Below are 112,267 nucleotides of genomic sequence, written 5' to 3'. Positions count from 1 at the left end.
GCGGTGGTCGTTCAGTACCACGGCAGCCGCGAGTACTCGCCCGAACCGACGGCCGAGAGCCGGCGGCGTATGCTCGCCGCGATCGATGCCGGGGCGGACCTGGTGATCGGCCACCATCCGCACGTCCTCCAGGGCTTCGAGATCCACCAGGGGCAGCTGGTCGCCTATTCGCTCGGCAATTTCCTGTTCGACCAGTACATCCACGAAACCCAGGCGAGCATGTTGCTGAAGGTGTGGATGGACGAAAGCCGCTTCGCCCGGGCGGAAATCGTGCCGATCGACGTGCGCGACTATCGCCCGGTGCCCGCGGTCGCCGGGATGCGCGATGCCGTTCTGCGCCGGCTGCGCGCGCTGTCGGGCCCGCGCGGCGTGCGGATCGCCGACATGGCGGGCCACAGCATCATCGCCGGTCCCGCGTCCCCCGCATCCGTCGCACCCGAGACCGAACCGCACGCGCTGGCCCTTGCCCCTGTGCCCGGCACCGCCATGGCCGCGATCCCTGCCGGGGCGCTGGTGCAGGGGGCACCGGCCGCGGCGCGCGATGAGGCGGGGCGCCCGCTCGTTTTCGGGCGCGGGCTGCTGTGGCGCGGCGATTTCGAAAGCCACGAGGGCTTCGGCGCGCACGACCGCACGTGGACCTTCGAAGGCGGGACGGGCACGCTCGACCGCCGGGCCTTCGCGGGCGACCATGCCCTGCGCGTGACGCCGCGGGGCGACGCGTTGACGATGCACCAGCGGATCGCGCTGCGCGATCTCGATCGCGGGCCGCTGACGGTCGGCGGCGCGATCGCGGGCGAAGGCACGGCGCTTACGCTGCAATACCGCTTCCGCCTGGCGGGCGAGAAGCGCTTTTGCCCCTGGCAGACCGCCGGGAGCTTCACCCCCGCGGGCCCGGGCTGGGAGCGTTTCGCCTTCGACATTCCGGCACCGGCGGCCGAGCCGACGCGCTTCAACATCCGCTTCGTCGCGAAGGCGCGCGATGGCGAGGCACGGCCGTTCCGGCTCGACGATCTCCAGGTCGTCAACTGGGAGGGGGACGCGGGCGAGCCGATCGCGGGCCTGCGCCAATACGTCCGCCTGCCCGGCGAGCGTGCGCAGCAACAGTCGGCGACCGTCAGCTTCCGGCCCTGGGCCAGCCGCCCGGCCGAGTGATCAGGGGCGGTCGCCCGGCGCGGGGAAGAGCGTGCCGGGGTCGATCACCCGATCGATCAGGGCATCGTCGGCCGGCAGCCTGCCGTCGAGCATGAGCATGGCGAGCCCGTGGACGATCGACCACGCCTGCAGCGCGAGCCGCTCTGCCGCCGGTCCGTCGCTCGCCAGCGCCGCCGTGCTGCGCTTCAGCAGGTCAGAGGCGGGATCGGATTTCCCGGCCCGGTCCGCGCCGGGTTCGCCGTGGGTGAAGACCAGGCGGAAGAGCGCCGGGTTGGCCAGCGCGAAGCGGACGTAGGCGCGCCCTGTCGCGGCAAAGCCCGCGCGCTCGTCCTCGGTCGCGGCCATCGCCTCCGCCTGCGCGGCGCCCAGCCGGGCCAGTCCCGCCTCGCCCAGTGCGGCGAGCAGGGCGCCCTTGTTGGGGAAGTGGCGATAGACCGCCGCTGCCGAGACCCCGACCTCGCGGGCCAGTTCGCGCAGCGAGACCGTGCCGCCCCCGTCCTCCGCGTGGTTCGCCTCGAGCGCGCGCAGCCCCGCCTCGATCAGGGCCTCGCGCAAGGCGCCGTGGTGATAGGGCGAGGGCGATGTTGACACTGTTTACACCTGCGCTATGTTGACATTGTTTACATCGGCTAGCGGCAGGAGTCCGGCATGGCAAGCGTTCTGGAAAAGACCATTCGCGGCGCGGTAACGGCAGGGATCGGCAAGATTGCCGCGTTCAACCGTTCCGGCCTGGAGCAGGACAATCCCTTCACGCAGGGGCTCCACGCACCGATGCAGGAGGAGCTGACGCTGGAAGACCTGCCGGTCACGGGGACGATCCCGGCCGCGCTCGACGGGCGATACCTGCGGATCGGGCCTAACCCGGAACATGCCGACCCGCGCGGCCACCACTGGTTCGTCGGCGACGGCATGGTCCACGGCGTGCGGATCGCGCAGGGCCGGGCGCGGTGGTATCGCAACCGCTACATCCGCTCGCGCGCGCTGGAAGAAGTTTCGGGCCTGCCGGCCGCGCCCGGCCCGCGCCGCGGGATGAACGACACGGTCAACACCAATGTCATCCCCTTCGGCACCGGCATTCTCGCGCTGGTCGAGGCGGGGTCCTACCCGGCCGAGCTTTCGGACGACCTCGAAACGCTGGGTTACAGCGATTTCGGCGGCGGCTTGGCGGGCTCTTTCACCGCCCACCCGCACCGCGACCCGGCGACGGGCGAATACCACGCGATCTGTTACGATGCCGCGCGGCCCGACCGCGTGACCCATGTCGCGCTCGACCCGGCGGGCAAGGTCATGCGCGAAGTGCCGATCGCGGTCGAACACGGCCCCTCGATCCACGATTGCGCGCTTACCGCGTCGTGGGTCGTGATCTTCGACCTGCCGGTCACGCTGTCGATGAAGGCGCTGATCGCCGGGCATCGGTTTCCCTATCGCTGGAACCCGGCCCACCGCGCGCGCGTCGGCCTGCTGCCGCGCGACGGAGACGCCGGAGAGGTGACCTGGCACGATGTCGATCCGGCCTATGTCTTCCATGTCGCCAACAGCTTCGAGGATGCCGAGGGGCGGGCGGTGATCGACTGCTGCGCTTACGAGACGATGTTCGACGGGGCGATGCTCGGCCCCTTCGGCCGCAACCTGGGGCTCGAGCGGTGGACGGTCGATCCGGCCGGCGGGAAAGTCGCGCGCGAGACGTTGAGCGCCGCGCCGCAGGAGTTTCCCCGCTGCGACGAGCGCCATTTCACGCGCCCCTGCCGCCATGTCTGGACCGTGGGCCTGCCCGACGATGCCAGCCCCGAATACTTCGCCAGCGCGCCGCTCTATTGCCACGACCTGCGCACGGGGGAGACGGTGGAGCGGTCTTTCGGCGCCGATGCAGTGCCCGGCGAATTCGTATTCGTGCCCGGCGCGCCCGATGCCGCGGAGGGCGAAGGCTGGGTCATGGGCTTCGTGATCGATCGCGCCAAGTGCGTGACGGACCTCGCCATTCTCGATTCCATGACGCTGGACGACGTCGCGCGAATCCACGTTCCGCACGTGATCCCGCCCGGTTTCCACGGCAACTGGGTGGCGGCCTTTTAACACTTGGCAAGTGGCAGGCGGCGCGCGATTGTCCCGCGCCATGGAACCGATTCACGATCCGATCCTGGATATTCGCGGCCTGACGAAGGTCTATCCCGGGGGGCTGAAGGCGCTCGACTCGGTCGATCTCTCGATCCGCCGGGGGGAGATCTTCGCGCTGCTCGGCCCCAACGGCGCCGGCAAGACCACGCTGATCGGGGCCGTGTGCGGCATGGTCCGCATCAGCGCCGGGTCGATCCACGCCTTCGGCGGCGACCTGGCGAACAACTGGCGCACCGCGCGCCAGCGGATCGGCCTGGTGCCGCAGGAACTGGGGTTCGACATGTTCGACACGGTCGAACGGCAGGTCGGCTATTCGCGCGGGCTGTTCGGCCGCGCGCCCGACCGCGCCCGGATCGAGGAAGTCCTGCGCTCGCTGAGCCTGTGGGACAAGCGCGACGAGGAAATCCGCAAGCTTTCGGGCGGGATGAAGCGCCGGGTGCTGATCGCCAAGGCGCTCGCGCACGATCCTGAACTGCTGTTCCTCGACGAGCCGACCGCCGGCGTGGACGTGGAGCTTCGCCGCGACATGTGGCGCCAGATCGACAGCCTGCGCGACCAGGGCGTGACGGTGATCCTGACCACCCATTACATCGAGGAGGCCGAGGAAATGGCCGACCGCGTGGGCGTGATCGACAAGGGGCGCCTGCTGCTGGTGGACGAGAAGGAGGCGATGATGAAGCGGCTCGGCCGGACCGAGGCGCACTTCGTTCTCGCCGCCCCGGTTTCCAGCCTGCCCGAGAGCCTGCGCGCCTATCCGGTGACCCTGGCGGAAGACGGCGCGGTGCTGAGCTATCGCGGCGGCGACGGGACGGGCAAGGGCAAGGCCGAAGTGGCGGCGGTCGCCACCGCGCTGCTTCAGGCGGGGATCGCCTTCACCGCGCTGGATCAGAAGGAATCGAGCCTGGAAGACATCTTCGTCGACCTGGTCGAACGGCAGGGGCTGGCGGCATGATCAACTGGCGTTCGACATATGCGATCTATCGCAACGAGCTGGCGCGTTTCCGCCGCACCGTCTTCGGCTCGATCGTCTCGCCGGTGCTGACGACGAGCCTCTATTTCATCGTCTTCGGCGCGGCGATCGGCGGGCGCATCTCGGAAGTCGGCGGGCTCGACTACGGGGCCTTCATCGTCCCCGGGCTGCTGATGCTGACGCTGCTGTCCGAAAGCACCAGCAACGCCAGTTTCGGGATCTACATGCCCCGCTTCACCGGCGCGATCTACGAACTGCTCTCCGCCCCGGTCGGCGTGGTCGAGACCCTGCTCGGCTTCGTCGGGGCGGCCGCGACCAAGAGCCTGATCCTGGCCGCGATCATCCTGCTCACGGCCATGGTCTTCGTCGACTACACGATCGCGCATCCGTTCTTCGCGCTGATCTACATCATGCTCGTGGCCGCGTCGTTCTCGCTCCTCGGGTTCATCCTCGGCGTCTGGGCGGAAGGGTTCGAGAAGCTGCAGATGGTGCCCCTGCTGATCCTCACGCCGCTGACGTTCCTCGGCGGGACATTCTACTCGATCGACATGCTGCCGGCGCCGTGGGACAAGATCGCGCTGGCCAATCCGATCGTCTATCTCGTCAGCGGGCTGCGCTGGACCTTCTACGGCGATTCCGACGTGTCGATCGGTATCTCGCTGGGCCTGACGCTGGGCTTCCTGGCGCTCTGCATCGCGATCATCGCCACGATTTTCCGCACGGGGTGGCGCCTGCGGACATGACGCGCTACGCAATTCGGCCGATGTCCACGCCGTCGCTCGCACCGATTGCGGCCCTTGCAGCCGCCCTGGCCGTGGCCGCGCCTTCGGCGGCCCGGGCCGGCCCGTCCGAACCCGCGACGCCCGCGGCCGATAGCGACGTGTCCGGAAGCGACGGGTCCGGAAGCGAGCTGGCCGAAGGCGAGCAATCCGAGGGCAAACTGCCCGGGGGCGTGCGCGCGATGATCGACGCGGCCCTCGAGACCGGCGACGCGGGCCAGGTCCGCACCGTCCTATCGCTGGCGCGCAAGACGCATCCCGACGGCAAGGCAGAGATCGACGCGATCGAGAAAGGCTGGAAGACCCGCCAGGCCGAGGCCGCCCGCCTCGCGCGCGAGGAGAAAGCGCGCAAGATCCAGGAAGCCGGCCTTTTCGATCTCTGGAGCGGGGAGGGGCAGCTCGGCGGCTTCCAGTCGAGCGGCAACAGCGACAACGTCGGCCTGTCCGCCGGCCTCAAGCTCAAGCGGCAGGGCCAGGACTGGAGCCACGCGCTGCGTGCCAATGCCGACTACCAGCGGTCCAACGGGGTGACGAGCCGCGAGCAGTTCCTGTTCGCTTACGAACCGCGTTACCAGATCAAGGACGAGCTGTTCTTCTACGGCCTCGCCCAGTACGAGCGGAACGCGCTCCAGGGCTTCACCGGGCGCTATGCCGTGTCGGGCGGCGTCGGTTACCAGGTGGCCGACCGCGACGACCTGAAGCTGTCGGTCAAGGCCGGCCCCGCGCTGCGCCTGACCGATTTCGAGGAAGGCGAGAACGAGACCCGCCTGGCCGCCCTGTTCGGTTTCGATTTCGACTGGCAGATCGCCGATCGGCTCGCGCTGACGCAGGATGCCAACATGGTTGCCGAAACGGGCGGCACGGCGACGGTGATCGTCGATTCCACCCGCACGACGCTGAACCTCGTCACCGGCCTCGACGCGAAAGTCAGCGACCGGCTGCGGTCGCGGGTCAGCTATGCGGTCGATTACGACAGCAAGCCGCCGGCGGGGAAAGTCTCGACCGATACCGTGACGCGGCTCACCCTCGTCTACGACTTCTGATGGACGCGCCCCGGTTCGCCTTTCGCGTCGACGCGGTCGACGGCAAGGCCCGCACGGGCCGTATCGCCATGCGGCGGGGGGAGATCCGCACGCCCGCCTTCATGCCGGTCGGCACCGCCGCCACGGTCAAGGCGATGAAGCCGGAAACCGTGCGCGCGACGGGGGCCGACATCCTGCTCGGCAATACCTACCACCTGATGCTGCGCCCGGGCGCGGAGCGGGTTGCGCGGCTGGGCGGGCTGCACCGGTTCATGAACTGGCAGCGCCCGATCCTGACCGACAGCGGCGGCTACCAGGTCATGAGCCTTGCCGCCCTGCGCAAGCTGAGCGAGGACGGGGTCGAGTTCCGCAGCCACATCGACGGCGCGCGGCACATGCTCTCGCCCGAAAGGTCGATGGAAATCCAGCGCCTGCTGGGTTCGGACATCGTCATGGCCTTCGACGAGTGTCCGCGCGCCGACCGGCCGCGCGACGAGATCGCGGCCTCGATGGAACTGTCGATGCGCTGGGCGCGGCGCAGCCGCGAGGCCTTCGATCGCGGGGGCGACCATGCCGTGGGGGCGGCCCTGTTCGGCATCCAGCAGGGCGCGCTGGACGAGGATCTGCGCCGCGTATCGGCCGAGAAGCTGACCGAGATCGGCTTCGACGGTTACGCCGTCGGCGGCCTCGCCGTGGGCGAAGGGCAGGAGGCGATGTTCGCCACGCTCGACTTCGCGCCGGGGATGCTGCCCGAGGACCGCCCGCGTTACCTGATGGGGGTGGGCAAGCCCGACGACCTCGTCGGCGCGGTCGAACGCGGGATCGACATGTTCGACTGCGTCCTGCCGACCCGTTCCGGCCGCAACGGCCAGGCCTTTACCTGGAACGGCCCGGTGAACTTGCGCAACGCCCGCCATGCGGAGGACGAGGCCCCGCTCGACCCGCGGTGCAGCTGCGCCGTGTGCGGGCACTATTCGCGCGCCTATCTCCACCACCTGCACAAGGCGGGGGAAATCCTCGGCGCCATGCTGACGACCGAGCACAACCTTGCCTTCTACCAGCAGCTGACGGCCGCGATGCGACAGGCCATTGCCGAGGGCGCTTTCGCCGACTTCGCGGCCCGGTTCCGCGGCGATTACCTGCGCTGACGGGTTTCGCTTGCAAAGCGAAGGGCGGGTTTGCAACCTGTCGCCCGACGAACGGGGTCGACCGGGGGAACAGGGGTGAGAATTCGAGGTGCGATGGCCGCGGCTGCGGCAGCGATGGCGATAGCGGCACCGGCGGTAGCCGAATCGGGGACGGGGGCCGAATCGGGGGAGGAGGCCGCGCGGCTGTTCGGGGCCCGGCAATCGGTCGAGTATCTCAGCCTCAGCCCCTCCGGCACCAAGATCGCCTATATCGCGCCCCATCGGGACAGCGGCGAAATCCTCTACGTCGTGGACCTCGAAGGCGACCCGATGCCGCGCGCGATCGCCAGCAACAGCGAACCGAAGCTGGACCTGCACCGCTGCGACTGGGCGACCGACGACCGGCTGGTCTGCCGGTTCTACGGCATTGCCGAGCGGACCGAGGCGATGGTCGGCTTCACGCGGATGATCGCGATCGGCGCCGACGGCAGCGATGTCGACCTGCTCTCGCGCTCGAACAGCTGGCGCGCGCTCGGGCCGAGGCAGGACGGCGGCACGATCCTGGCCCTCGACGTGGAGGGGAGCGAGGACAAGATCCTGATGACCCGCCAGTGGGTGGAGGAATCGGGGGCGGATACCCGGCTGGCCAACCGCGACGGGGGCCTGGGGGTCGAGGAAGTCGATATCCATACCCAGTCGCGGCGCCGGGTGGAGCGGCCCGACGACGGGGCGGCCCGCTACATCGCGGACGAGAACGGCCGCGTGCGGATCAAGGTCAGGCGGCCGCTCGATTCGCTCGGGCGCATGGCGGAAAGCGCCAGCTACTATTACCGCACGCGCGATTCCGACAGCTGGGAACGGCTCGATCCCCCGACGGACGGCGACGACTTCTTCGCCGAATTCTACCCCGTCGCGGTCGATACGGCGAAGGATGTCGTCTACGGCTTTGGCGAGGTCGACGGGTACGATGCGGTGTTCACCGTCGCGCTCGACGGTTCGGGACGGCGCGAGAAAGTGCTGGGGCGCAGCGATGTCGATGTCGACCAGCTGATCACCATCGGGCGCAGGAACCGCGTCGTCGGGGCCAGCTACGCGACCGAGAAGCGCGAAGTGGTCTATTTCGATCCCGAGCTTGCCGCGCTGGCCGGGAGCCTGTCGGCCGCGCTCCCGGGCGAGCCGCTGATCGATATCATCGATGCGAACGCCGACGAGAGCAAGCTGATGATCGTCGCATCGAGCGATGTCGATCCGGGCATGTCCTACCTGCTCGACCGTGCCACCGGCCAGCTCAATCCCATTCTTCCCCTGCGCGAACAGCTCGACGGGCGGACGATGGCGACGATGTCGCACGTCCGTTTCCCGGCGGCCGACGGGACGATGATCCCCGGTTACCTGACGATGCCGGTCGGGGCGGAAGATGGGCGCGATCTCCCGGCTGTGGTCCTGCCGCACGGCGGGCCGGGCGCGCGCGACGAGTGGGGCTTCGACTGGATCGTGCAGTTCCTCGCCGCGCGCGGCTATGCCGTGCTGCAGCCCAATTTCCGCGGATCGGCCGGGTATGGTTCGGCCTGGTTCGGGCGCAACGGCTTCCAGGCCTGGGAAACCGCGGTGGGCGACGTGAACGACGCCGGGCGCTGGCTCGTTGCGGAAGGGATCGCCGACCCGGACCGGCTGGCGATCGCGGGCTGGTCCTACGGCGGGTACGCGGCGCTGCAGTCGCAAGTGCTCGACCCGGCCCTCTACAAGGCCGTTGTCGCGATCGCGCCCGTGACCGATCTCGACCAGCTGCGCGAGGAGTCGCGCGCATTCACCAACTACGGCATCGTCGATGCCTTCATCGGCAACGGTCCGCACGTCCGGGCGGGCAGCCCGGCGCTGAATGCGGAGCGGTTCGCCGCGCCCGTCCTGCTGTTCCACGGAACGCTGGACCAGAACGTCGGCGTGCGCCAGTCGCGGCGAATGGCGGACCGGCTGGAGGACGCGGGCAAGACGGTGACCTATATCGAGTTCGACGATCTCGCCCACTCGCTGGTGGCCAGTTCGGCGCGCCAGCGGATGCTGCGCGAGATCGACGCCTTCCTGGCCGCCTCGCTCGAGCGCTAGCGCCGCCGGCGCCGGCCTCTTCGCCGCAGCGGGGCGGGCACCGCGCAACGAAAAAGGGCGGCCCCGCGGGGCCGCCCTCCTGTCTCTTTCGTGCCTCGCGGCCGGATCAGCGCGAGTAGAACTCGACCACCAGGTTCGGTTCCATCGTCACCGGGTAGGGCACTTCGTCGAGCGTCGGGACGCGCGTGAACGTGACCTTGTCGGTGCCGTCGGGCGCGACGTAATCGGGAATGTCACGCTCCGGCAGGCTCTGCGCCTCGATGACCAGCGCCATTTCCTTGGCCTTGTCGCCCAGGCTGACGACGTCGCCCACGTTGATGCGACGGCTGGCGATGTTGCACTTCACGCCGTTGACGCGGATGTGGCCGTGGCTGACGAGCTGGCGCGCGGCGAAGATCGTCGGCGCGAACTTGGCCCGGTAGACCACCATGTCGAGCCGCTGTTCGAGCAGGCCGATCAGGTTCTGGCTGGTATCGCCCTTCATCCGCGATGCCTGCTGGTACGTGGCCTTAAACTGCTTCTCGGTCACGTCGCCGTAGTAGCCCTTCAGCTTCTGCTTGGCGCGCAGCTGCAGGCCGAAGTCGCTTATCTTGCCCTTGCGGCGCTGGCCGTGCTGGCCGGGGCCGTAGGAACGCTTGTTGACCGGGGAATTGGGACGACCCCAGATGTTTTCGCCCATCCGGCGGTCGAGTTTGTACTTGGCGCTCTTGCGCTTCGACATAAGTCGTGTCCTTCGATCTGCTGGATCGCCTCCCGCACCGACCATCGGGGCGGGACCGACCATTGAACCCGGCATCGCACCGCCGGAAGAAACCTTCCGGCGCGGCCGCCGCTTCACCGGGGTGCGGGGCCAATTCGCGAAGGCGGCCCATTAGCAGGATCGGCGGCCCGGTCAAGGGGACGTTCCATCGTCCTTCGCCGCGCGCCGGGGCCAGGCCTGGCCCGGAGCAGGGGTGGGAGCGCGGAGCGGGAGCGGTTATCGGCTCGACAAGCGCGGTGCGGGAAGGCAGGGGCACCTCCATGACCGAGACCTATCCATTGCCCGAGGCCTGCCGCGACATGGGCGACGTGCGCGCGGGCGTCGATGCCACCGATCGCGAGCTGATGGCGCTGCTCGACCGGCGCTTCGGATATATGCGCGCGGCCGCCCGGATAAAGACATCGCGCGACGCCGTGCGCGACGAGGGGCGCAAGGCCGCGGTCATCGCCGCCGCGCGCGAGGATGCCGCGGCACGCGGGTTGCCGGCCGATGCGATCGCCGCGATCTGGGACCGGCTGGTCGAGACGTCGATCGCCTACGAACTGGACGAGTGGGACCGCCTGAAGGCCTAGCCCCGCGGCGGTTTCGCCAGGCTCGACAGCACGCCGCGCATCGTGCGCACCTCGAGGTGGTTCCACCCCGGCTTGGTCAGCATCGAGCGCAATGTCCGCCGCGTCGCCGCGGCCCGCGTCTCGGGCAGGAAATAGCCGCGCGGGCCGAGCATTTCCTCCAGCTGCGCGATCATCCCCTCCAGCTCGGCCTGGGGGGCGGGGGGCAGTTCCTCTTCCTCGGTCGGCTGCACCAGCTCGCTGGCGTCGCCTTGCGTCTTCGACCATTCGTAGGCGCAGAGGATGACGGCCTGCGCGAGGTTGAGCGAGCCGAAGGCCGGGTTGATCGGCACGGTCAGGATCGCGCGGGCGAGTGCGACATCGTCGGTTTCCAGGCCCGAGCGTTCGGGGCCGAAGACGATCGCCGAACGCCCCGTGGCCGACGCCATCTCGGCCGCGGCCCGCTCGGGCGTGACGACCGGCTTGGTCACGCCGCGCTTGCGCACCGTCGTGGCATAGACATGGGCGCAATCGGCCACCGCGTCGGCCAGCGTCTCGTGGACGCTGGCCCGTTCGAGGACCACGTCCGCACCCGCCGCCGCGGGGCCGGCGGCCGGGTTGGGCCAGCCGTCGCGCGGGGCGACCAGGCGCATTTCCGTCAGCCCGAAATTGAGCATGGCGCGCGCCGCCTTGCCGATGTTCTCGCCCAGTTGCGGGCGAACGAGCACGATCACCGGCCGGCCGGTGCCGCCGTCGCCACCCTTGGGGGCGCCTTCGCCGTGCGGTCCGGGCCCTGCTGTCACGTCAGGCGCCGCCCGTGCCCTGCGCCCCGGCCTCGTGGACCGTGCTGGCGAACTCCTCGAAATCGCGGGCCTCGCTGAAATCGCGATAGACGCTGGCGAAGCGGATATAGGCGACGCTGTCGATCTGGCGCAGACCCTCCATCACCAGTTCGCCGATCCGGCTCGACGGCACTTCGCTTTCGCCGGCGGTTTCCACCTGGCGCTGGATGCCGGAGACGAGCTGGTCGATCCGTTCCTGTTCGATCCCGCGCTTGCGGCAGGCGAGGGCGACCGAGTGTTCGAGCTTCGACCGATCGAACGTCTCGCGGCGTTCCCCGCTCTTGACGATCGTCACTTCGCGCAGCTGCACGCGCTCGAACGTGGTGAAGCGTGCGCCGCAGCTGGTGCACTGGCGCCGGCGGCGGATGGCCGAGCCGTCTTCCGCCGGGCGGCTGTCCTTTACCTGGCTGTCGTCATGCGCGCAGAAGGGGCATCGCATCGCGCATCACATTCCCGGATAGACGGGGAAGGCTTCGCACAGCTCGTTCACGCGGCCGCGAACGCGTTCCTCGATCTGGGCATCGCCTTCCGGGCCGTTCTTGGCCAGGCCGTCCACGACTTCGGCAATCAGTTCGCCGACCTTGCGGAACTCCGCCGGGCCGAAGCCGCGCGTCGTGCCCGCGGGCGAGCCGAGGCGGACGCCGCTGGTGACGAAGGGGCTGCGGGTATCGAACGGGATGCCGTTCTTGTTGCAGGTCAGCCAGGCGCGATCGAGCCCTTTCTCGGCTGCCTTGCCGGTCACGTCCTTGGCCGTGAGATCGACCAGCATCAGGTGGTTGTCCGTCCCGCCCGAAACGATCCGCAGGCCGTTTTCTTCCAGGCTGGCGGCAAGCGCGCGGGCGTTTTCGACCACGTTGCCGGCATAGGCCTTGAACTCGGGGCGCAGGGCCTCGCGGAAGGCGACGGCCTTGGCCGCGACGACATGCATCAGCGGCCCGCCCTGCATGCCCGGGAAGACCGCGCTGTTGACCTTCTTCGCGATTCCTTCGTCGTTGGTCAGGATCACGCCCGAGCGCGGGCCGCGCAGGCTCTTGTGCGTGGTCGTGGTCACGACATGGGCGTGGGGGAAGGGGGAAGGGTGCGCGCCGCCGGCCACGAGGCCGGAGAAATGCGACATGTCCACCAGCAGCCAGGCGCCGACCGCATCGGCGATCTCGCGGAACTTCGCGAAGTCCCACTGGCGCGAATAGGCCGTGCCGCCGGCGATGATGAGCTTCGGCTTGTGTTCATGCGCGAGCCGTTCGACCTGCTCCATGTCGAGCAGTTCGTCGTCCTTGCGCACGCCGTAGGGCACGACATTGAACCACTTGCCGCTCATGTTGACGGGCGATCCGTGGGTCAGGTGCCCGCCCGAATTGAGATCGAGCCCCATGAAGGTATCGCCCGGCTCCAGCAGCGCCAGGAACACGGCCTGGTTCATCTGGCTGCCCGAGTTCGGCTGAACGTTCGCGAACTCGCAGCCGAACAGTTCCTTCGCCCGTTCGATCGCCAGCGTTTCGACCACGTCGGCATATTCGCACCCGCCGTAATAGCGCTTGCCCGGATAGCCTTCGGCATACTTGTTGGTGAAGACGCTGCCGGTCGCTTCGAGCACGGCGCGGCTGGCGATGTTCTCGCTCGCGATCAGTTCGATCTTGTTGCGTTGCCGCTTCAGCTCGTCGCGGATCGCGCCGGCGATCTCGGGATCGGCGTCGGCCAGGCTGTCGTGCCAGAAACGGTTCGTGCTGTCGGCTTGGGTAGCGGTCGCGGTCATCAGGGGTCTCAGCAGCTGGGGTTCGAGAGTTTGTCGACGCGGCGCTGGTGGCGCCCGCCGCCGAAATCGGTGCCGATGAAGGCGGAAACGCAGGCCTTGGCCTGTTCGATTCCGATCAGCCGCGCACCGAGGGCGATCATGTTCGCATCGTTGTGTTCGCGCGCGAGACCGGCCGAAAGCGGTTCCGACACGAGCGCGCAGCGCGCGCCGGGGTTGCGGTTGGCCGCGATCGAGATGCCGATCCCCGAACCGCACAGGGCAATGCCCCGCTCCGCCGTGCCCTCGGCGACGACGGCGGCCAGCTTGTAGCCGAAGTCGGGATAGTCGACGCTGTCGTGGCTGTCCGGGCCGAGGTCGGCGACCTCGTGGCCTTCCTCGATCAGCCATTCGCGCAGGGCGGCTTTCATCTCGATGGCCGCGTGATCGGAAGCTATGGCAATACGCATGGCCGCGCCCATAAGCCTTTCGGGCGCGCTGTGCCACCCGCAAAAGCGCAGTTGTCCCGCCTTCGCTGGCGCGAGGTGCCGCGCGCTCAGGCGATGGCGTCGATCGCCCGGCGAACCTGGCCCGGGCTGTAGGGCTTGGACAGCGTGGGCACGTCGGCGAACTCGGGCGGATGGGCGGTGTCGCCGTAGCCGGTGGCGAAGAGGAAGGGTATCCCGTCTTCGCGCAGGCGCGCGGCCACGCCGTAGCTCTTGCCGCCGTGGACGTTGACGTCGAGGATGCCGCAATCGAAGGCCTGGCCCGCGACGGCCGTTTCCGCCTCGTCCAGCGTGGTCGCGAGGAACGAGTGCGCGCCTTCGGCGGCCAGGATATCTTCCAGCGCGAAGCCGATGATCGGTTCGTCCTCCAGCACCAGGATGCGTGCACCGTTCATCTTCATAGCGTGGCCTCGATCCTGCAGCGCAACCCTTCCGGGCGATAGTCCAGTTCCACCTTGCCCCCGCGGTCGCCCAGGCCCCGGCGGATAAGGCGCGAGCCGAAGCCTTCGCGTTCCGGCGGCGAGACCGGCGGGCCGCCGCTCTCGGCCCAGTCGATGACAAGCGTCGGAGCGCCGGGGCGATCGTCGCCGGCGTCCCCGGCCGGGACGATGCGCCAGGACACCGCGATCCGCCCTTCGGCACACGACAGGGCGCCGTACTTGATCGCGTTGGTCGAAAGCTCGTGAACGATCATCGCCAGCGCGACCGCGGGCTGCGGACGCAGGACGACGTCGGGCCCGTCGACGCGGTAGCGGTCGTTCGCCGGGCCGGCGGTCGCCTCCAGTGCGCCGGTAATCAGCTCGCGCAAGTCCGCCGCTTCCCAGTTGCACGCCGTCAGCAGGTTGTGCGCGCTTGCCAGCGCCGAGAGGCGGGCGGAGAAGCTCTCCAGCGCGCGCTCGCCAGGCTGCTCGGCGCGCGCGAACGATTGCTGGGCCAGGCCCTGGACGATCGCGAGCGTGTTCTTCACCCGGTGGTTCAGCTCGTTGATCAGCAGGCGCTGGCGTTCTTCGGCCTCGACCTCCTCGGTCACGTCGTGGCCCTGGACGAACACGCCGGAGACCTCGCCATCCTCGTCGAAGATCGGCTGGTAGATGAATTCGAGGTAGAGCTGCTCCGGCTCCGCGTCGGGGCGGTTGCGCAGGGCGATCTTCTCGCGGCTGCCGAAATAGGGCCTGCCGCTGGCGCGCACTTCGTCGAGCAAGTCCACGAAACCCTGCTCGACCACTTCGGGCAGGGCCTCGATCACGCGCAGGCCCAGCAGGGGCCGGTCGCCGATCAGGCGGCGGTAGGCGGCATTGGCCATCACGAAGCGGTGCTCCGGCCCCTGCAGCACGCAGACGAAGCCCGGCGCCTGTTCGAGCAGCCGCTTCAGCTGCTGGCTTTCCTCCTCCAACCCGCGGTTGCGCAGCTCCACCGCAGCTGCGCGGCGAATGACATCGACCTCGTCGCGCAGGCGGCGCAGGCCGTGGAGTTCGGTGACGTTGACGGTGTGCTGCAGGATATAGGCGACTTCGCCGTCCTTCCCCAGGAACGGGGTGTGCGTGGCGCTCCAGTAATGGGCATCCATGCTGCCGTCGGGATTGCGAATGTCGTAACGGATCAGCGCGATCTCGTCGACTTCGCGCGTCTCCAGGACGCGCGCGAACGAGGCGCGCAGCTGGCGATGGCTGTCCGAATCCTCCGGGCTGGGGAAGGCGTCGAACATCGTCTTGCCGACGATGTCGTCGCGCTTGCGCATCGTGACGCGCAGGTACGCGTCGTTCATCCACACGATCACCAGATCGCGATCGAGCACGACGTACGGATTGGGGGACCGCGCGAACAGCGCCTCGAAGTCAATGGACAATGCTGACGCTCACGATTTCCCTCCCTCGGGTGCGCCAATAGCGCGCGAGAACCGCTCCGGTTCCCGCCCGAATGCCTTTCATGTCAGGATTTTGTCGCACAGGCGCGCGGGCGAAGGGGGAACGGGCCGCCTCCGCCCGGCGGAGCCTACTGGTCGAGGAAGGAACGCATCTTGCGGCTGCGGCTCGGGTGCTTGAGCTTGCGCAGGGCCTTGGCCTCGATCTGGCGGATGCGTTCGCGTGTCACCGAGAACTGCTGGCCGACTTCCTCCAGCGTGTGATCGGTGTTCATGCCGATGCCGAAACGCATGCGCAGCACGCGTTCCTCGCGCGGGGTGAGACTGGCGAGCACGCGGGTGACGGTTTCCTTCAGGTTCGCCTGGATCGCCGCGTCCACCGGAATGATCGCGTTCTTGTCCTCGATGAAATCGCCCAGGTGGCTGTCTTCCTCGTCGCCGATCGGCGTTTCGAGGGAGATCGGTTCCTTGGCGATCTTCATCACCTTGCGAACCTTCTCCAGCGGCATGGAGAGGCGCTCGGCCATTTCCTCCGGCGTGGGTTCGCGGCCCTGCTCGTGCAGGAACTGGCGGCTCGTGCGCACCAGCTTGTTGATCGTCTCGATCATGTGGACCGGGATGCGGATCGTGCGGGCCTGGTCGGCGATCGAGCGGGTGATCGCCTGGCGGATCCACCACGTGGCATAAGTGCTGAACTTGTAGCCGCGACGGTACTCGAACTTGTCGACCGCCTTCATCAGGCCGATATTGCCTTCCTGGATCAGGTCGAGGAACTGCAGGCCGCGGTTCGTGTACTTCTTCGCGATCGAGATCACCAGGCGCAGGTTCGCCTCGACCATTTCCTTCTTGGCGATGCGCGCCTCGCGCTCGCCCTTCTGCACCATGTTCACGATGCGGCGGAATTCCTCCAGGCTCATGCCCGTCTGGCTGGCGATGTCGGAAATCTCGGCCCGGATGCGTTCGACGGCCTCGCCCTCGCGATCGGCGAAGGCGGCCCATTTCTTGTCCTTCTTCGCGCGGTCCTTCAGCCAGGAATCGTCGAGCTCGTTGCCGATATAGGCATCGAGGAAGTCCGCCCGCTTGATCTTGTGCCGTTCGGCGAGGCGCAGCATCTGGCCGCCGAGCGCGGTCAGGCGGCGGTTGAAGGCATAGAGGTTGTCGACCAGGAACTCGATCTTGGTCGCGTGGAACTGGACGCTCTCGACCTCGGCGGTCAGCTCTTCGCGGAGCTTTTCGTACTTCTTTTCCTTCGCCGCCGGGAAATCCTCGCCACGGCCGATCGTGTCGACCCGCTCGGCCTGGATCTTCTCGAACTTCTTGAACAGGTCGGTGATGCGGGCAAAGCGCTCGACGGCGTCCGGCTTGAGCGCGGCCTCCATCTGCGCGAGGGACATCGTGTTGTCTTCCTCGTCGTCTTCCTCGCGCCGCCGGCCGTTCTCGCCCTCTTCCTCGTCCTCGGCGGTCTCTTCGTCGACTTCGTCGTCCTCGCGGATCGACGGGCCTGCGGTCTCCTCGGAGATCTCGCCGTCGTCGTCCTCCGCGCCTTCCTCCATCTTGTCGGCCGGCGGTTCCTTCGACAGCATGGCATCGAGATCGAGGATCTCGCGCAGCTGCATTTCCTCGCTGTTGAGCGCTTCGGACCACTGGATGATCGCGTGGAAGGTGATCGGGCTCTCGCACAGGCCGATGATCATCGTGTCGCGCCCGGCCTCGATCCGCTTGGCGATGGCGATCTCGCCCTCGCGGCTCAGCAGTTCCACCGCCCCCATCTCGCGCAGGTACATGCGCACCGGGTCGTCGGTGCGATCAGAGGTGGTCGTCTTCTTGGCCGCGGCCGCGGCGGTCTTCTTCGCCGGCTTCGCACCGTCGCCGTCGGCGTCGGCGGCGATTTCCTCCACCTCGCTCTCGGCATCGGCGTCGGCCTCCGCCTCTTCGTCGTTCTCGACGATATTGACGCCCATCTCGGAGATCGCGGACATGACATCCTCGATCTGGTCGGTCGTCATCTGGTCCTGCGGCAGGGCCTCGTTCAGTTCGTCGACGGTGACGTAGCCACGCTTTTTCGCACGGTTGATGAGCTTCTTGATCGACGCCTCGTTGAGATCGATCAGCGGTGCGTCATCGGTGTCGGAGTTCTTCGACTTGGTTGCCATGAAGATGCGTTCATTCCGTGTCTGCGCCATTGGCGGGCCCTGTCTCCCCCCGGCGCGTTGAATCAGCTTGGGCCGCCGAAGCAGCCCGTCGGCTCGACATTTGCCCTAGTCGCCGCTCAAATTCCAGCTTTCGTTTGAGCAATCTCTGTTGCTCGGCGAAAGCTCCTTCCGGGTCGGTTTCGAACCGCGCTGTCGCTGCGGCGAGGGCAGCTTCCAGCGCAGGCCGTTCGACCAGCAGCGCCACGGCTTCGGCCAACTGTTCGCGCGCGACTTGCGGATCGATGCCTTCTCCGAGGAAGGCGAAGCGGGTGTTATCCGGCGGCGCGACGGGACCGTCGAACGACGATATGGGCAAAGTCTCGCCCGGTTCAAGCATTTCCACCGCTTCCAGCACCGCGTCCACCGCCGGGCCGGCCTTGCGGTCGAGCTGCGCGAAGCGGCCCAGCTGCTCGGCATGGCGGAGCGCCTCGTCGGGGTAGCGCATCAGGCCGGCGATAACGGCGGAGACCAGCTGGTCGCGCGACCCCTCGCGCGCGCCGCGCAGGCGGCGGGCGGTCTCGGGCGAAAGGCGCGGGATCGCCTGGCGCCGGTCGCGCGGCCCGCCCCCGCGCGGGGTGAAGCTGCGCTCGCGCCGGGGAAAGGCGAAGGCGGAGAAGCGCTCCAGCAGCTCGCGCTTGTAGAGGGCGCGGATATCGGGATGCTCGATCCGCTCGACGTGATCGAGCAGGCGCTGCTTCAGCCCGGCCTTGTCCTCGGGCGTGTCGAGCGCCTGGGCGTTCTTCTCGAACTCCCACAGCGTGTCGAGCAGGGTGGCGGGGGCCGCCAGGAGCCTTTCCATCGCGGCCGGCCCTTCCTTTTTCAGCAGGTCGTCGGGGTCGAGCCCGGCCGGCAGGCGCACGATGGCGAGCGAATGGGCAGGGCGCAGCAGGGGCAGGGCGCGCCCGATCGCGCGCATGGCCGCGCGCTGGCCGGCGGCGTCCCCGTCGAAGCAGAGCACCGGCCGTTCGACCATGCGCCAGAGCAGCTCGATCTGCTGTTCGGTGAGCGCCGTGCCGAGCGGGGCCACGGCGTCCTCGAACCCGTGGGCCGCGAGCGCGATCACGTCCATGTAGCCTTCGACCACGATCATCCGCCCGCTCTGGCGTGAGGCGGGGCCGGCACGGTGGAGGTTGTAGAGCGTACGCCCCTTGTCGAACAGCGGCGTATCGGGCGAATTGAGGTACTTGGGCGCCTTGCTGTCGCTTTCGAGGATGCGCCCGCCGAACGCGATCACCCGCCCGCGGGCATCGTGGATCGGCAGCATCAGGCGCGCGCGGAAACGGTCGTAGGGATCGCGATCCTCGACCGCGATCCGCAGCCCGGCCTCGATCAGCAGGCTTTCGTCGAACTGCGATAGCGCGGCCTTCATCGCCTGCCGCTCCCCCGGCGCGAAGCCGAAGCCGAACCGCTCGACCGTGCGCGGGCTGAACCCGCGCGAGGCGAGGTATTCGCGCGCCCGGGCGCCGCCGGGCCCCTGCAGGTTGGCGGCGAACCAGTCCTGCGCGGCCTGCATCACGTCGTGCAGTCCGGCGCGTTCCTGCGCGCGGCGCGCGGCGCGCGGATCGGGGGCGGGCATCTCCATCCCGGCTTCGGCGGCGAGTTCCTTGACCGCGTCCATGAACGAAAGGCCGCGCTGGTCGGTCATCCAGCGGATCACGTCGCCGTGCGCGCCGCAGCCGAAGCAGTGATAGAACCCCTTTTCGTCGCTTACCGTGAAGCTGGGCGTCTTCTCGTCATGGAACGGGCAGCAGGCCTTCCACTCGCGCCCCGCGCGCTGGAGCTTGGTCGTGCGCATTATGACGCTCGACAGCGTCACGCGCGATCGCAGTTCGTCCAGCCATTGGGGGGTCAGCGCCATGCGCGATCAATGCGCGGCGCGCCCGGCGAGCGCAAGGGCGATCAGCCGGCCGCGCGCGGGGCGGTGCAGGCGTTGCCTGCCGCTTCGTCGGCCGCCGGGTAGGGGCCGGGGCCGTGGGCGGCGGTATAGTTGGCGAAAATGGCATAGGCATCGCGCGGCCCGGCGGGCGGCACGGTCGATTGCCAGTAGAACGTCAGCGGCTCGGCCTGTTCCCACTGATCCCCGCCGTCGCCCGCGTTCACCGTCCAGACGATGCCGCCTTCGTGGCAGGTGACGACCACGTCGGCCTTGGCCCCGATGGCGGCGAGGGCTTCCGCCTTCGAATAGCCGGCCTGCCCGGTGAAGCCATGGGCGGGCATGGTCAGGCGGAACTCGCTCGCGCGTTCGACGTCGGACGAGGTATTGCCTTCGCCGTCGCCGGTGGACGGGTCGTTGTCCTCCCCTGGATGGACGACGTGGACGTAAGTGAACACCGTCCCCGCCGGCGCGCTGGCCGGATCGCACGGGTCGATCCCCGCCGGACAGGCGACGTAGGAACGGATGTCGGCGAAGTTGCCGGCCGCGTTGGACAGCGCCCCCTCGACGTCCTCGCCCCGCGGTCCGGCGATCTTCGCGCCCAGCGTCAGCTCGGCGAAATCGCCTGCCGGCAGTGCTTTCGCGGCCGCTTCCGCCGCCCCGTCGCTCGCGACCCGGTCGAGGTCGGTCACGGCCTCTTCGCCATCGCTGCCGGTATTGTCCGAACATGCGGCCAGGGCGATCGTGCCGACCGCGGCGAGGATGGCGAAACGGCGTGTCATGCAAGGCTCTCCTTCACCAGGGCGCTGGCCCGGCTCATGTCGAGCACAGCGCCGTGGCGGGCTTTTAGTTCCCCCATGACGCGGCCCATGTCCTTGATCGAATCGGCGCCGAGGTCGGCCTTGACCGCCGCGATCGCGGCGCGCGTTTCGGCCTCGTCCATCATCTGCGGCAGGTATTCCTCGATCACCGCCAGCTCGGCCTTTTCCTGCTCGGCCAGCTCGGTGCGGCCGCCGTCTTCGTACATCTGGATCGATTCGCGCCGCTGCTTGGCCATTTTCTGCAGCACCTCGGTCACCAGCGCGTCGTCGTCGACGTCCTTGCCGCTGGTGCGCTGTTCGATATCGCGGTCCTTGATCTTGGCGGCGATCAGCCGCAGCGCGGCCGTGCGCTGCTTGTCGCCCGCCTTCATCGCCTGGACGGTGGCCTGCTTGATGTCGTCGCGGATCATGGAAAAAGCTCTCTTGCGCAAAGGAATTTCTCGATGCCGGGGGCCTTACCCCGATAATTCGCAATTGGACAGGTTGACGGAAACCGCGCCCGCGCCTAGCGGCTGGGACTTAGCGACATTACCGGAAAACCAATGAACTCGGAGCGCCCCATGGCAGACCCCGTTAACACGCCTGCGCAACCCAAAGGAGCGACCGGCGTGCTGGTTCTGGCCGACGGGAGCCTGGTCTGGGGCAGGGGCTTCGGGGCCGTGGGCGCCGCGGTGGGCGAAGTGTGCTTCAACACCGCGATGACCGGTTACCAGGAAGTGATGACCGACCCTTCCTACGCCGGGCAGATCGTCACGTTCACTTTCCCCCACGTCGGGAACGTCGGCGCGAACGCCGAAGACGTCGAATCGAAGGTCGAAGGCGCGGTGGGCTGCATCGTGCGCGAGGAGGTGACGCCGCATTCGAACTTCCGCGCCCGCGAGGAGTTCGGCGAGTGGCTGGCCGCGCAGGGCAAGATCGGCCTGTCGGGCGTCGATACGCGCGCGCTGACCCGGCGCATCCGGCTGAACGGCGCGCCCAACGCGGTAATCGCGCACGATCCCGATGGAAACTTCGACATCCCGGCGCTGCTCCGGCGCGCACAGGAATGGCCGGGGCTGGAAGGGATGGACCTCGCCCGGCGCGTCAGCCGCGAGAAGCAGGAACGCTGGGAAGGCGGCTACTGGCGGCTCGGCAGCGGCTATGGCCGTTCCCCGCGCGACGAGGGGCGTCCCCATGTCGTGGCGATCGATTACGGCAGCAAGGACAACATCTTCCGCAACCTCGTGCGCGCCGGCGCGCGGGTGACGGTGGTTCCGGCGAAGACCTCGCTGGACGAGATCATGGCGCTTTCGCCGCAGGGCGTGTTCCTTTCCAACGGTCCGGGCGACCCGGCGGCGACCGGCGAATACGCGGTGCCGGTGATCAAGGGCCTGCTGGAACGCGACATGCCGATCTTCGGCATCTGCCTCGGCCACCAGATGCTGGCGCTGGCCGCGGGGGCGAAGACCGCCAAGATGCACCAGGGCCACCGCGGCGCGAACCACCCGGTCAAACGGCTGGCGGACGGCGTGGTCGAGATCACCAGCATGAACCACGGCTTCGCGGTCGATAACGCCGCGCTTCCCGAAGGGGTCGAGGAAACGCACGTCAGCCTGTTCGACGGCTCCAACTGCGGCATCGCGATCAAGGGCAAGAAGGCCTTCGGCGTGCAGTACCACCCCGAAGCGAGCCCGGGCCCGCAGGACAGCTTCTACCTGTTCGAGAAGTTCGTGGGGATGCTGGGAGAGCGGTAATGGCCACAGTTCGCACTTTTGAAGTCGAGAAATCCGACAACGCCCAGCCACATGATGAGGTTGAACGTGCGGTCGTACGACTTGTTGATTGCGGCAACGAGCGTTTCATCCAAATTGATACCTATGGCCGATCTACGCGAGAAGTGCCTGGAAAGCTTTCGCAGACTACGCGGCTGGACAAGGCCGCATTCGACAAATTCGTCCAGCTTGGGAAAGCCCATTTCTAATGCCCAAACGCACTGACATCTCCTCGATCCTCGTTATCGGCGCCGGGCCGATCATCATCGGCCAGGCTTGCGAGTTCGACTATTCGGGCACGCAGGCGATCAAGGCGTTGAAGGAGGAGGGCTATCGCGTCATCCTCGTCAACTCCAACCCGGCGACGATCATGACCGATCCCGAGTTCGCCGATGCGACGTATGTCGAGCCGATCACGCCCGAGATCGTCGAGAAGATCATCGCGAAGGAAAAGCCCGACGCGCTGCTGCCGACGATGGGCGGGCAGACCGCGCTCAACTGCGCGCTGGCGCTGTTCAATGACGGCACGCTGGACAAGCACGGCGTGCAGATGATCGGCGCCAATGCCGACGCGATCGACAAGGCCGAGAATCGCCAGCGCTTTCGCGAGGCGATGGACAAGATCGGCCTCGAATCGGCGCGCAGCGGGGTCGCCAACACGCTGGACGAGGCCTTTGCGGTGCTCGAGCGGACCGGCCTGCCGGCGATCATCCGGCCCAGCTTCACCCTCGGCGGTACCGGGGGCGGCATCGCCTACAACAAGGCCGAGTTCGAGCGGATCGTGCGCGAAGGGCTCGACGCCAGCCCGACGACCGAAGTGCTGATCGAGGAATCGCTGCTCGGCTGGAAGGAATACGAGATGGAAGTCGTGCGCGACCGGCACGACAACGCCATCATCGTCTGCTCGATCGAGAACGTCGATCCGATGGGCGTCCACACCGGCGACAGCATCACGGTCGCCCCCGCGCTGACGCTGACCGACAAGGAATACCAGATCATGCGCAGCGCCAGCATCGCGGTGCTGCGCGAGATCGGCGTCGAAACGGGCGGGTCGAACGTGCAGTTCGCGGTCAACCCGGAAGACGGCCGCCTGATCGTGATCGAGATGAACCCGCGCGTCTCGCGCTCGTCCGCGCTGGCATCGAAGGCCACCGGCTTTCCGATCGCGCGCGTCGCGGCGAAGCTGGCGGTCGGTTACACGCTGGACGAGATCACCAACGAGATCACCGGCGCGACGCCGGCGAGCTTCGAACCGACGATCGATTACGTCGTGACCAAGATCCCGCGTTTCGCGTTCGAGAAGTTCAAGGGCGCGAAGACCGAGCTTTCGACCGCGATGAAATCGGTTGGCGAAGTCATGGCGATCGGCCGCAATTTCCAGGAATCGATGCAGAAGGCCCTGCGCGGGCTGGAAACCGGGCTGGACGGCTTCAACGGCGTGGCCGAGCTGGAAGGGGCCGATCGCGAGGCGATCACCACCGTGCTGAGCCGCCGGACGCACGATCGCCTGCTGAAGGTCGCCCAGGCCATGCGCGAAGGCTTCACGGTGGAGGATATCCAGGCGATCACCGGCTACGACCTGTGGTTCCTGCGCCAGATCGCCGATATCGTCGCGGCCGAGAAGGACGTGAGCGAGAACGGCCTGCCGCTCGATCCCGACGGGATGCGGCGGCTGAAGGCGATGGGCTTTTCCGATCGCCGCCTGGCCACGCTGGCCGTGCGCTCGGTCGGCGTTGCCGGGGGGCTGGCCGAAACCCAGGCCACCCGCTCGGGCCTGCTGCACGACACCGTGCGCGCGATGGCCGGCGCGACCAGCGAAGAGGAAGTGCGCAAGCTGCGCCGCAAGCTGGGCGTGCTGCCGGTGTTCAAGCGGATCGATTCCTGCGCGGCCGAGTTCGAGGCCGTCACCCCCTACATGTATTCGACTTACGAGGCGCCGAGCTTCGGCGAGCCCGAGGACGAGGCCCGGCCGAGCGATCGCCGCAAGGTCGTGATCCTCGGCGGCGGCCCGAACCGGATCGGGCAGGGGATCGAGTTCGATTACTGCTGCGTCCATGCCTGCTTCGCGCTGGCGGAGGCCGGGTTCGAAACGATCATGGTCAACTGCAACCCGGAAACGGTCAGCACCGATTACGACACGTCGGACCGCCTCTATTTCGAACCGCTGACGGCCGAGGACGTGCTGGAAATCCTGCGGGTCGAACAGCAGTCGGGCGAACTGGTCGGGGTGATCGTGCAGTTCGGCGGGCAGACGCCGCTGAAGCTGGCCCAGGCGCTGGAGGACGAGGGCATTCCGATCCTCGGCACCAGCCCCGACGCGATCGACCTGGCCGAAGACCGCGAACGCTTCGCGCGGCTCGTCAACCAGCTCAAGCTCAAGCAGCCGCTCAACGGAATTGCCAAGAGCCGCGACGAAGCCGCCGCGGTCGCCGCGCGGATCGGCTACCCGGTCCTGCTGAGGCCCAGCTACGTCCTGGGCGGGCGCGCGATGGAGATCGTGGACAGCGAGGCGCAGCTCGACGATTACATCGCCACCGCGGTTCACGTCTCGGGCGACAGCCCGGTCCTGGTGGACCAGTACCTGCGCGACGCGATCGAGTGCGACGTCGATGCGCTGTGCGACGGCGAGGACGTGCGCATCGCCGGGGTGATGCAGCATATTGAGGAAGCCGGCGTCCACTCGGGCGACAGCGCCTGCACGCTGCCGCCCTATTCGCTGCCGGCGGAAATCGTCGAGGAGATGGAGCGCCAGGCCGAGGCGCTCGCCCGCGCGCTCAAGGTCGTGGGCCTGATGAACGTCCAGTTCGCGGTCAAGGACGGAGAGGTCTACCTGATCGAGGTCAATCCTCGCGCGAGCCGGACGGTGCCGTTCGTGGCCAAGGCCATCGGGCAGCCGGTGGCCAAGATCGCCGCGCGCGTGATGGCGGGCGAGAAGCTCAGTGCCTTCCCGCCCTTCCGCCGCGCGTTCGACTACATGGCGGTGAAGGAAGCCGTGTTCCCGTTCACCCGCTTCCCCGGCGCCGACCCGATCCTGACGCCCGAGATGCGCTCCACCGGCGAAGTCATGGGGATCGACCGCGATTTCCCCGCGGCCTTCCTCAAGTCGCAGCTGGGGGCGGGCGCGCGCCTGCCCGAAGGCGGGGTGGTCTTCGTCTCGGTGAAAGACAGCGACAAGGCGATCATCCTGCCTGCCGTCCGCTCGCTGATCGAACAGGGCTTCGGCGTCATCGCCACGGCCGGGACCCAGGCGTACCTCGCCGAACAGGGCCTGCCGGTCGAACGCGTCAACAAGGTCGCCCAGGGGCAGCCGCACATCGTCGACCGGATGATCGATGGCGACGTGTCGCTGGTCTTCAACACGACCGAGGGCTGGCAGAGCCTGATCGATTCGAAATCGATCCGCGCGACGGCCCTCGAAATAAAGATTCCCTACTACACCACGGCGGCGGCATCGCTCGCCGCGGCCAAGGCGATCCGGGCCGTCCGCGCCAGCCAGCTTGAAGTGCGACCGCTGCAAGACTATTATAGCTGAAACAACCCGCGTTCCCTCCCGAACATTCCGCCCGTTTCGCCGCCGCCTCCCCGACGGAGGGGCACAGGGCGGAATTGCCGTGACGGGGACGCATGGAGGAAAGACGCGATGGCTACGATGGAAAAGGTTCCGATGCTGGCAGAGGGTTACGAGCGGCTGACTGCCGACCTCAAGTCCCTGCGCGCGGAACGGCCGAAGATCGTCGACGCGATCGAAGAAGCGCGCGCCCATGGCGACCTGTCGGAAAACGCCGAATACCACGCGGCGAAGGAACGGCAGGGCCAGGTCGAGGCGCAGATCGCCGAACTGGAAGATCGCGTCAGCCGCGCCCAGATCATCGATCCGACGACCCTTTCGGGCGACAAGATCGTTTTCGGCGCGACCGTGACCCTGCTGGACGACGACGACAAGCCGGTGAAATACCAGATCGTCGGCCAGACGGAAGCCGACGCGAACCGGGGGCGGATCAGCTACAACTCGCCGCTGGGGCGCGCGCTGATCGGCAAGTCGGTGGGCGACGAGATCGAGGTGACCGTGCCTTCGGGCGACAAGTTCTACCTCGTCGACAAGATTGAATTCATCTGATCCGGGCCGCGGCGCGGGCCGCGGGCGGATGAAACGAAGGCCCCGGACCGCGTCCGGGGCCTTTCGCCTGTCAGGCGTCCGGCGTCAGCAGGCGGTGCAGGTGGACGACGACGTATTTCATTTCAGCATCGTCCACGGTGCGCTGCGCATTGCCGCGCCAGGCCTCGACCGCGCTGTCGTAATCGCTGAACACGCCGACCACGTGGATGCTTTCCGGGTCCTGGAATTCCAGCGTGCGGGGATCCTTCACGCGCCCGCCCATGACGAGGTGGAGCCGCTGGGGTGCTTCGGTTTCTTCCATGTCTTCGGTCCTGAACCATGAGGGAGGAGGGTTGGGGAACGGCGCGGCCCTTATAGCAAACGGCGCGGCAGGCAACCCCGCCGCGCCGCTGCGCGCCCCTTGCGGCCGCGGGGGCCGTCAGTGGGCGATGCGCTGCTTCAGGTCGCGCACCGTGCGCCCGGTCCGCTTGCCGGCATCGCGCGTCAGGCGGCGCACGGTTTCGCGCGCCGCGTCGCGCTGGGAGCCGACCTCGCGGCGGAAATCGCGGGCGCTGTCGCCGATCGAATCGCCGATGTCCTCCAGCCGGTCGCCGCCGGTCCTGGCTGCCGAGCCGAGGTTGTCGAGCAGGGAAGCGCCATAGGCGGCCCCCATCTCGGCCAGGATCGCGGCCATGGCCGAGCCGCGACGCACGGCCTTCTTGCGCATGCGCCGGCCGGGGCCGGGAACGATGCTGGCGATGATAACGCCCAGCGCCAGGCCGCCGGCAACGGTCGCGATCGGGTGGTCCTTGACGAAAGCGGTCGCGGTGTCGCGCGCCTCGCGGGCATAGTCGCCCATCGAGCGGTTCGCGTGCCGCTGCTGGCCCGCCTCGATCCGGTTCTTCAGCTCTTCGCTTTTCTCGTTGTCGGCCATTGTCGTTAGTCTCCGCTGAATTGGGTTGTCGGGAACCGAACGGGCTCAAGCCCCTTCGAGTTTCGCCTCTGCCTCGTCGTCGTCGCGCCCGGCTTCATCCCCGGTGAACAGGGCCATCAGGGGGTGCCGCGCGAACCACAGCACGATCGCCGCGACCAGCGTGACCAGCACGCCGCGGTGGTTCTCCGCGACGTCGGTCGCCTCGTCGAGCACGTCGCTCGCGCCTTCGGCCAGCCGTTCCAGCACGCGCGCGCCGATGCCCTTGGCGTTGAGATCGGTCTGCAGGTGGGCGATGTCCGCCTTTACCAGCGCCAGCGCCGCGTCGCGCAACGCACGGGCTTCCGCCATCCTGTGTTCGGCCTCGGTCATGGGCTGTCGTCTCCGAAGCTGGCCCCGGCCTCCTTGAAATGCCGGATCGCGCTGCGCGCGAACAAGTATCCGCCGAGCAGGAGCACCCCGGTCACCGCCGCGGTCGCGCCCCAGATGGTGAGGAAGCGCGAGAGCGCGATGACCACGCCGACCACCAGCCCGATCAGCGCGATATGCACGAGGGCGAAGGCGGCAAGGCCGTGGACGATCCCCCACTTGCCCTTGTCCGCGACGAAACCCGCGCGGCTTTTCTGATAGGCCGCCTCGGCCTCCAGGTAGGTCTTGCCGTCTTCGAGCAGCGCGACGAGATCGTCGGTCAGCGAAGTGCCCGAGCGCGCCTGGTCGGCGCCCGGACTCTCCTGCCCGTCCTGCCCGGGGGGCAGGGGCTCGTCATGCATGGTTGCCACCTCGGGAAAGCGCGCGGATCAGTCGCGGCTGCCGCGGAACATCCGCGCCAGCATGAAACCCGCGACCGCCGCCAGCCCGACCGCGAGGCCGGGACTCCGGCGGACCATTTCGCGCGCTTCGTCGCTCAGTTCGTCGACGCTCTTCTGGTCGAGCTTGACCGAGGCATCCTCGAGGCTGCGCGAGGCCTTGCGCGCGTAATCGCCGTATTGCGAACCGAACTTCTCGTCGATCGCGGTGGCATTCTCGGAAACCATGCGGCTGAGCGAGGACAGCGCCTCGCTCGCCTTGGTCTTGCCCTCGGTCGCGAGTTCCTTGCTCTTGCCCTTCGCCTGTTCGCCATAGGCCTTCGCCTCGGCGACCCAGTCGTCGGAGCGGTCGCGCGCCTGGTCGCGATAGGCGGAGGCGCGATCGGCCGCCTCGGCCTTCAGCGCGGCGGCGCCGGCCTTGGCTTCCTCCAGCGCGGAGTTGAAACGCGACTTGGCTTCGGTCCGGTGGTCCGTCGTCGGTTGATCAGGGGTCCGGCTCTCGGGCGCGGGGGTGCTGGCGGCACCCGTCTTCGCCTTCGCCGTGCTGCGAGCCCCCGGCTTCTTGGCGGTCGTTTTCTTCTTGGTGGTGGAAGGTGTCGCGTCAGCCATGTCGTGTTCCCTTAAGCCCTCAACTTGATTTGCAGCGCGCAGCCGTCATCGGCGCTTTAGCTGTTCAGGTTGCCAACGCAACTTGCGCCGCATTGTTCCGGCGCATAGAGGGGCGCCAGACACCCGATATGGGGGTGTCATAGTCCATTACAACACCTCTCGACCCGGAGCGCTTCATGACTGCGATCATCGATCTTCACGGCCGCGAAATCCTCGACAGCCGGGGCAATCCGACAGTGGAGGTGGACGTCCTGCTGGAAGATGGCAGCTTCGGCCGCGCCGCCGTGCCTTCGGGCGCGTCGACCGGCGCGCACGAGGCGGTGGAACTGCGCGACGGCGACAAGGGGCGCTATCTGGGCAAGGGCGTGACGAAGGCCGTCGATGCCGTGAACGGAGAGATCGCCGACACTCTTCTGGGCCTCGACGCGGAAGACCAGCGCGACATCGACCTGGCGATGATCGCGCTCGACGGCAGCGGGAACAAGGGGCGCCTGGGCGCGAACGCGATCCTCGGCGTCAGCCTGGCCGTGGCCAAGGCGGCCGCCAATGCGCGCGGCCTGCCGCTCTACAGCTACCTGGGCGGGGTTTCGGCCCATGTCCTGCCGGTGCCGATGATGAACATCATCAACGGCGGCGAGCATGCCGACAACCCGATCGACATCCAGGAATTCATGATCATGCCGGTCGGCGCCGAAACGCTGGCCGACGGCGTGCGCTGGGGCGCGGAAGTGTTCCACACGCTCAAGAAGGGGCTGGCGCAGAAAGGGCTTTCGACCGCGGTCGGCGACGAAGGCGGCTTTGCGCCCGATCTCGCCAGCACGCGCGCGGCGCTCGATTTCATCATGCGCTCGATCGAGGAAGCCGGCTTCCGGCCGGGGGCCGACGTCGCGCTGGCGCTCGATTGCGCCTCGACCGAGTTCTTCTCCGAAGGCCGCTACGATCTTGCCGGGGAAGAGATCTCGCTCAATCCCGAGGAAATGGCCGAGTACCTGGCGAGCCTGTGCGCCGATTACCCGATCCGCTCGATCGAGGACGGGATGAGCGAAGACGACTTCGAAGGCTGGAAGGCGCTGACCGATCGCATCGGCGGGAAAGTGCAATTGGTCGGCGACGACCTGTTCGTGACCAACCCCGAGCGGCTGCGGATGGGGATCGACAAGGGGCTGGCGAACTCGCTGCTGGTCAAGGTCAACCAGATCGGCACGCTGACGGAGACGCTGGAGGCGGTCGATATCGCCACTCGTGCCGGCTACACCTCGGTGATGAGCCACCGCTCGGGCGAGACCGAGGATTCGACCATTGCCGACCTCGCGGTCGCGACCAACTGCGGCCAGATCAAGACCGGCTCGCTCGCCCGGTCGGATCGCCTGGCGAAGTACAACCAGCTGATCCGGATCGAGGAAGAACTGGGCGACAGCGCCCGCTATGCCGGCAACGCCTGCTTCGGCCGGCTCGCCGACTGACGCCGCTGCGGCCAAGGCTGGGGGAGGGGAGCGCGAGAGGGGCGGCCTAGCCGTCCACTTCGCGTTCGGCCTCTTCCTCCAGCTCTTCCATCTTTTCCAGCTTGCGCCGGTTGCGCGGGCTCAGCAGGTATTGCCACACGCCCCAGGCGTTGATGGCCAGCAGGATCGCGTTCATCGCGGCGATCGGCATGGCCCCGCTCGTCAGGCCGGACACGATCCAGGTGATCGCCACAGCGCAGAACAGCACGAAGCCCCAGCCGGTGGCCTTGCGCCCCAGGTCGGCGGCGATCAGCCCGGCAGCGATCATCGTGCCGATGGCGGCAATCCATTCGAGCGGTCCGTTCACGCGGGCACCTGTGCCGGGCGATCGCGCCGGGACGCCGCGATCAAGCGAACTTGTCCTGCAGGGCCAGCATGGCCATGGCGGCGCGGGCAGCCTCGCCGCCCTTGTCCTTTTCCGCCTTCTTCGCGCGGACGAGCGCCTGTTCCTCGTTCTCGACCGTCAGGATGCCGTTGCCGATCGCAATGCCGTCCATCGAAAGGGCCATGATCCCGCGCGCGCTCTCGCCCGCGACGATCTCGAAGTGATAGGTCTCGCCGCGAATGACGATGCCGAGCGCGACGAAGCCGTCGAACCGCCCGCTCTCGGCGGCAAGCGCGATCGCGCCGGGCACCTCCAGCGCGCCCGGAACGGTCACGACCTCGACTTCGTGCCCCGCCGCCTCCAGCGCGCTGCGCGCGCCGTCGAGCAACAGGTCGTTGAGATGTTCGTAGAACCGGGCCTCGACCACCAGGAAACGCGCCATGCAAATCTCCGCATCAAAACTGCCAGCCCGGTAGCACAAGCGGCGCGCGGGGGAAGGGGCGAATGGTGGGAAATGGTGGACGCACTAGGGCTCGAACCTAGGACCCGCTGATTAAGAGTCAGCTGCTCTACCAACTGAGCTATGCGTCCCCATGCCGTTTCGGCTGGCCGGGCGGGGCAGGGCCCCGACTCGGGAGGCGCTGCATATAGCGATCCTCGCGAGCATGAAAAGGGGTGATTTCGCGATCTAGCGAAAACGGCTCTGCGGCGCCTGCCGATTCCAGCGATTGACCATCATCAGCGAGCCGATGCAGATCATGTTCGTCAGCATCGACGAACCGCCGTGGCTCATGAACGGAAGCGGGATCCCGACCACAGGGGCCAGGCCCATGACCATCATCAGGTTGATCGCGACGTAGAAGAAGATCGTCGCCACCATCCCGGCCGCCAGCAGCTTGGCGAAGCGATCCTGCGAGCGGTGCGCGACCTGGAGGCCCCAGCGCAGGATCAGGCCGAAGATCAGGATCACCGCCAGGCCGCCGAGCAGGCCCCATTCCTCGGCCATCGTCGCGAAGACGAAATCGGTGTGCGGCTCGGGCAGGTAATTGAGATGGCTCTGCGATCCCTCGTTGAAGCCCTTGCCGGTCAGCCCGCCCGAGCCGATCGCGATCTTCGACTGGGTGATGTGATAGCCGGCGCCCAGCGGATCGCTTTCGGGATCGAGGAAGGTCGTCACCCGCCGCCGCTGGTAATCGTGCAGGCCGAAGAAATAGGCGATCGGCGCGACGATCATGGCCCCGATCGCGCCGGCTGCGAACCAGCGCAGCGGCAGGCCGGCCAGGAACATGACCACGACCCCCCCGAAGGCGATGGCCAGCGTCGTGCCGAGATCGGGCTGGAGCAGGACGAGCCCCATCGGCAGCGCGATCAGCACGCCCGCCGGAACGAGCGCGCGCCACGACGTCGTCATCGAAGGAGGAAGCCCGCTGTAGAAGCGCGCCAGGACCAGGACGATCGCCGGCTTCATCAGTTCGGATGGCTGCAGTTGGATCACCCCCAGGTCGAGCCAGCGCTGGCTGCCGCCGCCGACGAAGCCCATCGCCTCCACCGCGACCAGCATGGCCAGGACCAGAGCGTAGCCGGGGTAGGCGAGCAGGCGCACGAGATCCCGGCTGAACAGCGTCATCACGCCGGCCATCGCCAGGAACACGGCGAAGCGCACGAGGTGCGGAATGGCAAAAGGCTTCCAGTTGCCGCCCGCGGCGGAGAACAGCACCATCGCGCCGAAGCCGACCAGCATGAATAGCGGGATCAGCATTCCCCAGGGCTGGCGCGCGATCGGGGCGGGGACGACCGAGTTCATTCGTCCACCTGCGAACGGTTGATCGCGGCGTCGGTCGCCTCGTTCACCGGCACCATCGCGGCGGCCCGGGCCTCGGCGTCGACACGGTCGAAGATTTCCTCTTCACGGCGCGGCACCGGCGGCACGTCCGCGCCTGCCTGCTCGGCATAGGCGGCGTATTTCCTGGTCAGCCGTTCCTGCGCGGTGCCGCCCCATTGCTTTTCAAGCGCGTGAAGCGCCTCCATCCCCTTGGTCGGGTCGAACAGGAATGTCGTCACGTCGCGGGCGATCGGATAGGCCGCGCCCGATCCGCCGCCGTGTTCGATCACCACCGCGCCGGCATAGCGCGGGTTGTCGAACGGCGCGAAGAAGATGAACAGCCCGTGGTCGCGATACTTCCACGGGCCCGAGCGGCCATCCGATTTCGACAGCGAGACGACCTGCGCGGTCCCGGTCTTGCCCGCCATCAGCACGTCGGGCAGCGGCAGGCGCGCGCGCCCGGCCGTTCCGGGGCCGTTGACGACGTCGCTCATCGCCTCGCGCACGAGCCTGACGTGTTCGGCGGGGAAGTCGGCCGAGGCGAACGGTGCCTCCGCGCCGCCGTAGAGCAGGCGGGGCTGGACATGGCGGCCGGTGGCGATGCGCGATGCCATGACCGCCAGCTGCAGCGGGTTGGAGAGCATGTAGCCCTGGCCGATCGTGGCGTTGACCGTGTCGAAGGCCTGCCATTCGCGCCCGTGCTTGCGCAGTTTCCACGCCGGGTCGGGAACGGTGCCGTAGAACTGGCTCAACACCGGCAGGTCGAATTCCTGGCCCATGCCGCAGCGCCGGGCCATGGCCGCGATCGGGTCCATCCCGATCCGCTGTGCGAAGTGATAGTAATAGACGTCGCAGCTCTGGTAGATGCCCTTGGCCATGTTCACGTGGCCGTGGCCGCCCCGTTTCCAGCAGCGGAACACGCGGTTGCCGACCCTCAGGCCGCCGCCGCAATAGACGGTTTCTTCCGGGTCGAGCCCCTCGCGCAGGAACGCCATCGAAACCATCGGCTTCACCGTCGAGCCGGGCGGATAGAGGCCTTTCAGCACCTTGTTGCGCAAGGGGACGCGTTCGTCCTCGCGCAGCATCGCGTATTCGACGCTGCCGATCCCGTCGGAAAAGCTGTTGGGATCGAAACTGGGCATCGAGGCCATGCACAGCAGGTCGCCGGTGCGGCAGTCCATGACCACGACCGAGCCCGATTCGAGGCCGATCCGGCGGGCGGCATAGTCCTGCAGCGGGCCGTCGATCGTCAGCTTGACCGGCTCGCCCTGGACGTCCTCGCGCGTTTCGAGGTCGCGCACGATCCGGCCCGAGGCGGTCACTTCGACCCGGCGCGCGCCGGGGACGCCGCGCAGGCGCTGCTCGAACTGCTTTTCCAGCCCGTCCTTGCCGATCTTGTAGCCGGGCGTGATCAGCAGGGGGTTGCGATCCGCCTCGTACTCCTCGGCCGAAGCCGGGCCGACATAACCGATCAGGTGCCCGACCGACGGGCCCGTGGGGTAGAAGCGCGAGAAGCCGCGCTGCGGCACGACGCCGGGCAGGTCGGGCAGGCGCACGCTGAGCGCGGCGAACTGTTCGTAGCTGAGGCCGCTGCCGACCTCGACCGGGCGGAAGCCGCGCGTCTGGTCGATCCGCTCGCGCAAGTCGATCAACTGCGCGCGGTCGAGCGAGAGCACTTCGCCCAGAACCTCGATCTCGCGTTCCTTGTCGGTCATCCGCTCGGGGATCACGTCGACGCGGAAGTCGGCCCGGTTGGATGCCAGCGGCGCGTCGTTGCGATCGAGGATCCACCCGCGGCGCGGCGGGATCAGCGACAGGTTGACGCGGTTGCTTTCCGCCTCGGTCCGGTACTTCTCGTTCTCCGCGATCGCGATATAGCCCATCCGCACCGCCAGCAGCGTGCCGATGCCCGCGCCCACCGCCGCGATGACGAAGCTGCGACGATCGTAGATATTGTCGAGCGTGGCAGAAGTGAGCTGGGACGAAAGGGCCTTGCGCGCGCGCGATTTCCTGCCGAGCATCAGCCGATCATCCAGATACGGAGCAGCCTGAAACGGTCGAGGATGGAAATCATGCGGGCGATAATGGGATAGAGGAGCAGGGACAGCAAGATCTGCGGCAGCAGCGCGGCCAGCAGCGGGGCGTAGAGATGGGCCCCCGATACCACCGCGGCGGCGACGATATAGGTGGCGACGATGGCGCCGGCGATCAGCCAGTCCTGGACGAACGACCGCCAGGGGAAGCGGATCTCGATCGCCTCGATCGCGATCATGGCCAGCGACCACAGCAGGATAGCGCTGCCGAATGGCTGCCCGCTGAACAGGTCGTCGAACGCGCCCAGCGGCAGGCCCGCCCAGACCGGCATGAGGCCCGGCCGCACGAGGCGCCAGGCGACCAGCGTCATCAGCCCGATCGGCGGGACGACCGGCGCGGCCGAGGCGATCGGGAACAGCGGCAGGAGCGAGGCGAGAAGGATCGTCCCCCAGGGCACGGCGTAGGCGAGCGCGGGGGAATGGGTCCGGTTGATCCGCGAGCCGTATGCATCGCGGCGCGACCGGGGATCGGTCCGCTCCATTACTCGGTCACCGGCTCCGCCGCGGGCGTCTGCGCCGCGCGCAGGGCGTCTTCCTGCCAGATCGCCTCGACCGCGACGTAATCGGTCGCCGCCGGGTCGCTGATGATCCGCGCCAGCGCGCCGTCCTCGGTCTTCTCGGCCACGATCGCCACCGCGATGCCGGGGCGGTAGTAACCGCCGGCCCCGCTGGTGACGAAGACGTCGCCCGGCTTCAGCGGGTTGATGCCCAGGTTCACCAGGCGAATACGCAGCAGGCTGTCGCCGCGCCCCTCGGCGAAGGCGACGACGTTGCCCTGCGCCAGCCGCACGGGCAGGACGCTCTGGCTATCGGTCAGCAGGAGGACGCGCGCGCTGTCGCGGCCGACCTCCAGCACGCGGCCGACGACGCCGCGCGGGCTGCGCACCGGCATTCCGGCCACCACGCCGTCCGCGCGGCCCGCGCCGAGATAGGCGAAACGTCGCGCGCTCGCCGAGGTGGAACCGATCAGGCGCGCGACGGCGACCGGCTTCTCATCCGTCTCGTAGAGGCCGAGGAGGGCCTTCAGGCGCGCGTTTTCCTGCGCCAGCGCCTCCGCCTCCGCCAGGCGGATGCGGGCGAGTTCGACTTCCTTCTTCAGCTCGGCATTCTGGCTGCCGGCGCGCAGGTACCCCCCGATCGCGTCGAACAGGCCCTGGCTTTCGGCCCGGACATTCGCGCTCGCCGTGGCCGCGGGGGCAACGGCGTCGCCGGCAACCGCGCGCGGGCCGTTGAAGCTTGCCGGCCGCCAGAGCGAGAGGGCGAGGAGGACGGCACCGACGAGCGCGCCGATCCCGGCGATGACGTAGCCGGTGAAGACCCCGTATTGCGCCCTGCGCGAATAGCTCGAGCGCCGTGACGAAGGCGGCGCCATACGTTCCCCCTCAGGCGGTCATCAACACGCCGCGATAGATCGGATCTTCCATCGCCCGGCCGGTGCCGATGGCGACGCACGACAGCGGGTCTTCGGCAATGCTGACGGGCAGGCCGGTTTCCTCGCGCAAGTGCTCGTCCAGTTCCTGGATCAGCGCGCCGCCGCCGGTCAGCACGATGCCCTGGTCCACGATGTCGGCGGCGAGTTCGGGCGCGGTGTTCTCCAGCGCGATCCGCACGCCTTCGACGATCGCGCCGATCGGTTCGGCCAGCGCCTCGGCCACGTGGGCCTGGTTGATCGTGATTTCCTTCGGCACGCCGTTCACCAGGTCGCGGCCCTTCAGCGTGATCGTTTCGCCCACGCCGTCTTCGGGCACCGTGGCGATGCCGTAATCCTTCTTGATCCGCTCCGCCGTCGATTCGCCGATCAGCAGGTTGTGGTGGCGGCGGACGTAGGAAACGATCGCCTCGTCCATCTTGTCGCCCCCGGTGCGGACCGAGGTGGTATAGGCAAGCCCGCGCAGCGACAGCACCGCGACTTCGGTCGTGCCGCCGCCGATATCGACGACCATCGACCCGACCGGCTCGGTCACCGGCATGTCGGCCCCGATCGCCGCGGCCATCGGCTCGAGGATCAGGTAGACCGCGCTCGCCCCCGCATTGCTCGCCGCGTCGCGGATCGCGCGCCGTTCGACCGAGGTCGAGCCGGAGGGGACGCAGATCGTGATCTCGGGATAGCGGAACAGGCTCTTCTTCCCGTGCACCTTGCGGATGAAGTGCTTGATCATCTCCTCGGCGATCTCGATGTCGGCGATCACGCCATCGCGCAGCGGGCGGATCGCCTCGATGCTGTCGGGCGTCTTGCCCATCATCATCTTGGCATCGTCGCCCACGGCCTTCACGCGCTTGATCCCGTTGATCGTCTCGATCGCGACCACCGATGGCTCGTTGAGGATGATGCCCTGGTCCTGGACATAGACCAGGGTGTTGGCGGTGCCGAGGTCGATCGCGAGGTTCTGCGAGCCGAATTTGAACATGTTGGACAGGAAGCTCATTGCCGTTGCGCGTTTTCCGTATGTGTCTCGGGCCCTCGCCGCAGTTACCCGCGACTGCCGTAACCCGCATCTGACAGGGATCGCGGGTCCTTAACCAAAGCTGCGGAAAAAGGCCAAAAGAATTGTTGCGAAAAGCTGGGTAAACCCTTCCGCCGGCCTCGAATTCACGGCGCTTCGCCGCTAGGTACCCGGCAATGCCCGAAATTCGCCGCCTTCCCGAAACGCTGGTGAACCGCATTGCCGCGGGCGAAGTGGTCGAACGGCCTGCCTCTGCGCTGAAGGAGCTGGTCGAGAACGCGATCGATTCCGGCGCGTCGCGCATCGCGATCAGGATCGTCGACGGCGGGCTCGGCCGGATCGAGGTGACCGACGATGGCTGCGGCATGTCGCCGCAGGAGATGGCGCTGGCGCTGGAACGGCACGCGACCTCGAAGCTGCCCGAAAGCCTGGTGGGCGAAGAAGGCGCGATCGAACGGGTGGCGAGCCTGGGCTTTCGCGGCGAGGCCCTGCCTTCGATCGCCAGCGTCGCGCGGCTGACGCTGGAAAGCCGGCCGCAGGGGGCGGGCGAGGGCTGGAAATGCGTGGTCGATCACGGCGACCCTTGCGAGGACGGGCCGGCCGCGCTGCCGCCCGGAACGCGGGTGCGGGTGGAAAACCTGTTCGCCAGGGTGCCGGCGCGGCGCAAGTTCCTGCGCACGGCGCGGAGCGAATATGCCGCCTGCCACGACGTCGTGCGGCGCCTGGCCATGGCCCGGCCCGACATTGCCTTCACGTTCGAGCATGGCGAGCGGCGGATCCTCTCGCTCCAGGCCGACCAGCCGCTGGCCGGGCGGGTGGCGCAGATCGTCGCGCGCGAGCTGGAGGCGAACGGCGTCGCGATCGACCTCGAGCGCGGGGCGATGAAGCTGACCGGGATCGCCGGGCTGCCGACCTACAACCGCGGCGTGGCCGATCACCAGTACCTGTTCGTCAACGGGCGTCCGGTGAAGGATCGCCTGCTGAGCGGCGCGGTGCGCGGCGCCTATGCCGACATGCTGGCGCGCGATCGCCACGCCGTGCTGGCGCTGTTCCTCGACCTGCCGGCGCAGGAAGTGGACGTCAACGTGCACCCGGCGAAGACCGAGGTGCGCTTTCGCGATGCGGCGGGGGTGCGCGGTTTCATTGTTTCCGGCCTGCGCCAGGCGCTGGCGACCGGCGACCGGCGCAGCGCACAGGCCCCAGACGCGGCCGCCATGGGCCGCTGGCAGAGCGAGCCGGTGGCCGAGCCCGCCCCGGCGGCGGCCCTGCAATCGATCTTCTCCGGCCGCGACTGGTCGGCCCCGGCGGCCGGCGTGCGCGAGGCATCGCAGGCCTGGCGCGAGCACGAGCAGGACGTGATGGCATCGCCGCAAGGCCGGGCCGAGCAAGCCGCCCCGCTGCCCGACGACGCGGCCCGGTACCCGCTCGGCATCGCGCGCGGCCAGGTGGCCAATACCTATATCGTCGCCGAGGCGGCGGACGGGCTGGTTCTCGTCGACCAGCACGCCGCGCACGAACGTCTCGTGCTCGAACGGCTGCGCGCCGCGGGGGCCGGGGACTCGGTCGCGCGCGCGCAGGCCCTGCTGATCCCCGAAGTGGTCGAGCTGGAGGAGACCGCCTGCGACAGGCTGGAGGACGCCGCCGAAAAGCTCGCCGGGCTGGGCCTGGCGATCGAGCGCTTCGGACCGGGCGCCATGCTGGTGCGCAGCGTGCCGCATTCGCTGCGCAAGTCCGACCCGGCCCGCTTGCTGCAGGACATTGCCGACGATCTCGCCCACCACGGCGAGGCCCTGCTTCTGGGGGAGAAGCTCGACCTCGTGCTCGCGACGATGGCCTGCCACGGGTCGGTCCGCGCGGGGCGCGTGCTCTCGGTCGCGGAAATGAACGCGCTGCTGCGCGAAATGGAGCGCACCCCGCGTTCGGGGCAGTGCAATCACGGCCGCCCGACCTGGGTCAAGCTGAAGATGGAAGATGTCGAGAAACTGTTCGGAAGGCATTGATATGAAACGGCTTGTGCCCTTGATGCTGCCTTTCGCGGTGATCGCCTGCGGCGAGGCCGCGCCCACGGCGGAGGAGAAGCGCGCGGCCGAAGATCGCGCGATCGCCGCGGTCGAGGCCGCACAGGACGTTCCGCCCGACCCGGTCGAACTGGAGGCGATCACTTATCCCGATATCGAACAGCATCGCCTTTCGGGCGCCGGCTGCGCGTTCCTGCGCGAAGGCGAAGAGGGCCGGGAGGGGGCCGGGGAAGGGGCCGCGGCCAGGGAAGGGGAGGCGGACCTTCTGGCCCTGGCGATGGAACGCGGCGCCTTCGTCAAGATCGACGGGCGCATCCACCGGCTCGCGCCCGATGCGGGCAGCCCGCAATTGCCCGTCATGGCGCGGGCGCGCTACGACGGGCGCGAGTACGCGATGCTGCTGGACCTGGCCGAGCGGGAAGGCACCCGCAGCGGCATGGAGACGACCGACTATCCCGCGCGGCTGGAACTGCGCAACGGGCGCGGCCAGGTCGTCTACGGGGCCAGCGGAATCGCCCAGTGCGGCACCTGAGGCGACCGGCGGCAAGGCTTCGTTAGCGGTTCAGCCGGTCGGGGCATCCTCGATCGGGGCCGACGGATCGCGCACGCGGATCAGCCCGTTCGAGATCATTTCCAGCACCACGTCGTCGTCCTGGTTGAAGACCTGGATGCGCGACCGGAACAGGCCCATCTCGGGCCGTTTGCGGCTGCGGCGCCGGGCGATGACCTCGGTCTCGCACCGCAGGGTGTCGCCCGGATAGACCGGGCGGCGCCACTTCAGCTCGTCGATGCCGGGCGATCCCAGCCCGGCCTGTTGTTCGCGGTGCATGTTCTCCACCATCATGCGCATCGTCATCGCGCAGGTCTGCCAGCCGCTGGCCGAGAGGCGCCCGAAATGGGTCGCCGCCGCGGCCTCGTCGTCGAGATGGAACGGCTGCGGATCGTATTTTTGCGCGAAGTCGATCACTTCCTCGCGCGTGACCTCGTACGAGCCGAAGCTCTGCCTGGTCCCGATCTCGATATCTTCAAAGTACTTCACACTAGTCCCCCAGGCTGAATCGCGCGAACAGCGTGTAGCCCATCGGGCTGTCTCCGTAATAGGGGTCCAGTTCCGCCGGCTTGGCAAAGGCGGAGAGGCTGCCGCCCAGCGCCACGTTAACCGGCCCCAGCGGCAGGCGATAGGCATAGCCGGCCTGGAACTTGGTGATCCGGAACGCCTCGTGGTGCAGCGGATCGTGGTGATCGGGGAAAAGCTCGTCGTTCTTCACGTTCTCGACCCGGCCGAACAGCGTGTGCCGATCGGAAAGATCCCAGTTCACTTCGCCCAGCCAGGCGGTCAGCGTGTCGCCGGGCCGGCGGTCCTTGGCGGAAAATGCCGCCATGGCCGACAGGCCGCGCCCGTCGTTGTAGTGGACCGAGGCGGTCGTCCGGTGTTCGTCCGCGCCGCCGTGCATCGCCTCGGGTTCGTCGATCTGGCCGTAGCTCGCCTGGAGCAGCCACGCCGGGGCGGGGGCGAAGCTGGCGCGCACGCTCCACGAATCGAGCCGCGGCGCCTCGATGTTCCAGCGGAACTCGTCCGGCTCGCGGCCGCGGAAGGCGCTGCCCTCCAGCTGCCAGGCCGGTCCGCCGATGCCGGCCGTCACGACGCCGTAGGTGATATGGGTCGAATCGAACCAGTGATGGGTGATCGGCGCCTCCGGGTTGTAGCGGGCGCTGGCGCGATGCATGAACGCGCTCGGCCCCAGCGCCGGCTCGCCCACCGGGCCGCCGTAGAGGAAGGCGCTCGTATTCTCGCCGATATCGACCTCGATCCTGCCTGCCAGTTCCATGAACAGGTCGTGCGGGTGCTGCCGGTCGACCAGCGGTTCGCCATAGGCGACTTCGCCGGTGGCGAAGAGGTTGGGATAGCCGTCGTGCCGCATGGCCGGTTCGAGGCTCATCATCGTGCGCAGGGTCAGCTTGCCCCCGTCGAACGGCTTTTCCAGCGTCGCCATGGCCATCGACTGGACGTAGAACTTGTCGTCGCCGCGCGGGCCGCCCTGGTCGGTATAGACCGGCCAGACGAAGCCGTGGAGCATCAGGCTGGCATCGCCGCCGAGATCGATCGCCGCGCCGTGGTCCATCGTCTCGTTCGCGGGAAGGCGCGAGGTGCCCGACCCTTCGCCGCCGTGCGCGGGGCCGTGGTCCATCGCCCCGTGGTCCATCGCCCCGTGGTCCATCGCCCCGTGGTCCATTGCCCCATGATCCACCGTCGCGCGATCGCGCGGATGATCGATCGGTTCGTCGTCCATGCCGGGGGGCGCGTCGGGGCCGGTCTGGGCCAGCGCGGGAAGGGGGGCGAGCAGGGCGGGCGCGGCAGCCGCCGCGAGAAGTGAGATACGCATCCAGGTGGTGTTCCTTCAGTACCTGGCGATCATCCAGATCGCCATGCCGATCATGAAAAGGTTCTCGGTGAGCGAGACGAAACCGAGCGGCACGTTGCCAGACCCGCCGACGCAGGCGCACTTTATCGCGCGCTTCTGGACATAGACGGCGTAGAATACGCTGGCCGCCCCGATCGTGCCGATGACCAGCGCCACCGGGATCGAGAGCCAGTTCAGCGCATGGGCCGCCATCAGCACGCCGGCCCCGGCCTCCAGGAACGGATAGGCATAGGCATAGGGCACCCAGCGCCGCGCAAGGAGATCGTAGCCGACGAACATGGTCGAGAAGCGTTCCACGTCCTGCAGCTTCAGCATGGCGAGGATCGCCATCGTGAAGGCCACGAACCATTCGGCCGCGCGCACGGTGATGGCGGAGCCGAACGCCAGGTGACTGGCCGCCATGGCCAGCGCGGCGGCAATGGCGAACACGGCGATCACCGGGCGATAGCTGGTCGCGCCTTCGCCGGGCAGGGGCTTGCCCAGGAAAGCGCGCAGCTCGCTATAGCCGCCGATCCGCTCGCCCCCGATGAAGGTCTGCGGCGTCGTATCGACCCCGTGTTCCCGCTTGAAGGCGTCGGTTTCCTCGCGCGTGGTCAGCCACCGGTCGTCCACCGCGTAGCCATGGCGTTGCAGCAGCCACCGGGCCTTCACGCCATAGGGGCAGACGTGCTTGTCCATGACCATGCGGTGCAGCGTTGCGGTCTTGTCGTCGCTCATGCATTCCTCCATAGCCTCCGTACCGTGGTACGGAGTCAAGCATGAAAATGATGCGCATTTCCGATCTCGCCCGCGCCGGCGGGGTCGGGGTCGAAACGGTGCGATTCTATCAACGCAAGGGGCTGCTCGCCGTGCCGCGGGGAAGCGCGCCCGGCGGGCGGCACTACGGCGCGGAGGACCTGCGCCGCCTGCGTTTCGTGCGGCAGGCGCAGGCGGCGGGCTTCTCGCTGGCCGAGATTGCCGAGCTGATCGCGCTCGACCGGACCGACGACCGGCCGCGGGCCCGGGCGATGGCGCGCGAACGGATCGCGGCGCTCGACGCGCAGATCACGGCCCTTGCCGCCGCCCGCCGGTCGCTCGCCCGGCTGGCCAGCGACTGTGCGCGGGGCGATGCCGGGCCGTGCCCGATCCTCGCCGCCTTCGACTAGGAGCGGAAGGCCGGACGCATCCCTTCGGCGTCGAGCTCGGGAATGATGCGATAGCGCGCGAGGACGAGGCTGAAGAAACCGAACATCAGCAGGCCGATCGCCACGAGCGTGAAGATCACGCCGTCGTCGGCCAGGCTGGCCACGGCGTCGCCCAGCGTCAGGACCTGTTCGCTGCCGCTCGACAGGAAGCCGGCCTGAACCAGCGACCAGCCGATCAGGAGGAACACGACCGCGCGGGCGATATAGCCGATCCCCCCGAGCCAGCGGGTCTGCGAAGGGGCCCCGGGTGCGATGCGGTGCATGAATTCGCCCGTCCAGCCCTTCTTGGCCTGGAACACCGCGGCGACGATGAAGGCAATGCCGAGCAGGCCGAGGATCGCCCCGCCGAACTGGACCGACAGGACGCCCGACGCCGCCGCCTGCGCGCCGCCCCCGTTGTCGGAGCCCGAGGAGGCGAAGTTGAACGCCGAATAGGCGAGCGCGAGGTGGCCGATCGCGCTGCCGGCATGGCCGATGCGGTGCGCCCACCCGGTCTTGTCGCTCCCCTGGTTCTCGATATCGAACAGCGGGGAGGCGAGCCGGAACAGTGCATAGGCGACGAGGCCGACCACCATGAGCCAGAGGATCGCGGTGCCGAGCGGGAATTCCTGGATCGCCTGGAATATCCCGTTCGTGCCCTGCCGAATGCGCCCGGCGCTGGTGAGCGCGATCAGCCCGAGGACGGAATAGAGGATCGCGCGGCTGAAATAGCCGACGCGAACCAGGCTGCTGAACCGTTCGGACTTCGTTGCCATGTCTTGCTGTTCCCCTGTTGACTGGCTGGGAAACGCCGCAAGGGTGCAGTCCGTTCCGGCAGGCGCCGCCGGGCGGTCAGTCGGCCGCCGCCCCTTGCCGCTTCAGCGCGGGGCGGAACGCCTCGGCACCGCTCCCGTCGCCGAGGCCGAGCAGCACGCGCACGAGCGGCGCGACGGCGGTGTTGCGGACCGTGGGCAGGCGCACGCCGCGCTCGAACGCCGGGCCGTGGGCAAGGAACAGCGCCGCCATTTCGGGTGCCTCGTGGTCGTAACCGTGGCTGCCCCCGGTCCATTCGCGCGCGCTGCGGGTGCGGGCGATGGTCCAGCCGGTTTCCGCGACGCAGAGGTAGGGGGGGACGCGCGGGTTCGTGCCATAGGCGAAGCGCGCGGGGATGGCCTCCTTGCGCCAGCATTGCATGTGCGGATGATCGCGCAGCAACGCGGCCTCGAACGCGCGGCGGTTGCCCTCGGTCGGGTGGAAGGTGACATAGGCGCCGCTTTCGACCACCCGGTAGAGCGCCGGATCGACGGTTTCGTCGAGCGCGACGACCCGCTGCGAACTCGTCGCCGCCATCCCGTGATCGGAGACGATGACCAGGTTCGCCGGCTGCCCCAGCTCGGCCAGGCCGCTCACGAGATCGCCGATATGGCGATCGATCGTGCGGACCGCGGCGTTCAGCTCGGCACTGTCGGGCCCGCCGCGGTGGCCGGCGGTGTCCACCGCGTCGAAATAGAGGGTGACGAAGCCCGGGCGTATCCGGGCCGGGCGGCGCAGCCAGTCGAGCACGGTGTTCACGCGCTGGGTATTGGTCACTTCCATGCTGAACTGCTGCCAGTCCTGCGGGTAGCGGCCGCCTTGGGGCGAACCCCGTCCGCCCTCGGGCATCGTGCCGCCCCAGGCGACCGCCGATCCGGGCCAGAACATCGCCGCGGTGCGGATGCCGGCTTCCTCCGCCTCGACCCAGACCGGGCGGGAGGCGTTCCACCACCAGGGATCGAGCGTCGCCATCGTGAAGACTTCCTCCGGCCGCTCGGGGTGTTCGATCCGGTTGGCGGTGATCCCGTGGACATCGGGCACCTCGCCGGTCACCAGCGTCCAGTGGTTGGGGAAGGTCTTGGTCGGGAACGAGGGCTGCATCGGCGCGCGCACCCCGCCTTGCGCGAGGCGCGAGAGCGTGGGCGTCACGCCGCGGTCGAGGTAGTCGGGGCGGAACCCGTCGATCGAAACCAGGATCGTGACCGGCGCGCGCTCCTGCGCCATGGCGGCCGCCGGGGCGCCGGCGGATTGCAGCGAAGGCGCGTCGGCCGCGGGCACGCAGGCGGCGAGCAGCGCCGCCGCCGCCAGCGAGAGAGCACGGGCAAGCCTGGTCATGATGTCGCTCCGATCGGTCAGACGTTGAACTTGAACAGCATCACGTCGCCGTCCTGCACCAGGTATTCCTTGCCTTCCTGGCGCAGCTTGCCGGCTTCGCGAGCGCCGGCTTCGCCGCCGAGCGCGACGTAGTCTTCGTAGGCAATTGTTTCAGCACGAATAAAGCCGCGCTCGAAATCGGTGTGAATCTCGCCCGCGGCCTGGGGCGCCCGGGCCCCGTCGGGGAAAGTCCAGGCGCGCGATTCCTTCGGGCCGGCGGTGAAGAAGGTCTTGAGGCCCAGCAGCTTGTAGCCGGCGCGGATCACGCGGCTGAGGCCGCTTTCCGCCAGGCCCAGCTCGGCCAGGTACTCGGCGCGTTCTTCCTCGTCCATCGCGACCAGCTCGGCCTCGATCGCCGCGGATACGACGACTGCCTCGGCCCCTTCGTCCGCCGCCTTCTCGAACACGCGCGCGCTGAGCGCGTTGCCTTCGGCCGCGTCTTCCTCGGCGACATTGCAGACGTAGAGCACCGGCTTGGCGGTGAGGAGCTGGGCCTGGGCGAAGATGCGGGCTTCCTCGTCGTCCTTCGGCTCGGTCAGCCGCGCGGGCTTGCCGTCGCGCAGGAGATCGAGCGCCTGGCCCAGCACGCTGGCCATGATCTTCGCTTCCTTGTCGCCGCCGGTCGCCTTCTTCGCGGCCGCGGGAACGCGCTTTTCCAGGCTTTCGAGATCCGCCAGCATCAGCTCGGTCTCGACCACCTCGGCATCGGCGATCGGGTCCACGCGGTTGGCGACGTGCTGGATATCGTCGTCCTCGAAACAGCGCAGGACGTGGACCACGGCATCGACCTCGCGGATATTGCCGAGGAACTGGTTGCCCAGACCTTCGCCCTTGCTGGCGCCTTTCACGAGGCCGGCGATGTCGACGAAGGCGAGCTGGGTCGGGATCACTTTCGCCGAACCGGCGATCGCGGCGATCCTGTCCAGCCGTTCGTCGGGCACGGCGACCTGGCCCACGTTCGGCTCGATCGTGCAGAACGGATAGTTCGCCGCCTGCGCGGCCTGCGTCTCGGTCAGCGCGTTGAACAGGGTGGACTTGCCCACATTCGGCAGCCCGACGATTCCGCAGCGGAAACCCATTTGCTTCGAATACCTTCCATCTACCGTCGCCCGCGAAAGTGCCGCGGCCTTGCGGTGCGGGCGCTATAAAGAAATGCCGTCGCGCGACAAGCTCGGCGCTATCCGTGCACCGCCCTCACCAGGGGGCCGACCCGCTGCGACCCGCCGAGCCAGGCGAGCTGGGTGGCGGCGGTGACGCGATTGATCTCCTCCTGCGGGATCGAGCCGCCGCTGACCGCGCGGCGCAGCGGGCGGGTGCCGGGCGGCATGGCGATGATCTGCGCGATCGCGCGCGGGATATCCATGACGTCGGCGGTCCGGCCCGAGCCGTCCTCCAGCCCCATGCGGGCGACAACGTCGGGATAGCCGTCCTTGTGGACCTGCGCCGCGCGATCGCGCAGCGCGGCGGTATAGACATTGCGGTTGACCCATACTTTCGTCGGGTAGCCGCCCGGCTCGACGATCGTGACGTCGATATTGTGCGGCACGAGTTCGTAGGCGAGCTGTTCGAACATCGCCTCGACCGCGAACTTGTTGGCCGAATAGTGCCCGGCATAGGGCGCGATGACGCGCCCGAGCTGCGAGGAAACGGCGAAGATCTGCCCCCCGCCACGCGCGCGCATGGCCGGCAGGACGGCGCGGGCGAGGCGGTAATAGCCGAAGACATTGGTGTCGAAGGCGAGGCGGGTCGCCTCCATGTCCTGGACCTCGACCGGCCCCGAAATGCCGATCCCGGCATTGTTCACCAGCACGCCGAGCGCGCCGCCGGCCATGCCTTCGGCCTGCGAGACGGCGCGCGCCACCATGTCGTCGTCGAGCACGTCGAGCTCGAGCACGGTGATGTCGAGCCCCTCGTCCCGCGCGAGGCGCTCCAGCTCTTCCCCCTCGGGCCGGGGCAGGTTGCGCATCGTGGCGAAGACTTTCGCGCCGAGCCGGGCGTAGTGTTCCGCCCCGGCGCGGCCGAAGCCCGATGAGCAGCCGGTGATCAGGATCGACTTGCCCGAAAGGTCGGGCCGTGCAGCGACCCGGTCGGGCTGGGCGCGCGCGGCGCCGGCGGCGAGGGCGGTCGTGGCGGCGGCCCCGGCGAGCAGGGAACGGCGGTCTATCGTCGGCATCGATGGCTCCTGGCTGATGATCGTGCAAGATCGGTCCCGAAGGCCCGGCTGAACGCGCGCGGACCCTAGCCGAGCGGGCGGCGCCCGGTCGATAGGCTTGCGCGGCCCTAGCCGTTCATGCGCAGGGCGACGTCGCTCATGAACCGGGCCGGATCGCCTTTCGCCAGCCATTCCGCCTCGGCCCCGATCGCGGCGAGCATGTCGGTCAGCGCTTCCATTTCGCCCTTGGCATAGTTGCCGAGGACGTGCCCGGTCACGCGGTCCTTGTGCCCCGGGTGCCCGATGCCGATCCGCACCCGGTGGAAATCGGGCCCGCCCAGGTGCTGGTTGATCGAACGCAGCCCGTTGTGCCCGGCGAGGCCCCCGCCGGTGCGGACCTTGATCTTGAACGGCGCGAGGTCGAGCTCGTCGTGGAAGACGGTGAGATCCTCCATCCCGAGCTTGTAGAAGCGCAGCGCCTCGCCCACGCTGCGCCCGCTCTGGTTCATGAAGGTCGCGGGCTTGAGCAGCAGGATCTTCTCCCCGCCGATGCGCCCTTCCTGCACCCAGCCGGAGAACTTCTTCTGCACCGGGCCGAAGCCGTGCATTTCCGCGATGACGTCGCAGGCCATGAAGCCCACGTTGTGACGGTGGAGCGCATATTGCGGCCCGGGATTGCCTAGTCCTGCCCAGATCTGCATGGCGCGCGCTCTAGTGCGCCGGCCGGGCCGGGGCAATGCCCCGCTGGCTGCCGCCTGCCGCCTGCCCGCTGCCGGCGGCTAGCGGTTGAGCCGCCCCTCGATCAGCCCGTCGACCAGCGAGGGATCGGCCAGGGTCGAGGTGTCGCCGAGCGCGCCGTAGTCGTTCTCCGCGATCTTGCGCAGGATGCGGCGCATGATCTTGCCCGAACGCGTCTTGGGCAAGGCGGGGGCGAAGTGCAGGTGATCGGGGGTGGCGATCGGGCCGATTTCCTTGCGAACGTGCGCGCGCAGTTCGGCGGCGAGATCGTCCGACGGCTCCTCCCCCGCGTTGAGCGTGACGTAGCAATAGATGCCCTGGCCCTTGATGTCGTGCGGGAAGCCGACCACCGCGGCTTCCGCCACTTTCGGGTGCAGCACCAGCGCGCTTTCGACTTCGGCCGTGCCCATGCGGTGGCCCGAGACGTTGATCACGTCGTCCACCCGCCCGGTGATCCAGTAATAGCCGTCTTCGTCGCGGCGGCAGCCGTCCCCGGTGAAATACTTGCCGGGATAAGTGCTGAAATACGTCTGCACGAAGCGCTCGTGATCGCCATAGACGGTGCGCGCTTGCCCGGGCCAGGACCGCGCGATGCACAGGTTGCCCGCGGCCGCGCCGTCGATGATCGCCCCGTCGCCGTCGACCAGTTCGGGGCACACGCCGAAGAAGGGGCGGCCCGCGCTGCCCGGCTTCATCGGGTGCGCGCCGGGCAGGGTGGTGATCATGATCCCGCCGGTTTCGGTCTGCCACCAGGTATCGACCACCGGCGTCTCGCCGCCGCCCACGTGGTCGTGATACCAGCGCCAGGCCTCCGGGTTTATCGGTTCGCCCACGGTGCCCAGCAGGCGCAGGCTCGACAGGTCGTGCTTCTCGACGTGCGCGGTGCCTTCGCGCATCAGCGCGCGGATCGCGGTCGGCGCGGTGTAGAAGATATTGACCCGGTGTTTGGCGCAGACGGCCCAGAAGCGATCGTGGTCGGGCCAGTTCGGCACCCCTTCGAACATCAGCGCGGTCGCCCCGTTCTGCAGCGGGCCGTAGACGATATAGCTGTGCCCGGTGACCCAGCCGATATCGGCCGTGCACCAGTAGACTTCGCCCGGCCGGTAGTCGAAGACGTAGCGGAACGTCGTTTCGGTCCACACGGCGTAGCCGCCCGTGGTGTGGAGCACGCCCTTGGGCTTGCCGGTCGATCCCGATGTGTAGAGGATGAACAGCGGGTCTTCCGCGTTCATTTCCTCGCACGGGCATTCATCCGCCACGCCCTGCGACAGCGCGTGATACCAGTGGTCGCGCCCCTCGGTCATCGCCACGTCCGCCCCGGTGTGGCGCACGACGAGGACGGCCCTGACCGCGACCTTTTCCAGCGCGGCGTCGACATTGGCCTTGAGCGGGATCGTCTTCGATCCGCGCAGCCCCTCGTCCGCGGTGACGACCCAGTCGCTGCGGCAGTCCTCGATCCGGCCGGCGATGGCATCGGGCGAGAACCCGCCGAAGATCACCGAGTGGACCGCGCCGATCCGCGCGCAGGCGAGCATCGCGATCGCGCCTTCGGGGATCATCGGCATGTAGATCGTGACCCTCTCGCCCTTCTTCACGCCCATGGCCTTCAGCGTATTGGCCATGCGGATCGTTTCGCGCTGCAGGTCGGCGTAAGTCAGGCGGCGCACCTCGCCCGCCGGGTCGTCCGGCTCGAACACCAGGGCCACCGCGTCGCCGCGCCCGGCCGCGACGTGGCGGTCCACCGCGTTGTGGCAGACGTTCAGCGTGCCGTCCTCGAACCAGCGGATATCGACCGGGTCGTAGCTCCAGTTCGCGATCCGCGCGGGCTCGCGGAACCATTCGAGCCGCGCGGCCTGCTCGGCCCAGAAGGCGTCGGGATCGTCGATGCTGCGGCGATAGAGCGCCTCGTAATCCGCCAGCGAACAGCGCGCGCTCTCGCTCGCGGCGGCAGGGACGGGGACGGTCTGGTGATCGGTGTCGCTCAAGCTCTTCTCTCCCGCATGTGCGATGCGATTCGCATAGCGCGAGTGGGTTAGGCAAGCGACGCCCCAAACGCAAAACGCCGGCCCGTTGCCGGGCCGGCGCTGCGTGTTCTTGCCGGGCGATAGCCGGAAGCGGGAAGGTCAGCCTTCGCCGCCCTTTTCCTCGCCGCTGTCGTCTTCGGCGTTCTGCTCGGTCGCGGGAACCGCGTCGGCGGGAGCTTCATCGCTCTCTTCCGCCTCGGCCCGCTTGAGCGCCGACGGGGCCACGACCGTCGCGATCGTGAAGTCGCGATCGGTGATCGCGCTTTCCGAACCCTCGGGCAGCTTGACGTGGCTGATGTGGATCGAATCGCCGACCTCGAGGCCGGTGACGTCGATCTCGATCTCGTTCGGGATCTTGTTCGCGTCGCAGACCAGCTCGAGCTCGTGGCGCACGACGTTCAGCACGCCGCCCTTCTTCAGGCCCGGGCTCGCCTCTTCGTTCACGAACAGGACGGGGACCGCAACGTCCACTTTCGCGCCCTTGGCCAGGCGCAGGAAATCGACGTGGTTCGGGCGGTCGGTAACCGGGTGGAAAGCGACGTCCTTGGGCAGGGTGCGAACGGTCTTGCCGTCCAGCTCGATCTCGACGATCGAGTTCATGAAGTGGCCGGTGTCCAGCTGCTTTATCAGCAGGCGTTCCTCGACGTGGATCGGGGTCGGGGCTTCCTTGCCACCGTAGATGACGGCGGGAACACGGCCTTCACGACGCAGTGCACGGGAGGCTCCCTTGCCAGCCCGATCGCGCGTCTCGGCCGGCAGGGTCAGAGCGTCGCTCATGTCGCTTACCTTTCGAAATGCTTGTGGATACGGTTTCCGCCACGCCTCCAGGGATGACCATGGCAGGAAGCGCGCCTATAGCGGACCGGGGCGGGATTGCAAGGGCGCGTTACTGGATGCGGCGCACGGTATAGCCGCGCCGGCGCAGCAGGGCGGGCAGCCCGTCCTCGCCCGCCAGGTGCGCCGCCCCGACCGCGACGAAGGGGCGCGGCGCTTCGTCCAGCATGGCGCCGAGGCGGCCGGCCCAGTCGCGGTTCCGCCCGGCGTAGAGCGCGTCGCGCAGCTCGGGGTCGGCAAGGATCGCGCTCGTCGCCGGGTCGGCGAGATGGCCGATATCGCCGCGGTACCAGCGCGCGGCATTGGCCTGCGCCCCGGCCTGGCGGTCGGCGAGGTCCGCGATCACCGCCGCCAGCAGGTCGCGCTGTTCGCGCTCGGGCAGGCGGTCGAAGATGTCGAGTTGTGCGCCCGCGCCTTCCAGCTCGATCACCGTGCCCGCCCCCATGCGCCGCACGAGCGCGCGATCGACCCCGTTCTCGGCCTTGCCGGCCTGGCCCAGTTGGGCGAGCGTCAGCGCCGCGGCCCAGGTCTCCATCCGGTCGAGCGCGCCGGCCGGCATCGAGCCTTCGGCCATCAGGCTTTCCAGCCGGGCCCGCAGCGACGGCGGGACCCGCTCGGCCAGCGGGGGGCGGGGCGCGGAATAGGCGCGCCGCTCGAACGCGCGGCGCAGCGCGGCGCCGTCTTCCAGGTCGCGGACTTCGACCACCAGCACGTCCGCCGCCGCCAGCGCATCGGCGAGCGTTTCCGTCTCCCACGACACGCCGCCGGGCAGCGAGTGGATCGTCCCGAACAGCCAGCCTTCCACCGCGCCGCCGGGCCCGGCGATCTCGAACAGGGCGGGCGCGGCGGGGCCGGCGAACGCGGCCGGCGGGCGGCCCCGGTCGCAGGCAGCGAGCGCCAGCAGCAGCCCAGCCGCGGCAAGGGCGGCACGCCGGATCACTGGACGCGCGCGGTCGCGATCCCGAGCTCGGCCAGCTTGTCCTGGACGCTCTGCGTGCCCGCCAGGTGGCCCGCGCCGACCGCGAGAAAGACCGTGCCGGGCCGGTCGAGGCGCTCGTCGATCCACCGCGCCCAGTTGGCGTTGCGGCGATAGAGCAGCCGTTCGGCGAGGACCGGGTCGCTCATGCTCTCGTTGATCAGGCGCGCCAGTTCGGCGGCGTCGCCCTCGGCCCATTCGGCGACCATGAGGTCGAGCATGGCCTTGATGTCATCGACGCCTTCGGCGGTTTCGATCAGCAGGCGGACCTGGGCCTCCATCGGCAGGCTGTCGAAGATCGCGAGCTGTTCCTCCAGCGTCTCCAGCGCGCCGCGGGGCATTTCTTCGCCGCGCGCCTGCTGGAGCACGGTCTCGACCCCGGCGGCGGGGGAATAGCCTTCCTTCAGCAGCGGCAGCATCCCCAGCATCATGGCCGCATACCATGGCTCGTAGGGGTCGAACGCCGCGGCCGGCAGGCCCAGCCGCGCCAGCGCGTCCTCGTAAACGGTGCGCTGTTCGGCGTTCAGCATCGCGCGCAGGCTCTGCCCCTCGGGCAGGGTGCCGATCCGGGTGACCAGCGCCTTCATCGAGGCGGCGGTTTCGGCCGTCATCTCGATCTCGGTCACCAGCATCTCGGATTCGCCGAGCGCCCGGGCGACCGGGCCGTGGTACCAGTCGATCCCCTCGGGCAGGGCATGGACCGTGCCGAAGAGCCAGATGGTCGTGTCCTCGTCCGCCACCTTCCACAGGGCGGGGCGGGCCTGGGGTGGGGCGGTTTCCGGGGTTGGGGCAGGGGCTTCCGGGCTCGGGGCGGGCGCGGGCGCGTCCCCGGACCCGGCCTGGGCCGCGGGGGCGAAGGCCAGTGCTAGGGCCGAAGCCGCGGCGGCGAGAGGTGTGAGAATGCGCTTCATCGCGGGTGTCCTGTCCTTGGCCCCCTTGCGGGCCGGTGAACCGATTGTGGCGCGCCCCCTTGCCTGTCAAGCCGATGGCCCCGCCGCGGCTGCACCATTGACCGATTTTTTCGCTTCGGCCATGGCGCGGCGCGATGGACCGGAACCCCGAGAAAAGCTTCCAGGACATGATCCTCGCGCTCCACGATTTCTGGAGCGCGCAGGGCTGCCTGATCCTGCAACCTTACGACATGCGGATGGGGGCGGGCACGTTCCACACCGCGACCACGCTGCGCGCGCTGGGTCCGGAGCCTTGGAACGCCGCCTTCGTCCAGCCCAGCCGCCGCCCGACCGACGGGCGATACGGCGAGAACCCGAACCGGCTGCAGCATTACTACCAGTACCAGGTGATCCTGAAGCCGAGCCCGCCCGACATCCAGGAGCTTTATCTCAAGAGCCTGGAAGTCATCGGCATCGATCCGCTGAAGCACGATATCCGCTTCGTCGAGGACGACTGGGAAAGCCCGACGCTCGGCGCCTGGGGGCTGGGCTGGGAAGTCTGGTGCGACGGGATGGAAGTCACCCAGTTCACCTATTTCCAGCAGATGGGCGGGTTCGACTGCAAGCCGGTCGCGGGCGAGTTGACCTACGGGCTCGAGCGCCTGGCGATGTATATCCAGGGCGTCGACAACGTCTACGACCTCGATTTCAACGGACAGGGCGTGAGCTACGGCCAGGTCTTTCTCGAGAACGAGCGGCAGATGTCGAAGTGGAACTTCGAGGTCGCCGATACCGACGCCCTGTTCGACCTGTTCAACAAGGCGGAGGCCGAATGCCGCAACGCGATCGCGAACGACGTGCCGATCGCGGCCTACGAACAGGCGGTCGAGGCGAGCCACCTGTTCAACCTGCTGCAGGCGCGCGGCGTGATCAGCGTGCAGGAACGCGCCAGCTACATGGGCCGCGTACGCGACCTGGCGCGGGGTAGCTGCGAGAAATACGCCGAGCTGATGGCGCCCCGGTGGCAGGCAGCATATCCGGAGTGGTCGCTGTGATGGGTGCGTATCCGCATAGTTCGTGCGCTCCTGCGAAAGCAGGAGCCCAGGGCAATCGAGGGGGCGGCTCGGCTGGGTTCCTGCTTTCGCAGGAACTCGTGACGGGGGAGGCGGCCCATGGCTGATTTCCTGCTCGAACTTCGCTGCGAGGAAATTCCCGCGCGGATGCAGGCCGGCGCGCGCGCCGAACTGGAAAAGCTGTTCCGGCGCGAGATGGACGCCGCCGGGGTCGCGGTGGGCGCGGTCATCGTCTGGTCCACGCCGCGCCGGCTCGCCCTGATCGCGCGCGACCTTCCGCAAGCGACCGAGGCGGTCAGCGAAGAGGCCAAGGGCCCGCCCGAGGGCGCACCCGATCAGGCGGTGGAGGGCTTCTGCCGCAAGAACGGCGTCACGCGCGACCAGTTGGAAGTGCGCGATGTGAAGGGGCGGCCGACCTATTTCGCGGTCAGGAACATCCCCGGCCGCGCGACCAGCGCCCTGCTGGCCGAGGCGATTCCCGCGATCGTGCGCGATTTCTCCTGGCCCAAGTCGATGCGCTGGGGTGCCGCCTCGCTTTCGACCGAGAGCCTGCGCTGGGTGCGCCCGCTGTCGGGCATCGTCGCCATCCTCGGCGAAGAACTGGTCGAATGCGTGATCGACGGCATCGCCTCGGGCTACGCCACCAAGGGCCACCGCTTCCATTGCCCGGGCGATATCACGATCGGCAGCGCCGACGACTACGCCGAGAAGCTGCGCGCCTGCCACGTGATCGTGAACCACGAGGAACGGCAGGACATGATCCGCGCCGGCGCGGCGAGGGCGGCCGCCGATGCCGGCCTCACGCTGGTCGAGGACGAGGGGCTGGTGATCGAGAACGCGGGGCTGACCGAGTGGCCGGTGCCGCTGCTCGGCCGCTTCGACGAGGATTTTCTCGCCGTCCCGCCCGAGGTCATCCAGCTCACCGCGCGCGTGAACCAGAAGTACTTCGTGTGCGAGGACGCATCGGGCAAGCTCGCCAACGCCTTCGTCTGCACCGCCAATATCGAGGCGCAGGACGGCGGCGCGCGGGTTGTGGACGGCAACCGCAAGGTCCTCGCCGCGCGCCTCGCCGATGCGCGCTTCTTCTGGGACGTGGACCGCAAGAAGACGCTGGCCGAACACGCCAGGGGGCTGGAGCGGATCACGTTCCACGAGAAGCTGGGCACCGTCGCCGACAAGGTTGAGCGTGTGGCGAAACTGGCCCGCTGGCTGGTCGAGGAAGGGATCGTACAGTCCTCCCCATCGTCTTGCGATGGGGAGGGGGACCGCTCGCCGCAGGCGAGTGGTGGAGGGGCCCCTCCGTCAGACGCTGGCGCGTCTGCCACCTCCCCATCGCAAGCCGATGGGGAGGATCGTGCTGCACTCGCCGACATGGCCGAACGGGCCGCGCGGCTTTGCAAGGCTGATCTCGTCACCGAGATGGTCGGGGAATTCCCCGAACTCCAAGGGCTTATGGGCGGCTACTACGCCCGCGCCGAGGGCCTGCCCGATGCCGTGGCCGACGCGATCCGCGATCATTACAAGCCGGTCGGCCAGGGCGACGTCGTGCCCACCGCGGCCGTTACGGTGGCGGTAAGTCTGGCGGACAAGCTCGACACACTGCGCAGCTTCTTCTCGATCGACGAGAAGCCGACCGGATCGAAAGACCCCTTCGCGCTTCGGCGCGCGGCGCTCGGCGTCATCAGGCTGGTGACGGACAATGGTTTGCGCCTGCCGATCGCGGAGGGCGAACTGCTAGATTTCTTCGCCGACCGCCTCAAGGTCCAGCAGCGCGAGGCCGGCGTTCGCCACGACCTGATCGACGCGGTGTTCGCGCTCGGGAACGAAGACGACCTCGTGCGACTTCTGGCCCGTGTGAACGCATTGCAGGCCTTCATCGAGACCGAGGACGGCGCCAATCTCCTCGCCGGCTACAAGCGCGCGGCCAATATCCTGAAGAAGGAAGACTGGCACGGCATCGAGGGCGAGATCGCGCAGACCGGGGAGGAAGACCCGCTCGCGATCGTGGACGACCCCGACCTGAAGGCGGTGATCGACGCCAAGATGGCCGAGCGCCATGCGAAAGAGCTTTCCTACACGCCCGAACCTGCCGAAAAGGCGCTGATGGACGCGCTCGACGGTTCGGAACGGAAAGCGGCCGCGGCCATTGAGGCGGAAGACTTCGGCGCGGCAATGGCGGCCCTTGCCAGCCTGCGCGCGCCGATCGACCGGTTCTTCGACGAAGTGACGGTAAACGCGGATGAAGAAAACAAACGGGCCCACCGGCTCGACCTTCTTGCACGGTTCCGTGCTGCGGTGCACAAAGTGGCCGATTTCTCTCGGATCGAGGGATAACGGCCGCTTGCCACCCTGTCCGTCACCTTCGGGAATCGGGCGGTAGATCAACGGCTTGGTACGAACAACGCGGGTGACACCCTGTCACCTTCGTCAACTTTTCGGGATGGATGGCATGGAACAGACGGTCTTCACCTTCGGCGGCGACGCCCCGCATTCGAATGCGCGACAGAAGGACAAGACCGTTACCGGGGGCAAGGGCGCGAACCTGGCGGAAATGGCCGCGATCGGCCTGCCCGTGCCCCCCGGCTTCACGATCGCGACCGACGAATGCGTTCGCTACCTGAAGGAAGGCGGCGACTTTTCCGCCGAACTGCGGGACGAAGTGGCCACCGCGCTGCAACATATCGAACGGTCCGTCGGCAAGCGCTTCGGCGATGCGGGCGATCCGCTGCTGGTCTCGGTCCGCTCGGGCGCGCGCGTCTCGATGCCGGGAATGATGGACACCGTGCTCAACCTCGGCCTCAACGACGAGACGGTGGAAGGGCTCGCCGCGACCTCGGGCGATCCGCGCTTCGCCTGGGATAGCTATCGCCGGTTCATCCAGATGTATTCCGACGTCGTGCTCGGCCTCGACCATGGCCTGTTCGAAGAAGCGCTCGAAATCGCCAAGGAAGACAAGGGTTTCTACAACGACACGGAGATGGAGTGCGAAGACTGGCAGGCGCTCGTCGGCCAGTACAAGGACATCGTCCGCCGCGAACTGGGGGAAGATTTCCCGCAGGACGTCCTGCACCAGCTCTGGGGCGCCATCCGCGCGGTGTTCGACAGCTGGGATTCGGAACGGGCGAAAGTCTATCGCCGGCTCAACGACATCCCGGGCGACTGGGGCACGGCGGTCAACGTCCAGGCCATGGTCTTCGGCAACATGGGCGACACCTCGGCCACCGGGGTCGCCTTCACCCGCGATCCCGCGACCGGGGAAAAGGCCTATTACGGCGAATACCTGATCAACGCCCAGGGCGAGGATGTCGTCGCCGGGATCCGCACGCCGCAATACCTGACCCGCGCCGCGCGCGAGAAGGCCGGGGCCAAGCCGCTTTCGATGGAAGAGGCCATGCCCGAGGCCTATGCCGAGCTGACCCGCGTGTTCGAGCTGCTCGAACGGCATTACCGCGACATGCAGGATATCGAGTTCACGGTCGAACGCGGCAAGCTCTGGATGCTGCAGACGCGCACCGGCAAGCGCACCGCGAGCGCGGCCTTGAAGCTGGCCGTGGACATGGTCGACGAAGGGCTGATCGACGAGAAGACCGCCGTGCTGCGGGTCGATCCGATGGCTCTCGACCAGCTGCTCCACCCGACGCTCGACCCCGATGCCCCGCGCGACGTTCTGACCACAGGGCTTCCCGCCTCGCCGGGCGCGGCCTCGGGCAGGATCGTGCTCGATGCCGATACCGCCGAACAGTGGTCGCAACGCGGCGACAAGGTGATCCTCGTGCGGGTCGAGACCAGCCCGGAAGACATTCACGGGATGCACGCCGCCCAGGGCATCCTGACCGCGCGCGGTGGCATGACGTCACACGCGGCGGTGGTCGCCCGGGGGATGGGCCGGCCCTGCGTGTCGGGCGCGCCCGGCGTCTCGATCGATCTCAAGGCGCGCACCCTGCGCGTGGGCGAACGCGAACTGGCCGAAGGCGACACGATCACGCTCGACGGCGGGACCGGGCAGGTCATGGCCGGCGAAGTGGCGACGATCGAGCCAGAACTGGCCGGCGATTTCGGCACGCTGATGGAATGGGCCGACCGGCACCGCCGGATGAAAGTGCGGACCAATGCCGAAACGCCGGCAGACTGCCGCATGGCGCGCCAGTTCGGCGCCGAAGGCATCGGGCTGTGCCGGACCGAGCACATGTTCTTCGACGCCGGGCGGATCAGCGCGGTGCGCGAGATGATCCTCGCCGACAGCGAGAAGGGGCGCCGCGCAGCGCTCGACAAGCTGCTGCCCGAACAGCGGGCCGATTTCCGCCAGATCTTCGAGGTCATGGTCGGGCTGCCGTGCACGATCCGCCTGCTCGACCCGCCGCTGCACGAGTTCCTCCCGCACGGCGACGCCGAGTTCGCCGAGCTTGCCGAGGCGACCGGGCTGGGCGTCGATCACTTGCGCCGCCGGGCGCAGGACCTGCACGAATTCAACCCGATGCTGGGCCATCGCGGCTGCCGACTCGGGATCACTTATCCCGAGATCTACGAGATGCAGGCGCGCGCGATCTTCGAGGCCGCTTGCGACGTCGCGGCCGAAAGCGGCGAGGCCCCGCTGCCCGAGGTGATGATTCCGCTCGTCGCCACCCGGCGCGAGCTGGAGCTGCTGCGCGAACTGGTGGACCGCGTCGCGGGCGAGGTCTTCGCGGAGAAAGGACGCGAGATCGCCTATCTCGTGGGCACGATGATCGAGCTGCCGCGCGCCGCGCTGATGGCCGGCGACATCGCCGGGGCGGCGGAGTTCTTCTCCTTCGGCACCAACGACCTGACGCAGACGACCCTGGGCGTCTCGCGCGACGATTCGGCGCGGTTCCTCGCGCAGTATGTCGATCGCGGGATCTTCGCGCGCGATCCCTTCGTCAGCCTCGACATCGACGGCGTGGGCCAGCTGGTCGGGCTGGCGGCGGAACGCGGGCGCGGCACGCGGGCGGAGCTGAAGCTGGGCATCTGCGGCGAACACGGGGGCGATCCGGCCAGCATCGCGTTCTGCGAGAAGACCGGGCTCGATTATGTCAGCGCCTCCCCCTACCGCGTGCCGATCGCGCGACTGGCGGCAGCCCAGGCCAGTCTTCGCTAGTCTTTCCAGCCTGTTAGCGTCACTATCTCGAAAGTCTCGGTGACGCGGCCCTCGGCATCGGCGGAAGACAGGAAGGCATCGCGCGCCCGGCCCGCCGCGGCCCGGCCGAGCGGCGGGGGCGGGCTGGCGAGGACATTGGTGAGCGCCTGGTCGCGCAGGTCGCCCACCAGCCGGTCTAGCCCGCGGTAGCGGACCTTGAGCGGGTAACCGTCCGCCACCTGCCGGGCGAACCCGGCCCGCTGCATCAGGGCCGATCCGGCCTGGATGTCGATCATCGGGTGCATGCGCGCCGCCTGTCGGTCCGGCTCCGCCGCGAGCAGCGCGCGGCGCAAGTTGGCGAGGCTGCCGGCCCCGACGAAGGCGATCATCGCGATCCCGCCGGGCGCGAGCGCATTGCGCATGTGGATCAGCGCCCCCGGCACGTCGTTGACCGTGTCGAGCATCGCGAGGCTGGCGACGAGGTCATGGCTCCCGCCCAGCGCGCGCTCCTCGTCGGTATCGAGCGGCGAGGCGGAAGTAACGTCCGCGCCCAGCCGCGCCAGCGCCGCCTGGGCGTGCCCGGCCGGGTCGCCCAGGACCAGCGCGGTGCGGGGGCGCAGATTCATGAAGCCGAGACGGTCCTCGATCTCGTCCGCGAACGAGCGATAGAGGAAATCGGCCGCATCCGCCCGCCGCTGCCGTGCGAGGGCCCTCTGCCAGCGCCGGCGGCGGCGTGCCTGGTCGAAGATGCGGGGAACGGGGGTGGCGCTCATGCCGCGGTGCTCTGCCGGGCTTGCCTTCGCCATGCAAGCGCGACAGCCTCGGCGCATGATATCCGGCGCCGCCCTGCGCGACTCGATCGCTCCGCTGGTAGACCTCGTCTATCCGCCCCGCTGCCCGGCTTGCGGGGACGCGATCGCCCGGCAGGACGGGCTGTGCGCGCAGTGCTGGGCCGGGCTGGTCCTGCCGTCGGAGCCCGCCTGCGCGGCGTGCCAGCGCCCGTTCGCGGTCGATCAAATCGCCGAAGGCGCGCTGTGCCCTGCATGTCTCGTCGATCCGCCGCGGCACGACGGGATCGTCGCGGCGGCGCTCTACAACGACACGGCGCGCAAGCTGGTGCTGGCCTACAAGCACGGGCGCAGGATCGGGCTTGCGCCGATGCTCGCCCGCCTCGTCGCGGCCCGAATGCCCGGGCTCGAGGGCGAGTGGCTGCTGGTGCCCGTTCCGCTGCACCGCTGGCGTCTCTGGCGGCGGGGCTTCAACCAGGCCGCCCTGCTGGCGCACAACCTCGGCCGCGAGCTGGCCCAGCCGGTCCTGGTCGATGCGCTCGTTCGGCGCAAGCCTACGCCGACGCTCGGCGGGCTCGGGCGCAAGGAGCGGAGCCGGGCGCTACGCGGCGCCATCGTGGCGGATCGCAGGCACCTGGCGGCGCTCGATGGCGCGCAGGTGATCCTGGTGGACGACGTGCTGACGAGCGGAGCGACCAGCGATGCCTGCGTCGCAGCCCTCAGGCGCGCGGGGGCCGCCAAAGTGAAGATAGCCTGCTGCGCGCGGGTGATCGACGGACAATCGCCGGCCGCGACGGCAAGGGCAGTGCCGCATAACGAAACGCCCGAAGCCGAAGCTCCGGGCGCCACGTGACGAAAATCATTGGATCCGCCCTAAGGCTGGTGACCATACCCCCCAGTCGGCCACGCGGGATCCGATCCCTCAACGTTGATGGGGGCGCCATCGCCGACTGGCGGGCTGCGTCCCCTTTCCCCCTGAACCCGGCGCTCTTGCGGCACCGAAAGATCGGTGGGCATTCCTTGCGGAGTGCAAGTGTTTCTTCCCACCTCGCGCCCGTTCATCAAAGCGTCATGTGCCGGGCGTGTCGATTTTGAACAGTCGCTGTGGTTATCGTGCAACAAACCGGCTAACCGCGGCCGCGAAATTGTTCAGGTGATATTGTTATGAGCGACAAGTTCGAACCGAAGTTCGATGCGGCCGGCCTCCTGACGGCAGTCGTCGTCGACGTGTCCGACAACAGCGTGCGCATGGTCGCCTTCATGGATCGCGAGGCGCTGGAACGTACGCGGGAAACCGGGCTCGCCCATTTCCATTCGCGCTCGCGCGGGGCCCTGTGGCTGAAGGGCGAGACCTCGGGCAATACCCTGGCGGTGGAGGAGATCCTCGTCGATTGCGACCAGGACGCGGTGGTCCTGCGGTGCACGCCGCGCGGGCCGACTTGCCACACCGGTGCCGAAAGCTGTTTCTATCGCCGGCTCGAGGGCGACCGGCTCGTCGCGCAAGGCGATTGACGTTTACGTAAAGGGTATTATTCTGGCGGCATGTCAGATCCCGCTCGCAAGCTTCCCGAACAGCATTCCGGCGCCCACCTCGACCGGCCGGACAAGCATGCGCGCGAGCAGTACACGATCTCCGACCTGACGGCGGAGTTCGACTGCACGGCCCGCGCGCTCCGTTTCTACGAGGACGAGGGGTTGATCGCCCCGCGGCGCGTCGGTCTCTCGCGCGTCTATTCCAAGCGCGACCGCGCGCGGCTCGCCTGGATCATGCGCGCCAAGAACGTCGGTTTCTCGCTGTCCGAGATCCGCGAGATGATCGACCTCTACGACCTTGGCGACGGCCGCGTCGAACAGCGCCGCGTCACGATAGAGAAATGCCGCGCCCACGTGGCCAAGCTCAAGCGGCAGAAGGCCGACATCGATTCCTCGATCAAGGAACTGTCGGCTTTCATCAAGCTGGTCGAATCGATCGATTCCGACTGACCCGAATTCCTTCAGGATAGATTCCATGCCCGTTTACACCGCCCCCACCCGCGACACGCGCTTCGTGGTGAACGAAGTTCTCGACCTGGCAGGCTATGCCAAGCTGCCCGGGTTCGAAAGCGCCACGCCCGACATGATCGACACCGTCATCAACGAGGCGGGCAAGTTCTGTTCGGAAGTTCTCGCCCCCCTGAACCAGCCCGGTGACGAGCACGGCTGCACCCGGCACGACGGCGGCTCGGTCACGACCCCGCCGGGGTTCAAGCAAGCGTTCGAGCAGTTCCGCGAAGCGGGCTGGGGCACGATCTCCGCGCCGGAGGAATTCGGCGGGCAGGGCATGCCGCATGTCCTCGGCTTCGTGATCGAGGAGTTCATTTCTTCCGCCAACCAGGCTTTCGGCATGTATCCGGGCCTCACCAACGGCGCGGTCTCGGCCCTGCTGGCGAAGGGCTCGGCCGAGCAGAAGGCGAAATACGTTCCCAAGATGATCGCCAACGAGTGGCTCGGGACGATGAACCTTACCGAGCCGCAGTGCGGCACCGACCTGGGCCTGATCCGGACGAAGGCGGAACCGCAGGACGACGGCAGCTATGCCATCACCGGGACGAAGATCTTCATCTCGGCCGGCGAACATGACCTGACCGAACAGATCGTCCACCTCGTGCTGGCCAAGACCCCCGGCGCGCCCGATTCGACCAAGGGCATCTCGCTCTTCGTGGTCCCCAAGGTGCTCGTCAACGAGGACGGATCGCTGGGCGAGCGCAACGGCGTGAGCTGCGGGTCGATCGAACACAAGATGGGCATCCACGGCAATTCCACCTGCGTGCTGAACTACGACGGCGCGAAAGGCTGGATGGTCGGCGAGGAGAACAAGGGCCTCGCCGCGATGTTCATCATGATGAACGCGGCCCGCCTCGGCGTCGGCATCCAGGGCTTCAGCCAGGCGGAGGCGGCCTACCAGAATGCCGTCGCCTATGCGCTCGACCGGCGGCAGGGCCGCGCGCTGACCGGCCCGGCAGAGCCGGAAGAAAAGGCCGATCCGATCATCGTTCATCCCGACGTGCGGCGAATGCTGATGGACGCCAAGGCCTTTACCGAGGGCTTCCGTGCGCTGGCCCTGTGGGGCGCGCTGCTGGTCGATCTCTCGCACAAGGCGGAGAGCGAGGCCGAGCGGGCCGAGGCGGACATGCTGCTGGGCCTGATGACCCCGGTGATCAAGGGCTACGGCACCGACAAGGGGTTCGAAACCGCCGTCAACATGCAGCAGGTCTTCGGCGGGCACGGCTACATCAAGGAATGGGGCATGGAGCAGTTCGTGCGCGATGCCCGCATCACCCAGATCTACGAGGGCACGAACGGCATCCAGGCGATGGACCTGTGCGGGCGCAAGCTGGCCCAGAACGGCGGGGCCGCGGTCCAGGCGTTCTTCAAGCTGGTGGGCGAAGAAGCCGCGGCGGCCCGGGAAGACGAGGCGCTGGCCCCGATCGCCCAGGCGCTGGAGAAGGCGCTGGGCGAGCAGCAGGCGGCGACGATGTGGTTCATGCAGAACGCGATGCAGAACCCCAACAACCTGGGTGCCGGGGCGCACCACTACATGCACATCATGGGCATCGTCACGCTCGGCCTGATGTGGCTGCGCATGGCGAAAGTGGCGCAGGCGAAGCTGGCCGAAGGGGCCGGCGACAAGGCGTTCTACGAGGCCAAGCTGGTCACCGCGCGTTACTATGCCGAGCGCTTCATGCCCGACGCGGGCGCCCTGCGGCGCAAGCTGGAAGCCGGCAGCGAGGCGATGATGGCCCTGGGCGAGGGCGCCTTCGAAACCGCCGCCTGAGCGGCACGATCCCAGGCTGGCGGCGCTATTCGAGCACTTCGTCGAGGAGGCTCTTCAGCGCCGCCCAGCTCTGGCGGTCTGCGCTGGCATCGTAGGCGACAACGGGGTTTCCGGGCGGCGGATCGGGATTGGTGAAGCCGTGGCTGACCCCGGCGTAGCTGTGGAAGTGCCAGTTGGCGCCGGCGCGATCCATTTCCTCCCAGAAAGCGCGGACATGCGCGCGCGGCACGAGGCTGTCGGCATCGCCGTGGCAGACGAGGATGCGGGCCTTGATTGCGCCCGGCCGCGCCGGCGCATCGGTTTCGAGCAGGCCGTGGAAGCTCGCCGCCAGCACCAGGTCCGCCCCGTCGCGGGCGAGTTCGAGCACGGCCTGTCCGCCGAGGCAGAAGCCGATCACCGCCATGGGAAGGCCGGGTGCCTCGGCGCGAAGTGCGCCAAGCGCGGCACGCAGCCGGCCGCGCCACTTCCCCGTGTCGGCGCGCAGCGCGTCGGCCCATTCGAAGGCGACCGGCCCGTCGGGCATCCGGCCGTAGAAGTCGGCAACCAGAACGAGATAGCCCGACTCGGCCAGCAACCGCGCCTTGGCCATGACCGCGGGTGTGACGTTGGCGATCGTGGGGAACACGGCGATCGCCGCCCGGGCCTGCGCCACCGGCCGAAGGAGATGGCCGGTCAGGGCAAGCTCGCCGTCGCGATAATTCAGCTGATCCGGCTCGATCATTGTCAGGCCTCCGTCGCTGTCAGCGCGCTATGCCGGTCGGGATAGGCGCGCCGTAGGATTTCCAGCGCCCGCGCCGTTTCCGCCCGATCGGGCACTTCGCTGGCATCGCCATAGCCGAAATCCTCGTTCGGCCCGTAAGACTGGATGACCACCCCGTCGCGCCGCGAAATCGCGTTGGCGCCGCCGTGGTAGAGCGAATAGCGGGCATTGCGCTGGGGGACGAGCCACCCGATCTGCCCGCGCACCGGCACCATCGCGGCATCGCCCCAGATCGCCCTGGCACCGTATCCCATGCAGTTGACGATCACCGGTTCGGCAAGAGAAAGCACTGCGGCATGGTCGGGAAACGACCGGCGGATCATCCGGCCGCCGCGCAGCAGGAACGTCTGCGCCAGGCGATCGGCATAGCCGGCGACGTTGAACACCATTCCCTGCCCGCCCGAGGCGGCGCGCGGCGCGAAAGGGTTTTCGGCACCGGTCAGCTTTCGCCACGGCAGGTCGAGATCGCGCACCCGGCGGTGGAGGTGCAGGAAATCGTGCTGCGCACGCGGCGATGGTCCGTCGCCTCCGCCGCCGGCCACGTCGAACTGCGGCATGTACTCGACCGGCTCGCCGGCAAGGCCGACGAAACGCTGGTGCGCGGCATGGGCCTGCCGGGCCCATTGCTCCCATCGTTCGGCGAAGCCGGTCGGCGCCGCGCCCTCCAGCGCGATCCGGCTGCTGGGCGACCAGACCCCCGTTGCCCGGGCGGAGCGGGTTTCGGCCGGAAACTCGTCGGCGTAGATCGTGACCCGGGCACCGGTTTCGACCAGGCGCAGGGCGCTGGTCAGCCCGATGACACCGGCGCCGATCACGGCGAACGACGCCGCGCCCGAAGCGCGGGCGAGGGCGGCCGCCTCGGCCGCGCAGCCCCAGCTCAGCGACCATCCCGCGCCGCCGTGGCCGTAATTGTGAACGACCAGCTTTTCGCCCAGGCGCTCCGCCTCGAGGCGCGGCCCCGCGGGGCGGAAAGGGCGCAGGCAGACGGTGATCTTCATCAGCCGGTCGAGATCCAGCTTCAGCGCGGGCAGGCGCGTGGCGGCCAGCGGGGCAGCAGGCGCCAGGCCGGCCCCCGCGCACCCCGCGAGGAAAGCCGACCCGGCGCCGGCGAGCACGGTGCGCCGCTGGAATTCCATCCGGGTCCTCCCTCGATCTCGTGTCGGAAGGCGCGCTGCGCCGGGTGCGATTATTCCTCCGGCAGGAAGTCGGGCACGGAGAGATAGCGCTCCCCCGTGTCGTAGTTGAAGCCGAGCACGCGCGCGCCGCTGTCGAGTTCGTCAAGCTTGCTGGCAATGGCGGCCAGCGTGGCACCACTGGAGATGCCGACCAGCAGCCCTTCCTCGCGCGCGCACCGGCGGGCCATGTCCTTGGCCTGTTCGGCGGTGACCTGGATCGCGCCGTCGATCGCCTGGGTGTGCAGGTTGCCCGGGATGAAACCCGCGCCGATGCCCTGGATCGGGTGCGGACCCGGTTGGCCGCCGGAGATGACCGGCGAAAGCTCCGGTTCCACCGCGTAGGCCTTCATCGCGCTCCACTGGCGCTTCAGTTCCTCGGCACAACCGGTCAGGTGCCCGCCGGTGCCGACACCGGTGATGAGGACATCGACCGGGCTGTCGCGGAAATCGTCGAGGATTTCCTTCGCCGTCGTGGCGACGTGGACTTTCCAGTTCGCCTCGTTGTCGAACTGGCTCGGGATCCAGGCCCCGTCGGTTTCGGCCGCGAGCTCGCTTGCGCGTTCGATCGCGCCCTTCATGCCCTTTTCCTTGGGCGTGAGATCGAAGGTCGCGCCATAGGCCAGCATCAGCCGGCGCCGTTCCACGCTCATGCTCTCGGGCATGACGAGGACCAGCTTGTAGCCCTTGACCGCGGCGACCACGGCCAGCCCGATGCCGGTGTTGCCGCTGGTCGGTTCGATGATCGTGCCGCCCGGTTTCAGCGCGCCCGATTTCTCCGCGTCCTCGACCATGGCGAGCGCGATGCGGTCCTTGATCGACCCGCCCGGGTTGGCACGCTCGCTCTTCACCCAGACCTCGTGATCGGGGAACAGGCGGGAGAGGCGGATATGCGGCGTTCCGCCGATCGTTTCGAGGACGTTTGCGGCTTTCATGGGACAGGCTCCTGCAGCTTCTGTTCAGGGATATGATCGTCCAATTCCCGAGGCGGGTCAAAGGTCCGCGTCGTGCGCAGCACCGGAAAGATGCGCGCCCACAAGGCGACGGTCGCGATGGCGCCGATCCCCCCGCTGACGACCGCCAGCACCGGGCCGATCAGCCAGGCGAGCGTGCCGGAGAAGAAATCGCCAAACTCGTTCGAGGCCGAAATCGTCAGCAGCGACACGGAAGAGACGCGGCCACGCTTGTCGTCGGGCGTGTGCAACTGGATCAGCGACTGGCGGATATAGACGGAGAACATGTCCGCCGCGCCGACGATGAACAGCATGGCGAGGCTGAGCGGCATCCACGTCGAGAGGCCGAAGACGACGGTGGCGAGGCCGAAGACCGCCACGGCCCAGAGCATCTTGGGCCCGACGTTGGTCTTCAGCGGGCGGAATGAGAACCACAGTGCGGTCAGCGCCGCCCCCGTCGCCGGGGCCATGGCCAGCTGGGCAAGCCCGGTTTCGCCGACCTGGAGGATGTCGCGGGCGTAGACCGGGAAGAGCGCGGTCGCCCCGGCGAGGAAGACGGCGAACAGGTCAAGCGTGATCGCGCCCAGGACCATCTTGTTGCGCACGACGTAGCGCAGGCCGTCCACCATCTGCCCGATCGGCCGCGCCGCCCCCGGGATCGGCGGCTGCGGCACCTTTCCGATCAACGACAGGGCGCCGATGGACACCGCGAGCAGGGCGCTCGCCGCGAGGTAGGGCAGGGCCGGCATGATGGCGTAGAAATAGCCCCCGATCGCGGGGCCGACGATCATCCCCGCCTGCCATGCGATCGAGCTCAGCGCGATCGCATTGGGCAGGATCGCCTTCGGGACGAGGTTCGGCGCCAGCGCCGAAAGGGCAGGGCCGTTGAACGCGCGCACGACCCCCAGCACGACGGCAACCGCATAGAGCCAGTGGAGCCGGATCGCATCGTGCCATGTCAGGAAGGCGAGCACGGCCGCGCAGCCGAACTGGAGCAGGATCGTCAGGCGGGCGAGGTCGCGGCGGTCGAAGCGGTCGGCGGCGAGGCCCGAAAACGGCGTCAGCAGGAACAGCGGAACGAACTGGAGCAGGCCGATGAGAGCCAGCTGGCCGGAGGCGCCGGCCACGCTCATCCCCCCGTCGCGCGCGATATTGTAGGTCTGCCAGCCGATGATCAGCATCATCGCGTACTGGGCCAGCGTCATCGACAGGCGCGAAACCCAGTAGGCGCGGAAATTGGCAATGCGAAAGGGGGAGGATGGGATCGCTTCGGTCACCCGGGCGGCATGGCACCGGGCGCGCCGCAAGCCAAGCAATCAGATCGACCCGGTCGAAAAGCGATGCTTGAAGGCGCCCTCAGGGCCGCCGCAGGCGCGGGTTCTTCTGCATCTGTTCGACCAGGCGGGTGAAATCGTCCACCCGGATGATCCGTTCGAACTGGAAGCCCGCGCGCGTGTCCCGGGTCCAGATGACATAGGCCTCGATCAGGCCGATCACCGGCAGGCGAACCATCAGCCGGTCGCCCCGCGAAAGATCGCTGGCATTGTCCACCATGAAGCCATGGGCCGAGATATTGCTGATGTGCAGGGGCACGTCGCCGCGAACATGGTGTTCGGCGATAATGTCGTGATCGACGGGATGGCGCGCGGCGCGGCGCTGGTCGGTAACGCTCAGATTGGCTCCGGCTGACACGAACGGCAACTCTCTTCATCGGTGGAGGGGCATTCCTCCTACCGGTCAATGACTGACAATTGGTAAAATCGCGGCCTCGCGAAAATGCCCGAAAAGCCCGATTCTTCGCGGCTTCAGCGAGTCACCAGGCCGTGCTTCTTCTTGCCCAGGCTGAGGCGCATTTCCCGGCCCGCATCGGGCAGGAGCAGGTGCCCGGGGTCGCTCACGGCCTCGCCGTCGAGCCGCACCGCGCCCTCGGCGATCTTGCGCTTCGCCTCGCCGTTCGAAGCGGTGAAGCCGATGGCGGTCAGGGCGGCCGCGGCTCGCATTCCTTCCTCGCCGACCGACAGCGTGGGCAGGTCCTCGCCCGCTCCGCCGGCGAATGTCGCCGCGGCGGTCGCCTCGGCCGCGCGGGCCGCATCTTCGCCGCGGACGAGCGCGGTCACGGCATTGGCCAGCACGACCTTGGCCGCGTTGATCTCGTTTCCTTCCAGCGCTTCGAGTCGGGAGATCTCGTCGACCGGGAGATCGGTGAAGAGCCGCAGGAACCGGCCCACGTCGCGGTCGTCGACATTGCGCCAGTACTGCCAGAAATCGTAGGACGGCAACTGCGCCTCGTTCAGCCAGACCGCGCCATTGGCGGTCTTGCCCATCTTCGCGCCGTCGGCGGTCGTCAGCAGCGGCGTGGTCACGCCGAACAGCTCGATGCCGTCCATCCGACGGCCCAGTTCGACGCCGTTCACGATATTGCCCCACTGGTCGCTGCCGCCCATCTGCAGCCGCGCGCCCATTTCCTGCGCCAGGTGACGGAAATCGTACCCTTGCAGGATCATGTAGTTGAATTCGAGGAAGGTCATCGGCTGCTCGCGCTCGAGGCGCAGGCGAACCGAATCGAATGTCAGCATGCGGTTCACGGTGAAATGCGTGCCGACCTTCTGCAGCATCTCGATATAGCCGAGCTCGCCGAGCCAGTCCTGGTTGTCCACCAGGACCGCGTCGGTCGGGCCGTCGCCGAAAACCAGCAGCCGCTCGAACACCGAACGGATGCCGGCGATGTTGGCGGCGATCGTCTCGTCGTCCAGCATCTTGCGGCTCTCGTCCCGACCGGTGGGATCGCCGATCCGGGTCGTCCCGCCGCCCATTAGCACGATCGGCTTGTGCCCGGTCTGCTGCAGGCGGCGCAGCATCATGATCTGGACCAGGCTGCCGACGTGGAGCGAAGGGGCGGTGGCATCGAAACCGATATAGCCGGGCACGACCTGTCGCGCCGCCAGGGCATCCAGCCCTGCCGCGTCGGTCATCTGGTGGACATATCGGCGCTCGTCGAGCAGGCGCAGCAGATCGGATTCGTATGTCGTCGTCATCAATGCCCTCGAATGCGGGGCGGCGCCTAGCACGAGGATTCCCGCTTGCAAACGCATCAACTGGTCGCCCATCCCGATCATCCGCCGCTGGGCGTCACACGGGTGGAGGCGCGGGTTCTCGGTTCCGACGCCGAATGGCTGCGGTTGCGCTGGCGGATCGAGGGGATCGGCAAGCTGGTGGTGCCGCCTTTCGCCGGCCGCGGACGGGCCGACGAGCTCTGGCGCACGACGTGCTTCGAGCTGTTCCTGAAGCCGGGTGACGGCCCCGCCTATTGCGAGATCAACCTCTCGCCCTCCGAACGCTGGGCCGCCTACGATTTCACCGATTATCGCGACGGCATGGTCGAGCGCCCGTTCCCGCGCGAGCCGGACTGCACGATGCGGATGGGCAGCGCGATGGCCATTTTCGATGCGACGGTGCCGCGGAGCGGGTTGCCCGCGGGCGAATGCGCGATGGGGCTCAGCGCGGTTCTGGAGGAGGCAGGCGGGACGCGCAGCTACTGGGCGCTCGCCCATCCCGAACGGGGGCCGGACTTCCATCATCGGGCTTGCTTCGCCGCACGGCTTGAGGCACCCGCCGGGCCATGAAATTCGGCATCGATCGGCTGCTCGCCGACCCGGAACTGAGGAAACCGCTCGAAGGAAGGCGGGTCGCCCTTGTCGCGCACCCCGCGTCGGTCACGCGCGACCTCGGACACAGCCTCGACGCCCTGGCCGCGGCCGGCATCGGCCTGGCGAGCGCCTTCGGCCCCCAGCATGGCCTGAAGGGCGACAAGCAGGACAACATGGTCGAAACGGCCGACGAGGTGGATCCTCGCCTGCAAATTCCGGTCTTCAGCCTCTATGGAGAGGTCCGCCGGCCGACCGACGCGATGATGGCCAGCGCGGACGTGTTCCTGTTCGACCTCCAGGACCTCGGCTGCCGGATCTACACTTTCGTCACGACGCTGCTCTACCTGCTCGAGGAGGCGGCCCGGCACGGGAAGACGGTCTGGGTGCTCGATCGCCCCAACCCGGCGGGCCGGCCGATCGAAGGGACCATGCTCGTCCCCGGGCAGGAAAGCTTCGTCGGGGCGGCACCGATGCCCATGCGGCACGGGTTGACGCTCGGCGAGATGGGGCACTGGTTCGTCCGCCACTTCGGCCTCGACGTCGATTACCGCGTCATCGGGATGGAAGGCTGGGAGCCGTCCGGGCCCGCACACGGGTGGCCGACGGACCGCATCTGGATCAACCCGAGCCCCAACGCCGCGAACGTCAACATGGCCCGCGCCTATGCCGGCACCGTCATGCTGGAAGGCACGACGCTGAGCGAGGGTCGCGGCACGACCCGGCCGCTGGAGGTGCTGTTCGGCGCGCCCGATCTCGACGCCGGCGCCGTGCGGGCTGAGATGGAGCGCCTCGCGCCGGAGTGGCTGGCCGGTTGCGGCTTGCGCGAATGCTGGTTCGAGCCGACGTTCCACAAGCACGCAGGCAAGCTCTGCAATGCCCTGATGATCCATGCCGAGGGCCCGTTCTACGGCCACGATCGCTTTCGGCCGTGGCGGCTCCAGGCGCTCGCCTTCAAGGCGATCCGCAATCTCGTGCCCGACTATCCGCTCTGGCGCGACTTCGCCTACGAGTATGAGCTCGACCGGCTTGCGATCGATGTCATCAACGGCGGCCCCAGCCTCCGCACCTGGGTCGACGACCCCGAAGCGACCCCCGGCGACCTCGACCAGCTCGCTTCCGCCGACGAGCAACGCTGGCGCGACCAATGCGCCGAGGTCCTGCTTTACCGATGAGCGCGATAGAGAAACCCAATCCGGCATTTGATGAAGCCGAAGCCGACCGGCGACTTTCGGTCGACCAGCGTGACATCGTCGCGACATTGGCCAAGGCCGATAATCGCATGCGGGCGCGGGATTATCGCGCCGCCAATGCCTATTACGGGCAGGTAGGACGCCTGGCGCAAGAGGGTGGAACGATCGCTCGAACGGAGCTTCTGCGCGCGCGAGATGCAACGATCTGGTTGGCGGACTACTTTCGGCAAGCGATCGTCGACGGATTGGCATCGCGTGGCATTACAGCGACCACGATGCACCCGCGGTTCGCGAAATCGCTTGCAATCATGTTCGGCGAGCAGGCGCGAGACCCGGTTTATCAGCGGTTTCCGCAGATGCCGAACTCCTATTTCTATCCGGATTTACCGTATCTCTGCTTTTCGGATCCGTCGGCGCATGGATGGACCGCCCCGATTGAAGCGGGTTTCCCCGACATCCTGGAGGAGGCGGAGGAGCTTCTGAAGAATTCGGAGTTCGCCCCCCACGTTCGAGACGCAACCGATCGTCCCCAGGGCGACGTGCACGGCCTCGTGAACGATCCGAGGTGGAGCACATGGGATCTCACGGCAATGGGGGTCCCGGTGCCCGAGCGGACTGGCCTTTGTCCTCGCACGTTCGAACTGATAGATCGGAATGCGCCTTTATGCCGGATTCCGAGCCGGGCGCCGACGATCATGTTCTCGCTACTGCGTGGCGGCGCCCGAATCCCGCCGCATACCGGGATGATGAACGCACGGATCATCTGCCATCTGCCCCTTATCGTCCCGGGCAGCGGCGCGCTCCGCGTCGGCGACCAAGTTCGGGAGTGGCAGCCCGGGCGTCTTCTGATGTTCGACGATACGGTGGAGCACGAAGCGTGGAATCACTCTTCGGATAACCGGCTGGTCCTGATTTTCGACGTTTGGCGTGACGAGATCGAGCAAGTTGAGCGCGAGCAGATTCGTGCACTGTTCGAGACGGTGGATGAAAGCCAGCCAGACAGCTGAATTCTGCGGAACCGATTTTTCGATTCCTCCCGCTACCACTTGACCTGAACCGCCGAGTAGGGGACCACTGCGCTCCGCGACGGGCATACCCGCGCTTTAGGAGAGGGGTCGATCACGATGGCGACGGCGGCGAAGGACGGCACGGCGCAGCGTTCGGTGCGGGCAACGCTCTGGATTCTGCTGGTCGTCTATATTTTCAATTTCATCGATCGCCAGATCGTGAACATCCTGGCCGAGCCCATCGCCTTGGATCTGGGCCTCAGCGACACGCAGATCGGGCTGATGACCGGGCTCGCCTTCGCGCTGTTCTACACCGCGCTAGGCCTGCCGATCGCGCGGTACGCCGATCGCCCCACTACCAACAGGCCGCGGCTGATCGCCGTCGCCCTGGCCACCTGGTCGGCAATGACGGCGCTGTGCGGACTGGCGCAGAACTTCGTCCAGCTGCTGCTCGCCCGGATCGGCGTCGGGGTGGGGGAGGCCGGGTGCACGCCGCCGGCCCATTCGCTGATCAGCGACATCGTGCCGCCCGAACGGCGCAGCTCGGCGCTGGCTTTCTACGCTCTGGGCATTCCGATCGGGACCCTGCTCGGCATGATGATCGGCGGGTTCCTGGCGGACTGGGTCGGCTGGAGGCGTGCCTTCCTGATCGTGGGCCTGCCGGGCATTGCGCTGGCGCTGGTGGTTCACTTCGTTCTTCGCGATCCGCGGACCCGCCTTGCCGGCGCGTCCGATTCGACGGCGCCGGCTGCACAGAACGAGATGTCGCTATGGAAGGCGGTCCGCTCGGTCATGGGCTCGCGCGCCTTCGTCCTGCTTCTTGCAGCCGGATCGACGGCATCGTTTCTCGCTTACGGCAAGGTCACCTGGACGACGATCTTCTTCCAGCGCACCCACGAGCTGACCCCGGGCGAGGTCGGCTTCTGGTTCGGCGTGGTCAACGGGGCGGCCGGTATCTTCGGCACCTGGCTGGGCGGATGGATTGCCGACCGGTTCGGGGCGAAGCGTCGCCGACACGTCCTGTCCGCGCCCGCCATCGGCATGGCCGTGGCCGCCCCGGTGGCGTTCCTCGCCTATCAGGCGACCAACTGGCAGGTGGCGCTGGCCCTGCTGATCGTGCCCACCGTGTGCAACTCGCTCTACTACGGCCCCACCTACTCGGCCGCGCAGGGGCTGGTGCCGCTGCGTGCGCGGGCGATCGCGGCGGCGCTGGTCCTGTTCTTCCAGAACCTGATCGGCCTGGGCCTGGGCCCCCTGTTCTTCGGCATGCTGTCGGACCTGCTTCAGCCCGGATTTGGGGAGGAAAGCGTGCGCTACGTGCTCTACGGCGCGGCCTTTCTCGGCCTTGTCCCGGCGTTCTTCTTCTGGCGCTGCAGCCTGAGGCTAGACGAAGAACTCGACAGGAAGGGCTAGCGCGGATCGGCCGGCCTGACCGGCTGCACCAGGCTGACGAGGACGAAGCTGATCAGCATCAGCAGGTACCAGCTGCCCAGCTTGGCCAGGCCGACCATCTCCCACCCGTCTTCCTGCCCGGGGTAGTGCCAGGCATTGGCGAACGTGGCGATGTTCTCCGCGAACCAGATGAACAGTGCGACCAGCGCGAATCCAACCAACAGCGGCATCCAGCGGTGGACCTGCCAATTGCGGAAATGGACCCGGGTGCGCCAGAACAACACGCCGGTCATGGCGAAGAGCGCATAGCGCAGGTCCATCGTCCAGTGATGGGCAAAGAAATTGATGTATATGCCTGCGGCGAGCAGCCAGGTCGCCCAGCGCGGGGGATAGTGGCTGAACCGGAAATCGAAGATCCGCCAGACCCGGGCGATGTAGCTGCCGACGGCAGCGTACATGAAGCCGGAAAAGAGGGGCACGGCGCCGATGTGGAGCAGGCTTTCTTCCGGGTAGATCCACGATCCGGCGGCCGTCTTGAACAATTCCATTACCGTGCCGACGACGTGGAAGATCAGGATCACGGAGGCTTCGCGCAGCGTCTCCAGCCGGAACGCGAGCAGCGCCAGCTGGATCGCCAGCGCGGCCAGCGTCAGGAAATCGTATCGATGAAGCGCGGCATCGGCGGGATAGAGGAAATGGGTCGCCAGAAGCAGGGCGAGGAGGAGCGCGCCGAACAGGCATGCCCAGGCCTGCTTGAAACCGAAAAGCAGGAACTCGTAGGCCCAGAGCTTCCACCCGGTGCCCGGATCGAAGCTCTCGAGACGGCGGCGGACCGCCTCGAACCGGGTGTGTTTCAAGCGCCTAGCCCTGCTTGCGGCTCAACTCGCGCATGGCATCGTCCAGCCCGTCGAGTGTGAGCGGGTACATGCGATCGTTGAGCAGTTGCCGCATGAGCTTAGTGGACTGCGAATAGCCCCACTGCTTCTCGGGAACGGGGTTGAGCCAGACGGTCGCGGGATAGGTGTTCGTCACCCGCTGCATCCAGGTGGCGCCCGATTCCTCGTTCATGTGCTCCACGCTGCCGCCGGGATGGGTGATCTCGTACGGGCTCATCGCGGCATCGCCGACGAAGATGACCTTGTAATCGTGGCCGTACTTGTGGAGCACGTCCCAGGTCTTCGTGCGCTCCTGCCAGCGCCGGCGGTTGTCCTTCCACACGCCTTCGTAAAGGCAGTTGTGGAAATAGAAGAACTCCAGGTTCTTGAATTCGGTCGTCGCGGCGCTGAACAGCTCCTCGCACAGCTTGATGAACGGGTCCATCGAGCCGCCGACGTCGAGAAACAGCAGCAGTTTCACCGCGTTGTGCCGTTCGGGCCGCATCTGGATGTCGAGCCAGCCCTGCTTGGCGGTGCCTTCGATCGTGGCGTCGAGATCGAGCTCGTCGGCGGCTCCTTCGCGCGCGAAGCGGCGCAGGCGGCGCAGCGCCATCTTGATGTTGCGCGTACCGAGTTCCCGGGTGTTGTCGAGGTTGCGGAACTCGCGCTTGTCCCACACCTTGACCGCGCGCTTGTGCCGGCTTTCGCCGCCGATCCGCACGCCTTCCGGGTTGTAGCCCGAATTGCCGAACGGCGACGTGCCGCCGGTGCCGATCCACTTGTTGCCGCCCTGGTGGCGCTTTTCCTGCTCCTCGAGCCGCTTCTTCAGCGTCTCCATGATCTCGTCCCAGTCGCCCAGCGACTTGATCTTTTCCATCTCCTCAGGCGTCAGGAACTTCTCGGCCACGGCCTTCAGCCATTCTTCGGGCACGTCCGCGGGGTTGGTTCCGTAGTCGGTGAGAATACCCTTGAAGACTTTCTGGAAGGCCTGGTCGAAGCGATCGAGGAGGCCTTCGTCTTTTACGAAAGTCGCGCGTGTTAGGTAGTAGAACGCCTCGGGCGTCTGCTCGATCACGTCGCGGTCGAGCGCTTCGAGCAGGGTCAGGTGTTCCTTGAAGCTGGCGGGGATCCCCGCGGCCCGCAGTTCGTCGACGAAATTGAAGAACATGGCGCCGGTTCCTACCCCCTTCGCGGGCCGACCGCCAGCGTGACGTTACGGCAAGTTTCCCGCCCAGCTTAAACCTTCGCTAACCACGACCGTTTAGTTGCCCGATGATTATCCTTCGGGGGGAAGCGCATTGATGGAAAACGCCAGGTTCGACGCCGAGGAACGGGAGCCGATCGACCGGATCCCCGACAGCTGCGGCGAAGTGACCGTCGGCTGCACCGACGTCGCGGGGATCGTGCAGGCGGTGATCGAATCGTCCGAGACGCTGCGCGCCGAGCACACCGCCCTGCGCGGCACGGTGGAGGAGCTGGAGGCCGACCAGCGCAAGGTTTCCCAGGCCAGCGACGAGGCGCGGATGCTGTCCGAGCGGGCGATCGACCGCCTGGGGCAGGGGACCGACCTGATCCAGTCCTCGCTCGGCCAGATCAGCGACCTGCTCGAACTCGTCGCCACGCTGACCCAGCACGTCACCGGCTTCGCCGCGGCGATGGACCAGGTGCGCCGCTGTTCGCAGGACATCGAGCAGATCGCCGAGACGACCAATATCCTGGCACTCAACGCGACGATCGAGGCCATGCGCGCCGGCGATGCGGGGCGGACCTTTGCCGTCGTCGCGAACGAGGTGAAGAGCCTGGCCGGCGACACGCGCCGCGCGACCGAGGAGATCGCCCGCACCGTCGATGCCCTGGGGGGCGAGGCCAATTCGGTCATCGCCCAGATCGAGAGCGGGGCCGAGGCGAGCAAGGAGGCCAAGGCGTCGGTCTTCCGGATCGAGCAGACCATCCAGGGCGTCGCCGAACTGGTCGAGGAGGTCGATCGCCACAACGACGAGATCGCCCGCGCGACCGGCACGATCAGCGGCCATGTGGGCCGGGTCCAGCAAGTGCTCGACAGCTTCGACGCCGCCGCGCTGGAGAACGAGAGCAAGCTGCAGAGCGCCCATTCGCGCATGGGCGAGCTGGAGATGACCGCGAGCGAGATGTTCGATTCGATCGTCAAGTCCGGGCTGTCGCCGCAGGACAGCGCGATGGTCGAGAAAGCGCAGGAGAACGCGCGCGAGGCCGAACGCCTGGTGGAACAGGCGATCGCCGCCGGCGAGATCACGCCGGAGCAGGTGTTCGACCGCGACTACGTCGAGATCGAGGGCAGCAATCCGCCGCGGTTCCGCACCGCCCTGATGGACTGGGCCCATGCCCACTGGCGGCCGCTGCTCGACCGGGTGGCGGAAGCCGACCCGGCGGTCCTCGCCAGCGCCTGCACCGACATGAACGGCTATCTGCCCACCCACCTGACCAGGCATTCGCAGGAACCGACCGGCGATCTCGCGCACGATACCGATTCGTGCCGCAACGGGCGGATCATACTCGATCCGATCGACCGCAAGGCGAAGCGCAGCAGCGCGCCCTACATGATGGCCGTCTACCGCCAGGAAGGCGACGGGAAGACCTATCGCGTCGTGCGCAACGTCTACGTGCCGATCCACGTCGGCGGGCGCCGCTGGGGCGATTTCGAGCTGGCCTATACTTTCAGCTGACAGGCCCGCCGGGAAAGTTCCGGCGGGTCCGGGCGGCTACTGCTGGCGCCGGGCCATGAAGGCGAGGCGTTCGAACAGCATCACGTCCTGTTCGTTTTTCAGCAGGGCGCCGTGCAGCGGCGGGATCGCGCTGTTGGGATTGGCATCCTGCAGCACCTCCAGCGGCATGTCCTCGTTGAGAAGGAGCTTGAGCCAGTCGAGCAGCTCGCTGGTCGAAGGCTTCTTCTTCAGGCCGGGAACCTCGCGGATCTCGTAGAAGACTTCCATCGCCTTGGTCACCAGGGCTTTCTGGATGCCGGGGAAGTGGACCTCGATGATCTCGCGCATCGTCTCGCGGTCGGGGAACTTGATGTAGTGGAAGAAGCACCGGCGCAGGAACGCGTCGGGCAGTTCCTTTTCATTGTTCGATGTGATGACCACGATCGGGCGTTCCTTCGCCTCGATCCGTTCCTGCGTCTCGTAGACGTCGAAGCTCATCCGGTCGAGTTCCTGCAGCAGGTCGTTCGGGAACTCGATATCGGCCTTGTCGATCTCGTCGATCAGCAGGACGGGAAGCTTCTCGGAGGTGAAGGCTTCCCACAGCTTGCCCTTCTTGATGTAGTTGCGGATGTCGTGGACCCGCTCGTCCCCCAGCTGCCCGTCGCGCAGGCGGGCGACGGCGTCGTATTCGTAAAGGCCCTGGTGCGCCTTGGTCGTCGATTTCACGTTCCATTCGATCAGCGGGGCGTCGATCGCCTTGGCGATCTCGTGCGCCAGGACGGTCTTGCCGGTCCCCGGCTCGCCCTTCACCAGGAGGGGGCGGCGCAGGGTGACCGCGGCGTCGACCGCGACCTTCAGGTCGTCCGTGGCGATATAGGAGCTGGTGCCTTCGAAGCGCTGTGTCATCCGGTTTCCTCGTGCAACTTTACGTGCGCGTTAAGCGGTGCGGCACGCGAGTGCAAGACCGGTCGGGCCGGAACCCGCGCGTTTCAGCCGGCCGGCGAAGCGGGTCCGGGCGCGTCGCGGCCGAGCGAGAGGGCCCGCTGCGCGATCAGTTCCAGCGCGCTCGTTTCCACCGGCGCTGTGGGATCGTTCCAGCCCAGCGTCAGGATGCGCCACTCCCCGTCATCGCCCTGGAGCAGCCAGGTGAGGTTGAGGACGCCCGGCTCCGACCCGCCCTTGTACCCGGCATAGCGCCAGTCCGCCCGGCGGATGTCGGGCATCGACGGGTTCACCGCCATGATCTCGCGCGCGGTCGGATCGTCGAGCGCGGCGATCCGGCCCAGCAGGCGGGCGAGGTCGCGCCCGCTGGCGAACCATTCGAGGCTGTCGATCGCGGTCGGCGCGGTGAAGGTCGGCTTCACGATCCGTTCGGGGTCGCCGGCGATCTCGGTCGCGAAAGCATCGAGCATCCGTTCCTGTTCCTCCTCGCTCGCGCGGGCATAGGCGAGGCCGTGCTCGATATCGCCCTTGAGGCCGAACAGCTCGAGCGTGGTGAGGAAGGGCAGGGTCCGCTCCGGCGCCGCGTGGCCGCTGGCGCGCAGTTCCGCGGCAATGGCATCGCGCCCGACCACGGCGACCAGCTGGTCGGTCGCGGTATTGTCGCTGATCGAGATCATCAGCGTCGCCAGCGTGTGGATCGTCACCGGCGCGCCTTCGGGCCAGGCCTGCGCGATCCCGCTGGGCAGCGATCGCCGGTCGAGCCGGACGACCTCGTCCCACGCGCGCTCCCCGCGTTCGACCTGGCGCGCCAGCGCCGAGAGGACATAGAGCTTGAAGGTCGAACCGATCGCCATCTGCGTATCGGCATTGACCGCCATGATCGGTTCCGCCCCGTCGCCCAGCGGCGCGTAATAGAGGCTGGTCGTGCCCGGCAGCGCGGCGAGGTCGGCGACGATCCTGTCGGCGCCATCGTCGAGCGGGTCGAACTGGTTGAGCAGGAGGCCGGCGACCTTGCCCTGCGCGTCGATCTGCATCGGGCCGGAGCCGATCGCGCGTTCGAACCGCAGCGCGATCGTGGCCGAGGCGGGGCCGGTGGCGGTGACCGCTTCCACGCCCTGCAGCGCCCCGAACTGGGCGACGAGGCGCTGCATCAGCTGCGCCAGCTGTTCGTCGGGCACGGCGGCGCGGAAGGAAGGCGCGAAGACGTCCGCCGCGGGCCGTTCCTGCCGCAGGACCGCGACCACGCCTTCGGCCGCTGCCTCCAGCGGGCCGGCGGCCTGCGCCTCGGGCGGTGCGGGCTGCGTGGGCTGGGCGGAAGCCCGGGCAAGCAGCGGAGCGGGCAGGGCCGCGGCGGCGACCAGGGGCGCAAGGGCCAGGGGCAAGAGCTTCATCGGTATCTCCTCAGTCGTGGGGCGGGCGGGGTGCCGCGCGATCGTTGTCGGCTCCGGCGGCCGATCCGGCGGCCGAATCGAGTGCCTCGATCTCGCGCGCCAGTTCGCGCGCGGCGCGGCGGTTGAGCCAGGCGATCCCGGCGAAGACCCCGGCGATCAGCGCGAGCGGCCCGGCCGCCGCGAGCGACGCGACGATCCAGCCTTCGGCGCGCGCGATCGGCAGGACCGATCCCACCGTCACCAGGGCGAGGCCGGGGACGAGCGGGGCGAGGTACCAGCGCGGCACGCTGGCCAGGGCATCGCGCTGGTGGACCAGCTGCGCGCGCAAGTGGCTGCGGCAATCGACCTCGGGCCGGTGGGGCAGGTTTCCGGCGCGGTAATAGAGGCCGCACAGCACCACGACCATGCCGACGATCCCGGCCAGCCAGCCCGCGGTGAGGACGATCTCGCCCGCGCGGGCGGTAAGCCACGCGGTCCAGGCGAAGACCGGGATCACCAGCGCGCCGGCGACATATTCGGTCAGGTTGCGGCGGCGGACCCGGCGTTCGAAGCGCGTGCGCCGATCGGCCAGCGCGTCGCCGGGGGTGAAGCGGGCCGACGCGCCTTCGGCGGCCCATTGATCGAATAGGGTGCGGGTCATCGGCTCGGTTCCACTTCGGGGTGTTCGAATGCGGCCGCGATCAGGCTCTTCACCCGGTGCACGCGCACTTGCGCGGCGCCGACGCTCAGGCCGGTGATCTCGGCGATCTCGCTGCCGCTCTGGCCTTCCAGCCACAACACGATGACCTGGCCATCGAGCGGGGGCAGGCGGCGGACCAGTTCGCGCACGCGTTCGATCGCGAGGTTTTCGGCCGCCTGGCGCTCGGCATCGCCGGCCTCGGGCAGGCTCTCGATCGCATCCAGCGGCACCGGCTCCGGCCGGCGGCTCGCCGCCGCGACGTGGTCTGCCGCGACGTTGTGCGCGACGCGATACGTCCAGGTCTTGAGCGAACAGCGCCCGTCGAAACGCGCGAAGCTGCGCCACAGCTCGGCATGGATGTCCTGCTCCAGGTCGCGCGCCTTCTCGCGATCGCGCTCGAACGCGCGGGCGAGGCGGGCGATCGCGGGTGCGAAAAGCTCGCCGGCCCGGGCGTAGAGAGTGTGCTGATCGCTGGACATGCCCCCTTAGTCCTGCCCCGGGCGAAAAGCTTACACGAAAGCGCGGAAAATTTCCCACCGCCCCGGCAAGGCGCTAGGTTCCCGGGCGGTTTCGCCGGTCGCCGTGCGCCTGTTATCGGGGCCCGTTGCCGGGACCTGTCGGGCGGGCAGCATATCGAGGGCCGATTCAGCAAGGGCCAATTCAGCAAGGGAACGCCATGCCGACCGAAAAGATCGCCGTAACCACCGCCGCCGGGCACGAACTGTCGGGTTCGCTCGAGCTGCCGACCGGCCTCGTGCGGGGGGCGGCGCTGTTCGCGCACTGTTTCACCTGCACCAGCCAGAGCAAGGCGGCGGTCGCGGTTGCCCGCGCCCTCGCGCGCGAGGGGATCGCCTGCCTGCGCTTCGACTTCACCGGGCTGGGCGGCAGCGGGGGCGAGTTCGGCCGGGCGGGATTTGCCACCGACGTGGAGGACCTCGTGGCTGCCGGGCGATACCTGGCCGACCGGTTCGGGGACAAGATCCTGCTGGTCGGGCACAGCCTGGGCGGGGCGGCGGTGCTGGCGGCGGCCGACGATCTCGGCTTCGACCGGGTGGCCGCGGTGGCGACGATCGGCGCCCCGTCGGACGTGCCGCACGTTCTGCGCAGGATCGAGGGCGACCTCGACGCGATCCGCGCGGGGACAACGGCAACCGTCTCGATCGGTGGGCGGCCGTTCGAACTGAGCGGCGAGTTCCTCGACCGGGTCGAAGCGACCGATCTCCTGGCCGAAGTCGCCCGGCTTCGCGTGCCGGTGCTGTTCCTCCATTCGCCGACCGACGACCTCGTCGGGGTGGAGAACGCCAGCGCCCTGTTCCAGGCCGCGCTCCATCCCAAGAGCTTCGTCAGCCTGGCGGGGGCCGATCACCTCCTGCTCGACGCCCGCGATGCGGAGTTCGCCGCGACCGTCATCGCCGGGTGGAGCACGCGATACCTCCCGCTGCGCGACGACTGGCCGATGCCCGAAGAAGGGGTCGTGGTGCGAAGCGGCCATGGCAAGTTCGGCACCGAAGTGCACACGCCCGCCCACCGCTTCGTGGCCGACGAACCGCGCAGCTACGGCGGCGACGACAGCGGCCCGACGCCCTACGACCTGCTCCTCGCCGCGCTCGGCACCTGCACCGCGATGACGATGCGCCTCTACGCCGATCGCAAGGGCTGGCCGCTGGAGGGGGCGACGATCCACCTCTCGCACGAGCGCGATCACGAGGAAGACTGCGAACACGCGCTCGATGGCGAGGACGGGCAGATCCAGGCGCTGCACCGCCGGATCGCGGTCCGCGGGCCGCTGGACGACGACCAGCGCCGCCGGATCGTGGCGATTGCCGACAAGTGCCCGGTCCACCGCACGCTGGAGGGGCACCTGCACATCCACACCCGGGCGGAGGACTGACCGGGACCCCTCGCGCACGGCCGCCGGTGCGCGATCAGGCGTCGATCATCTCGCGGTCGAACTCCCCGGCGCGGTTCTGGATGAAGTTGAACCGGTGTTCCGGGTTGCGCCCCATCAGCTGGTCCACCAGTTCCTTCACCGCGTGCCGCTGCTCGTGCTCGGCCGGCAGGGTGATGCGCACGAGGCTGCGGGTATCGGGGTTCATCGTGGTTTCGCGCAGCTGCTGCGGGTTCATCTCGCCCAGGCCCTTGAAACGGGCGACATCGACCTTGCGGCCCTTGAACACCGTCGCCTCCAGCTCCGCCCGGTGCGCGTCGTCGCGGGCATAGGCGCTCTCCTTCCCGGCGGTCAGGCGGTAGAGCGGGGGCTGGGCGAGGAACAGGTGCCCGCGGCGCACGACCTCGGGCATTTCCTGGAAGAAGAACGTCATCAGCAGCGTCGCGATATGCGCGCCGTCGACGTCGGCGTCGGTCATGATCACGATCCGGTCGTAGCGCAGGCTTTCCGGGTCGCAGTCTTTCCGGGTGCCGCAGCCCAGCGCCAGGACGAGATCGGCGATCTCGCTGTTCGCGCGGATCTTGTCGGCGCTGGCGGAGGCGACGTTGAGGATCTTGCCGCGGATCGGCAGGATCGCCTGGGTCTTGCGGTCGCGCGCCTGCTTGGCGCTGCCGCCGGCGCTGTCGCCCTCGACGATGAACAGCTCGGTCTCGCCCGCGCCTTCGCCGCTGCAATCGGTCAGCTTGCCGGGCAGGCGCAGCTTCTTGGCGTTGGTCGCGGTCTTGCGCTTGACCTCGCGTTCCTGCTTGCGCCGCAGGCGCTCGTCCATCCGTTCCATGACCTGCCCGAGCAGGGCCTTGCCGCGTTCCATGTTGTCGGCGAGGAAATGGTCGAAGTGGTCGCGAACCGCGTTTTCCACCAGGCGCGCGGCCTCGGGCGAGGTCAGGCGGTCCTTGGTCTGGCTCTGGAACTGGGGATCGCGGATGAAGACGCTGAGCATGATCTCCGCCCCGGTGACCACGTCGTCGGCGGTGATGTCCTTCGCCTTCTTCTGGCCGGTGAGGTCGCCGAACGCGCGCAGCCCCTTGGTCAGCGCCGCGCGCAGGCCCTGTTCGTGCGTTCCGCCGTCGGGCGTGGGCACGGTGTTGCAGTACCAGCTGGTCGAGCCGTCGGACCACAGCGGCCAGGCGATCGCCCATTCGACCCGCCCCTGTTCATCGGGAAAATCCTGCGTTCCCGAGAAAGGGCTGCTGGTCACGCACTCGCGGTCGCCGACCTGTTCGGCCAGGTGATCGGCGAGGCCGCCGGGGAACTTGAACACCGCCTCTGCCGGAACGTCCTCGCTCGCCAGGGCGGCCGCGCATTTCCAGCGGATTTCCACCCCGGCGTAGAGATAGGCCTTCGACCGGGCGAGCTTGAACAGGCGCCGCGGGCTGAACTGCCGCTCGCCGAAGATCTCGCTGTCGGGGGTGAAGGCGACGCTCGTGCCGCGCCGGTTGGGCGCCGCACCCAGTTCCTCCAGCCCGCCGAGGGTCGCCCCGCGCGCGAATTCCTGGGCATAGAGCTTGCGCTCGCGCGCGACCTCGACCCGCGTGTGGCTGGAAAGCGCGTTGACCACCGAGACCCCGACGCCGTGCAGGCCGCCGCTGGTCGCATAGGCCTTGCCCGAGAACTTGCCGCCCGAATGGAGGGTGGAGAGGATCACCTCGAGCGTGGACTTGCCGGGGAACTTGGGATGTTCGGCCACCGGGATGCCGCGCCCGTTGTCGGTGATCGTCAGCCGGTTGCCTTCCTCCAGCGAAACCTCGATCCGCGAGGCATGGCCGGCCACGGCCTCGTCCATCGCGTTGTCGAGGACTTCGGCGGCCAGGTGGTGCAGCGCGCGATCGTCGGTGCCGCCGATATACATCCCGGGCCGACGGCGCACGGGCTCCAGCCCCTCCAGCACCTCGATCGAGGAAGCGTCGTAATCGCCGCCCGTGGCGGCCGGGTTTTCGAACAGGTCTTCGGACATGGTCTGTCTATTGCGCCGGGCAGGGGCGCCGCTCAAGCCGTTCGGCGCGGTTATCCGACGCTCTCTTGCGGGTCAGCCGGCGGCACGAGGCCGCCGGTCGTTCGCGTATCACGCGGCGCGATGCCGCCCGCGCTTCAGAAACCACTCGGCGCGGGCGAGACGATGACGACCTGCCCGTCGCGGATCTCGCGCACTTCCATCGCGCGTTCGATCACCCCGTCGCGGCCGAACCGGAACGGCCCGTCGAGGCCGAGGAAGCCGCTGTCCTCGCGCAGTTGCGAGACCGGGAAGGGGCGTCCGACGCGCCAGTCCTGCGCGACCCGCAGCGCCAGCAGGACACTGTCGTAGCCGAGGGTGGAAATGCGATAGGGCTGCGCGCCGAAGCGGTTGCGATAGCTGTCGGAAAAACGCTTGAACCGCGCGTCCGACACGGCGGCGAACAGGGCCCCGCGCAGGGCCGCCGCACGGGTAACCGCGCTTTCGCCGCTCCACAGCTCGGTGCCGATGATCTGGGTCGCGCCGGTGCCGCGCGGCCGCAGCTCGCCCGCGGCCTGGGTCGCCAGGCGCGCGCCGTCGGCGATCAGCACCGTGTCGAACCCGCCTTCCTGCTTCAGCCGCTGGGCCGCGCTGACGATCGAGGTATTGCCGCGGGTATAGCGCTGCGTCGCCACCAGTTGCCCGCCCGAATCGCGCACCGCGCTGGAGAACGCGAGTTCCGCGCGGCGGCCGTATTCGCCGTCGGGCACGATCGCGGCGAAGCGTTCGGAGCCGCGATCGCGGGCATAGCTGACGCTGCGCGCGATCGACTGGTCGGGGATGTGACCCATCAGGAACACGTCGGGCCCGGCCACGGCGGTATCGTTGGAGAAGGAGATCAGCGGCACGTCGGCGGGCCGCGCCTCCGCCAGGACGGTCGGCACGTTGTCGCCCATCAGCGGGCCCAGGATCAGCCGGTTGCCGTCGGCGATCGCGCGCCGGGCCGCCTCGCGCGCGCCGCGCGCGGTGTCGTAGGTCGTGATCCGCAGGTTGTCGGCACTGGTATCGAGCAGGGCCATCGTCGTCGCGTTGGCGATCGACTGGCCGACCGCGCCGTTATCGCCCGACATCGGCACCAGCAGGGCGACGCGGTGCCGCGTCTCGTCGCTGGGCAGGCCCGAGGGGCCGGGATCGGGGGCGGGGGCCGGTTCGGGCGCCGGGCGGCTTGCCGGCCCCTTGGGAATGATCTGGCACCCGGCCAGGACGGCACTCGCCCCGGCGACAACCAGCATTCGCCGTGTCAGTTTCCAACGCTTCATGCTTGCGGCTCCCCGTCGTCGTGTTCATGGATGCGGGAGTGGCCCACCAACCTCTCCGACCCGGTCTCTATATAGTCGCGACCCCGATTGGCAATCTCGGCGACATCACCGTGCGGGCAGCCGAGACGCTGGCGCGCTGCGACGCGGTCGCGTGCGAGGATACGCGGGTGACCGGCAAGCTGATGAAGCACCTCGGGCTGTCGAAACCGCTGCGGCGTTACGACGACCACGCCGGCGCGGCGGAGCGCGAGCGACTGGTGGCGGACATGCACGATCAGGCGATCGCGCTGGTCAGCGACGCGGGCACCCCGCTCGTCTCCGATCCCGGCTATCGCCTCGTGCGCGCGGCACGGGCGGCGGGCATCGCGGTCACCGCGCTGCCGGGGGCCTGCGCGGCGATCGCGGGGCTGACCCTGTCGGGCCTGCCCAACGACCGGTTCCTGTTCGCCGGGTTCCTGCCCAACAAGGACAAGGCCCGGCGCGAGGCGCTGGAGGCCGTCGCCGGCATCGACGCGACGGCGATCTTCTACGAAACGGCGCCGCGCCTCGTGAAATCGCTCGACGCGATCGCCGCGGTCCTGCCCGGGCGCGAAGTCTCGGTCGCGCGCGAGCTGACCAAGCTGCACGAGGAATGCCGCACGGGCAGCGCGCCGGATCTCGCCCGGCATTATGCCGCCCATCCGCCGAAGGGCGAGATCGTCCTGCTGATCGGCCCCGGCGCGGCCGGCCCGCCGCCGGGGCAGGACATCGACGCCCTGCTGCGCGAGGCGCTGGCTTCGGCCAAGCCTTCGCAGGCCGCGGCGCAAGTGGCGCGGGCGACCGGGCACGACCGCAAGGCGCTTTACGCCCGGGCGCTGGAACTGCGCGGGGCATGAAGCGCCAGCGCGCCGAACGGCAGGGCCGGGCGGGCGAAGGGCGGGCCGCGCTGTGGATGCAGTTGCAGGGCTGGCGCGTGCTCGACCGCCGGCGCCGGACCCCGCTGGGGGAAATCGACCTCGTCTGCCGGCGCGGCAATGTGATCGCTTTCGTCGAGGTCAAGTGGCGGGCGCGGGCGGCCGAGCTGGACCACGCGATCGACGAGTTCCGCCTGGCCCGCGTCGCCGCCGCGGCCGAGGCGGTCGCGCACGAATACGCGAACGGGGGCGAGGACCTGCGGATCGACGTGATCCTCCTTGCGCCCGGGGCGATCCCCCGCCACATCGTCAACGCCTGGCAGCCCTGACGCCGATACCGACCGAAAGAGAACCCCCAATGCCCTTACGCGTCGCCATCCAGATGGACCCGATCGAAAGCGTGCGGATCGCGGGCGATTCCTCGTTCGCGCTGATGCTTTCCGCCCAGGCGCGCGGCCATCGCCTGTGGCACTACGACGTTGCGACCCTGGCCTGGGAGGACGACCGGGTCACCGCCTGGGCGCGCGAGGTCTCGGTCCAGCGGGTGGAGGGCGACCATTTCCGCTGGCTGGGGGAGCGGGAGAGGATCGACCTCGGGCGCGACATCGACGTCGTCCTCATGCGGCAGGACCCGCCGTTCCACCTCGGCTATATCAGCGCCGCCCTGCTGCTCGACCGGCTGCGCGGCGAAACGCTGGTGGTCAACGACCCGCGCGAAGTGGTCAACGCGCCGGAAAAGATGTTCGTGCTCGATTACGCGCGGTTCATGCCGCCGACGCTGATCGCGCGCGAACTGGCCGACATTCGCGATTTCCACCGCCGCCACGGCGCGGTCGTGGTCAAGCCGCTGCACGGCAACGGCGGCAAGGCGATCTTCCGGATCGACGCCGACGGGACCAACCTTTCCGCGCTGGCGGAAGTGTTCAACCAGACCTGGCCCGAACCGCACATGGTGCAGCCCTTCCTGCCCGAGGTGGCCGAGGGCGACAAGCGGATCGTGCTGATCGACGGCGCGTTCGCCGGGGCGATCAACCGCTTCCCGGGCGAAGGCGAATTTCGTTCCAACCTCGCCCAGGGCGGCCATGCCGAAGCGGCCGAACTGACCGCGCGGGAAGAGGAGATCTGCGCCGCGATGGGGCCCGAGCTCAAGCGGCGGGGCCTCGTCTTCGTCGGGATCGACGTGATCGGCGGCAAGTGGCTGACAGAGATCAACGTCACCAGTCCCACGGGGATCGTCGCGATCGACGCGTTCAACGGCACCGACAGCGGCGCGCGGATCTGGGACGCGATCGAGGCGCGCCACGCGGCGCTCTGACCCCGGCAGCCCGCAGCCCCATGCACGAGATCATCATCGAGGCGATAGCGCGCGGCGGCTATCTCGGCATCGCGGTGCTGATGGCGCTGGAGAACATCTTTCCCCCGGTGCCGTCCGAAGTGATCATGGGCATCGGCGGCGTGCTGGTGGAGCGCGGGGAGATGGCGTTCTGGCCGCTGATGCTGGCCGGAACGATCGGGTCGACCGCGGGCAACTACGCCTGGTTCTGGCTCGGCGATCGCTGGGGCTACCGGCGGCTGCGCCCGTTCATCGACCGCTGGGGGCGCTGGCTGACGCTCGACTGGGAACATGTCGAGGGGGCCTCGCGCTTCTTCCGCCGGCACGGGCAGTGGGTCGTGCTGATCCTGCGCTGCACGCCGGTGTTCCGCACGATGATCTCGCTGCCGGCGGGGCTGGCGCACATGAACGTCTGGCGCTTCCTCGCCTTCACTTTCGTCGGCGCGGGGGCGTGGAACGCGCTGCTCGTCATCGGCGGGGCGGCGCTTGCGCGCTACCTCGAAGGGTACGAGCATGTCTTCGGCTGGATCGTGCTCGGCCTCGTCGGGGTGACGCTGGCGGCTTATTTCTGGCGGGTCGCGACCTGGACCCCGCGCAAAGGCGGCGAGGACTGACCCCGGCGGTCAGTCGCCCGGCTCCTCCCGCTCGCGCGGGTGGGCGGCGCGATAGGTGTCGAGCAGGGTCGCCGCATCGACCCGGGTGTAGATCTGGGTCGAGCCCAGGCTGGCATGGCCCAGAAGCTCCTGCAGCGAACGCAGGTCGGCCCCGGCGCCGAGCAGGTGGGTGGCGAAGGAATGGCGCAGGGCATGGGGGGTGGCGCTGGCCGGCAGCCCCAGCGCGGTGCGCGCACGGGCGACCGCTTTCTGGACCATGCCCGGGTTGAGCGGGCCGCCGCGTGCCCCGCGGAACAGGGCCTGGTCATTCGCCGCGGGCCAGGGGCACAGGCGCGAATATTCGTCCACCGCCGCGCGCACGACCGGCAGGATCGGGACGACGCGCTGCTTGCCGCCCTTGCCGGTCACGGTCAGCGTGTCGCCCAGCGGCAGGTCGCCGCCCCGCAGCGAAAGCGCCTCCGCGATCCGCAGGCCCGCGCCGTAGAGGAGAAGGAGGACCGCGCGGTCGCGCGCGCCGATCCATCCCTCGGCCGCATCGGCCGCGACGAGGTCGGCCAGCCCGCTCGCGTCGTCGGGCGTGACCGGGCGCGGCAGGCCCTTGCGCAGGCGCGGCCCGCGCAGGCGCGGCGCGGCGGCATCGGCCCGGCCCGCGCGCTCGCGGGCGAAGGCGACGAAGGCCTTGAGCGCGGACAGCTCGCGCGCGGTGGAGGCGTTCGAAAGCCCGTCTGCCCGGCGCCGGGCGAGCTGCGCGCGCAGGCCGGGCGCCTCGATCGCCGCGACGGCGGGCCACTGCGCGCAACCGGTGGCGGCGAGCAGGCGCTGCGCGGCGGCGAGGTAGGCGCGCACCGTGTGCGGCGAGCGGCGCCGGCCCTGCTCCAGGTGGTCGCGCCACTCTGCCAGCAGGTCGGGCGCGCTCATGCCGCGACCAGCCCGGGATGGACCAGTTCGCCCAGGATCGCGTCGAGCACCGGCATCCCGCGCGCGGTGACGCGCAGGCGATCGCCCTCGCGCCGCAGGAAGCCGAGCCGCGCGAGCATTTCCTGCCGCTCCGCGTCCACCAGGCGCCCGGGCGGAATGGCGAAGCGGCGGGCGAGGGCGGGCAGGTCCACCCCCTCGCTCAACCGCAGGCCCATCAGCAGCGCCTCGGCCGCGGCGGTCGGCGGGGACAGCGCGCTCTCTTCCGCGATCCCGTGCCCCTGGCGGGCGACCGCGGCGAGCCAGTTCTCGGGCTTGCGGTGCCGCTGGGTCGCGACGCCGCCGCGCCGCCCGTGCGCGCCGGGGCCGATCCCGCAGTAATCGCGATAGCGCCAGTAGGTGAGGTTGTGCCGGCTTTCCTCCCCCGGCCGCGCGTGGTTGCTGATCTCGTAAGCCGGCAGCCCGGCGGCGGCGGTCATCGCGCGGGTCAGTTCGAACAGCTCGGCCGCCGGATCGTCTTCCAGCGGCGCGAAGCGGCCGAGCCTGACGTCGGTGGCGAAGCGCGTATTGGGCTCGATCGTCAGCTGGTACAGCGAGAGGTGCCCGGTCCCCAGCGCCAGCGCGCGGGCCAGCTCGCCCTCCCACGCTGAGGGCTGCTGGCCGGGGCGCGCATAGATCAGGTCGAAGCTGACGCGGGCGAACTGGCGCTGCGCCACTGCGAGCGCGCGCAGCCCCTCGTCGGCATCGTGCAGCCGCCCGAGGAACCGCAGGGCCGCGTCATCGAGCGCCTGGAGACCGAGCGAGACGCGGTTGATCCCCGCTTGCGCGAGGCCGCCGAAAGCCGCCGCCTCGACCGAGGAAGGATTGGCCTCCAGCGTGATCTCGATCCCCTCGGCAAAGCCCCAGAGGCGCTCCGCCTCCGCCAGCAGGGCCGCGACGAGGGCGGGCGGCATCAGCGAGGGGGTGCCGCCGCCGAAGAAGATCGAGCCGAGGGGCTCCCCGCCCGCGAGCGCGGCCTCGTGCCGCATGTCGGCGACCAGCGCGTCCTGCCAGGCGGCGTGATCGACCGCGTCGCGCACGTGGCTGTTGAAGTCGCAATAGGGGCACTTCTTCAGGCAGAAGGGCCAGTGGATGTAGAGTGCGCGTGCCACGAGGCATCCCTAGCATGGCCGGCCCGGCGGCGAAACGCGCCCCCGGGCGAGGGCGGCGCGCCCGTCAGCCGGCGCCGAACTGTTCCGCGACGAGTTTCGCGAAAGCATCGGCCCGGTGGCTGATCCGGTGCTTTTCCGCCGGGTCGAGCTCGGCGAAAGTCCGGTCGCGGCCCTCGGGCACGAAGACCGGGTCGTAGCCGAAGCCGCATTCGCCCCGCGGCGGCCAGGCGAGCGTGCCGGCGACGCTGCCTTCGTAAACCGCCTGTTCGCCGTCGGGCCAGGCGAGCGCGAGCACGCAGTGGAAGGCCGCCGCGCGCGAGACGTCGGGCCCCTCGGCCGCGAGCAGCCCCTCGACCTTGCCCATGGCCATGTACCAGTCGCGCCCCGGCTCGCCTTCGAACCACTGCCGTTCGGCCCAGTCCGCGGTATAGACCCCGGGCCGCCCGCCCAGCGCCGCGACGGCGAGGCCGCTGTCGTCCGCGAGCGCGACGATCCCCGACGCCTCGGCCGCGGCGCGCGCCTTGAGCAGGGCGTTCTCGACGAATGTCTGGCCGGTTTCCGCCGGCTCGGGCAGCCCCAGCGATCCCGCGCCGATGCAGGATACGCCATGGGGTTCGAGCAGCGCGCCGATTTCCTTCAGCTTGCCGGCGTTGTGCGTGGCGATGACGAGCGAGCCGGCACCGATGCGGCGGGTCATTTCTTCACCGCCTCGCGCTGCGCCTCGAAGATCCGGTCGCAACCGATCCGCGCGAGGCGGAGCAGGCGCAGCAGGCCTTCCTCGTCGTAAGTCGCGCCTTCCGCGGTCGCCTGGACTTCGGCGATCTGCCCGCCGGAGATGAGCACGAAGTTGGCATCGGCATCGGCGGCGCTGTCCTCGTCGTAATCGAGATCGAGCACCGGCGTCTGCTGGTGGATGCCGCAGCTGACCGCCGCGACCTGGGCCTGGATCGGGTCTTCGGCAAGCTCGCCGCTCTCGATCAGGCCGTCGATCGCCAGGCGCAGCGCGACCCATGCGCCGGAGATCGCCGCGGTCCGCGTGCCGCCATCGGCCTGGATGACGTCGCAATCGAGCGTGATCTGCCGCTCGCCCAGCTTGCCGAGATCGACCACCGCGCGCAGCGACCGGCCGATCAGCCGCTGGATTTCCTGGGTCCGGCCGCTCTGCTTGCCTTTCGCCGCCTCGCGCTGGCCGCGGGTATGCGTGGCGCGCGGCAGCATCGAGTATTCGCCGGTGACCCAGCCTTCGCCCTTGCCGCGCAGCCACGGCGGGATGCGTTCCTCGACGCTGGCGGTGCACAGCACGCGCGTATCGCCGAAACCGATCAGGCACGAGCCTTCGGCATGGCGGGTGAACCCGGTTTCGATGGTGATGGCGCGCATTTCGTCGGGCGCGCGGCCAGAAGGACGCATGGGGATTGTCTCCGTTCGCTCGGGGCCTTGCACCGGGGCATGTCCGGGTGCCGGGGGCCGTTCTTGCCGATCGCGCTAGATGAAAAGCCCATGCTTCGACAAGCGGCGCGCGATGGGAAATTGAGATTGCCCGGCGAATTGCCTAATTTCCCCTGCATGGCACCACCCGTCACCGAACTGACCGATCGCGCCCGGGCCATCTTCCGGCTGGTCGTGGAAGGCTATCTCGACAGCGGGCAGCCGGTGGGCTCCAAGACGCTCGCCGGGGAACAGGGCCTCAACCTGTCGCCTGCCTCGATCCGCTCGGTCCTGGCTGACCTCGAATCGCTGGGGCTGCTGGCCGCACCGCATACCAGCGCTGGCCGGATGCCGACCGAGAGCGGGCTGCGCCTGTTCGTGGACGGCATGATGCAGGTGGCCGAGCCGAGCCGGGCCGAGCGCAAGGAGATCGAGCGGCGACTGTCCGAACCCGGCCCGATCGAGCAGGCGCTGGAACAGACCAGCGCGATCCTGTCCGACATCTCGGGCGCGGCGGGCATGGTCATGGTGCCCCGGCTCGAGCCGCGACTGGCGCAGTTCAACCTGGTCAACCTGGGGCAGGGCCGGGTCCTCGCGGTCCTGGTGGGCGAGGACGGCGCGATCGAGAACCGCGTGATCGAGCTGGGCGAAGGGGCCGCGCCGCAGATGCTCGAACAGGCCAGCAACTACATCACCGCGCGGCTGGCCGGGCGCACCCTGGCAGAGGCGGTCGCCGCGATGCGGGCCGAGATCGCCTCCGGCAAGTCGGAGCTGGACGAGGCCAGCAGCAGCCTGGTCGAACGCGGGCTGGCGGTGTGGAGCGAGGATGCCGCGCAGCGGCCGGTCCTGATCGTGCGCGGCCAGGCCCGGCTGCTCGACGAAGCGGCACTGTCCGATCTCGACCGCGTGCGCTCGCTGCTCGACGACCTGGAGAACAAGCAGTCGGTGGCCGACCTGCTCGAAAGCGCGCGCGAGGCGGAAGCGACGCGGATCTTCATCGGCAGCGAAAATCGCCTCTTCGCGCTCAGCGGCTCGTCGGTCATCGCCTCCCCCTATCGCGACCGCGAAGGGCGCGTGGTCGGCGTGCTGGGGGTGATCGGCCCCACTCGGTTGAATTACGCCCGGGTCGTCCCCATGGTGGACTTCACCGCCCGTTCCCTGGGCAAACTCATCGGGTAGATACGAGAAAACATGAGCGACAACGATACTCGCAAGAACGGCGAGCCGGCCCGCGACGAGGCCGTGGAAAAGGAACTGGAAGGCGTTCCCGAGGAATTTCTGAACGACGCCGGCGAGGCAGAAGGCGACGGCGACGGCGACGGCGACGACAAGGGCGATGCCGGCGATGCCGGTGATGCCGGCGACCTGAACGAAGCGCTCGCCGCGCTGCGGGCCGACCTCGATGCCGCAAAGCAGGATGTTCTCTACGCCCGGGCCGATACGCAGAACGTGCGCCGCCGGCTGGAAAAGGACGTGCAGGACGCGCGCAATTACGCCGCGACCGGCTTTGCGCGCGATATCCTCTCGGTCGCGGACAACCTTTCCCGCGCGCTCGACCACGTCCCGGCCGGCCTGCGCGAGGACGAGCAGGCCCGCCGCTTCGTCGAGGGGATCGAGGCGACGATGCGCGAGATCGAGAAAGTCTTCGCCCAGCACGGGATTACCCGGATCGCCGCGACCGGGATGCCGCTGGACCCCAATGTCCACCAGGCGATGATGGAAGTCCCGGCCGAAGACGGGCAGGAGCCGGGGACGATCGTGCAGGAGCTGCAATCGGGCTACATGATCAAGGATCGCCTGCTGCGCCCCGCCATGGTCAGCGTGGCCAAGTAGATGGCCGGACGGCGGGGAGGGGGCCCGGCGCGGGCGGTTCGCACGATCCTGGCCGCGGCCGTCCTGGCCCTGGCCGTCACCGCGGCCCCGCCGCTCGCCGCCCGGGACAGCGCCGACGGCCAGCTCGCCGCGCTGGCCGATGCCTATTACGAATACCAACTCGCCGAACACCGGCAGGTGGAACAGCCCAACGGCAGCATCGCGCCCGGCCCGCGGCTGTGGTCGGTCACGCCGGAGGCGCAGCGCGCGCGGGCGGACAAGGCGCGCGAGTTCCTCGCCCGGCTCGAGAGGCTCGACCGCGAGGCGCTCGGCCCGCAGGCACGGATCGACGCCGCCGTCCTGCGCACCCTGCTGCAGCACGAGATCGGCGATGCGCGCTTTCGCGAATGGGAAATGCCGTTCGACAGCGATTCGAGTTTCTGGAGCTATCTCGCGCCGCGCAGCGGCTTCGCCACGGTCGAGGAATACGAACGCTACATCGGCCGGATGCGCGACATCCCGCGCTATTTCGACGAGCACATGGCCAATGCCCGCGCCGGGCTGGAGCGGGGCTTCAGCGTTCCGCGCGTGACGCTGGAGGGGCGCGACGCCTCGATCGCGCCGAACGTGGTGGACGATCCCGAGGACAGCCCGTTCTGGACCGCGTTCGAACGGATGCCGGCGCGCATCCCGGCCGAAGAGGCCGCCCGGCTGAAGGCCGAGGGGCGCGCCGCGATCGCCGGCAGCGTGACCCCGGCCTATGCCCGCCTGCTCGCCTTCTTCCGCGACGAGTACCTGCCGCGTACGCGCACGTTGCTGGCGGCCAGCGAAATGCCCGACGGGCCGGCCTATTACCAGCAGCAGATCGCGCAGTACACGACGCTCGACCTCACGGCCCCGCAGATCCACGAGATCGGCCTGGCCGAAGTCGCGCGGATCACCGCCGAGATGGAAGCCGTGCGCGAAGAAGCCGGCTTCGAGGGGGCGCTGGAAGACTTCATCGCCTTCCTGCGCAGCGATCCGCGCTTCGTCGCCGACGACGCGGACGAGCTGATGGGCGTTTCGGCCTATGTCGCCAAGCGCGTGGACGGCGTGATCGCCGACTATTTCGGGTTCCTGCCGCGCCACCGGTTCACGATCCGCCCGGTGCCCGACGCGATCGCGCCGTTCTACACCGCCGGGCGCGGGGGGCTGGATGCGTGCATGATGAACACGTACGACCTGCCTTCGCGCCCGCTCTACAACATCCCGGCCCTGACGCTGCACGAATGCATCCCGGGGCACAGTTTCCAGGCCGGCGTCGCGCTGGAGCAGGAAGATGCCCCGCGCTTCCGGCGCCAGACCTACTTTTCCGGCTTCGGCGAGGGCTGGGGCCTCTACGTCGAGTACCTGGGCGAGGAAATGGGCATCTACCGCACGCCCTACGAACGGTTCGGGCGCCTCAGCTACGAGATGTGGCGCGCCGCGAGGCTGGTGATCGACACCGGCATCCACCACTATGGCTGGAGCCGCGAACGGGCGATCGACTACCTCGCCGGGCACACGGCCCTGTCGCGGCACGAGGTCGAGACCGAGGTCGATCGCTACATCAGCTGGCCCGGTCAGGCGCTCGCCTACAAGCTGGGCGAGATGACGATGCGGCGGGTGCGCGCGAAGGCCGAGGACGCGCTGGGCGATCGGTTCGACATTCGCAAGTTCCACGATGTCGTGCTCTCGCTCGGCTCGGTTCCGCTGCCCGTGCTGGAGGAACGGATCGACCGTTTCATCGCCGATGGCGGCCAGGGGCTGCCCGGCGTCGCTTACGACTGAGCCGGCGGCAGGCCGGAACCTCGGCCCGCGCGATCCGTAGCGTTACCGACAGGGATGCAACGGAGACATGCCATGAAAACCAAGATGCTTCTCGCGCCGGCGCTGCTGGCCACTTCGCTCGGCCTCGGCGGCTGTGCGGACAACTACGCGGTGGAAGGCGCGGGCCTGGGCGCCGCGGCCGGGGCCGCCGCCGCCGCGATCACCGGCGAAGACTTCGAGACTTACGCCATTGCCGGGGCGGCGATCGGCGGGATTGCCGGCTATTTCAAGGACAAGGATAACGACTGCGACGGCTGGTACGAACGCAACGGCCGCTATCTCGACGACGATTGCCGCCACGACGACCGCTATCGCGACTATTTCTAGGCGCCGCGAGTCAGGCGAGGAAAGGGGCCGCTCCCTTGCCGGGGGCGGCCCCTTCTTCGTGCGCGGTGTCGAAGCGCGTCAGACCGTCTGCGCGCGGTTCTCGTCGCGGTGCTTCTTCAAATAGCGCATGAACGGCGTGCCGCCCGTGCCAACGTCGGGATCGTTGCCCGCGATCGATCCGGCCTGCTTGTTGATGTAGCTGGCCGCATATTCGAGGTGTCGGGTGCGGAACCGCGCCGACTGCTCGAGGCAGGCGTTGAACGCGTCCTTCAGCGCCCGGTTGCCCGAGGCGGAGACGAAATCGCGCAAGCTCGATTGTGCGGCCAGGTCCTCGATGAAGCGGCGATGGGCGACCGGGCGATAGTGGTGCAGTTCGTCGAGGAAGCTCTTGAGCGGATCGTCCGAGTGGCCGACCTGGAACAGCGCGTCCATCGACGGGACGATGCTCGACTGCGAGCCGGTCTGGCCGCGGAAGGCCTGGGGCCGGTCGCCGAAGCGCTCGATCCCCTGGTAGACGAGCCCGCCGTCCAGCGCCGGGTTGTTCGCCCAGCCATGGATATAGGGCCGCACCCGGTGGAAGTAGACGTAGGGATCGCAGCGTTCGGGCATCCGCGCGAAATGGCCGTAGATCCGTTCCCACGCGGTGTCCATTTCGGCCAGGAGGCGGATCGCCTCGTCCTCGTCGCCCTGCCGGGCCACGGCGACGAGCCGCGCGGCGTTGTCGAGCAGGACGCCGGCCTCCGCCTCGATCGCGACGTGGACCAGGACGAACCAGTTCTCGTCCGCCCCGCCGTAGAAGTTCTGGAACATCGCGATATTGTCGAGATCGACCGGACCGGACTTGTCGACCCGGTACCAGTTGTCGAGGACGTAGGAGGAATAGGGCAGCAGCGGGGCCTGCCCCAGGCGGTCCGCGATCGCCACGATCGGCCGCGAGAGGTTCGCGGGCAGGTGGGCGGGCGGCTCCGCCTCTCCCCAGACGTAGGCCTGGACGAGGAAGGAATAGTGCACCATCGCGGTGCGGACCTCTTCCTCCGGTGCCTCGCACGCCCAGTCCTCCAGCCCCGGATCGGGCAGGGCGTCCAGCCAGTGCCGGATGCGGCCGGTGGTCAACAGCGCGGAAAGCTGGCCGGCGGCTTCGAGCACCGGGGCGAACTGGCCGGGGAGGGCGATCGAATCGATCTCGTAATGCGAAAGGAAGCCGCGCTCGCGCGACATTCCGTAGTCCTTTAGCTCCATGATTGAACCTGCATGCCGGGCGCGGGTTGGGCCGCCCGGTCATGCGGTCAAGTGGTATCGGTTGAAACCGTTTCTCTCAAGAGGCGCCGGGAAAGCGGACGAGCAGGTCGTAGGCGGCGGCGTCGCCGACGCCGGCCAGGCGGACCCCGTTGCGCAGCCAGAAGGCGTGCTTGACGATTTCGGCCTGCTGTTCGATCCCGTAACGTTCCAGCGGCCACCCGGGCTTGAGGCTGTAGTCGTAGCGGGCCCAGGGCATCCGCCGGAATACCAGCCACCAGCTGCCATTGCGCTGGGCCTGCCAGACATGGACCATCTCGTGGATGAAGAGGCCCTGGCGCAGGACCGATTCGCGCGCGAAATCATCGCAGTAGGCATCGCCCCGCGGGTGGAAATGCAGGTGCCCGCGCGGCGCCATCGTCACCCGGCGGGGCTGGAACGGGAAAAACTTGCGCCGCCTGATCGTGACCCGGGCATAGTCGATCGCGTCGCCGAACACGCTGCGCGCGAGGGCGATTTCGCCCGGGGTCAGCGGCCGCTCCCCCCCGGCCGGGCAGCGCGGTGCGGGTGGAGATGCGGCCCGGGATGCAGCCCGCGCCTCGCTCAGCGCTCTTCCCCGGGGCCGCGGATCTCCGCCTCGAACGTGGTCTTGTCGCCGCCCGAAACGATCAGCGTCACCTCGGTCGTTCCGCCGGGCTGAAGCTCGGGCGAGACGTCGGTCGCCATGACGTGCTTGCCGCCCGGCTCGAACTTGACCTCGGTCCCCTTGGTCAGGACCAGCGGCAGCATTTCCTGCATCTGCACCTGGCGGTTCCATTCGCCGTATTCGTGGAGCGACGCGCTGCCGGCCCCTTCGACGTGGGCGCGGTTGAGCGCGACGTTGCGATCGCCGTCGTAGGACAAGTCGAAATAGACCGCCGCCGGGTTGCCCTCCACCGGGGCCAGGACCATGCGCGCATTGGTGACCGTCAGGCCCGGCACCCCCTCGGGCGCGGTTTCGGCCTGTTCGTCGGCGCCGTCGCCGCAGGCGGCCAGGCCCAGGGTGGCGCACGAAAGGAACGCGGCGGCAAGGATCGGTGATTTCACGGTCGTTTCTCCCCTCCGGAACATATCCCGAAGCTAGCCGTGCCGCTCCCTTGTGCCAACCGAAACCGCACCTATATCGCCCTCGTAATCGAGCCGCCGAGCTGCTTTGCCGGTTACCGGGAAGCACATTGCGCGGCGTCCAACGTGTAGAAAGTGGAATAGGGAAACCATGGCGAAAGTAATCGGTATCGACCTCGGCACGACGAACAGCTGCGTTGCCGTGATGGACGGGGACAAGCCCAAGGTCATCGAAAACTCCGAAGGCGCGCGCACGACGCCGTCGATCGTGGCCTTCACCAAGGACAACGAACGGCTGATCGGCCAGCCCGCCAAGCGCCAGGCCGTGACCAATCCCGACAACACGCTGTTCGCCATCAAGCGCCTGATCGGGCGCCGTTTCGACGACCCGATGACCAAGAAGGACATGGAGCTCGTCCCCTACGACATCGTCAAGGGCAAGAACGGCGACGCCTGGGTCGAGGCCGGCGGCGAGGACTATTCCCCCAGCCAGGTTTCCGCCTTCATCCTGCAGAAGATGAAGGAAACCGCCGAAAGCTATCTCGGCGAAACCGTTTCGCAGGCGGTCATCACTGTTCCCGCATACTTCAACGACGCGCAGCGCCAGGCGACCAAGGACGCCGGCCAGATCGCCGGGCTCGAGGTGCTTCGCATCATCAACGAGCCGACCGCGGCCGCGCTTGCCTATGGTCTCGACAAGGACGACGGCAAGACGATCGCCGTCTACGACCTCGGCGGCGGCACGTTCGACGTCTCGATCCTCGAAATCGGCGACGGCGTGTTCGAGGTGAAATCGACCAACGGCGACACGTTCCTGGGCGGTGAAGACTTCGACAGCGCGATCGTCGAATATCTCGCGGACCAGTTCGAGAAGAAGGAAAACATGGACCTGCGCAAGGACAAGCTTGCGCTCCAGCGGCTGAAGGAAGCCGCGGAAAAGGCCAAGATCGAGCTGTCGTCCAGCCAGCAGACCGAAGTGAACCTGCCGTTCATCACCGCCCGCATGGAAGGCGGCTCCAGCACCCCGCTGCACCTGGTCGAAACGATCACCCGCAGCAAGCTGGAACAGCTGGTCGGCGACCTGATCAAGCGGACGCTGGAACCGTGCAAGAAGGCCCTGGCCGACGCGGGCGTCGAGAAGGGCGGCGTCGACGAGGTGATCCTGGTCGGCGGCATGACCCGGATGCCCAAGGTGCGCGAAGTGGTCGAGGAATTCTTCGGCAAGAAGCCGCACACCGGCGTCAATCCCGATGAAGTCGTCGCCATGGGCGCGGCGATCCAGGCCGGCGTGCTCCAGGGCGACGTCAAGGATGTCCTCCTGCTCGACGTGACCCCGCTCTCGCTCGGCATCGAAACGCTGGGCGGGGTGTTCACCCGCATGATCGATCGCAACACGACGATCCCGACCAAGAAGACGCAGACTTATTCGACCGCGGAAGACAACCAGAACGCGGTGACCATCCGCGTCTTCCAGGGCGAGCGCGAGATGGCCGCGGACAACAAGATGCTGGGCCAGTTCGACCTCGTCGGCATTCCCCCGGCGCCGCGCGGCGTGCCGCAGATCGAGGTGACGTTCGACATCGACGCCAACGGCATCGTCAACGTTTCCGCGAAGGACAAGGGCACCGGCAAGGAGCAGCAGATCCGCATCCAGGCTTCCGGCGGCCTCAGCGAAAGCGACATCGACCAGATGGTGCAGGACGCGGAAAAGTTCGCCGAGGAAGACAAGAAGCGGCGCGAGGGGGCCGAGGCCCGCAACCAGGCCGACAGCCTGGTCCACGCGACGCAGAAGCAGCTCGACGAGCACGGCGACAAGATCAGCGCCGACCTGAAGGGCCAGGTCGAGACCGCGCTTGCCGAGACGAAGACCGCGCTGGAAGGCGACGACATCGAGGCGATCGGCAGCAAGGCCCAGGCCCTGACCGACCTGGCGATGAAGATGGGCCAGGAAATCTACAGCCAGGAGCAGGCCTCCGCCTCGGCAGGGGCGCCGGAAGGCGACGGCGCGGCGGGCGAGAGCGGCCCCGACGAGGAAGTCGTCGATGCCGAGTTCTCCGAAGTCGACGAAGACAAGAAGGACTGAGACGTCCGGTGAAGAAACAGGCCGCCGCCGGAGCGCACCGCCCCGGCGGCGGCTAGTTTCTTGAAGGACGGGGATATCATGTCGGCAACCGAAATCGATTTCTACGAGCTGCTCGGGGTCAGCCGCGACGCGGACGGGGCGACGATCAAGTCCGCCTATCGCAAGCTGGCGATGAAGTATCACCCCGATCGCAACGCCGGGTGCAAGGAGAACGAGGCCAAGTTCAAGGCGATCAGCGCGGCCTACGACTGCCTGAAGGACCCGCAGAAACGCGCCGCCTACGACCGTTATGGCCATGCCGCCTTCCAGCAGGGCATGGGCGGCGGCGGGGGCCATCCGGGCGCCGACTTCGCCGACCTGGGCGATATCTTCGAAACGATTTTCGGCAGCGCCTTCGGCGGTGCCGGCGGCCGCCAGCAGGCGCGCCGCGGGGCCGACTTGCGCTACGACATGGAAATCGGGCTGGAAGAGGCCTTCCACGGCACGACCAGCCAGATCGAGATCGAGGTTTCGCAGAACTGCGAGACCTGCCACGGATCGGGCGCGACGCCGGGCACCAGCACGCGCGGGTGCAACTTGTGCAACGGATACGGCAAGGTCCGCGCCAAGCAGGGCTTCTTCGTGGTGGAGCGGCCGTGCCCCAATTGCCACGGCCGGGGCGAAGTCCTCGTCAGCCCGTGCCGCGATTGCGGCGGGGAAGGGCGGATCGACCGGCCGCAGGCGATCGACGTGGAGATCCCGCCGGGCGTCGATACCGGCACCCGCATCCGCCTTTCGGGCAAGGGCGAGGCCGGGCCGCGCGGCGCGCCGCCGGGCGATCTCTATATCTTCGTCCACGTCCGCCGGCACGAAGTGTTCGAGCGCGAGGGCACGACCCTGCTCAGCCGCGTCCCGGTCAGCTTCACCACCGCCGCGCTGGGCGGCAAGGTCGATATCCCCGATCTCTCGGGCGAGACGAACACGGTGGAAATCCCCGCGGGCATCCAGTCGGGCCGCCAGCTGCGCGTGCGCGGTGCCGGGATGCCGGTGCTCCAGGGCCGCGGGCGGGGCGACCTGGTGGTCGAGATCATGGTCGAGACGCCGACCCGCCTGACCAGGGAACAGCGCGCGATCCTCGAACAGTTCCGCGAGACCGAAACCGGCGACGAATGCCCGGAAAGCCGGGGCTTCTTCGAAAAGCTGAAAAGCGCGTTCGGCGCCTGATCAGCGGGCGCCGAGCACTTCGGCGCGAATCCTGTCGAGCAGCCCAGGGTCCGCGCGCAGGCGCTCGCGTTCCTCGTCGAGGATTGCGAGGAACAGCTTGCGCTTGAACGCGGCCGGGTCCGGCCCCTCGGGATCGCCCACGGTCGAGCACACGAGGTCGATCATCCGCTCCGCCCCGTGCAGGCGGCCCCAGAGATAGTCGTTCTCGCGATAGGCGCGGCTGAAGAAGGCGCCGAAATTGTAGAACTCGATTCCCCGCAGCGTGGCCCGCGTGCCCCCTTCGCGGATCGAGCGGGCATCGTCGGGGCTGATCCGGTCCACCTTGATCGGGTCGAACTCGGTCAGCGCGTCCTCGCGCACCAGCGGCAGGGTGGCGACGTCGTAGAACGGGAAGCCCAGGTACGTCAGCAGCATCAGCCGCCGCAGGTTGCGCGGCATCCGCTCGAGCGCCTCGGCCAGCATCCGTTCGGCCGTCTCGTCCACCCCGGGCAGCAGGCGGCGCTGGCCGAGCGTGTCGATCACGTCCAGCGGATCCTCCATCACCCGCGCGGCGACGGCGGGGAAATCGTCGCCCAGTCCCGCCACGCCCTCGCGGTCGAAATAGAGCGCGAGGATGGCGTAGATCGCGTCGCGCGCCTCCTCCACCGCGGCATCGGGGATTTCGGGATCGGCCTCCCACTCGCGCGAGAGGCGCCGGGCGAGCAGGCGCAGGCGGCGTACGCGAAAGCCGACGTCGTGCGCGCGGAAGAAGGCGATCGCCTCCTCGCTCGCCCCGCCCGAGGGCGAGGAAAGCCGCTCCAGCCCCCGCTCCGCCAGCGCCGCGCGCAGGCGCAGCACGATCGGCCGGGCGTCGGGCAGGTCCAGCCCCGGCGCGGCCTCGAACACCAGCTCGGCCAGCTCCTCCACGATCGCGGTGAACTTGGCCTGGGCGTAGGACTGGAACGCATAGCCGGCCCGTTCTGCCGCCGCCTGCTGGGCCTTGGCGCGCCAGGCGTGGAGGCGGCGCGGGGTCGGCCGGTCGAGGAACAGCGTCATCCCGAACAGCTTCTCCACCGCCGCCTCGACGTCCGGGCGCAAGGCCGCGATCATCGCCTGCCGGCGCTGCGCCTCGTGCGTCTGCCGCTCGAGGATCTCCAGGTTGTCGCGGATCGGCTGCTCGCGCGGGATGGTCGAGAGCGAGCCGAGGATGACGCCGAAGAACCCGACCGGTTCGCCCTCTTCCTCCGCCGCCGCCTGCGAGCGGTCGGGACGCGGGTCGATATAGACGAAGCGCCGGTCCACCTCGCGCTGCGCCGGGCGGCCGCGCAGGGCCTCGATCGCCGCCTCGAACGGCTTGTTGACCAGCACCGATCCGTCGATCAGCGATACGTTCTCGACCGATCGCTGCTGGACGTGCGCGGGCATCACGCGGCCCAGGAACGCGCCGCGCCCGGACCAGCCCGCCCCCCGTTCCCCCGCAAGGCGGTCGATCTCCTCCAGGCGCAGCGGGGGGAAGGCACCGGGAAAGCTGGCGGTGGCGCGGGCGGCGAACGTCAGCTCCAGCGGATCGGCCAGGTCGGTGCCGCCGGTGCGCGGGCTGCGCGCGGAAAAGGCGATCGGCAGCCGGTGTTCGCTTTCTTCGACCACCGGCGGGCTGTTCAGCCGCAGCAGTTCCAGGTGGCCGCGGAAGTCGGTCGCGGTGACCATCAGGTCGATCGGGTGGTTGGGCGGCAGCAGCGGCTGCGCCACCGGCCCTTCGGCCATGGCGCGGAAAGCGTCGTAGAGCAGGCGCGAGAAGCCGATGCCGGAGAAGGGCGGCGCGAACCAGCGGCCGCGGATGAACTGCGAGACCTTGCGCCGCACCTCCGCCTGGGTTTCGGGCGCCACGCTTTCCGACACCGCATTGCCCGGACGCTTCAGCAGCCACCATGCGATCGGCTGGGCCCAGTACTTGGCGAATCGCCAGACCGGCTCCGCCTCCGGGTCCACCAGGCGCTCGACATCGGCGGTCGAGAGCCACAGCTCGGTCAGCGGCTCGAGCGACTGGCCCGAATGGATCGCCTGGGCGAGGAAGACCGCGTTGATCCCGCCCGCGCTGGCCCCGGCCAGGATATCGGGCAGGACGCGCAGCTTCAGGCCATTGCGCGATCCGATGTCCTGCAACAGCTCGCGATAGACGCCCTGGACCCCGCCGGCCGGGGCATCGCCGGCGTGATAGGCGCGGCTGGCGCTGGCGAGCTTCCAGATCTCCTTCGTCACGCCGTGCATGTAGACGGCAAGGCTGACCCCGCCGTAGCAGACGAGCGCGATCCTCAGTTCCTTCTGCCGCATGGCCCGCCTTGTGCCGGGCGCGTGCCGGCTTGGCAATTGCGTTCCGCAAATGTTCTGTTTACGGAGCGGGGATGGCGAAGACCAAGAAACGTTACGTGTGCCAGGCCTGCGGCTCGGTTTCGCACCGGTGGCAGGGGCAGTGCCCCGATTGCGCCGAATGGAACACGCTGGTCGAGGATGTCCCGGCCACGGTCTTCTCGCAGAAGCACGACTTGTCGAGCGGCGGACGCCGGGTGGCCTTCGAACCGCTCGACGCGCCGGGCGAGGCGCTGCGCCGGCGCACGACCGGGCTGGCCGAGTTCGACCGCGCCCTGGGCGGCGGCCTGGTGCCCGGTTCCGCCATCCTGATGGGCGGCGATCCGGGCATCGGCAAGTCCACCCTGCTGCTCCAGGCGGCCGCGCGGATCGCCGCTGCCGGGGCGGAGGCGGTCTATGTCAGCGGGGAGGAAGCCGCCGGGCAGGTGCGCCTGCGCGCCGCGCGCCTGGGGCTGGCCGACGCGCCGATCAAGCTCGCCGCCGCGACTTCGGTGCGCGATATCCTGACGACGCTGAACGGCATGGCCGCGCCCGCGCTGCTGGTGATCGATTCGATCCAGACGATGTATTCGGACACGATCGAAGGGGCGCCGGGCACGGTCAGCCAGGTCCGCGGCTGCGCGTTCGAACTGATCCGCTATGCCAAGGAGAACGGCGTCGCGCTGGTCCTGGTGGGGCACGTGACCAAGGACGGCAACATCGCCGGACCGCGCGTGCTGGAGCACATGGTGGACGTGGTGATGAGCTTCGAAGGCGAACGCAGCCACCAGTACCGCATCCTGCGCAGCCTGAAGAACCGGTTCGGCCCGGTGGACGAGATCGGCGTCTTCGCCATGGCGGGGCAGGGGCTGGAGGAAGTGGCCAACCCCTCGATGCTGTTCCTTTCCGGCCGCGACGAGCCGCTTGCCGGCAGTTCGGTCTTCCCCGCGCTGGAAGGGACGCGGCCGGTCCTGGTCGAGGTCCAGGCGCTGATCGTGCGGTTGCAGAGCGGCGCGACCCCGCGGCGCGCGGTGGTCGGGTGGGACAGCGGGCGCCTGGCCATGCTCCTCGCCGTGCTGGAGGCGCGCTGCGGGCTGAACTTCAGCTCGGCAGAGGTCTATCTCAACATCGCTGGCGGATACCGCCTGACCGATCCGGCGGCCGACCTCGCCGTTGCCGCGGCGCTCGTTTCGGCGCTGGCGGACAGGCCGCTGCCGGCGCGCAGCGTGTGGTTCGGCGAAGTCTCGCTGGCAGGTGAAGTCCGCCCCGTCGCGCATTCGGCCGTGCGCCTGCGCGAGGCGGCGAAGCTCGGGTTCAGTTCCAGTTTCGGCCCGCACGACGATACCGCCGCGGGCGCGCACGACGGGGTTGATTACCGGGCGATCGGGCAACTCGCCAATCTCGTTGACCGGATCGCGGCAACCCCCTAATTTTGCCCCCTCCATGACCGTCTTCGACATCATCGTCCTGGTTATCGTCGCAGTCGCCGCGATCGGCGGTTTCATGCGCGGTTTCGTGCAGGAAATCCTGTCGCTGGCGGCGTGGATCCTGGCGGTTTTCGCCATTCGCGCGCTGCATACGCCGCTCTACCAGGCGATAGAGCCTTATGTCGGGAGCGAGACGGGAGCGGCCGTGCTTGCCTTCACGCTGCTTCTGCTGATCCCCTATGCCGCGATGAAGCTGATCGCAGGGCGTGCGGGCCAGGCCTCACGCAGCTCGATCCTCGGCCCGATCGACCGCGTGCTGGGCTTCGGCTTCGGCGCGATCAAGGGGGCGATCATCGTGGTCCTCGCCTTCTCGCTCCTCGTGCTCGGCTACGACACGATCTGGGGCGTCGCCGGCCGGCCCGACTGGATCAGCACGGCGCGCACCTACCCGGTGGTCAACGCGGCCAGCGATGCCCTGGTCGAAATCGTCCACGAAAGGCGGCAGGCGATCCGCACGGCGATCGAAGCCGGCGAATGACGCTAGGCGCCGCCGCGCGGCTCTACACCCCCGAACTCCTCGGCCTCGCCGTGGAACTGGCCGATTACCCGCTGGACGCGGGCCTTCCCTGGCAGGGGGAAGCCGTTTCGCGGACCTGCGGCAGCACGCTGGCGATCGGCTTCGACCGGGCGGCGGACGGCACGGTCGCGCGGCTCGGGATGCGCGTTTCGGCCTGCGCGGTGGGCCAGGCGGCCGCGGCGATCTTCGCGCGTGTGGGCGTGGGCAGCGACGAAACCGCCATCGTCGAAGCGGGACGCGCGGTCGAGGCCTGGCTGGCCGGCGGCGCGCCGCCCGCCTGGCCGGGGATCGAGCTGCTCGGCCCCGCGCGCGCCCACGCCGCCCGGCACGGCGCCATCCTCCTGCCGTGGAGAGCGGCCGCCAACGCGCTTTCCAAGCCCGCCCGGCGCGATTAAAGCTGCCCGGCCTTGGGAGAGGGGGGGAATGCGATGAACGAGAGCCAGCCACCGGGAATGCGCGAGCCGACCGAGACGGAAATCCGCCTTGTCATCGCCGCTTCGTCGGCCGGCACGGTTTTCGAATGGTACGATTTCTTCATCTACGGCACGCTTGCCGGGCTGATCGGCGCGGCCTTCTTCCCCAGCGGGAACGAGACGTTGCAGCTCCTGCTGGTCTGGGCCGGGTTCGCGGTCGGTTTCGGTTTCCGCCCGCTGGGCGCGATCCTGTTCGGTTTCCTCGGCGACAAGTGGGGGCGCAAGTACACCTTCCTCGTCACCGTCACGCTGATGGGCATTGCCACGGCGGGCGTCGGGATGATCCCCAGCGCCGCCAGCATCGGCATTGCCGCGCCCATCATCGTGATCGGTTTCCGCATCCTCCAGGGCCTGGCGCTGGGCGGTGAATACGGCGGCGCGGCGATCTACGTCGCCGAACACGCCCCGCCCGAGAAACGCGGGTTCTACACCAGCTTCATCCAGGCCAGCGTGGTCGGCGGCTTCGTGCTGTCGATCGCGGTCGTGCTCGCCTGCCGCCTAGTCATCCCGGCGGACGACTTCGCCGACTGGGGCTGGCGCGTGCCCTTCCTGCTGTCGATCGTGCTGCTGGGCATTTCGCTGTGGATGCGCCTGAAGCTCAACGAAAGCCCGGTGTTCCAGGCGATGAAGGCGGAAGGCCGGACCGCGGCCAATCCCTTTGCCGAAAGCTTCAGTTACCCGGGCAACAAGAAGCGGATCTTCGTCGCGCTGTTCGGGATCACCGGCGTGCTGACGACGATCTGGTACACGGCCTTCTTCTCCGGCCTGTCGTTCCTGCGCGGGCCCATGCGGATGGAGGAAGGGCTGGTCGAAGTGATCCTCTTCGCCGCCGGCATGATCGCGATGTCGTTCTATATCTTCGTGGGCCGCTGGTCCGACCGGGTCGGCCGGAAGAAACCGATCGTGATCGGCGCCCTGCTGACGTTGGGCCTGCTGTTCCCGATCTTCTGGGGCATGGGGCAACTGGCAAACCCCGGCCTGGCCGCCGCGGCCAAGGCCAGCCCGGTCGTCGTCTCGGGCCCCGAGTGCACGACCGACCCCTTTGCCGAGCTGTTCGACCGCGAACAGACCGATTGCGGCAAAGTGCTCGAAACGCTCACCGCCTCGGGCGTGCGCTACACGGTCGAGCCGGGCTCCTCGCTCTCGTTGACCGTCGCCGGGCAGCCGATCGCGACCCCGCCGCGCTGGTTCGAAGACCCGGTCGCCCGGCGCGAAGGGATCATCGCCGCGCTCGAAGGCCACGGGTTCGATTTCAGTCGCCAGTCGCCGCCGCTGCTCAACGTGCTCGGCATTCTCGGCCTGCTCCTCGCGCTCGGCGGGCTCTCGGCGCTCACCTACGGCTCGGTCGCGGCGCTGCTGGCGGAGATGTTCCCGCCGCAGATCCGCTATTCCTCGATGTCGATCCCCTACCATATCGGCGCCGGTTACCTCGGCGGCTTCCTGCCCCTGATCGCGGGGATCATCGTGGCGCGCACCGGGGACGTCTATGCCGGCCTGTGGTACACCTGGGCCGTGGTCGCGTTCGGCGTGATCGTCGCCTGGTGGGGCATCCCGGGCGGGCCGCCCAAAGACTTCGAAGCCGATGGCTGACCTTCCGCCGCCGAGCTTGCGGCTGAACCTCGACGAAGGGGCGCTGGCGGCGAACTGGCGCGCGCTGGACGCGCTTTCGGGCACGGCGCGCGCGGGCGCGGCGGTGAAGGCCGACGGTTACGGCCTCGGCGCGGCGCGGGTCGCGCGCGCGCTGAAAGCGGCCGGGGCGCAGGATTTCTTCGTCGCGCACTGGAGCGAAGCGGCAGAGCTCGAAGGCGCTATCGACATGCGCCGCCTTTCGGTGCTGCATGGCCCCTTGCGGGCCGAGGATGCGGCTTTCGGCCGGGCGCTGGGGGTCAGGCCGGTGATCAATTCGGTGCCGCAGGCCCGGCGCTGGCTCGAAAGCGGCGGCGGGCCGTGCGACCTGATGGTCGATACCGGGATCAACCGCCTGGGCCTTGCGCCCGCCGATCTCCGCGACCCGGCGGTCGCCGCGCTCGAGATCGACGTGCTGATGTCGCACCTCGCCTCGGCGGACGAGGACAGCGCGCTCAACGCGTTGCAGCTGGATCGTTTTCGCGCGGCCTGCGCCGCCGTCCCCGCGCGGCGGCACAGCCTTGCCAACAGCGCGGGGATCGCCCTTGGGGCCGATTACGCCTTCGACCTGACCCGGCCGGGGCTGGCGCTCTACGGCGGGGTTCCGCGGCCAGAGCTGGCCGGGCGCATCCGCCAGGTGGCCCGGCCGCAGGCGGCGATCGTACAGGTCCGCATGCTCTCGCCCGGCGAAAGCGTCGGCTACAACGCGACTTTCACCGCCGACCGCCCGCTGCGCGCGGGGGTCGTGTCGCTCGGATATGCCGACGGGTTCCTGCGCTGCCGCGGGCAGGGCGCGCTCCACCACCAGGGGGCCGCCCTGCCGCTGCTGGGCAAGGTATCGATGGACATGGTCGTCGTCGATCTTTCCGCCGCGCCGCAGGCGGGGGAGGGGGACTGGCTCGACGTTCCCTTCGACCTGCCGGGCGCGGCAAGCGCCTGCGGCCTGTCGCAATACGAGCTGCTGACCACGCTCGGCCGGCGGCTGCGGGCCTAGCCGTCCCGCACCGATGTTGCGCTGCACATGCTGCACCTGCTAATGCAGCATTCGCGCAGCATTTTCAGGACCTTTCGATGCCGAAAACCCAGGCCAACCCCGACGACCCGATCATCATCAAGAAGTACGCCAACCGGCGCCTCTACAACACCGGCACGTCCAGCTACATCACGCTCGACGACCTTGCCCGGATGACGCGCGAGGACGTGCAGTTCCAGGTCGTCGATGCCAAGTCGGGCGACGACATCACCCATTCGATCCTGACCCAGATCATCATGGAGGAAGAGGCGAGCGGCGAGCAGATGCTGCCGGTCAGCTTCCTGCGCGACCTGATCTCGATGTACGGCAATTCGATGCAGGCGATGATGCCCGGCTATCTCGAGGCCAGCATGGCGAATTTCCGCAAGAACCAGGCCAAGCTGCAGGAGGCCTTTCGCGAAGGGATGGGCAACAGCCCCTTCGCCCGGATCGCGGAAACCAACATGGCGATGATGCGCGCCGCGACCGAGGCGTTCATGCCCGCGCCGCCCGCCGCCGACGAAGAGCCCGCGGCCGGGCCGAAGCAGGACACCGAGATCGCCGCCCTGCGCGAACAGATGGCGGCGATGCAGAAAAAGCTGGACGAGCTGGGCAAGTAGCGCGAACGGGCGCCCCATTGCCGAACACTGATTGACGGGAACTGACGTGTCCAAGATCCGCCATGCGCTGAACACCCGGCGCGCCGACGATTTCGCCCAGTGGTACCAGGAAGTGATCGCCGCCGCCGACATGGCCGAGGAATCGGGCGTGCGCGGGTGCATGGTGATCAAGCCCTGGGGCTATGGGATCTGGGAACGGATCCAGCGCCTGCTGGACGACCGGATCAAGGCGACCGGGCACGACAACTGCTATTTCCCGATCTTCATCCCGCTGTCGAACTTCGAGCGGGAGGCCGAGCATGTCGAAGGCTTCGCCAAGGAAATGGCGGTCGTCACCCATCACCGGCTGGTGGCCGACGGCAAGGGCGGCCTGGTCCCCGACCCTGAGGCCAGGCTGGAAGAGCCGCTGGTCGTGCGCCCGACTTCCGAAACGATCATCGGCGATGCCATGGCCCGCTGGGTCCAGTCGTGGCGCGACCTTCCGCTCAAGCTCAACCAGTGGGCCAATGTCGTGCGCTGGGAAATGCGCACCCGCATGTTCCTGCGCACGAGCGAGTTCCTGTGGCAGGAAGGCCATACCGCGCACGAGAATGCCGAGGACGCGAAGGCCCATACCCTGCGGATGCTGGAAGTCTATCGCGCCCATGCCGAAGACGACCTGGCCATGCCCGTCGTCGCCGGGGAGAAGCCCGAGCACGAGCGGTTTCCCGGCGCGGTCGAAACCTGGTCGATCGAGGCGATGATGCAGGACGGCAAGGCCCTGCAGGCGGGCACGAGCCACTATCTCGGCACCAATTTCGCCCAGGCCGCGGGCATTCGCTACCAGGACCGCGAGGGTGGGCAGGAACTGTGCCACACGACGAGCTGGGGCGTTTCCACCCGTCTCGTCGGCGGCATGATCATGACCCACGGCGACGACGACGGGCTGCGCGTCCCGCCGCGGCTGGCCCCGTGGCAGGTGGTGATCCTGCCCATGCTGCGCGACAACGAGGGCGACGCCGCGCTGCTCGACTATTGCGAGGCGCTGCGCTCCGCGCTCGGCGCGCGCGCGGCGCTGGGCGAGCCGGTTCGCGTCCTGCTCGACGACAAGCCGGGCAAGGCCGCCGCCAAGCGGTGGGACTGGGTGCGCAAGGGCGCGCCGATTATCGTCGAGGTCGGCGGGCGCGACATGGAAGGCGGCGTCGTCAGCCTGCTGCGGCGCGACCGGCTGTGGGGCGAAAACGGCAAGCCGGCCTTCGCCGCGCCTTCGCACGAGGAGGCGGGCGAGACGATCCCAGCCATGCTCGAGGACATCCAGCAGGCCCTGTTCGACGAGGCGCGCGAGCGGCGCGAGGCGAACATCCGGCGCGGCGTCGCCACGCTGGAGGACATGGAAGCGTTCTTCGCCGGTGCCGGGCGCTATCCCGGCTGGGTCGAAGTCCAGTGGGCGCGGCCCACGGGCGCGGAACTCGACGGCGTGGTCGAGCGGCTGAAAGCGCTCAAGCTGACGGTTCGCAACGTTCCGATGGACGGCCCGCCGGTGGACGGCGCCTGCATCTTCACCGGCCGGCCGGCGGTCGAAAGGGTGCTGGTCGGCAAGGCATACTGAGCCGCGCGACCGGTCCGAGGATGACAGCGGCCCCTGCCGTTCCCATATGGGGCCGATGCAACGAAAGACACAACGACGGACTGCCGGGCTGCCCACGCCCGAACAGATCCTCGAATTCATCCAGACGTCCGACCAGGTCGTGGGCAAGCGCGAGATCGCGAAAGCCTTCGGCCTCAAGGGGCAGGAAAAGATCGCGCTGAAGAAGCGCCTGAAGGACATGGCCGAGGAAGGCCTGATCGACGGCAAGAAGACCGCCTATCACCGGATGGGCGGCGTCCCGCGGGTCACCGTGCTGCGGGTGATGGAGATCGAGGACGGCGAACCGTTCGCGATCCCCGACAGCTGGCAGCCCGACGACGCGACCCCGCCCCCGCGCGTGCGGATCGTCGAAGCGAAGAAGGGCAAGGCGCGCCACGCCGCGCTGAAGGTGGGCGACAGGGTCCTCGCCCGGACCGAGGAGGCCGGCCGGGGCTGGAAAGCCCACGTGATGAAGAAGCTGCCCGCACGGACCGAGGGCCTGATGGGCGTGGTCGAGATCGACCGCAGCGGGAAGGGCTGGCTGGCGCCGGTCGACAAGCGCGTGCGCAACGCCTCGCCCATTTCCGATCTCAGCGGGGCGGAGGAAGGGCAGCTCGTCCTGGCCGAGCCGGCCGGGCGCAGCCCGCGCTCGGGCGTGCGGGTGGTCGAGGTACTGGGCGACCCGCTCGCGCCCCGGAGCTTCTCGCTCATCGCGATCGCCAAGCACGGCATTCCGCACGTCTTCCCCGAGGCCGCGATCGAGGAAGCGCGGCGCGCTGCGCGCCTCCCGCTGAGCGAAGACAGGCGCGAGGACTTGCGCGCCCTGCCGATCGTCGCGATCGACCCGGCCGACGCGCGCGACCACGACGACGCGATCTGGGCCGAGCCCGACGGGGAAGGGGGCTATCGCGCGCTCGTGGCGATCGCCGATGTCAGTTTCTACGTCCGCCCCGGCGGCGAGCTGGACCGCGAGGCGCGCAAGCGCGGCAACTCGGTCTATTTCCCCGACCGCGTCGTGCCCATGCTGCCCGAGGTGCTGAGCGCCGACGTCTGCTCGCTGCGGCAGGACGAGGATCGCGCGGCCATGGCCTGCCACCTTCGCATCTCGCCCGAAGGCAAGGTGACCAGTTGGCGCTTCACCCGGGCGATCGTGCGGATCGCGCACAATATCGCCTACGAAGACGCGCAGGCCGCGATCGACGACGGCGATGCGCCCGCGCACTTGCGCCACTTGTGGGACGCCTGGAAACTGCTGTTCCGGGCCCGCAACGACCGCGACCCGCTGGAGCTGGAACTGCCCGAGCGGCAGGTGCGGCTGGACGAGGAAGGGCGGATCTCCGAAATCGCCGTGCGCGAGCGGCTGGACGCGCACCGGGTGGTGGAAGACTTCATGATTGCCGCCAACGTCGCCGCGGCCAAGGCGCTGGAAAGCAAGACCGCGCCGGTCGTCTATCGCGTGCACGAACCGCCGAGCCGCGAGAAGCTGGTCGCGCTGAAGGAATACCTCGCCACTTTCGGCCGCTCGATGGCGCTGGGCCAGGTCATCACGCCGGGGCTGTTCAACCGGATGCTCAAGGACGTCAGCGACGAGAGCGAGAAGGCGCAAGTGATGGAAGCCGTCCTGCGCACGCAGACCCAGGCTTACTACGGGCCGCAGAACGCCGGCCACTTCGGGCTGGCGCTCGGCTCCTACGCGCATTTCACCTCGCCCATCCGGCGCTATGCCGACCTGCTCGTCCATCGTGCGCTGGTCGATGCCTTCGCGCTCGAACAGCCGCGCCCGGCGGGCGACCTGCCGCCGACCAGCGGCCTTTCCG

The 112,267-nt window shown here is 68.6% G+C and carries 106 protein-coding genes and 1 tRNA gene (2 of these 107 cut by a window edge); 47 read left to right on the top strand and 60 right to left on the bottom strand.

Annotated elements, in window-relative coordinates:
• Positions 1–1,152, top strand: the 3' portion of a protein-coding gene (locus GRI72_RS05720) for a CapA family protein (protein WP_160732968.1). 954 nt of this gene lie to the left of the window's left edge; 1,152 of the gene's 2,106 nt are visible here — the last part of the coding sequence; the start codon falls outside the window, past its left edge; its stop codon occupies positions 1,150–1,152.
• Here the strand turns inward: GRI72_RS05720 and GRI72_RS05715 are convergent, their stop codons facing one another.
• On the bottom strand, positions 1,153–1,743 hold the full coding sequence (locus GRI72_RS05715) for a TetR/AcrR family transcriptional regulator (RefSeq protein WP_337191142.1): 591 nt from the start codon (positions 1,741–1,743) through the stop codon (positions 1,153–1,155).
• 57 nt (positions 1,744–1,800) lie between these two features.
• Here GRI72_RS05715 and GRI72_RS05710 point away from each other — a divergent pair, with 57 nt between their 5' ends.
• From GRI72_RS05710 to GRI72_RS05685, 6 genes are all read left to right on the top strand, one after another.
• Entirely contained in the window at positions 1,801–3,225 is a 1,425-nt protein-coding gene (locus tag GRI72_RS05710; protein WP_160732967.1) for an 8'-apo-carotenoid 13,14-cleaving dioxygenase, read from the top strand.
• Between the two features lie 40 nt (positions 3,226–3,265).
• Entirely contained in the window at positions 3,266–4,219 is a 954-nt protein-coding gene (locus tag GRI72_RS05705) for an ABC transporter ATP-binding protein (RefSeq protein ID WP_202388946.1), read from the top strand.
• Positions 4,216–4,980 (top strand): ABC transporter permease, encoded by a 765-nt coding sequence (locus GRI72_RS05700; protein ID WP_160732966.1) that lies wholly within the window; start codon positions 4,216–4,218, stop codon positions 4,978–4,980. Before GRI72_RS05705 ends, GRI72_RS05700 begins: the two co-directional genes overlap by 4 nt.
• On the top strand, positions 4,977–6,059 hold the full coding sequence (locus GRI72_RS05695; RefSeq protein ID WP_160732965.1) for a DUF481 domain-containing protein: 1,083 nt from the start codon (positions 4,977–4,979) through the stop codon (positions 6,057–6,059). Before GRI72_RS05700 ends, GRI72_RS05695 begins: the two co-directional genes overlap by 4 nt.
• Entirely contained in the window at positions 6,059–7,186 is a 1,128-nt protein-coding gene (gene tgt, locus GRI72_RS05690) for a tRNA guanosine(34) transglycosylase Tgt (RefSeq protein ID WP_160732964.1), read from the top strand. Before GRI72_RS05695 ends, tgt begins: the two co-directional genes overlap by 1 nt.
• Before the next feature lie 114 nt (positions 7,187–7,300).
• Entirely contained in the window at positions 7,301–9,268 is a 1,968-nt protein-coding gene (locus tag GRI72_RS05685) for an alpha/beta hydrolase family protein (protein WP_237486813.1), read from the top strand.
• Positions 9,269–9,374: 106 nt separating this feature from the next.
• Here GRI72_RS05685 and rpsD read toward each other — a convergent pair whose 3' ends face one another.
• On the bottom strand, positions 9,375–9,989 hold the full coding sequence (rpsD, locus tag GRI72_RS05680; RefSeq protein ID WP_160732962.1) for a 30S ribosomal protein S4: 615 nt from the start codon (positions 9,987–9,989) through the stop codon (positions 9,375–9,377).
• A gap of 299 nt (positions 9,990–10,288) precedes the next feature.
• On the opposite strand from rpsD, the gene GRI72_RS05675 reads away from it, so the two are divergent.
• A complete protein-coding gene (locus tag GRI72_RS05675) occupies positions 10,289–10,600 on the top strand; it encodes a chorismate mutase (RefSeq protein WP_160732961.1) in 312 nt (103 codons plus the stop codon).
• Here the strand turns inward: GRI72_RS05675 and GRI72_RS05670 are convergent.
• The 10 genes from GRI72_RS05670 to GRI72_RS05625 form a co-directional block, all read right to left on the bottom strand.
• Positions 10,597–11,310, bottom strand: coding sequence for a TrmH family RNA methyltransferase (locus GRI72_RS05670; RefSeq protein WP_160733231.1), 714 nt, complete (start codon positions 11,308–11,310; stop codon positions 10,597–10,599). The genes GRI72_RS05675 and GRI72_RS05670 overlap by 4 nt on opposite strands.
• 70 nt (positions 11,311–11,380) lie before the next feature.
• Complete coding sequence (gene nrdR / locus GRI72_RS05665; RefSeq protein WP_160732960.1) at positions 11,381–11,857, bottom strand: transcriptional regulator NrdR; 477 nt, start codon at positions 11,855–11,857, stop codon at positions 11,381–11,383.
• A gap of 6 nt (positions 11,858–11,863) precedes the next feature.
• The gene (gene glyA / locus GRI72_RS05660; protein WP_419880237.1) at positions 11,864–13,174 is read right to left on the bottom strand and encodes a serine hydroxymethyltransferase; all 1,311 of its coding nucleotides are present in this window, start codon (positions 13,172–13,174) and stop codon (positions 11,864–11,866) included.
• 5 nt (positions 13,175–13,179) lie between these two features.
• Positions 13,180–13,617: a ribose 5-phosphate isomerase B gene (gene rpiB / locus GRI72_RS05655; RefSeq protein ID WP_160732958.1), complete on the bottom strand. Its 438-nt coding sequence runs from the start codon at positions 13,615–13,617 to the stop codon at positions 13,180–13,182.
• Between the two features lie 86 nt (positions 13,618–13,703).
• The gene (locus tag GRI72_RS05650) at positions 13,704–14,048 is read right to left on the bottom strand and encodes a response regulator (protein ID WP_160732957.1); all 345 of its coding nucleotides are present in this window, start codon (positions 14,046–14,048) and stop codon (positions 13,704–13,706) included.
• 2 nt (positions 14,049–14,050) lie between these two features.
• On the bottom strand, positions 14,051–15,499 hold the full coding sequence (locus GRI72_RS05645; protein ID WP_237486811.1) for a sensor histidine kinase: 1,449 nt from the start codon (positions 15,497–15,499) through the stop codon (positions 14,051–14,053).
• A gap of 146 nt (positions 15,500–15,645) precedes the next feature.
• Positions 15,646–17,667, bottom strand: a complete 2,022-nt coding sequence (rpoD, locus tag GRI72_RS05640) for an RNA polymerase sigma factor RpoD (RefSeq protein ID WP_160732956.1) — start codon at positions 17,665–17,667, stop codon at positions 15,646–15,648.
• A gap of 10 nt (positions 17,668–17,677) precedes the next feature.
• Positions 17,678–19,564 carry a DNA primase gene (dnaG, locus tag GRI72_RS05635; protein ID WP_160732955.1) on the bottom strand — a complete coding sequence of 629 codons (1,887 nt, stop codon included), beginning with the start codon at positions 19,562–19,564 and terminating at the stop codon, positions 17,678–17,680.
• Positions 19,565–19,605: 41 nt separating this feature from the next.
• The gene (locus GRI72_RS05630; RefSeq protein ID WP_160732954.1) at positions 19,606–20,361 is read right to left on the bottom strand and encodes a hypothetical protein; all 756 of its coding nucleotides are present in this window, start codon (positions 20,359–20,361) and stop codon (positions 19,606–19,608) included.
• Complete coding sequence (locus tag GRI72_RS05625; RefSeq protein WP_160732953.1) at positions 20,358–20,810, bottom strand: GatB/YqeY domain-containing protein; 453 nt, start codon at positions 20,808–20,810, stop codon at positions 20,358–20,360. The genes GRI72_RS05630 and GRI72_RS05625 overlap by 4 nt, the downstream gene beginning before the upstream one ends.
• A 150-nt stretch (positions 20,811–20,960) precedes the next feature.
• Between GRI72_RS05625 and carA the strand changes: the two genes are divergently transcribed.
• From carA to greA, 4 genes are all read left to right on the top strand, one after another.
• Positions 20,961–22,133, top strand: coding sequence for a glutamine-hydrolyzing carbamoyl-phosphate synthase small subunit (carA, locus tag GRI72_RS05620; RefSeq protein WP_160732952.1), 1,173 nt, complete (start codon positions 20,961–20,963; stop codon positions 22,131–22,133).
• Positions 22,133–22,360: a hypothetical protein gene (locus GRI72_RS05615; RefSeq protein WP_160732951.1), complete on the top strand. Its 228-nt coding sequence runs from the start codon at positions 22,133–22,135 to the stop codon at positions 22,358–22,360. The genes carA and GRI72_RS05615 overlap by 1 nt, the downstream gene beginning before the upstream one ends.
• Positions 22,360–25,683: a carbamoyl-phosphate synthase large subunit gene (carB, locus tag GRI72_RS05610; protein ID WP_160732950.1), complete on the top strand. Its 3,324-nt coding sequence runs from the start codon at positions 22,360–22,362 to the stop codon at positions 25,681–25,683. The genes GRI72_RS05615 and carB overlap by 1 nt, the downstream gene beginning before the upstream one ends.
• A 108-nt stretch (positions 25,684–25,791) precedes the next feature.
• Positions 25,792–26,268, top strand: coding sequence for a transcription elongation factor GreA (gene greA / locus GRI72_RS05605; RefSeq protein WP_160732949.1), 477 nt, complete (start codon positions 25,792–25,794; stop codon positions 26,266–26,268).
• 70 nt (positions 26,269–26,338) lie between these two features.
• Here the strand turns inward: greA and GRI72_RS05600 are convergent, their stop codons facing one another.
• The 5 genes from GRI72_RS05600 to GRI72_RS05580 form a co-directional block, all read right to left on the bottom strand.
• Positions 26,339–26,569: a DUF4170 domain-containing protein gene (locus GRI72_RS05600; RefSeq protein WP_160732948.1), complete on the bottom strand. Its 231-nt coding sequence runs from the start codon at positions 26,567–26,569 to the stop codon at positions 26,339–26,341.
• A 117-nt stretch (positions 26,570–26,686) separates the two neighbouring features.
• Positions 26,687–27,181, bottom strand: a complete 495-nt coding sequence (locus tag GRI72_RS05595) for a hypothetical protein (RefSeq protein ID WP_160732947.1) — start codon at positions 27,179–27,181, stop codon at positions 26,687–26,689.
• Positions 27,182–27,226: 45 nt separating this feature from the next.
• Positions 27,227–27,550 carry a hypothetical protein gene (locus GRI72_RS05590; RefSeq protein WP_160732946.1) on the bottom strand — a complete coding sequence of 108 codons (324 nt, stop codon included), beginning with the start codon at positions 27,548–27,550 and terminating at the stop codon, positions 27,227–27,229.
• Positions 27,547–27,948 carry a phage holin family protein gene (locus GRI72_RS05585; RefSeq protein ID WP_160732945.1) on the bottom strand — a complete coding sequence of 134 codons (402 nt, stop codon included), beginning with the start codon at positions 27,946–27,948 and terminating at the stop codon, positions 27,547–27,549. The genes GRI72_RS05590 and GRI72_RS05585 overlap by 4 nt, the downstream gene beginning before the upstream one ends.
• Positions 27,949–27,975: 27 nt before the next feature.
• The gene (locus GRI72_RS05580; protein ID WP_160732944.1) at positions 27,976–28,593 is read right to left on the bottom strand and encodes a hypothetical protein; all 618 of its coding nucleotides are present in this window, start codon (positions 28,591–28,593) and stop codon (positions 27,976–27,978) included.
• Positions 28,594–28,769: 176 nt separating this feature from the next.
• Here GRI72_RS05580 and eno point away from each other — a divergent pair, with 176 nt between their 5' ends.
• Positions 28,770–30,056 carry a phosphopyruvate hydratase gene (gene eno / locus GRI72_RS05575; RefSeq protein ID WP_160732943.1) on the top strand — a complete coding sequence of 429 codons (1,287 nt, stop codon included), beginning with the start codon at positions 28,770–28,772 and terminating at the stop codon, positions 30,054–30,056.
• A 46-nt stretch (positions 30,057–30,102) separates the two neighbouring features.
• On the opposite strand, the gene GRI72_RS05570 is transcribed toward eno, so the two are convergent.
• The 8 genes from GRI72_RS05570 to GRI72_RS05535 form a co-directional block, all read right to left on the bottom strand.
• Positions 30,103–30,402, bottom strand: a complete 300-nt coding sequence (locus tag GRI72_RS05570; protein ID WP_160732942.1) for a hypothetical protein — start codon at positions 30,400–30,402, stop codon at positions 30,103–30,105.
• Between the two features lie 40 nt (positions 30,403–30,442).
• Positions 30,443–30,862 (bottom strand): 6,7-dimethyl-8-ribityllumazine synthase, encoded by a 420-nt coding sequence (gene ribH / locus GRI72_RS05565; protein WP_160732941.1) that lies wholly within the window; start codon positions 30,860–30,862, stop codon positions 30,443–30,445.
• A 73-nt stretch (positions 30,863–30,935) separates the two neighbouring features.
• A tRNA-Lys gene (locus GRI72_RS05560) sits at positions 30,936–31,011 on the bottom strand.
• A gap of 97 nt (positions 31,012–31,108) precedes the next feature.
• Positions 31,109–32,224 (bottom strand): rod shape-determining protein RodA, encoded by a 1,116-nt coding sequence (rodA, locus tag GRI72_RS05555; RefSeq protein ID WP_160732940.1) that lies wholly within the window; start codon positions 32,222–32,224, stop codon positions 31,109–31,111.
• Complete coding sequence (gene mrdA, locus GRI72_RS05550; RefSeq protein WP_160732939.1) at positions 32,221–34,263, bottom strand: penicillin-binding protein 2; 2,043 nt, start codon at positions 34,261–34,263, stop codon at positions 32,221–32,223. The genes rodA and mrdA overlap by 4 nt, the downstream gene beginning before the upstream one ends.
• Entirely contained in the window at positions 34,263–34,817 is a 555-nt protein-coding gene (locus GRI72_RS05545; RefSeq protein WP_160732938.1) for a rod shape-determining protein MreD, read from the bottom strand. The genes mrdA and GRI72_RS05545 overlap by 1 nt, the downstream gene beginning before the upstream one ends.
• A complete protein-coding gene (mreC, locus tag GRI72_RS05540) occupies positions 34,817–35,707 on the bottom strand; it encodes a rod shape-determining protein MreC (RefSeq protein ID WP_160732937.1) in 891 nt (296 codons plus the stop codon). The genes GRI72_RS05545 and mreC overlap by 1 nt, the downstream gene beginning before the upstream one ends.
• Positions 35,708–35,717: 10 nt before the next feature.
• The gene (locus tag GRI72_RS05535; RefSeq protein WP_160732936.1) at positions 35,718–36,761 is read right to left on the bottom strand and encodes a rod shape-determining protein; all 1,044 of its coding nucleotides are present in this window, start codon (positions 36,759–36,761) and stop codon (positions 35,718–35,720) included.
• Positions 36,762–36,955: 194 nt separating this feature from the next.
• Between GRI72_RS05535 and mutL the strand changes: the two genes are divergently transcribed.
• The gene (mutL, locus tag GRI72_RS05530; protein ID WP_160732935.1) at positions 36,956–38,779 is read left to right on the top strand and encodes a DNA mismatch repair endonuclease MutL; all 1,824 of its coding nucleotides are present in this window, start codon (positions 36,956–36,958) and stop codon (positions 38,777–38,779) included.
• A gap of 1 nt (position 38,780) precedes the next feature.
• Positions 38,781–39,329 (top strand): hypothetical protein, encoded by a 549-nt coding sequence (locus tag GRI72_RS05525; RefSeq protein ID WP_160732934.1) that lies wholly within the window; start codon positions 38,781–38,783, stop codon positions 39,327–39,329.
• Positions 39,330–39,359: 30 nt separating this feature from the next.
• On the opposite strand, the gene GRI72_RS05520 is transcribed toward GRI72_RS05525, so the two are convergent.
• From GRI72_RS05520 to GRI72_RS05510, 3 genes are read right to left on the bottom strand one after another with little or no spacing between them, the layout of a single operon-like run.
• Positions 39,360–39,836, bottom strand: coding sequence for a MaoC/PaaZ C-terminal domain-containing protein (locus GRI72_RS05520; RefSeq protein WP_160732933.1), 477 nt, complete (start codon positions 39,834–39,836; stop codon positions 39,360–39,362).
• 1 nt (position 39,837) lies between these two features.
• Entirely contained in the window at positions 39,838–41,181 is a 1,344-nt protein-coding gene (locus tag GRI72_RS05515) for a hypothetical protein (protein WP_237486809.1), read from the bottom strand.
• A 15-nt stretch (positions 41,182–41,196) separates the two neighbouring features.
• Positions 41,197–41,937: a glutaredoxin family protein gene (locus GRI72_RS05510; RefSeq protein ID WP_160732932.1), complete on the bottom strand. Its 741-nt coding sequence runs from the start codon at positions 41,935–41,937 to the stop codon at positions 41,197–41,199.
• A 50-nt stretch (positions 41,938–41,987) separates the two neighbouring features.
• Between GRI72_RS05510 and GRI72_RS05505 the strand changes: the two genes are divergently transcribed.
• Positions 41,988–42,365, top strand: coding sequence for a MerR family transcriptional regulator (locus tag GRI72_RS05505; protein WP_160733229.1), 378 nt, complete (start codon positions 41,988–41,990; stop codon positions 42,363–42,365).
• Here the strand turns inward: GRI72_RS05505 and GRI72_RS05500 are convergent.
• The 9 genes from GRI72_RS05500 to GRI72_RS05460 form a co-directional block, all read right to left on the bottom strand.
• A complete protein-coding gene (locus GRI72_RS05500; protein WP_160732931.1) occupies positions 42,362–43,159 on the bottom strand; it encodes a DUF1206 domain-containing protein in 798 nt (265 codons plus the stop codon). The two genes, GRI72_RS05505 and GRI72_RS05500, sit on opposite strands and share 4 nt — an antisense overlap.
• A 76-nt stretch (positions 43,160–43,235) precedes the next feature.
• Positions 43,236–44,531 (bottom strand): alkaline phosphatase family protein, encoded by a 1,296-nt coding sequence (locus GRI72_RS05495; RefSeq protein ID WP_160732930.1) that lies wholly within the window; start codon positions 44,529–44,531, stop codon positions 43,236–43,238.
• Between the two features lie 17 nt (positions 44,532–44,548).
• Entirely contained in the window at positions 44,549–45,649 is a 1,101-nt protein-coding gene (gene ychF / locus GRI72_RS05490; protein WP_160732929.1) for a redox-regulated ATPase YchF, read from the bottom strand.
• A gap of 98 nt (positions 45,650–45,747) precedes the next feature.
• On the bottom strand, positions 45,748–46,743 hold the full coding sequence (locus tag GRI72_RS05485; RefSeq protein ID WP_160732928.1) for an SDR family NAD(P)-dependent oxidoreductase: 996 nt from the start codon (positions 46,741–46,743) through the stop codon (positions 45,748–45,750).
• 107 nt (positions 46,744–46,850) lie between these two features.
• Entirely contained in the window at positions 46,851–47,423 is a 573-nt protein-coding gene (pth, locus tag GRI72_RS05480) for an aminoacyl-tRNA hydrolase (protein WP_160732927.1), read from the bottom strand.
• Between the two features lie 78 nt (positions 47,424–47,501).
• Positions 47,502–49,445 carry an acetate--CoA ligase gene (acs, locus tag GRI72_RS05475; protein ID WP_160732926.1) on the bottom strand — a complete coding sequence of 648 codons (1,944 nt, stop codon included), beginning with the start codon at positions 49,443–49,445 and terminating at the stop codon, positions 47,502–47,504.
• A 138-nt stretch (positions 49,446–49,583) separates the two neighbouring features.
• Entirely contained in the window at positions 49,584–50,261 is a 678-nt protein-coding gene (locus GRI72_RS05470) for a 50S ribosomal protein L25/general stress protein Ctc (protein ID WP_160732925.1), read from the bottom strand.
• A 109-nt stretch (positions 50,262–50,370) separates the two neighbouring features.
• Positions 50,371–51,258, bottom strand: coding sequence for a TraB/GumN family protein (locus GRI72_RS05465; RefSeq protein WP_160732924.1), 888 nt, complete (start codon positions 51,256–51,258; stop codon positions 50,371–50,373).
• Positions 51,255–52,034 carry a TraB/GumN family protein gene (locus tag GRI72_RS05460; protein ID WP_337191141.1) on the bottom strand — a complete coding sequence of 260 codons (780 nt, stop codon included), beginning with the start codon at positions 52,032–52,034 and terminating at the stop codon, positions 51,255–51,257. Before GRI72_RS05460 ends, GRI72_RS05465 begins: the two co-directional genes overlap by 4 nt.
• 305 nt (positions 52,035–52,339) lie before the next feature.
• On the opposite strand from GRI72_RS05460, the gene GRI72_RS05455 reads away from it, so the two are divergent.
• The 3 genes from GRI72_RS05455 to ppdK all read left to right on the top strand — a co-directional run bounded on the left by GRI72_RS05455 (position 52,340) and on the right by ppdK (position 58,370).
• Complete coding sequence (locus tag GRI72_RS05455; protein ID WP_160732922.1) at positions 52,340–53,239, top strand: glycine--tRNA ligase subunit alpha; 900 nt, start codon at positions 52,340–52,342, stop codon at positions 53,237–53,239.
• A gap of 117 nt (positions 53,240–53,356) precedes the next feature.
• Positions 53,357–55,591, top strand: a complete 2,235-nt coding sequence (glyS, locus tag GRI72_RS05450; protein ID WP_160732921.1) for a glycine--tRNA ligase subunit beta — start codon at positions 53,357–53,359, stop codon at positions 55,589–55,591.
• 115 nt (positions 55,592–55,706) lie between these two features.
• Complete coding sequence (gene ppdK / locus GRI72_RS05445) at positions 55,707–58,370, top strand: pyruvate, phosphate dikinase (RefSeq protein WP_160732920.1); 2,664 nt, start codon at positions 55,707–55,709, stop codon at positions 58,368–58,370.
• On the opposite strand, the gene GRI72_RS05440 is transcribed toward ppdK, so the two are convergent.
• The gene (locus GRI72_RS05440) at positions 58,367–59,122 is read right to left on the bottom strand and encodes a methyltransferase domain-containing protein (protein ID WP_160732919.1); all 756 of its coding nucleotides are present in this window, start codon (positions 59,120–59,122) and stop codon (positions 58,367–58,369) included. The genes ppdK and GRI72_RS05440 overlap by 4 nt on opposite strands.
• 55 nt (positions 59,123–59,177) lie before the next feature.
• Here GRI72_RS05440 and GRI72_RS05435 point away from each other — a divergent pair, with 55 nt between their 5' ends.
• The 4 genes from GRI72_RS05435 to GRI72_RS05420 all read left to right on the top strand — a co-directional run bounded on the left by GRI72_RS05435 (position 59,178) and on the right by GRI72_RS05420 (position 62,951).
• Entirely contained in the window at positions 59,178–59,990 is an 813-nt protein-coding gene (locus GRI72_RS05435; protein WP_160732918.1) for a ComF family protein, read from the top strand.
• A gap of 311 nt (positions 59,991–60,301) precedes the next feature.
• The gene (gene hisI / locus GRI72_RS05430; RefSeq protein WP_160732917.1) at positions 60,302–60,649 is read left to right on the top strand and encodes a phosphoribosyl-AMP cyclohydrolase; all 348 of its coding nucleotides are present in this window, start codon (positions 60,302–60,304) and stop codon (positions 60,647–60,649) included.
• Between the two features lie 30 nt (positions 60,650–60,679).
• Positions 60,680–61,120, top strand: a complete 441-nt coding sequence (locus tag GRI72_RS05425; protein WP_160732916.1) for a MerR family transcriptional regulator — start codon at positions 60,680–60,682, stop codon at positions 61,118–61,120.
• Positions 61,121–61,145: 25 nt separating this feature from the next.
• Positions 61,146–62,951: an acyl-CoA dehydrogenase C-terminal domain-containing protein gene (locus tag GRI72_RS05420; RefSeq protein ID WP_160732915.1), complete on the top strand. Its 1,806-nt coding sequence runs from the start codon at positions 61,146–61,148 to the stop codon at positions 62,949–62,951.
• Between the two features lie 25 nt (positions 62,952–62,976).
• Here the strand turns inward: GRI72_RS05420 and GRI72_RS05415 are convergent, their stop codons facing one another.
• The 6 genes from GRI72_RS05415 to tyrS all read right to left on the bottom strand — a co-directional run bounded on the left by GRI72_RS05415 (position 62,977) and on the right by tyrS (position 68,871).
• Positions 62,977–63,672 (bottom strand): dienelactone hydrolase family protein, encoded by a 696-nt coding sequence (locus GRI72_RS05415; protein ID WP_160732914.1) that lies wholly within the window; start codon positions 63,670–63,672, stop codon positions 62,977–62,979.
• 2 nt (positions 63,673–63,674) lie between these two features.
• Positions 63,675–64,847 carry an NAD(P)/FAD-dependent oxidoreductase gene (locus GRI72_RS05410; protein WP_160732913.1) on the bottom strand — a complete coding sequence of 391 codons (1,173 nt, stop codon included), beginning with the start codon at positions 64,845–64,847 and terminating at the stop codon, positions 63,675–63,677.
• 50 nt (positions 64,848–64,897) lie between these two features.
• The gene (cysK, locus tag GRI72_RS05405) at positions 64,898–65,818 is read right to left on the bottom strand and encodes a cysteine synthase A (protein WP_160732912.1); all 921 of its coding nucleotides are present in this window, start codon (positions 65,816–65,818) and stop codon (positions 64,898–64,900) included.
• Positions 65,815–67,113, bottom strand: a complete 1,299-nt coding sequence (locus tag GRI72_RS05400) for an MFS transporter (RefSeq protein WP_160732911.1) — start codon at positions 67,111–67,113, stop codon at positions 65,815–65,817. Before GRI72_RS05400 ends, cysK begins: the two co-directional genes overlap by 4 nt.
• A 79-nt stretch (positions 67,114–67,192) precedes the next feature.
• Positions 67,193–67,528, bottom strand: coding sequence for a PilZ domain-containing protein (locus GRI72_RS05395; RefSeq protein ID WP_160732910.1), 336 nt, complete (start codon positions 67,526–67,528; stop codon positions 67,193–67,195).
• A gap of 113 nt (positions 67,529–67,641) precedes the next feature.
• Positions 67,642–68,871, bottom strand: a complete 1,230-nt coding sequence (gene tyrS / locus GRI72_RS05390; RefSeq protein WP_160732909.1) for a tyrosine--tRNA ligase — start codon at positions 68,869–68,871, stop codon at positions 67,642–67,644.
• Positions 68,872–68,916: 45 nt separating this feature from the next.
• Between tyrS and GRI72_RS05385 the strand changes: the two genes are divergently transcribed.
• The 4 genes from GRI72_RS05385 to GRI72_RS05370 all read left to right on the top strand — a co-directional run bounded on the left by GRI72_RS05385 (position 68,917) and on the right by GRI72_RS05370 (position 73,093).
• The gene (locus GRI72_RS05385; RefSeq protein WP_160732908.1) at positions 68,917–69,459 is read left to right on the top strand and encodes a DOMON-like domain-containing protein; all 543 of its coding nucleotides are present in this window, start codon (positions 68,917–68,919) and stop codon (positions 69,457–69,459) included.
• Positions 69,456–70,655 carry an exo-beta-N-acetylmuramidase NamZ family protein gene (locus tag GRI72_RS05380; RefSeq protein WP_160732907.1) on the top strand — a complete coding sequence of 400 codons (1,200 nt, stop codon included), beginning with the start codon at positions 69,456–69,458 and terminating at the stop codon, positions 70,653–70,655. The genes GRI72_RS05385 and GRI72_RS05380 overlap by 4 nt, the downstream gene beginning before the upstream one ends.
• A complete protein-coding gene (locus GRI72_RS05375; RefSeq protein ID WP_237486807.1) occupies positions 70,652–71,680 on the top strand; it encodes an aspartyl/asparaginyl beta-hydroxylase domain-containing protein in 1,029 nt (342 codons plus the stop codon). The genes GRI72_RS05380 and GRI72_RS05375 overlap by 4 nt, the downstream gene beginning before the upstream one ends.
• A 117-nt stretch (positions 71,681–71,797) precedes the next feature.
• Positions 71,798–73,093: a spinster family MFS transporter gene (locus tag GRI72_RS05370; protein ID WP_160732905.1), complete on the top strand. Its 1,296-nt coding sequence runs from the start codon at positions 71,798–71,800 to the stop codon at positions 73,091–73,093.
• Here GRI72_RS05370 and GRI72_RS05365 read toward each other — a convergent pair.
• Positions 73,090–73,929 (bottom strand): DUF817 domain-containing protein, encoded by an 840-nt coding sequence (locus GRI72_RS05365; RefSeq protein ID WP_160732904.1) that lies wholly within the window; start codon positions 73,927–73,929, stop codon positions 73,090–73,092. The genes GRI72_RS05370 and GRI72_RS05365 overlap by 4 nt on opposite strands.
• A gap of 4 nt (positions 73,930–73,933) precedes the next feature.
• Positions 73,934–75,115, bottom strand: coding sequence for a vWA domain-containing protein (locus GRI72_RS05360; protein ID WP_160732903.1), 1,182 nt, complete (start codon positions 75,113–75,115; stop codon positions 73,934–73,936).
• A gap of 133 nt (positions 75,116–75,248) precedes the next feature.
• Here GRI72_RS05360 and GRI72_RS05355 point away from each other — a divergent pair, with 133 nt between their 5' ends.
• On the top strand, positions 75,249–76,649 hold the full coding sequence (locus tag GRI72_RS05355) for a methyl-accepting chemotaxis protein (protein WP_160732902.1): 1,401 nt from the start codon (positions 75,249–75,251) through the stop codon (positions 76,647–76,649).
• A gap of 36 nt (positions 76,650–76,685) precedes the next feature.
• Here GRI72_RS05355 and GRI72_RS05350 read toward each other — a convergent pair whose 3' ends face one another.
• From GRI72_RS05350 to GRI72_RS05335, 4 genes are all read right to left on the bottom strand, one after another.
• Complete coding sequence (locus GRI72_RS05350) at positions 76,686–77,534, bottom strand: AAA family ATPase (protein WP_160732901.1); 849 nt, start codon at positions 77,532–77,534, stop codon at positions 76,686–76,688.
• An 83-nt stretch (positions 77,535–77,617) separates the two neighbouring features.
• Positions 77,618–78,961, bottom strand: coding sequence for a serine hydrolase (locus GRI72_RS05345; RefSeq protein WP_160732900.1), 1,344 nt, complete (start codon positions 78,959–78,961; stop codon positions 77,618–77,620).
• A 10-nt stretch (positions 78,962–78,971) separates the two neighbouring features.
• Positions 78,972–79,601, bottom strand: a complete 630-nt coding sequence (locus GRI72_RS05340) for a hypothetical protein (RefSeq protein ID WP_160732899.1) — start codon at positions 79,599–79,601, stop codon at positions 78,972–78,974.
• The gene (locus tag GRI72_RS05335; RefSeq protein WP_160732898.1) at positions 79,598–80,119 is read right to left on the bottom strand and encodes an RNA polymerase sigma factor; all 522 of its coding nucleotides are present in this window, start codon (positions 80,117–80,119) and stop codon (positions 79,598–79,600) included. Before GRI72_RS05335 ends, GRI72_RS05340 begins: the two co-directional genes overlap by 4 nt.
• A 197-nt stretch (positions 80,120–80,316) precedes the next feature.
• Between GRI72_RS05335 and GRI72_RS05330 the strand changes: the two genes are divergently transcribed.
• Complete coding sequence (locus GRI72_RS05330; protein WP_160732897.1) at positions 80,317–81,531, top strand: bifunctional alpha/beta hydrolase/OsmC family protein; 1,215 nt, start codon at positions 80,317–80,319, stop codon at positions 81,529–81,531.
• A 34-nt stretch (positions 81,532–81,565) separates the two neighbouring features.
• Here the strand turns inward: GRI72_RS05330 and parE are convergent, their stop codons facing one another.
• Both parE and GRI72_RS05320 read right to left on the bottom strand, forming a co-directional pair.
• Complete coding sequence (parE, locus tag GRI72_RS05325) at positions 81,566–83,542, bottom strand: DNA topoisomerase IV subunit B (protein ID WP_160732896.1); 1,977 nt, start codon at positions 83,540–83,542, stop codon at positions 81,566–81,568.
• A gap of 134 nt (positions 83,543–83,676) precedes the next feature.
• Complete coding sequence (locus GRI72_RS05320) at positions 83,677–84,837, bottom strand: penicillin-binding protein activator (RefSeq protein WP_160732895.1); 1,161 nt, start codon at positions 84,835–84,837, stop codon at positions 83,677–83,679.
• 38 nt (positions 84,838–84,875) lie between these two features.
• Between GRI72_RS05320 and rsmI the strand changes: the two genes are divergently transcribed.
• From rsmI to GRI72_RS05300, 4 genes are read left to right on the top strand one after another with little or no spacing between them, the layout of a single operon-like run.
• Positions 84,876–85,712 (top strand): 16S rRNA (cytidine(1402)-2'-O)-methyltransferase, encoded by an 837-nt coding sequence (gene rsmI / locus GRI72_RS05315; protein ID WP_337191140.1) that lies wholly within the window; start codon positions 84,876–84,878, stop codon positions 85,710–85,712.
• The gene (locus tag GRI72_RS05310; protein WP_160732893.1) at positions 85,709–86,059 is read left to right on the top strand and encodes a YraN family protein; all 351 of its coding nucleotides are present in this window, start codon (positions 85,709–85,711) and stop codon (positions 86,057–86,059) included. Before rsmI ends, GRI72_RS05310 begins: the two co-directional genes overlap by 4 nt.
• A gap of 29 nt (positions 86,060–86,088) precedes the next feature.
• Positions 86,089–87,045 carry a glutathione synthase gene (gshB, locus tag GRI72_RS05305; RefSeq protein ID WP_160732892.1) on the top strand — a complete coding sequence of 319 codons (957 nt, stop codon included), beginning with the start codon at positions 86,089–86,091 and terminating at the stop codon, positions 87,043–87,045.
• A 20-nt stretch (positions 87,046–87,065) separates the two neighbouring features.
• A complete protein-coding gene (locus tag GRI72_RS05300; RefSeq protein WP_160732891.1) occupies positions 87,066–87,677 on the top strand; it encodes a DedA family protein in 612 nt (203 codons plus the stop codon).
• A gap of 9 nt (positions 87,678–87,686) precedes the next feature.
• Here GRI72_RS05300 and GRI72_RS05295 read toward each other — a convergent pair whose 3' ends face one another.
• The 4 genes from GRI72_RS05295 to rph all read right to left on the bottom strand — a co-directional run bounded on the left by GRI72_RS05295 (position 87,687) and on the right by rph (position 91,153).
• The gene (locus GRI72_RS05295) at positions 87,687–88,595 is read right to left on the bottom strand and encodes a tyrosine recombinase XerC (RefSeq protein ID WP_160732890.1); all 909 of its coding nucleotides are present in this window, start codon (positions 88,593–88,595) and stop codon (positions 87,687–87,689) included.
• The gene (gene hemW / locus GRI72_RS05290) at positions 88,592–89,743 is read right to left on the bottom strand and encodes a radical SAM family heme chaperone HemW (RefSeq protein ID WP_160732889.1); all 1,152 of its coding nucleotides are present in this window, start codon (positions 89,741–89,743) and stop codon (positions 88,592–88,594) included. The genes GRI72_RS05295 and hemW overlap by 4 nt, the downstream gene beginning before the upstream one ends.
• A gap of 64 nt (positions 89,744–89,807) precedes the next feature.
• Positions 89,808–90,440, bottom strand: coding sequence for an RdgB/HAM1 family non-canonical purine NTP pyrophosphatase (gene rdgB, locus GRI72_RS05285; protein ID WP_160732888.1), 633 nt, complete (start codon positions 90,438–90,440; stop codon positions 89,808–89,810).
• Positions 90,437–91,153, bottom strand: coding sequence for a ribonuclease PH (rph, locus tag GRI72_RS05280; RefSeq protein WP_160732887.1), 717 nt, complete (start codon positions 91,151–91,153; stop codon positions 90,437–90,439). Before rph ends, rdgB begins: the two co-directional genes overlap by 4 nt.
• A gap of 156 nt (positions 91,154–91,309) precedes the next feature.
• On the opposite strand from rph, the gene hrcA reads away from it, so the two are divergent.
• The 4 genes from hrcA (at position 91,310) to GRI72_RS05260 (ending at position 95,158) form a co-directional block, all read left to right on the top strand.
• Positions 91,310–92,350: a heat-inducible transcriptional repressor HrcA gene (hrcA, locus tag GRI72_RS05275; RefSeq protein WP_160732886.1), complete on the top strand. Its 1,041-nt coding sequence runs from the start codon at positions 91,310–91,312 to the stop codon at positions 92,348–92,350.
• Between the two features lie 12 nt (positions 92,351–92,362).
• A complete protein-coding gene (gene grpE, locus GRI72_RS05270; protein ID WP_160732885.1) occupies positions 92,363–93,004 on the top strand; it encodes a nucleotide exchange factor GrpE in 642 nt (213 codons plus the stop codon).
• Positions 93,005–94,792 (top strand): DUF885 domain-containing protein, encoded by a 1,788-nt coding sequence (locus tag GRI72_RS05265; protein WP_160732884.1) that lies wholly within the window; start codon positions 93,005–93,007, stop codon positions 94,790–94,792.
• A gap of 72 nt (positions 94,793–94,864) precedes the next feature.
• The gene (locus GRI72_RS05260) at positions 94,865–95,158 is read left to right on the top strand and encodes a glycine zipper domain-containing protein (RefSeq protein ID WP_160732883.1); all 294 of its coding nucleotides are present in this window, start codon (positions 94,865–94,867) and stop codon (positions 95,156–95,158) included.
• Between the two features lie 78 nt (positions 95,159–95,236).
• Here the strand turns inward: GRI72_RS05260 and GRI72_RS05255 are convergent, their stop codons facing one another.
• The 3 genes from GRI72_RS05255 to GRI72_RS05245 all read right to left on the bottom strand — a co-directional run bounded on the left by GRI72_RS05255 (position 95,237) and on the right by GRI72_RS05245 (position 97,480).
• Positions 95,237–96,397, bottom strand: a complete 1,161-nt coding sequence (locus GRI72_RS05255; RefSeq protein WP_160732882.1) for a PrnB family protein — start codon at positions 96,395–96,397, stop codon at positions 95,237–95,239.
• 76 nt (positions 96,398–96,473) lie between these two features.
• On the bottom strand, positions 96,474–96,893 hold the full coding sequence (locus GRI72_RS05250; RefSeq protein WP_337191139.1) for a vgr related protein: 420 nt from the start codon (positions 96,891–96,893) through the stop codon (positions 96,474–96,476).
• Positions 96,894–96,997: 104 nt separating this feature from the next.
• On the bottom strand, positions 96,998–97,480 hold the full coding sequence (locus GRI72_RS05245) for a copper chaperone PCu(A)C (protein WP_337191138.1): 483 nt from the start codon (positions 97,478–97,480) through the stop codon (positions 96,998–97,000).
• A 169-nt stretch (positions 97,481–97,649) separates the two neighbouring features.
• Here GRI72_RS05245 and dnaK point away from each other — a divergent pair, with 169 nt between their 5' ends.
• Both dnaK and dnaJ read left to right on the top strand, forming a co-directional pair.
• Positions 97,650–99,581: a molecular chaperone DnaK gene (gene dnaK / locus GRI72_RS05240; protein ID WP_160732880.1), complete on the top strand. Its 1,932-nt coding sequence runs from the start codon at positions 97,650–97,652 to the stop codon at positions 99,579–99,581.
• Between the two features lie 78 nt (positions 99,582–99,659).
• Entirely contained in the window at positions 99,660–100,784 is a 1,125-nt protein-coding gene (gene dnaJ / locus GRI72_RS05235; RefSeq protein ID WP_160732879.1) for a molecular chaperone DnaJ, read from the top strand.
• Here dnaJ and GRI72_RS05230 read toward each other — a convergent pair whose 3' ends face one another.
• Entirely contained in the window at positions 100,785–103,094 is a 2,310-nt protein-coding gene (locus tag GRI72_RS05230; protein ID WP_160732878.1) for a patatin-like protein, read from the bottom strand.
• A gap of 71 nt (positions 103,095–103,165) precedes the next feature.
• Between GRI72_RS05230 and radA the strand changes: the two genes are divergently transcribed.
• The 8 genes from radA to rnr all read left to right on the top strand — a co-directional run.
• Positions 103,166–104,539, top strand: coding sequence for a DNA repair protein RadA (gene radA, locus GRI72_RS05225; RefSeq protein ID WP_160732877.1), 1,374 nt, complete (start codon positions 103,166–103,168; stop codon positions 104,537–104,539).
• 13 nt (positions 104,540–104,552) lie between these two features.
• Entirely contained in the window at positions 104,553–105,074 is a 522-nt protein-coding gene (locus GRI72_RS05220; protein ID WP_160732876.1) for a CvpA family protein, read from the top strand.
• The gene (locus GRI72_RS05215) at positions 105,071–105,508 is read left to right on the top strand and encodes an iron-sulfur cluster assembly scaffold protein (protein WP_160732875.1); all 438 of its coding nucleotides are present in this window, start codon (positions 105,071–105,073) and stop codon (positions 105,506–105,508) included. Before GRI72_RS05220 ends, GRI72_RS05215 begins: the two co-directional genes overlap by 4 nt.
• A gap of 33 nt (positions 105,509–105,541) precedes the next feature.
• Positions 105,542–107,176 carry an MFS transporter gene (locus tag GRI72_RS05210; RefSeq protein WP_160732874.1) on the top strand — a complete coding sequence of 545 codons (1,635 nt, stop codon included), beginning with the start codon at positions 105,542–105,544 and terminating at the stop codon, positions 107,174–107,176.
• On the top strand, positions 107,169–108,206 hold the full coding sequence (alr, locus tag GRI72_RS05205; RefSeq protein WP_160732873.1) for an alanine racemase: 1,038 nt from the start codon (positions 107,169–107,171) through the stop codon (positions 108,204–108,206). The genes GRI72_RS05210 and alr overlap by 8 nt, the downstream gene beginning before the upstream one ends.
• Positions 108,207–108,283: 77 nt before the next feature.
• Positions 108,284–108,844 (top strand): polyhydroxyalkanoate synthesis repressor PhaR, encoded by a 561-nt coding sequence (phaR, locus tag GRI72_RS05200; protein ID WP_160732872.1) that lies wholly within the window; start codon positions 108,284–108,286, stop codon positions 108,842–108,844.
• A 46-nt stretch (positions 108,845–108,890) separates the two neighbouring features.
• Positions 108,891–110,432, top strand: a complete 1,542-nt coding sequence (gene proS / locus GRI72_RS05195) for a proline--tRNA ligase (protein WP_160733227.1) — start codon at positions 108,891–108,893, stop codon at positions 110,430–110,432.
• A gap of 55 nt (positions 110,433–110,487) precedes the next feature.
• On the top strand, positions 110,488–112,267 hold the 5' portion of the coding sequence (gene rnr, locus GRI72_RS05190; protein WP_237486803.1) for a ribonuclease R. The gene runs 497 nt beyond the window's last position; 1,780 of the gene's 2,277 nt are visible here — the first part of the coding sequence; the start codon lies at positions 110,488–110,490; the stop codon falls past the right edge of the window.

This window comes from Pelagerythrobacter marinus (assembly GCF_009827515.1).
GTDB lineage: Bacteria > Pseudomonadota > Alphaproteobacteria > Sphingomonadales > Sphingomonadaceae > Pelagerythrobacter > Pelagerythrobacter marinus.
This window is presented reverse-complemented; position numbering and strand designations above follow the sequence as displayed.

What these genes read in the sequence shown, in the direction of transcription:
- GRI72_RS05630 (WP_160732954.1), bottom strand. Translation starts at nt 20,361, where the DNA reads ATGACACGCCGTTTCGCCATCCTCGCCGCGGTCGGCACGATCGCCCTG.
- GRI72_RS05230 (WP_160732878.1), bottom strand. Translation starts at nt 103,094, where the DNA reads ATGCGGCAGAAGGAACTGAGGATCGCGCTCGTCTGCTACGGCGGGGTC.
- GRI72_RS05515 (WP_237486809.1), bottom strand. Translation starts at nt 41,181, where the DNA reads ATGCGTATCTCACTTCTCGCGGCGGCTGCCGCGCCCGCCCTGCTCGCC.
- GRI72_RS05215 (WP_160732875.1), top strand. Translation starts at nt 105,071, where the DNA reads ATGACGCTAGGCGCCGCCGCGCGGCTCTACACCCCCGAACTCCTCGGC.
- GRI72_RS05525 (WP_160732934.1), top strand. Translation starts at nt 38,781, where the DNA reads ATGAAACGGCTTGTGCCCTTGATGCTGCCTTTCGCGGTGATCGCCTGC.
- GRI72_RS05360 (WP_160732903.1), bottom strand. Translation starts at nt 75,115, where the DNA reads ATGTTCTTCAATTTCGTCGACGAACTGCGGGCCGCGGGGATCCCCGCC.
- tgt (WP_160732964.1), top strand. Translation starts at nt 6,059, where the DNA reads ATGGACGCGCCCCGGTTCGCCTTTCGCGTCGACGCGGTCGACGGCAAG.
- ribH (WP_160732941.1), bottom strand. Translation starts at nt 30,862, where the DNA reads ATGGCGCGTTTCCTGGTGGTCGAGGCCCGGTTCTACGAACATCTCAAC.
- rpiB (WP_160732958.1), bottom strand. Translation starts at nt 13,617, where the DNA reads ATGCGTATTGCCATAGCTTCCGATCACGCGGCCATCGAGATGAAAGCC.
- GRI72_RS05220 (WP_160732876.1), top strand. Translation starts at nt 104,553, where the DNA reads ATGACCGTCTTCGACATCATCGTCCTGGTTATCGTCGCAGTCGCCGCG.
- rdgB (WP_160732888.1), bottom strand. Translation starts at nt 90,440, where the DNA reads ATGACCCGCCGCATCGGTGCCGGCTCGCTCGTCATCGCCACGCACAAC.
- GRI72_RS05675 (WP_160732961.1), top strand. Translation starts at nt 10,289, where the DNA reads ATGACCGAGACCTATCCATTGCCCGAGGCCTGCCGCGACATGGGCGAC.
- pth (WP_160732927.1), bottom strand. Translation starts at nt 47,423, where the DNA reads ATGCAGATCTGGGCAGGACTAGGCAATCCCGGGCCGCAATATGCGCTC.
- GRI72_RS05435 (WP_160732918.1), top strand. Translation starts at nt 59,178, where the DNA reads ATGATATCCGGCGCCGCCCTGCGCGACTCGATCGCTCCGCTGGTAGAC.
- ppdK (WP_160732920.1), top strand. Translation starts at nt 55,707, where the DNA reads ATGGAACAGACGGTCTTCACCTTCGGCGGCGACGCCCCGCATTCGAAT.
- GRI72_RS05440 (WP_160732919.1), bottom strand. Translation starts at nt 59,122, where the DNA reads ATGAGCGCCACCCCCGTTCCCCGCATCTTCGACCAGGCACGCCGCCGC.
- GRI72_RS05595 (WP_160732947.1), bottom strand. Translation starts at nt 27,181, where the DNA reads ATGGCCGACAACGAGAAAAGCGAAGAGCTGAAGAACCGGATCGAGGCG.
- rpsD (WP_160732962.1), bottom strand. Translation starts at nt 9,989, where the DNA reads ATGTCGAAGCGCAAGAGCGCCAAGTACAAACTCGACCGCCGGATGGGC.
- GRI72_RS05585 (WP_160732945.1), bottom strand. Translation starts at nt 27,948, where the DNA reads ATGCATGACGAGCCCCTGCCCCCCGGGCAGGACGGGCAGGAGAGTCCG.
- GRI72_RS05425 (WP_160732916.1), top strand. Translation starts at nt 60,680, where the DNA reads ATGTCAGATCCCGCTCGCAAGCTTCCCGAACAGCATTCCGGCGCCCAC.
- rpoD (WP_160732956.1), bottom strand. Translation starts at nt 17,667, where the DNA reads ATGGCAACCAAGTCGAAGAACTCCGACACCGATGACGCACCGCTGATC.
- GRI72_RS05350 (WP_160732901.1), bottom strand. Translation starts at nt 77,534, where the DNA reads ATGACACAGCGCTTCGAAGGCACCAGCTCCTATATCGCCACGGACGAC.
- nrdR (WP_160732960.1), bottom strand. Translation starts at nt 11,857, where the DNA reads ATGCGATGCCCCTTCTGCGCGCATGACGACAGCCAGGTAAAGGACAGC.
- GRI72_RS05455 (WP_160732922.1), top strand. Translation starts at nt 52,340, where the DNA reads ATGGACCGGAACCCCGAGAAAAGCTTCCAGGACATGATCCTCGCGCTC.
- mreC (WP_160732937.1), bottom strand. Translation starts at nt 35,707, where the DNA reads ATGGCGCCGCCTTCGTCACGGCGCTCGAGCTATTCGCGCAGGGCGCAA.
- GRI72_RS05295 (WP_160732890.1), bottom strand. Translation starts at nt 88,595, where the DNA reads ATGAGCGCGCCCGACCTGCTGGCAGAGTGGCGCGACCACCTGGAGCAG.
- GRI72_RS05210 (WP_160732874.1), top strand. Translation starts at nt 105,542, where the DNA reads ATGAACGAGAGCCAGCCACCGGGAATGCGCGAGCCGACCGAGACGGAA.
- dnaK (WP_160732880.1), top strand. Translation starts at nt 97,650, where the DNA reads ATGGCGAAAGTAATCGGTATCGACCTCGGCACGACGAACAGCTGCGTT.
- GRI72_RS05485 (WP_160732928.1), bottom strand. Translation starts at nt 46,743, where the DNA reads ATGCCGACGATAGACCGCCGTTCCCTGCTCGCCGGGGCCGCCGCCACG.
- mutL (WP_160732935.1), top strand. Translation starts at nt 36,956, where the DNA reads ATGCCCGAAATTCGCCGCCTTCCCGAAACGCTGGTGAACCGCATTGCC.
- tyrS (WP_160732909.1), bottom strand. Translation starts at nt 68,871, where the DNA reads ATGACGACGACATACGAATCCGATCTGCTGCGCCTGCTCGACGAGCGC.
- GRI72_RS05470 (WP_160732925.1), bottom strand. Translation starts at nt 50,261, where the DNA reads ATGAGCGACGCTCTGACCCTGCCGGCCGAGACGCGCGATCGGGCTGGC.
- greA (WP_160732949.1), top strand. Translation starts at nt 25,792, where the DNA reads ATGGCTACGATGGAAAAGGTTCCGATGCTGGCAGAGGGTTACGAGCGG.
- mrdA (WP_160732939.1), bottom strand. Translation starts at nt 34,263, where the DNA reads ATGCTCGGCAGGAAATCGCGCGCGCGCAAGGCCCTTTCGTCCCAGCTC.
- GRI72_RS05505 (WP_160733229.1), top strand. Translation starts at nt 41,988, where the DNA reads ATGCGCATTTCCGATCTCGCCCGCGCCGGCGGGGTCGGGGTCGAAACG.
- GRI72_RS05415 (WP_160732914.1), bottom strand. Translation starts at nt 63,672, where the DNA reads ATGATCGAGCCGGATCAGCTGAATTATCGCGACGGCGAGCTTGCCCTG.
- hrcA (WP_160732886.1), top strand. Translation starts at nt 91,310, where the DNA reads ATGGCACCACCCGTCACCGAACTGACCGATCGCGCCCGGGCCATCTTC.
- GRI72_RS05615 (WP_160732951.1), top strand. Translation starts at nt 22,133, where the DNA reads ATGGCCACAGTTCGCACTTTTGAAGTCGAGAAATCCGACAACGCCCAG.
- GRI72_RS05695 (WP_160732965.1), top strand. Translation starts at nt 4,977, where the DNA reads ATGACGCGCTACGCAATTCGGCCGATGTCCACGCCGTCGCTCGCACCG.
- GRI72_RS05255 (WP_160732882.1), bottom strand. Translation starts at nt 96,397, where the DNA reads ATGGAGCTAAAGGACTACGGAATGTCGCGCGAGCGCGGCTTCCTTTCG.
- cysK (WP_160732912.1), bottom strand. Translation starts at nt 65,818, where the DNA reads ATGAAAGCCGCAAACGTCCTCGAAACGATCGGCGGAACGCCGCATATC.
- GRI72_RS05590 (WP_160732946.1), bottom strand. Translation starts at nt 27,550, where the DNA reads ATGACCGAGGCCGAACACAGGATGGCGGAAGCCCGTGCGTTGCGCGAC.
- rph (WP_160732887.1), bottom strand. Translation starts at nt 91,153, where the DNA reads ATGCGTCCTTCTGGCCGCGCGCCCGACGAAATGCGCGCCATCACCATC.
- GRI72_RS05410 (WP_160732913.1), bottom strand. Translation starts at nt 64,847, where the DNA reads ATGGAATTCCAGCGGCGCACCGTGCTCGCCGGCGCCGGGTCGGCTTTC.
- GRI72_RS05625 (WP_160732953.1), bottom strand. Translation starts at nt 20,810, where the DNA reads ATGATCCGCGACGACATCAAGCAGGCCACCGTCCAGGCGATGAAGGCG.
- radA (WP_160732877.1), top strand. Translation starts at nt 103,166, where the DNA reads ATGGCGAAGACCAAGAAACGTTACGTGTGCCAGGCCTGCGGCTCGGTT.
- GRI72_RS05700 (WP_160732966.1), top strand. Translation starts at nt 4,216, where the DNA reads ATGATCAACTGGCGTTCGACATATGCGATCTATCGCAACGAGCTGGCG.
- ychF (WP_160732929.1), bottom strand. Translation starts at nt 45,649, where the DNA reads ATGGGTTTCCGCTGCGGAATCGTCGGGCTGCCGAATGTGGGCAAGTCC.
- GRI72_RS05580 (WP_160732944.1), bottom strand. Translation starts at nt 28,593, where the DNA reads ATGGCTGACGCGACACCTTCCACCACCAAGAAGAAAACGACCGCCAAG.
- GRI72_RS05300 (WP_160732891.1), top strand. Translation starts at nt 87,066, where the DNA reads ATGCACGAGATCATCATCGAGGCGATAGCGCGCGGCGGCTATCTCGGC.
- carA (WP_160732952.1), top strand. Translation starts at nt 20,961, where the DNA reads ATGGCAGACCCCGTTAACACGCCTGCGCAACCCAAAGGAGCGACCGGC.
- parE (WP_160732896.1), bottom strand. Translation starts at nt 83,542, where the DNA reads ATGTCCGAAGACCTGTTCGAAAACCCGGCCGCCACGGGCGGCGATTAC.
- GRI72_RS05260 (WP_160732883.1), top strand. Translation starts at nt 94,865, where the DNA reads ATGAAAACCAAGATGCTTCTCGCGCCGGCGCTGCTGGCCACTTCGCTC.
- GRI72_RS05375 (WP_237486807.1), top strand. Translation starts at nt 70,652, where the DNA reads ATGAGCGCGATAGAGAAACCCAATCCGGCATTTGATGAAGCCGAAGCC.
- GRI72_RS05705 (WP_202388946.1), top strand. Translation starts at nt 3,266, where the DNA reads ATGGAACCGATTCACGATCCGATCCTGGATATTCGCGGCCTGACGAAG.
- GRI72_RS05355 (WP_160732902.1), top strand. Translation starts at nt 75,249, where the DNA reads ATGGAAAACGCCAGGTTCGACGCCGAGGAACGGGAGCCGATCGACCGG.
- rodA (WP_160732940.1), bottom strand. Translation starts at nt 32,224, where the DNA reads ATGAACTCGGTCGTCCCCGCCCCGATCGCGCGCCAGCCCTGGGGAATG.
- dnaJ (WP_160732879.1), top strand. Translation starts at nt 99,660, where the DNA reads ATGTCGGCAACCGAAATCGATTTCTACGAGCTGCTCGGGGTCAGCCGC.
- GRI72_RS05335 (WP_160732898.1), bottom strand. Translation starts at nt 80,119, where the DNA reads ATGTCCAGCGATCAGCACACTCTCTACGCCCGGGCCGGCGAGCTTTTC.
- GRI72_RS05535 (WP_160732936.1), bottom strand. Translation starts at nt 36,761, where the DNA reads ATGAGCTTCCTGTCCAACATGTTCAAATTCGGCTCGCAGAACCTCGCG.
- gshB (WP_160732892.1), top strand. Translation starts at nt 86,089, where the DNA reads ATGCCCTTACGCGTCGCCATCCAGATGGACCCGATCGAAAGCGTGCGG.
- dnaG (WP_160732955.1), bottom strand. Translation starts at nt 19,564, where the DNA reads ATGGCGCTGACCCCCCAATGGCTGGACGAACTGCGATCGCGCGTGACG.
- alr (WP_160732873.1), top strand. Translation starts at nt 107,169, where the DNA reads ATGGCTGACCTTCCGCCGCCGAGCTTGCGGCTGAACCTCGACGAAGGG.
- GRI72_RS05500 (WP_160732931.1), bottom strand. Translation starts at nt 43,159, where the DNA reads ATGGCAACGAAGTCCGAACGGTTCAGCAGCCTGGTTCGCGTCGGCTAT.
- GRI72_RS05650 (WP_160732957.1), bottom strand. Translation starts at nt 14,048, where the DNA reads ATGAACGGTGCACGCATCCTGGTGCTGGAGGACGAACCGATCATCGGC.
- GRI72_RS05545 (WP_160732938.1), bottom strand. Translation starts at nt 34,817, where the DNA reads ATGGAGCGGACCGATCCCCGGTCGCGCCGCGATGCATACGGCTCGCGG.
- GRI72_RS05320 (WP_160732895.1), bottom strand. Translation starts at nt 84,837, where the DNA reads ATGAAGCGTTGGAAACTGACACGGCGAATGCTGGTTGTCGCCGGGGCG.
- GRI72_RS05265 (WP_160732884.1), top strand. Translation starts at nt 93,005, where the DNA reads ATGGCCGGACGGCGGGGAGGGGGCCCGGCGCGGGCGGTTCGCACGATC.
- GRI72_RS05710 (WP_160732967.1), top strand. Translation starts at nt 1,801, where the DNA reads ATGGCAAGCGTTCTGGAAAAGACCATTCGCGGCGCGGTAACGGCAGGG.
- GRI72_RS05685 (WP_237486813.1), top strand. Translation starts at nt 7,301, where the DNA reads ATGGCGATAGCGGCACCGGCGGTAGCCGAATCGGGGACGGGGGCCGAA.
- GRI72_RS05310 (WP_160732893.1), top strand. Translation starts at nt 85,709, where the DNA reads ATGAAGCGCCAGCGCGCCGAACGGCAGGGCCGGGCGGGCGAAGGGCGG.
- GRI72_RS05380 (WP_160732907.1), top strand. Translation starts at nt 69,456, where the DNA reads ATGAAATTCGGCATCGATCGGCTGCTCGCCGACCCGGAACTGAGGAAA.
- GRI72_RS05330 (WP_160732897.1), top strand. Translation starts at nt 80,317, where the DNA reads ATGCCGACCGAAAAGATCGCCGTAACCACCGCCGCCGGGCACGAACTG.
- eno (WP_160732943.1), top strand. Translation starts at nt 28,770, where the DNA reads ATGACTGCGATCATCGATCTTCACGGCCGCGAAATCCTCGACAGCCGG.
- GRI72_RS05420 (WP_160732915.1), top strand. Translation starts at nt 61,146, where the DNA reads ATGCCCGTTTACACCGCCCCCACCCGCGACACGCGCTTCGTGGTGAAC.
- GRI72_RS05495 (WP_160732930.1), bottom strand. Translation starts at nt 44,531, where the DNA reads ATGACCAGGCTTGCCCGTGCTCTCTCGCTGGCGGCGGCGGCGCTGCTC.
- GRI72_RS05510 (WP_160732932.1), bottom strand. Translation starts at nt 41,937, where the DNA reads ATGAGCGACGACAAGACCGCAACGCTGCACCGCATGGTCATGGACAAG.
- grpE (WP_160732885.1), top strand. Translation starts at nt 92,363, where the DNA reads ATGAGCGACAACGATACTCGCAAGAACGGCGAGCCGGCCCGCGACGAG.
- GRI72_RS05370 (WP_160732905.1), top strand. Translation starts at nt 71,798, where the DNA reads ATGGCGACGGCGGCGAAGGACGGCACGGCGCAGCGTTCGGTGCGGGCA.
- GRI72_RS05340 (WP_160732899.1), bottom strand. Translation starts at nt 79,601, where the DNA reads ATGACCCGCACCCTATTCGATCAATGGGCCGCCGAAGGCGCGTCGGCC.
- hisI (WP_160732917.1), top strand. Translation starts at nt 60,302, where the DNA reads ATGAGCGACAAGTTCGAACCGAAGTTCGATGCGGCCGGCCTCCTGACG.
- GRI72_RS05600 (WP_160732948.1), bottom strand. Translation starts at nt 26,569, where the DNA reads ATGGAAGAAACCGAAGCACCCCAGCGGCTCCACCTCGTCATGGGCGGG.
- phaR (WP_160732872.1), top strand. Translation starts at nt 108,284, where the DNA reads ATGCCGAAAACCCAGGCCAACCCCGACGACCCGATCATCATCAAGAAG.
- carB (WP_160732950.1), top strand. Translation starts at nt 22,360, where the DNA reads ATGCCCAAACGCACTGACATCTCCTCGATCCTCGTTATCGGCGCCGGG.
- glyS (WP_160732921.1), top strand. Translation starts at nt 53,357, where the DNA reads ATGGCTGATTTCCTGCTCGAACTTCGCTGCGAGGAAATTCCCGCGCGG.
- GRI72_RS05345 (WP_160732900.1), bottom strand. Translation starts at nt 78,961, where the DNA reads ATGAAGCTCTTGCCCCTGGCCCTTGCGCCCCTGGTCGCCGCCGCGGCC.